Source organism: Microbacterium galbinum (genome assembly GCF_023101185.1).
Lineage (GTDB): Bacteria > Actinomycetota > Actinomycetes > Actinomycetales > Microbacteriaceae > Microbacterium > Microbacterium galbinum.
In genome coordinates, this window is the sequence record NZ_CP078077.1 from 504044 (window position 1) to 617241 (window position 113198).

The following is a 113198-nucleotide window of genomic DNA, read 5'->3' on the forward strand; positions in this document are numbered from 1 at the left end:
GCACCCTCCAGCTGCTGTACATCCAGGCCCTGCTCGCCGGGCACCACCCGCTCAGCGATGCCGACCGCACGCTGATGACCACGGCTCTCAGCGACCTCGTCTCGCTCTCGGCCGGTCTCGAAGAGGACGCGTTCCCCTTCGAGGGCACCGCCGACGGGCCCGCCCGCTGATTCCCGCACCGAGGAGATGTCCATGACCCGTCCGAAGAAGCGCTTCTCGCAACTCATCGAAGAGATCGACCGCACGCCCTGGGGCCCCGCCGAGCAGACTCTCGTGGCCGAGGCGGTCGCCCTCGCGCAGGAGATCGGCGACGAGCAGCTCGAGTACCAGGCGCGCATGCGGCAGACCGCGTCGGCGAACATGAACGGCGCGACCGACGTCATGCTCAACTCCTTCGCCTGGTGCCTCGCCCGCCACGACGCCGACCCCGGCCGGTTCCCCGCCGACCTCGAGTACGGCGGGGCCGACCTGATGTGGCAGTTCAAGTGGATGGCGTCGTCGTTGCGCTCCTCCCCCGCGTTCTCGCAGGAGCAGATCGCCGCGGTGCTCGACGACATGGAGACCCACTACCGCGCGGCCGACCTCGGACTCAGCGGCGTGCTCACCGCCCGTTTCGAAGACGCGTGGGACGCGGGACGCATCGACGATGCCGAGGCGCTGCGCGTGCAGCTCGAGGCGACCCCGCGCGATGACCACAGCCACTGCGACGCCTGCGGGCGCAGCCAGTTCGCCGGGTTCTTCGCCGAGACGGATCGGGATGCCGACGCCATCCGCCTCGTCGAAGAGATGATCGAGGGCGGTTTCTCGTGCGGCGAGGAACCCGAGCACGCCCTCTCGCGCGTGCTGGTGCCGTACCTGCGCAACGGGCGGGGCGAAGAGGCCAAGACCGCGCACCTGCGCAGCTACCGGCTCGCGAAGGACAACCCCGACAACCTCCGCATCGTCGCGAACAACATCGTCTTCACCGCGATCACCGGCAACGAGGCGCGCGCACTGTCGCTCGTCGAACGGCACATCGGCTGGCTCGCGCACGACGGACTCAACGTCGACGCGCACTTCGCCGCCCTCGCCGCGTTCGCCGTCGCGCTCGACCGTGTCGCCGCGACCGGCCACGGCGAGACCCCGGTGCGGGGAGCGGATGCCGCGGCCCTCGTGCCGTTCTTCGGACCGCACGACGGTCCCTGGAGCGCCGCCGACCTCGCCGCAGCCGCCTGGGCGACGGCCGAGCGCCTCGGTGCGGAGTTCGACCGCCGCGACGGTACCGACGGTCACGCCCGCGCACTCGAGCGGATGCGCGCGCTCGGAACCGAGAGCTACGACGTGCCGATCCGCTCGGATGCCTTCGTCGCACAGCCCGCCACCGTCGATCCGACGGACGCCGAAGGCTGGTACGAGCGCGCGATGCAGCTCGCCCAGTACGGCGACGAGCAGGGCACCCTCGCCGCGCTCCCGCACGCCCTCGAGGTCGCCGACCCCGAGAAGCGCGCGCAGCTGCTGTCGATGCGCCTCGGCATCCTCGTCGCGCTCGATCGCGCCGAGGATGCGTGGCCGGTGCTTCCCGAGCGCATCGCCGCGCTGCGCGCGGCGGGAAAGGCCGAGCAGGCCGATCTCGAGGAGCGCCTCGGGCTCGCGACCTTCGGCCTCGCCACCCCCGAGGATGCCGCTGCCCTCGACCGCGAGCTCGCCGACGCCGCGGCTCTGCCGGCGTGGTCGCGGGGAGATCTCGCCCTGAGCCGGGCATCGCTGCACCTGCGCGGCGACGACGCCGACGCCGCGCTGAACCTCGCCGAGCAGGCGGCGCGTGCATTCGCAGAGGCCGAGGACGCCCGCCTGTCGAACACGACGACGCTCGTCGCGATCTCGGCGTTGCTGCACAAGGGCGACACCGAAGCGGCATCCGCGCTGCTCGACCGGCTGATCGCGCAGGACGACCTCAGCACGGGCCACCGGGCGCACGCGCTCGAGACGCGGGCCCGCATCCGCGGCGGCAGCGGCGACTTCGCCGAGGGCGCTGCCGATGCCGACGAGGTCTGCCGCCTGATCGCGGGCTTCGGGGCCACCCGTGCACTCGGCTCGGCGCACCTGCTCGCGGGCGCGCTGTGGGAGGACGCCGGCGAGCCCGAGAAGGCCGTCGCGCGGTTCCGGGTGCTCGCGCGCATCGCCGCACAGGAAGGGGCGGATGCCACGGGCGCCGACTTCCGTCTCGCGCGTGCAATGCTCGCGGCGGGCGATGCGGAGGAGGCCGCCGAGCTGTTCGGTACCGTGCTCGAGCGCGAGGAGAAGGCCGAGGTCGAACCCGCCTCGCGCGCCGCCACGGCGATGCTGCTCGCCCGCTCGCTCGCCACGGCGGGCGAGTTCGGTCAGGCGGTCGGCGCGTACGGCTACGCCGCCGACCTGTTCGGCCAGGGCGAGGAGTACGCGGATCAGGCCAGCGCCATGAGCGAGCAGGCCAAGATCCTCGCCCGCTTCGACGAGAACGACGATGCGCTCGCGCTGCTCGAATCGGCCGCCGACATCGTGCGTCGCGCACCCGACGCCGTGGGCGTCATGGCCGATGTGCTGCACAACCTCGGTCAGGCCTACGGCGGGCGCGGCGACGAGCGGGCGTTCGCGCTCTTCGACGAGGTCGCAGCCCTCGCGACCGAGCACGAGGCCGACTGGCTGCGCGCCGATGTCACGGACTCCCGCGGGCGCGCGCTCGCCCAGCTCGGACGGATCGACGAGTCCGTCGCCGCCGCACTCACCGCCGCCGACGCCTTCGCGACCATCGGAGACATCGGCTCCGCCGGGGGCTCAGAGCTGTTCGCGGCCCGCGTGCTCGTCTCGAACGAGCGCGGTTCCGATGCGGTGGCCGTGTACCGCAGTGCGATCGAGCACGGGGCGGAGTTCCCGCAGCTGCGCCAGGTCGCGGCCCTCGAACTCGGCGACGTGCTCGAGGGGCTCGGCCGTCACGGCGAGGCCGCCGAGGTGCGGGCACTCGTCGAGAGCTGAGTCTCTCGCGGCGGGCCCTTCGACAGGCTCAGGGACCCAGATTCCTGGATCCCTGAGCGAGCGGAGGGTCAGAGGAACTGGCGCCAGTTCGCGCGTGCCAGGTCGAGGAGTTCGTCGCCGCGTCCCGACATGACGGTGCGGATGGCGTAGAGCGCGAAGCCCTTGACCTGCGCCGCCTCGATCGCCGGGGGCATCGACAGCTCCTGGCGCTCGGTGACGACGTCGAGCAGCGCGGGGCCATCGTGCGCGAGGACCTCGCGGACGGCATCCGGCAGGTCCTCGCTGTTCTCGACCCGACGGGCGAAGATGCCCATCGCCTCGGCGATCGCCGCGAAACTCGGGTTCGTCAGGTCGGTGCCGTAGGTGACGAAGCCCGCCGCCTTCATCTCGAGCTCGACGAAGTTGAGCGAGGAGTTGTTCACGACGATCGTCTTCACCGGCAGGTGGTTCTGGGTGAGGGTGATCAGCTCGCCGAGCATCATCGCGAGTCCGCCGTCGCCCGCGAGCGCGACGACCTGCCGGTCGGGGTGCGCGACCTGCGCCCCGATACCGTGCAGCAGCGCGTTCGCCATCGACCCGTGCGTGAACGAGCCGATCAGACGGCGCTGCTCGGTCATGTGCAGGTAGCGGGCCGCCCAGACGGTGGGAGACCCGACATCGGCGGTGAAGATCGCGTCGTCTGCGGCGTGGTCGTTCAGCAGCTTCGCGAGGTACTGCGGATGGATCGGACGCCCCGGCTTCGTCGGCACCGCGAGGTCGTCGAGCTTCGCACGGGTCTTGCGGTAGTGCGCGAGGGCGTCGTAGAGGTGGCCGCGGTCGTCCTTGTGGGCGATGCGCGGGAGAAGGGCTTCGGCCGTCGCACGTACGTCGCCGACGAGGCCCAGATCGAGCGGATGCCGCTTGCCGAGCTGCGAGCCGCGGATGTCGACCTGGATCGTCTTCGCCTTCTCGGGGTAGAACTGCTCGTAGGGGAAGTCACTGCCGAGCACCAGGAGCGCGTCGGCGGACTCCATCGCGCGATAGCCCGAGGCGAATCCGAGCAGCCCCGTCATACCCACGTCGAACGGGTTGTCGTACTCGATGAACTCCTTGCCGCGGAGCGCGTGGACGATGGGTGCGCCGAGAGCGTCCGCGAGGGCGATGACCTCGTCGTGCGCTCCCTCGACGCCGGCGCCCGCGAGGATCGTGACCTTCTTCGCGGCGTTGAGCAGGGTCGCCGCCTTCTCGAGCTCGGGGCCGCTGGGCACGACGACCGGGCGGGTGCGCTCGATCACGACGCTGCGGTCGTCGGCGATCTCGGAGAGTGCGACGTCGCCCGGGATCACCAGCACGGCGACGCCGCGCTTCTCGATCGCCGCGCGCATCGCGATCTCCATCAGCCGCGGCATCTGCTTGGTGTCGGCGACGTACTCGACGTACACGCTGCACTCGCGGAACAGCTCCTGCGGGTGCGTCTCCTGGAAGTAGCCCGTGCCGATCTCGTTCGTCGGGATGTGCGCGGCGATGGCGAGCACCGGAACGCGCGAGCGATTGGCGTCGTACAGACCGTTGATCAGGTGGAGGTTTCCCGGCCCGCAGGAGCCCGCGACGACCGCGAGGTCGCCCGTGGTGGCGGCATCCGCAGCGGCGGCGAAGGCGGCAGCCTCCTCGTGGCGCACGTGGACCCAGCGGATCGTGCCGTCTTTTCGGAGGGCGTCGGTGAAACCGTTGAGCGAATCGCCCGGCAGTCCGTAGACCCGGTCGATCCCGTTGGCGTGCAGAGTCTTGACGATGTTCTCAGCGACATTGGCCATGCTTCGACCCTACGCCCGCCCCGACCCGCGCGGTCTGATCGGGTGTCGAGTGCCGGCTCGGCATCCGTCGGGTCCTTCGTCTCGTCGCTACGCTCCTCGCTCAGGAACCGGAGCGTGTTCCGGTCCCTGAGCGGGGGCAGCGAGACGAAGGGCGGTCAGCCGATGCGGATGAGCTTCTTGTTGACGAACTCGTCGGCGGCGAGGTGTCCGAGCTCGCGCGAGGTGCCGCTGCGCTTCACGCCGCCGAAGGGCAGCTCGGGGCTGTCGGCGAGCACGAGGTTGACGTACACCATGCCGGCCTCGATCCTGTCGGCCACGCGCTCGGCCTGTGCGGCATCGGTCGTGAAGACGTACGAGCCGAGACCGAAGGTCGTGTCGTTCGCGAGATCGACGGCGGCATCCTCATCGGCGACGCGATACACGACGGCCGCGGGCCCGAAGAGCTCCTCGCGGTAGACGTTCATCGCGGGCGTGACATCGGCGAGCACGGTGGGGGCGAAGAAGGCGCCCTCGCGGGTGCCGCCCGTGAGCAGCGTCGCGCCCTGCTCGACGGCCTGATCGATCTGCTTCTGCAGGTTCTCGGCCGCCGTCTCGGACGACACCGGACCGAGGACCGTGTCGTCGAGCGTCGGGTCGGATGCCTCGACCGCCGCCATCGCCGCCGTGAACTTCTCGACGAAGGCGTCGTAGAGGTCGTCGACGACGATGAAGCGCTTGGCGCCGTTGCAGGCCTGGCCGTTGTTGTCGAGACGCGCGTCGACACCGGCCTGCACGGTGGCGTCGAGGTCGTCCGTCGACAGCACGATGAACGGGTCGGACCCGCCGAGCTCGAGAGCCACCTTCTTGAGGTTGCGTCCGGCGATCTCGGCGACTGCGGCACCGGCGCGCTCCGATCCCGTGAGCGAGACGCCCTGCACGCGCCAGTCGGCGATCATCGTCGCGATCTGCTCGTTCGTGGCGAGCACGTTCTGGTACGCGCCCTTCGGGAATCCGGCGTCGTGGTAGATCGCCTCGATCGCGGTCGACGACTCCGGGCATTGCGGCGCGGGCTTGAGCAGGATCGTGTTTCCCACGATCAGGTTCGGCGCCGCGAAACGCACGATCTGGTACGCCGGGAAGTTCCACGGCATGATGCCGACGAGCGGTCCGAGCGACGAGCGACGGATGATCGCCGAGCCGTCGCCGAGGATTGCGATCGGCTGGTCGGCCATGATCGACTCCGCCTGATCGGCGTAGTACTCCGCGATGTCGGCGGCGAAGTCGACCTCGCCCAGAGCGGCCTCGCGGGGCTTGCCCATCTCGCGCACGAAGATGTCGGCCAGCTCTTCGCGGCGCTCGCGGTGCAGCTCGGCCGCACGGCGCAGGAGCGCGGCGCGCTCGGCGACGGTCGAGGTGCGCGACCACTCGCGGTGCGCCTCGTCGGCGGCGACCAGTGCCTGTTCGATCTGCGCGTCCGTGAAGGTGTCGAAGGACGCCAGCGTCTCTCCGGTGGCGGGGTTGATGACGGCGTAGTCGGTCATGGCGTGTCCTCTCGTGGTGGCGTGGGACCCTTCGACGGGCTCAGGGACCCACGCCGGTGTCTGGGTCAGGAGACCGGGATGAGCGTGTACTTGGTGGACAGGTATTCGTGGATGCCCTCGAATCCGCCCTCGCGGCCGACACCCGACTGCTTGACGCCGCCGAACGGTGCCGCGGCGTTCGAGACGACGCCCACGTTGAGACCCATCATGCCGGTCTCGAGGCCGTCGATCATCCGCTGCCCGCGCTGCAGGTTCTCGGTGAACACGTACGAGACGAGCCCGTACTCGGTGTCGTTGGCGAGACGCACGGCCTCCTCCTCGGTGGAGAAGGTCGAGATCGCGAGCACCGGTCCGAAGATCTCCTCGCGCAGGATCGCACTGCCGGGGACGACGTCGGTGAGGACGGTCGGCTCGTAGTACGTGCCGACGCCGTCGAGGGCCTTGCCTCCGGCGAGCAGCTTGGCGCCGCGCTCGACGGCGTCGCCGACGAGCTCGGAGGCCTTCGCGACCGCGCCCTCGTCGATGAGCGGGCCGATCGCCACGCCCTCCTCCGTGCCGCGGCCGACCTTCATCGCATTGACGCGCTCGGTCACCTTGCGGGCGAACTCGTCGGCGACGTCCTCGTGCACGATGAAGCGGTTCGCGGCCGTGCAGGCCTGGCCGATGTTGCGGAACTTCGCCAGCAGCGCGCCCTCCACGGCCTTGTCGAGGTCGGCGTCATCGAACACGACGAACGGGGCGTTGCCGCCGAGTTCCATCGACACGCGCAGCACACCCTCGGCGGCCTGGGCGATGAGCTTGCGACCCACCTCGGTCGAGCCCGTGAACGACAGCTTGCGCAGCCGGGGGTCGGCGATGATCGGCGCCGAGAGGGCGCTCGACTTCGAGGTCTGCACGACGTTGACGACGCCCTTCGGGAGCCCCGCCTCTTCGAGCAGCTTGGTGAAGAAGATGGTCGTCAGCGGCGTGAGTGCCGGGGGCTTGATCACGACGGTGCAGCCCGCGGCGAGCGCCGGGGCGATCTTGCGCGTCGCCATCGCGAACGGGAAGTTCCACGGCGTCACGAAGAACGACGGTCCCACGGGGCGCTGCGAGACCACCATGTGCCCGGTGCCCTCGGGGTTGATGCCGTAGCGGCCGCTGATGCGCACGGCCTCCTCGCTGAACCAGCGCAGGAACTCGCCGCCGTAGACGACCTCTCCGCGTGCCTCGGCGAGCGGCTTGCCCATCTCGAGCGTCATGAGCAGCGCGAGGTCCTCCTTGTGCTGCTGCACGAGGTCGAACGCACGGCGCAGGATCTCACTGCGCACGCGCGGCGCGGTCGCCGCCCACGACTCCTGCGCGGCGACGGCCGCGTCGAGGGCGCGGATGCCGTCGTCCGGCGTCGCGTCGGCGATCGTGCGGATCACGGCCCCGGTGGAGGGATCGGTGACGTCGAAGGTGCCGCCGGCGGAGGCATCCGTCCATTCGCCACCGATGAAGAGGCCGGTGGGAATGCTGTCGAGGAGGGCCTGCTCGGCCGGTGCGATCTGCGTGGTCATGGTTCTCTTTCTCTGAGGAGGCGAGGGGGTCAGCGGCGGCGGAGGCTCGGCGGGGCGTCGATGCCGAGGGTCTGCCCCCGGAAGAACGCGGGGCGCTTGACGGCGTTCCAGATCATCACCGCGATGCCGACGACGATGATGATCATGCCGAGGATGAACACGATCCCGACGCCGCCGACCTGGGCACCGGAGCCGTAGGCCGGGTCCATGGAGTCGATCAGCGTCGTGACGAACAGCACGGCGAGGATCGCCCCGCCGACGAGCGGGAACAGGAACGTGAAGAACACGTTGCGCACCGAGTCGAACCACTGCTTGCGGAAGTACCAGACGCAGGCGAACGCGGTGATGCCGTAGTAGAAGCAGATCATCATGCCGAGCGTGAGGATGGTGTCCCACAGCGTGTTCTCGCTGACGACGCGCATGACCGCGTAGAACGCGGAGGCCACGATCGCCGACACGATGGTGGCGTACCCGGGGGTGAAGAAGCGGGGGCTGACCTTCGCGAACGACTTGGGCAGGGCGCCGTAGTGGCCCATCGCGAGCAGCGTGCGGGCGGGGCCGACGAACGTCGACTGCAGCGACGACGCCGAGCTCGTGAGAACGGCGAGCGAGACCAGGAACGCGAGCGGTCCGAGGATCGGCCCGGAGAGGTGGAAGAACACGTTCTCCTGGATCTCCTCGTTGCCGAGCCCGAGTTCGCCCGTTCCGACGCCCGCGAACATGATCATGGCGACCGCGAGCAGCAGGTACAGCGTCACGATCGTGACGACGGTGACGGTGGCCGCGCGACCCGGGGTCTTCTCGGGGTCCTTGGTCTCTTCGTTCATCGTGAGGGTGACATCCCACCCCCAGAAGATGAAGATCGAGAGCGAGAGCCCGGCGGCGACCGCGCTGAACGACGAGATCGCGAACGGGTTGAACCAGTTCAGGTCGAACGGCTGGTAGTCGAAGCCGTTGCCGCTGACCGCCTGCACGATCGCCGCACCGGCGAAGAAGACCAGCACGAGCAGCTGGAAGCCCACGAGCCAGTACTGCAGCTTCTGCGTGGTCTGCATGTCGCGGTACGACACGAGGGTCGCGCCGAGCATGAAGAGCAGACAGACGCCGATGTTGATCCAGGTGACGCTCGCGAGGTCGGCGATGGCCGGGTTGTTCGTGATCTGGGAGATCAACAGGAAGAGGAAGTCGACCGCGATGCCGGCGAGGTTGGAGAGGACGAGGATCGTCGCGACGACGAGACCCCATCCCGCCATCCACCCGATCCACGGCCCGAACGCGCGAGTGGCCCAGGTGAACGACGTGCCCGAGTCGGGCATCCGGTTGTTGAGCTCGCGGTAGCCGAAGGCCACGAGGAGCATCGGGATGAAGCCGACGAGGATGATCGCGGGGATCTGCGCACCGACGGTGGATGCCGTGGGGCCGACCGCGGCGGTGAACGTGTACGCCGGGGCGATGCACGAGATGCCGATGACGACGGCTCCGATGAGCCCGATGGTGCCGGCGCTCAGGCCCTTGCTCGACAGGCCGGTGGTGACTGCTTCGGGCTCCGTCGCCCGATTCGTGCTGCTCATCAGCGGTCTCCTGCTTCCCCGCGCGTGCGCGGGACGACGATCATGGGAACGGGCAGCTCGTGCAGCATCTTCGCCGCCGTGCTGCCCAGGAACAGGCGTCGCGGCTGTGCGAGCCTGCTGGAGCCGACGAGAACGACCTCGCCGGGGAGCCAGGAGAGATTCGAGACGGCGTCCTCGACGCTGTCTCCGGGGGCCTCTTCCACCACGGCACCGAGGGTGTCGGGAAGACGGTCCTTCGCCCGGGCCAGCACCTCGTGGGCGTGCTCCTCGCCGACGACGCGGATCGCGCCGGTGTCGAGTCCCGGGGGAACGTCGAAGGGTACGAGCGAGACGAGTCGCAGGTCGACGCCTCCGTCGGCCGCGAGCGCCGCGGCCTCGTCGAGCAGTACCTCGGCGCCCGGTCGGGTTCCGACGGCGGCCGTGACGCGCGGCACGACGTGGTCGTCCTGCGTCGCCGTGCCCGCGGGTGCCAGCGCGACCGGGATGGTCGAGGAGTGCAGCAGCTCCGAGGCGACCGAGCCGAGGCGGTGCCGGCCAAAGAGGCTGCCGGCGGCCGCGCCCACGACGATCAGGCGGGCATCGAACTCCTCGCCGGCGGCGATGAGGCCCTCGGCGAACGATTCGGCGATCCGCACGTGACCGCGGCTGTGCACCTCGTGCGGAAGGCGCAGGATCGCGTCCTCCAGCCACCGCTTCGCCTGGGCGCGGATGTGGTCCTCATAGGCCCGCTCGGGCGGGACGACCGGGCTGCGCGTCCCCTCGGCGGGGAGCACGATCACCAGGTGGAGCGTCGCATCGAGGCTGCGCGCGAGACGCGCGCCCAGGGCCGCGGCATCCGCCCCGGCATCCGTCGCCGTGTACCCGACGACGATCGCGGAGGTCATGCGCCGCTCGCTGCCGTGCCGGCACGACCCGCGTCGATGATGTTCTCGGCGGCGAGGTGGCCCATGCGGATCGCGCCGTCGACGTGCTGGTACCCCGCGCCGGCCATGTCGCTGCAGGCGAAGTGGATCGGGCCGACCGCGGCGCGCAGGTCGGCGCCGTAGCGGTGCAGACCACCCATGTCGAAGCTCGCGGCGTAGGCGCCGCGCGTCCACTCCTCGGTGCCCCAGTCGCTCTCGTAGTAGACGACGGGGTTCTTGGCCTCGGGGCCGTAGTAGTGCGAGAGCGACTCGAGGATGCGCTCCTTGCGCTCCTCGGCCGACAGCTCGAACAGGTCGTCGGCGTTCTGGTCGGAGACGAAGCCGACGAGGGTGCCGCGCTCGTCGCCGTGGTTGGTGTTGTCGTAGGCCTCGTGCGACAGCTCGTACGGGCTGAACGCGGTACCGCTGAGCCCCTGCTCGCGCCAGAACGGCCGGTCGTAGACGGCGTGCACCTTGATGACGAAGCCCATCGACAGGTGCTGGTGCAGCTGGTGCTGACGGCGCGGAAGCGGCGGCACGAACGAGATGCGGCTGTAGAGCACGGGCGCGTGCGCGAGGATCGCGAAACGCGCGCGGACGGTGAGGTCGTCGGTCGTGGCGGTCACCCCGGTCGCGCCCCATTCGAGCGAACGCACGGGCTGGTTCAGCAGGACGTCGTCGCCGAGCCGCTCGGCGAGCAGGATCGGCACCCGCTGCAGACCGCCCACGACGCGCTTGTCGAGGATGAAGTCGGCGTCGACGAGGTGGGAGTAGGAACCCGCGGATGCCGCCATCAGCAGAGACTGCAGCAGCGAGAACGCGTGGGTGGGCTTGGTGAGCATCGCGGAGCCGGTGGCGAAGGCCAGGTTGCGCACGGCCTCGTCGTCGTCGGTCTGCTGGCGGAGCCACGCATCCCAGGTGACGGCGTCCCACTCGGCGGCCTTCGGGTGCGCCCAGGGACGGTCGGGGTCGATCTCGGCGACCATCGCATCGAGGCGCTCGGTGATCTCGGCGATCGCCTTCTCGGTGGCGGCGGAGACGGGGAACATCTCGCCCGTGAAGCGCGAGGTCTTGCCATCGGGGCCCACGTAGACGCTGTCGCCCTCGCGGTAGCGGCTGTAGGTCTCGAGGCCGAGCTCATCGATCGTGTCGATGAGAGCCTGCTGGTCGGGTGAGACCCACTGGCCGCCGATCTCGAGCATGGCACCGTCGATGACATCGGTCCACAGACGCCCGCCGACGCGGTCGCGCGCCTCGAGGACGGCGACCGACAGTCCCGCCTTGCGCAGGTCGTTCGCCGCCGTGAGGCCGGCGGCGCCGGCGCCGATGATGAGGACGTCTCGCGTGATCTCAGCCATTGCAACTCCTTCGTCGGATGAAACTGTCGGGTGAATCTGTCGGGGTGGATCTGTGGTGAAGAGTGCCGGCCGCGACCCCCAATCCCCCGATCAGGGTCGCGGCCGGACGTTTTCCGGGTGGCGCGAGCGCGCCCGTCGGCTACGCCGCGGCGAGCGCCGCCGCCACGATGTCGAGGCCCTCGTTCAGCAGCTCGTCGCCGATCGAGAGCGGCGGGAGGAAGCGGATGACGTTGCCGTAGGTGCCGCACGTGAGCACGATCACGCCCTGAGCGATGGCGGCCTTCGCGACCGCGGCCGTGAGCGCGGCATCCGGCGCCTTCGTCTCGGGGTCGACGAACTCGGCGGCGATCATCGCGCCGTGTCCGCGCACGTCGCCGATGCGGGCGTCGCTCTTCTGGATGTCGAGCAGACGCGCGGTGAGGATCTCGCCGATCTCGCGTGCGCGCTCGATCACTCCGTCGTTCTCGAACACGTCGATCGAGGCGAGGGCCGCGGCGCAGGCGATCGGGTTGCCGCCGTAGGTGCCGCCGAGTCCACCGGCGTGCGAGGCGTCCATGATCTCGGCGCGGCCGGTGACGGCGGCGAGCGGCAGACCACCGGCGATGCCCTTGGCGGTCGTGATCAGGTCGGGCTCGATGCCGAAGATCTCGCTCGCGAACATGTGCCCCGTGCGGGCGAAACCGGTCTGCACCTCGTCGGCGATGAAGACGACGCCGTTCGCACGGCACCACTCGGCGATCGCGGGGAGGAAGCCCTCGGCGGGCACGATGAAACCGCCCTCGCCCTGGATGGGCTCGATGATGACGGCGGCGAGGTTGTCGGCGCCGATCTGCTTCTCGAGCTGCAGGATGACGCGGGCTGCGGCCTCCCCACCCTCGAGACCGTCGCGGAACGGGTACGACATCGGTGCCCGGTAGACCTCGGGCGCGAACGGGCCGAAACCGCTCTTGTAGGGCATCGACTTGGCGGTGAGCGCCATCGTGAGGTTGGTGCGGCCGTGGTAGCCGTGGTCGAAGGCGACGACGGCCTGACGACCCGTGTGCTTGCGGGCGATCTTGATCGCGTTCTCGACCGCCTCGGCTCCCGAGTTGAACAGGGCGCTCTTCTTGACGAAGTCGCCGGGCGTGATGCGGTTGAGCGCCTCGGCGACGCCGACGTACGACTCGTAGGGCGAGATCATGAAGCAGGTGTGCGTGAACTGCGCGGCCTGCGCGGCGACGGCGGCGGCGACCTTCGGGTGCGCGTTGCCGACCGAGGTCACGGCGATGCCGGAGCCGAGGTCGATGAGCGAGTTGCCGTCGGCGTCGACGACCACGCCGCCACCCGCGGCGACCGCCGCAACGGGAACCGTGTGACCGACACCCGCGGCCACGGCATCCGCCTTGCGGGCCAGCAGCTCGGCCGAGCGCGGGCCGGGCAGGTCGGTGACCAGGCGACGCTCCTGGGGGAGCTCGGGTCCTCCGAGAGGGACGACGGGGGATGCGGTGTCGAGGAGTGCCATGTCGCGAGCGTACGACCGGGCACCGACATCGCGCATTCGCCCGACTGTACAATCGAGGACGAGACTTCGCCGAGACGTACAAGAGAGGCGGCGCATGGCCGATCAGCCCACTCTGCAGGCCCTCCTCCGGCGCCGCGATCTCGACCTCCGTCTGGTGTCGCAACCGGCCGCACTCCCGGTCGGCGCCCTCGAGAGGCCGTTGCGCTGGGTGCACAGTTCGGACCTCGCCGACCCCACCCCGTTCCTCTCCGACGACCTCGCCCTCCTCACCACCGGCACGCAGTTCGACGCGGCATCCGAAAGAGACTCGGCATCCGACATCGGCGCGTACGTCGCCCGACTCGCCGACCGCGGCGTACTCGGACTCGGGTTCGGCACGGAGGTGCACCGCTCCGGCATCCCCGAGGCCCTGGTCGACGCCTGCGCCCTGCACGGCATCCCGCTCTTCGAAGTGCCCTATCGCACCCCCTTCATCGCCATCGCCCGCGCCCACTCCGAAGCCATCGCCGCGCAGGCCTACGCTCGACGCTCCTGGGCGCTCGACGCACAGCGTGGGCTCGCACTGGCCGCCCTCCGCCCCCGAGGACTCGATGCGATCATCACCGAGCTCAGCCGTCGGCTCGGCGTGTGGGCCGGGATGTTCGACGCCGCGGGCGCCCTGCTGCACTCCCCCGCGCGCGATGCGGTCGACCGCGAGCTGCTCGACGCCCTGGGCGAGCGCGTCGCCGAGGTGCTCGCCCGCGGGCTCGAGGCCGGGCATTCGCTCACGCTCGACGGGCGCACCTTCCTCCTCTCGACCGTCGGCCGTGGGGGGCACCTGCGCGGAGTGATCGCCCTCGAGATCGACGCGCTCGACGCCGAGGCCCGTGCCGTCGTCACCTCGGTGATCGCGATGTCGGGGCTGGCCCTCGAGCAGAGCGAGCAGCAGGCGCGCAGCCGGCGACGCCTGCACTCCCAGCTGCTGCGCTCTCTGCTCACCGACGATCCGTCGATCGCGCGGCGCGTGCTCGGGGCGCTTCCCATCGCACCGATCGTCGTCGCCGTCTCCGGCGATGCCCCGGCCACCGCCCTCGTGGACTGGTGGGAGCGTCAGCGCACCGAGCACGGCGTGGCGTCGTTCCTGGCCGAGTCGGACGACGGAGTGACGATGTGCGTCGCGGCCGACGACGACGCGCTCCTCGACGAGCTGGCGGCGCGTTTCGGCATCCGCATCGGCGTCTCCGAACCCGACTCCTACGCCGCGTTCTCCCGCTCGCACGCCCAGGCCCTCACCGCTCTGCGCCAGCGGAGCACGCCGGGCGCCGCCCGATTCGCGGACGCCGTCGGCTCGAGCATCCTGTCGGCGCTGGCCACCGACGAGGCGCGCCTGGTCGCCGAGTCGCGCCTCGCACCGCTGCGCGCCCACGACACCGGCACCGGGTCGGGGCTGGAGCAGTCGCTGCGGGTGTGGCTCGAGAACGACGCACGCGCCGAACAGGCCGCGACCGCCCTGGGGGTGCACCGCCACACCCTCCGCTCGCGCATCGCCCAGGCGGGCACGCTGCTCGACATCGACCTGTCGTCGTTCCCGGCGCGCGCCGAGCTGTGGGCCCTGCTGGAGACGGCGCGCGACTGAGGCGCGGAGAGCACGTTCCCGTCGCAGCGAACGCGGGTCGACCCGCGAACGCGCTACGCGGACGGCACCGTCCGGAGCGGCCAGGCGGGCCACCAGCCGTCGTCGAGATCGCGCAGCACCGCGGCTTTCTGCTCGCGCACCTCTTCGGGCAGTTCCGGAGCCGCCCCCGAGCTGCTCGATCGCCCCTCTCCGCCGAGGGAGACCAGCTGCGTGAGCTGCCAGGCGCGGCGTCCGACGGGGAACCGCTCGCGGAGTCCGCCCGCAGCGATCGCAAGAAGCGTCCTCTCGAGCTCATCCGCCGCGGATTCGGCGGTCTCGTCGCACGCATCGCACGTGCAGGAGGGGATGATCGCCCGGAAGAGCGCACCGGCCTCCACCTGGACGCCCGGCCCGCTCGCCGTGAGCGTGATCGGAGCACCCGTGGGCGGTTCCAGCACGATGCGGCGGGCGCCCTCGGGCCCTCCCTCCTCGCGAACCTCGGTCTCGTACCCGCTGCGGAGGTGGTCGACGAGGGCATCGACGACGAGGCGAAGCGGTTCGAAGCGCTCCGGATGCGACTCCCGCGAGTACGCGTCCTCGGGCGGAGCGCCGCCCGCCCACCGGCTCCCGTACCGGATGATGCGCCCTTCGTCGTCGGCGTACTCGCGCGTCGGAAGAGTCGGACGACGGTACTCGACCGGCGGGACGACCAGCGCCGGCTCCGGCACGTCGCGGGTGAGGGCCTGCATCTCCTGGTCGTCGAGATCGTCCTGCTCCCAGGAGGCGAGCATCTCCCGGAAGTCGTCGAGCCGCTCGGGGTGCGTGAGGATCCCCTGCAGGAGACCCGCCACCGGGATCGAGCGCGTGTTCGTGCCGACCTCGAGGTCGGGCGTCGCACGCCACGTGGCAGCGGGATGCAGGACGGCGATCGCGTTGCCGAGGAAGCGCGCCGCGGACTCCGCCAGGGCGGCCGAATCCGCGATGATCGGATGCTCGGCGATGAACCTCCACAGCGCCGGGAAGTCCTCCGCCAGCTCCGTCGGAACGGCTCCTTCGCGTTCGACGAGGTCTGCGAAGGATTCGAAGCCCTCGACGAACCGCACCGGCCCCGGAGCGGCGGTCAGCGGACCGAAGCTCAGGGTGGCGGAGGCGGCCCCCGGCGGCGCGCCGACGGGCCCGGGAAAGATGTCGCTGGTCATCGTGTCGCTCCTCTCCTCACCCCCGGCGTCGTCATCGCGCCGAGTCCGATGAGCCTAACGAGCACCCTCACTCCGGCGCGTGCGCCTCGAGGAATTCGTACACGTCGGTCGTGTCGACGCCCGGGAACGATCCGGTCGGAAGCGTCGCGAGCAGCGTGCGCGGGGTCTTCACGTTCGGCCAGGAGTTGTCGCGCCAGCGCTCCTCGAGGTCGGCCGGGGCTCGGCGGCAGCACACCTCGACCGAATGCTTCGAGACTCCGCGGTGGGGAGTGTCGCGTCCGACGAACCACTTGGTGTCGTCGAAGCGCACCCCCACGCTCACCGAGTGCAGCCCCTCGCTCGACGCCTCGACCCTGGCCGTGCACCAGTAGGTGCCGTTGCCGGTGTCGGTGTACTGGTAATAGGGATTGAAGCGGTCGTCCTCGTCGAACACCACCCGGCTGGTCCACCTGCGGCAGCACATCTGGCCCTCGATCGCACCGAGACGGTCGGCGGGGAAGTTCACGTCGTCGTTCTCGTACGCCTTCGTGATCGTGCCCGACTCGTGCACCTTGAGGAAGTGCACGGGGATGCCGAGGTGCCGCGTCGCGAGATTCGTGAAGCGGTGCGCGGCCGTCTCGTACGAGACGGAGTAGGTGTCGCGCAGATCTTCGATCGAGATCGCCCGTCGCGCCTTCGCGTCGCGGAGCGCAGGGACGACGTGCGCCTCGGGGATCAGCAGCGCACCGGTGAGGTAGTTGGTCTCGACCCGCTGGCGCAGGAACTCGGCGTAGCTGCGCGGCTCGGAGTGCCCGAGGATGCGGCTCGACAGCGCCTGCAGCACCGCGGTGCGGGCGTCGCCCTTGGCCGGCACGCTGCTCGACAGGTACAGGCGCCCGTGCGCGAGATCGGCGACGCTGCGGGTGGTCTGCGGCAGATCAGGCGCGTAATGCAGGGTGAAGCCGAGATAGGCGGCGATCTCGGATGCCGTGCGCTGAGTGAGAGGGCCGCCCGGGTGGCCGACCGCGTCGAGGATCTCGGCGGCCTTCTGCTCGAGGTCGGCGAAGTGGTTGTCCTGACGGCGCATGAGGTGACGCAGCTCGACGTTCGCCCGCCGGGCCTCTTCCGGCGTCGCCGCCCGCTCGTCGCGGAGTCGGTCGATCTCGCCGTGCAGCGCGAGCACGGCGGTGAGCGCCTCGGTCGGCATCGACTTCGCGATACGGAAGGGCTCGATGCCGAGCGCCTGGAACGTCTGCCCCTTCATCGCGCGTTCGAGCGCGATCTCGATCGCACTGCGCTCGTCGAGCGGCTCGCCCTCGAGCAGAGCGTCGAGCGTCACCCCGAGGGCGCGCGCGATCGCCTGGAGCTGCGACAGCTTCGCCTCGCGCTTGCCCGTCTCGATCATCGACAGCTGACTCGGCGCACGATCCACCGCGGAGGCGAGGTCGTCGAGGGTCATCCCCCGCGCGGTGCGCAGACGGCGGATACGCCGTCCGATCGTGAGGGCGTCGGTCTCTTCTGCGGTTCCCGCCGGGGTCCCTGAGCCTGTCGAAGGGTCCATGACGGCGATTCTGTCACAGAAACAGAATTTCGACCGATCTTCACAGGGAAACCCTTCATCGAAGCATCCGTTCTTCACCCACAGTGGATCACACGCCACCCGGCACCGCCGCCGGATCGACCGAAGGAGACACCATGACGACGCACGCACCCCGCCCCGCAGGTCTGCGAGCCGGCGACCAGGTCCAGACCGCCGCCGAGCTCCAGGAGATCTGGGACACCGATCCCCGCTGGGACGGCGTCGAGCGCACCTACACCGCCGCCGACGTCATCCGCATCCGAGGGTCCATCCGCGAGGAGTCGACGCTCGCCCACCGCGGCGCCGAGAACCTCTGGAACCTGCTCCACACCGAGGACTACATCCGCGCACTCGGGGCCTACACCGGCGGCCAGGCCGTGCAGCAGGTGCGCGCCGGGCTCAAGGCGATCTACCTCTCGGGCTGGCAGGTCGCCGCCGACGGCAACCTCGCGGGCCAGACCTACCCCGACCAGTCGCTGTACCCGGCGAACTCGGTGCCGGCCGTCGTGCGCCGCATCAACAACGCGCTGCTGCGTCAGGACCAGCTCGAGCACGCCGAGGCCGCGGCGGGCGAAGGAGAGATCACGCAGGACTGGCTCGCCCCGATCGTCGCCGACGCCGAGGCCGGATTCGGCGGACCGCTCAACGCCTACGAACTCGCTCAGTCGCTGATCCAGGCCGGCGCCGCCGCGATCCACTGGGAGGACCAGCTCGCCAGCGAGAAGAAGTGCGGCCACCTCGGCGGCAAGGTGCTCGTGCCCACCCAGCAGCACATCCGCACGCTGAACGCGGCACGGCTCGCGGCCGACGTCGCGGGCGTCCCGACCGTCATCATCGCCCGGACGGATGCCCTCGCCGCCGACCTGCTCACCAGCGACGTCGACGAGCGCGACCAGGCGTTCACCACCGGCGAGCGCACGCCCGAGGGCTTCTACCGCGTGACGCCGGGCATCGACGCGGTCATCAGCCGCGGCCTGGCCTTCGCCCCCTACGCCGACCTGCTCTGGGTCGAGACGGGCGAGCCCGACATCGAGCTGGCGCGCGCCTTCGCCGCGGCGGTCCACGCCGAGTTCCCGGGCAAGCTGCTCGCCTACAACTGCTCACCCAGCTTCAACTGGAAGCGCCACCTGTCGGATGCCGAGATCGCGACGTTCCAGCAGGAGCTGGCCGACCTCGGCTACAAGTTCCAGTTCATCACGCTGGCCGGCTTCCACGCCCTGAACTACTCCATGTTCGACCTCGCCCGCGGCTACGCCGATCGCGCCATGAGCGCGTACGTCGAGCTGCAGGAGGCCGAGTTCGCCGCCGAGGCCGACGGCTACACCGCCACCAAGCACCAGCGCGAGGCGGGCACCGGCTACTTCGACGTGATCTCCACGGCGCTCAACCCCGACAGCGCCACTCTCGCCCTCGCCGGCTCCACCGAGACCGCGCAGTTCCACTGACCCTCCCTCTTCACCGGGTTGCTGAGCCTGTCGAAGCACCCCCACGAGACAAGGACCCATCATGACCATCACACCCCCCACCCCGACCCTGCAGGGTCCGGCGATCGAGATCACCGGTACGCTGCACGACCGCTACGACGAGATCCTCACGCCCGCGGCGATCGCGTTCCTCACCGAACTGCACCACCGGTTCGCATCGCGTCGCCACGACCGGCTGGCCGACCGCATGCGCCGCCGCTTCGAGATCGGCAACGGGCACGACCCGCACTTCCGGGCCGACACGGCGCACATCCGCGACGACGCCTCGTGGCGCGTCGCCGGTGCCGGACCCGGCCTCGAGGACCGTCGCGTCGAGATCACCGGACCGACCGATCCGAAGATGACGATCAACGCCCTCAACTCGGGCGCGCGGGTCTGGCTCGCCGACCAGGAGGATGCCACGAGCCCCACCTGGAAGAACGTCGTCGAGGGCCAGCTGTCGCTTCGCGATGCGATCCGCGGCGAGCTGTCGTTCACGTCCCCCGAGGGCAAGGAGTACCGCGTCACCGCCGAGCGCACGCCGACCATCGTGATGCGTCCGCGCGGCTGGCACCTGCCCGAGAAGCACATCGCCTTCATCGACCGCGCGGGGCGCCGCACCGCGGCATCCGGATCGCTGGTCGACTTCGGCCTCTACTTCCTGCACAACGCGCAGGCGCTGATCGAGGCGGGGCGCGGCCCGTACTTCTACATCGCGAAGCTCGAGTCGAGCGACGAGGCGAAGCTGTGGGACGACGTGTTCTCGTTCAGCGAGGAGTACATCGGTCTCCCCCACGGCACGATCCGCGCCACGGTGCTGATCGAGACCCTGCCGGCGGCGTTCGAGATGGACGAGATCCTCTACGAGCTGCGCGACCACTGCGCGGGCCTCAACGCCGGACGCTGGGACTACATCTTCTCGATCATCAAGAACTACCGGGGTCGCGGCGCCCGCTTCGTGCTGCCCGACCGCAGCGAGGTCACGATGACGGTGCCGTTCATGCGGGCGTACACCGAGCTGCTCGTGCAGACGTGCCACAAGCGCGGAGCATTCGCGATCGGCGGCATGAGCGCCTCGATCCCCAACCGCCGCGACCCCGAGGCCACGGCGCGCGCGATCGAGAAGGTCGCGGCCGACAAGAAGCGCGAGGCCGGCGACGGCTTCGACGGCACCTGGGTGGCGCACCCGGATCTCATCCCGACCGCGCAGGCCGAGTTCGACGCGGTGCTCGGCGACCGGCCCAACCAGGTCGACCGGCAGCGCGACGACGTGCATGTGCAGGCATCCGATCTGATCGACCTGCACATCGGCCGACCGATCACGTCGAAGGGCGTGCGCGACAACGTGTCGGTCGCGATCCGCTACCTCGAGGCCTGGCTGCGGGGACTGGGCGCGGTGGCGATCGACAACCTCATGGAGGATGCCGCGACCGCCGAGATCAGCCGCTCGCAGGTGTGGCAGTGGATCCACCAGGACCGCACCACGGAGGACGGCACGGCGATCACCGCCGAGTACGTCGAGGAGCTCATCTCCGCCGTGCTCCGCGAGGCGACCCGCAGTGCCGACGACCGGTTCGACGACGCCGCGGAGATCTTCCGCGAGGTCGCGCTGCGCGAGGAGTTCCCCACCTTCCTGACGCTGGGCGCCTACGCCCGGTACCTCGACTGACGTCCTGACCGTGAGGAAGAGCGGATGCCGCGGCTGAACCGGCCGCGGCATCCGCTCTCGGGCGTAGCCTGAAGACATGACCGAGTTCTGGGGCGACATCGCGAGCGAGTTCCTGCACCTGTACCCGAACGGCGGGCGCCTGCTCGCGGTGGCGGGGGCGGATGCCGAGCGCTCGCGCCGCGCGGCCGATGATCTCGCCGCGGCGCTGACCGCGGCGGGACAGCGCGTCGAGCGGGCGCACTCCCCTGCCGGCGACGAGGAGGCGCTGCGCACCGAGGTGATCGCGCCGTTCCGCACCGACCGCAGCGACCGCGTGCTCGTCGTCTCGGGCCCGGCCTCGCTCGTGAGCGCGAGCGCCCGCGGCCTCTGGAACTTCATGATCTGGCAGCTCGCGGGCGACGAACAGCCGCACACCGCGGCATCCGTCATCGTCGACGTCACCGACCCGGATGCCCCGACCCGCCGCTTCGCGGACTACTGCGCCCTGCCCAGCGCCTTCGGCGCCTGACGCGAAAGCTCGCGCCGCGGATCAGGTGAACGACGCGGCGACCGAGTTGCGGTGGTAGTCGAACACGATGCTCGTGCGCGTCGAGGCGACGCTGCTCTGGGCCGAGAGGTGCTCCAGCACGAACTCGCGCATCTCCGAGGAGTCCGCCACCGCGATGTGCAGCAGGAAGTCGTCGTCACCGCCCAGGAAGAACACCTGGATCACCTGCGGCAGCGCGCGCACCCGGTCGGCGAACTCGACGATGCTCTCGCGGCGGGCGCTCGGGCGCAGGCTCACGCCGATGATGGCCTGGAGGCCGGCGCCCAGCATCCGCTCGTCCACGCTCGCGTGGAACCCCGTGATCACGCCGCGCTCGATCAGCGAGCGCAACCGCGCGTGCGCCGTCGACGGGGCGACGCCGAGCGTGCCGGCGAGCTCGGCGTTGGTCATGCGGCCGTCCTCCGCGAGCAGCGCGACGATGCGCTGGTCGACCGGATCGAGCGCGGGAGCCCGAAGAGTGTTCGGTCGATCCGGGGTCGTAGAGGTCTCCATGCGAATCATTATTCAGGATTCGGACGATTCGCGAATGATCTTCGTGGAATCTGTTGTCCTGCCGATGTTTCTGCGATCCTGTTCTGCAACAACCGCCCCTGAGCTGTGGAGTATCGATGAAGATCGGCGTGCCGACCGAGGTCAAGAACAACGAGAACCGCGTCGCGCTCACCCCCGCGGGCGCGGACCGTCTCGTCCACGAGGGACACCGCGTGCTCGTGCAGTCCGGCGCCGGACTCGGGTCGCGCATCGATGACGACGCCTACCGCGCCGTCGGCGCCGAGATCGTCGACACCGCCGCCGAGGCCTGGGGCGAGGCCGACCTTCTCCTCAAGGTCAAGGAGCCGATCGCGCAGGAGTACGGCTTCCTGCGCCCCGACCTCACCCTCTTCACGTACCTGCACCTCGCAGCCGACCGCCCGTTGACCGAGGCGCTCGTCGCCGCCGGCACCACCGCCGTCGCCTACGAGACCGTGCAGCTGCCCGACCGCAGCCTGCCGCTGCTGGTGCCGATGAGTGAGATCGCCGGCCGCCTGTCGGTGACGATGGGCTCGTACTCCCTGCTGCGCTCGAACGGTGGCCGCGGACTTCTGCTCGGCGGCATCGCGGGCACCCCGCGCGCCAAGACGGTCGTGATCGGCGGCGGCGTCGCGGGCGAGCACGCCGCAGCGAACGCCCTGGGCCTGGGCTCGCAGGTCACGGTCTTCGACATCTCGCTGCCGCGCCTGCGCGACCTCGAGCACCGCTACGGCGGCGCGCTCCAGACCCGCGCGTCGAGCCGCTACGACATCGCCGAGGAGCTCGCGACCGCCGACCTCGTGATCGGTTCGGTGCTCATCCCGGGCGCGGCCGCTCCCAAGCTCGTGACCGACGACATGGTGGCCGGTATGAAAGCCGGTTCGGTGCTCGTCGACATCGCGATCGACCAGGGCGGATGCTTCGAGGGTTCGCGACCCACGACCCACGACGACCCCACCTTCGCGGTGCACGACTCGATCTACTACTGCGTCGCCAACATGCCCGGCGCCGTTCCCGAGACCGCGACCCGCGCGCTCACGAACGCGACCCTCCCCTACGTCTCGGCGATCGCCGGGAAGGGCTGGGCGCAGGCATCCGCGGACGATGCGTCGCTCGCGAAGGGCCTGAACGTGCAGGGCGGGCGCATCGCCCTCGACGCGGTCGCCCGCGCGCACGGCCTCTGAGCCTCCTCCACTCTCGTGAGGGGTCACGACACGCCCTCCGCGCACGCCTCGACGGGGCGTGTTGCGACCTCTCGCCGGGTTCCCCCGTGGCAAGAACGCACGATCTTGCTCGCGTCGCGGCCCGCACAACGCCCGCGCCCCCGAGTACGCTCGTAATCGTGACCGAACGCGCTCCTCTCTCCCGCAAACTGTCCGCGATCGCCGAGTCCGCGACCCTCAAGGTCGACGCGAAGGCCAAGGCGCTGAAGGCGGAGGGCAAGCCCGTCATCTCGTATGCCGCCGGCGAGCCCGACTTCGCGACGCCGCAGTTCATCGTGGATGCCGCGGCCGAGGCCCTGGCCGACCCCGCGAGCTACCGCTACACGCCCGCCGCCGGCCTCCCGGCGCTGCGCGAGGCGATCGCCGCGAAGACGCTGCGCGACTCGGGTCTCGAGGTCTCGCCGAGCCAGGTGCTCGTGACCAACGGCGGCAAGCAGTCGGTCTACCAGGCGTTTCAGACCGTGGTGAACCCCGGCGACGAGGTGCTGCTGCCGGCGCCGTACTGGACCACGTACCCCGAGGCGATCCGTCTCGCCGACGGCACGCCCGTCGAGGTGTTCGCGGGTGCCGACCAGGACTACAAGGTCACGGTCGCGCAGCTCGAGGCCGCCCGCACCCCGCGCACGACCGCGCTCGTCTTCGTGTCGCCGTCGAACCCCACCGGGTCGGTGTACACCGCCGAGGAGACGAAGGCGATCGGCGAGTGGGCCCTCGAGCACGGCATCTGGGTGATCAGCGACGAGATCTACCAGAACCTCACGTACGAGGGAACCGCGGCGGTCTCGATCGTCGAGGCGGTCCCCGAGGTCGCCGGCCAGACGATCCTCGTCAACGGCGTCGCGAAGACCTACGCCATGACGGGCTGGCGCGTGGGCTGGATGGTCGGCCCGGCCGACGCGATCAAGATCGCCGGCAACCTGCAGTCGCACCTGACGAGCAACGTCAACAACGTCGCCCAGAAGGCCGCGATCGCCGCACTCAACGGACCGCAGACCGAGGCCGGGCAGATGCGCGAAGCCTTCGACCGCCGTCGCCGGCTCATCGTCTCGGAGCTCTCGAAGATCAACGGCGTCGTCGTGCCGAACCCCCTCGGCGCCTTCTACGTGTACCCCGATGTGCAGGGGCTCCTCGGCCGCACCTGGGGCGGCGTCACGCCGACCACGTCACTCGAGCTCGCCGACCTCATCCTCGAGCAGGCCGAGGTCGCGGTCGTCCCGGGCGAGGCCTTCGGCCCGAGCGGCTACCTGCGCCTGTCGTACGCGCTCGGCGACGACGCGCTGCTCGAAGGCATTCAGCGCCTGCAGCGCCTGTTCGCCTCCTGAGGCATCCGGGTGTCACCCGGAGGAGCCTCACTCCTCCGGGTGGTACCCGATCAACCAGCGGATGCCGTAGCGATCCACGAGCGACCCGTCGACGTCGCCCCACGGGCGGGTGGTCAAGGGCGAGATGACCCGACCTTCTGCGGCGAGCGCGTCGAACCAGCGCGTGAGGGTGTCGGCATCCGCCGTTCCCAGCAGCGAGAAGAACATCCCGCCCATCTGCACCGCGTCGTCGTCGGCCCCGGCATCCGCCCCGGCGAGCTCGACGACCCCGCGCAGCATGCCGTGCCCGATCGCATCGGCGGGACCGTCGTGGCGACCGAGCTCGGCGTAGTCGAAGAGCTGCAGCTCGCCACCGAAGATGCCCTGGTAGTGAGCGAAGGCCTCCGCGGCGTTGCCGGGGAAGAGGAGGTAGGGGATGAGTCCGCTCATCCCGCGAGTGTACTGCGGTAGCGTCGCGGCTTGCCCTCGCCGAGGTCGATCACCCGCGCCACGGCGGTGACCTCGACCCGCACCGCCAGCAGCGCGACGAGCGCCGCCTCGATCGCCGCGGCGTCTCCCCCGGCGATCGTCGCGTGCACGACCCCGTCGTCGCCCTGCACGACCGACCACCCCTCGGCGCCGTGCGCCTGCAGGTGCTGGGTGAGGTCGACGCTGGCGACGAGCGACCCGTCGCCCGCGCGGAAGCGGGTGTTCTCCCGCCCCTCGAGGTCGGCGATCCCCACCGCGCCGTCGACCGACCGCACGAGCCGCCCGTAGTCGCCGGTGCGGTAGCGCACCAGGGGCAGCAGCGGGTTCTCCCCCGCGGTCACCGTGATCTCGCCGACCTCTCCGTCGGGCACCGCGACGTCGCGGCGAGGATCGAGCGCCTCGACGAGGACCCGACGATCGAGCACCCGGAACGGGCCGTCGTCGGCGCGCGCGGCGATCGGCCGGGTCTCGTGCAGCCCGTAGACGTCGATCACGGGGCGCCCGAACGCGTGCTCGAGCCGCGCGCGCAGCGGGGCCGAGAGCGCCATCGCCCCCGAGAAGATCACCGAGGGATGCAGCACCCCGTCGAGCCCCGCATCGACGAGCTCGGCGAGGCTGGTCGGGTGCCCGCTGAGGATCTGCGGGTCGGCGTCGGCGAGGAACCGTCGTCGGGCGGCGGCATCCGGCCACGCCGACACGTGCAGGTTGAGGCGGGCCATCGCGCGGTGCGCGAAGCTGCTGATCACCGAGACGTAGGTGAACGCCTGGCGTTGGAAGACGAGGTTCGCGAGCGCCATCCGCTCACCGTCATCGCTGACGGTCGCGCCCTGCTGCGCGGCCAGCGCGCGCAGCAGGTGGAACCCGCGTGCGACCTCCTCGACGTCGTCAGGGATCAGCAGGGCGGCACCGGTCGACCCCGAGCTCGTACCGTGCAGCATCCGTCCGAGGTCGGCATCGAGCGGCACGTGCGCACCGAGGTCGGCGACGAGGTCGCTGCGACGGGTGGTCGGGTAGTCGGCGAGCGCGGCATCCGCGGGCATCGCCCGATGCCGCAGCGTGCGGCGAACCGCGGCCAGATGATCGGCGAGCCATCCATCCGTCGGGAGCGGATGCCGTACCCGCTCGACCTGCGCGGCGCTCAGCCGGTCACCCGTCGCGTGCGTCCACTGCGGGGCGTCGGGATGCCGTCGCCACCGGGTGAGGCGGGCGGCCCCCGCATCGTCGAGGGTCGGCCAGCGCTCGGCATCCGTGAGCACCGCTGCCGCCCCGGGTGCGTACTCGGCGAGTGCGAGCGGATCGATGGCGTCGGGGTCGTCGGAAACGCCGACCCCCTCGGCGTCACTCACTCGAGTACCGGGCCGCCGCCTCCTTGCGACGCGCCTCCTGCAGCTTGCGGGCGATCTCGGCGCGATGCCGGTGCCCCTCGTAGGCGTCCGCGAGCGCCTTGTCACGGGCGAGGGAGTCGACCGCGGCGAGCAGAGACGAGGCGGTCTGCGCGTCTTCGCCCTCCGGCAGGTATCCGCGCCACAGCAGGAACGTTCGCGCCGCCTCGATGCGCCGCTCGTCGTCGGAGATCCAGCTCAGCGGGTCGGACACGGGGGCGAGCCGCAGTGCGAGCGCATCGACCGCGAGGGTAGCAGCGCCCCCTCCCACCGGGGAGGAGAACGGGGCGACGAGCTCCTCACTCGCGACGATCCAGAGCGCGATCGCCGCTCCCCGGCGCACGCGCTCATCGCCGGCGAAGCGCACGCAGGCCGGCGCCATCCCGAGCACGTCACCCGCGAGCGCGCGCACGGAGACGCGGTCGTCGAGGAACATCTGCGGCACCGCCGAGAGCCGGGCGGCGATCGCGTCGAGTGCGGGGCCCGGGCGGGCGCGCGTCCACGCCTCCTGCTCCCCGCCGGACCGCTCGCTCCAGGCCGCGAGCAGCTCTTCCGTCGACGCCTGCTCGTTCTCCGCCCGCTCCGTCTCAGCCATGCAGTCGCTCCGCGAGGGCGGCGCAGGCCGCGGGGGCATCGTCCATGCTCGACAGGTACACCACGTCGTACCCGTCGCGCCGGGCGAGGTCGGAGACGCGGTGGAGTCGGTCCATGAGCACGAGCGTACCCGTGGTGAGCTTCTCCCTCACCGCCCGGGCGACGCCCGCGAAGGGCTCGTTCCCGACGCCGAACATCGACACGAGCCCGTCGTCGGAGAGCACCACGACATGACGCTGCACCTCCTCGGTCGCCCGCGGGAGAGCCGCGTAGCGGGAGTCGTAGAGATCCAGCGGGAACGAAGTGCCGCCGCCGAAGAACACGCAGAGGGCGCCGACGATCTCGGCGGGGTCGCGGCTGGCGCGTTCCATGCCCGCGACCTGCCCGGCGGCGGAGAAACTGGTCACGCGCACGCGCCCGCCGCCGCGGAGCACCGACAGGGCGAGGATCGTGCCGGCCAGCACGGCCGGAGACCCGGCGCGGGGGTTGCGCATCGACCCGGACGAGTCGATGTAGAGGTCGATCTCGATGCTCGTCTCGCGCACGACCGGGTCGTCGTCCAGTTCCGAGCGGCGCCGCGTGGTCACCCCGGGGATGACCCGACCGCCGCGCAGGGTGGCAGCCCAGTCGATGTCGCCGATCGCGTCTCCGGTCTCCCACAGTTCGAGCGGCCCGGGGAGCCCTCCGGCGGGCTGCGCCGGCGCGCGCCGCGTGTAAGGGCGCACCCAACTCGCCGCCTCGGTGCGGTACCAGGCCGCGAGCACCTCGGCCTGATCCAGGTCGGAGTAGAGCCCCAGCGTGCGGGCGACGTCGAGGCGCTGTCCGGGCTGCGACGACGCGTCGTCGTCAGGCTCCACCGCCTCCACCGCCTCCGCCGCCCCCGGATGCGCCGGGAGGTCGCCGCGCAGACGCTGATCCGCGAGGATGCGGCCGAGTTCCTCGGCGCTCGGCCCCTTCTCGTCGGCCGCGCAGCCGACCCCGCCGACGGTGGGCACCTCGCGCGCGGCATCCTGCCGTTCGGCGATGTAGGGCGCCGCGATCACCCCGAACCGCACCGCACCCGACACCGGGTCGGCGCCGAACGTGCGCACCGCATCGGCGACCAGCGCGGCATCAACGACGGGATTCGTCGTTCGCGCGCCGGCGAGCTCGGCGGCGATGCGCGCGCTCTCGGCCTTGCGCTCGCGCAGGATGCGCTCCTTCTCGCGGTGCCTCTCGGCGATCGTGTCGAGCGGCGGCAACTGTTCGTGCGCGACGGCGGGCGGCGGGGCGGGCGGGGCGTCGACCGCGCAGAGGGTGCCGGCCGGCAGCCGCCACAGGATCTCGTAGGCGCGGCAGTACACCCACCACAGTCGATCGGCGCTGCCCGCGGGTGCGGGGTACAGCACACGACCGAGACGGATGATCCCCGGCTCGCCCGCGGCATCCGCCTCGGCCCGCTGCAACTGCGCGACCCGGGTGTTGACGAGCAGATCGTTCCAGAGGTTGGCGAGCAGGCCGATATCGGATGGCGCGGGTGCGCGCGTCGAGACCGCGGCGAGCGCGCGTGCCATCTGATGCCGCACCTTCAGCCCGTCGATCCGGGTGCTCGGGGCGAGCACGTGGTGTCCGACCTCGTGCGCCAGCATGCTCCAGAGCTCGTCGGCAAGGCCGCGGCCGGCGAGGTAGTCGGGGTCGATCGAGACGGACGGCGGGAAGGTGAACCAGGCGGGCGCCCCGGCTTTCGCGTGCGCACCGGGCAGCACGATCGGGTCGTTCAGTCGTACACCCCACAGCGCGAGCGCGCGCTCCCAGGCCGCGCGCACGGTCTCGTCGACCGCTGCGCGGGGAACCTTTCCCGTCCTCACGCGGCGTCTCGCACGTGCACCCAGGCGAGGTGGGTGTCGGGCCCGATGACGACGCTCACGCCGTCGTCTGCGGGTGCGGAGGCCGCGGGGTCGGAGGCCGCAGCTTCGGGCTCGACGGATGCCGTGAGCCGGGCGCCCCACACGTCGGCGTCGAGACGCCACCACTCCCCCGCGACGAGGATCGCGAACGCTCCGGCATCCGCGAGGCGCACGACCCGGTCCGGCGGACGGATCCACGCGCCGCCGACGCCGCGGAACCCTCCGGTAGCGAGCACGTAACCGCGCTCGTCCGCACGCCCGGGCCACCAGAACCGGTCGGTGCGCTGCCGACGCAGGAACGCTTCGAGCAGGTCGATGCCGATCCCGAGGGTCGCGGCGGCCGCCCGCCGCTCGTCCGCCGGCTCGATGCGTTCGAGCCGGGTCAGGGCGTCGTCGCGCAGAGCCAGGGCGCCGGACCGCCACGCCGCGATCGCGACGAGGTCGAGGGCGCGCTCGCGATCGGCCGCCGCATCCGCATCCTCCGCGAGTCCCGCCGCGAGCGCTCGGACGAACAGCCCCACCTCGCCGTGCGCGCGGCGCACGCCCTCGATCGCGGCGGCGATGTCGAGTCCCCCGGCCGTCAGGTCGGGCGGCGAGGCGGGCGGGAAGGAGTCCCGCGCATTCGCGAGCTGCAGCGGGCGGCGGATCACCCGCGGGTCTCCTGCCAGCGGGCGAACGCGGTGTAGCGCTGGTGCAGGTACTTGAGCGCGATCACGTCGTCGAAGTCGCGGCCGTAGAGCTTGCCGACGCCGGCGATGCGGCGCAGCTGCGCCTCGATCGCGGTGATCCGGCGCGAGACGTCGAGAGCCGACACACCGTCGAGTCCTCGGTCGAGTTCGCCAAGGAGGGCGGTCACCGGGTCGTCGGCATCGCGGCCGAGCATGTCGTACTGGCGGCACGACTGCACGAACAGGTCGTTCAGCCAGCTCACGGTGTCGGTGGCGAGTTCGCGCTCGGCACCCACGTCGAAGCGCGGGTGGGTGTCGTTGGGCAGCAGTTTTCCCCGCAGCACGAAGGGCAGGATCGCGGCGATGTCGGCGAGCTCGACGGCATCCGCTCCTCGGAACCAGGCCATCGCCTTCGCGTACAGGATGAGGGTCTGCAGCGCGCGCACCGAGAGGCCGTTGCGCGTCTGGGCGCCGAGGTCGACCTCGAGATCGGCGCCGCTGTTCGCCTCGATGACCTCGCCGACGCTGCCGCCCGCGGTCGTCACGACGTCTTTCGTGCGGTACTCGAAACGGCGTCCGCCGTGCTGCACGAACTCGAAGTGGCTGAGGAAGAACCGCAGGCGGTGGCGCACGCCGTCGGGGATCGGCACGGCGCGGATCAGGGCGCGCATCCGCTCCTGTTCGGCCGCATCGAAGCGCAGTTCCGCCGGCACGTGCTCCTCGGGCTTCTCCCCCGCCTCGACCCGCGTGATGAGCTCGTCGAGGAAGCGGCTGTTGAAGCCGGCGGCCTGCACCGTGACGTCCATGCGATCGCGGAGCGCCTGGATCACCGGGAACGTGCCGCCGCCGGCATCGTCGTTCGCGGTGAAGAACCAGCTCTCGACGCCGCCGTGCGGTGCGGTGCGTCGCATCTGGTCGTGGCTCTCGACGTACCCCTCGGCGACCATCGTCAGCAGCGCCGACTGCGTCTTGGTGGGGATGCGGTTGTACTCGTCGATGATCTTCACCGGGAGGCCGAGCCAGTCGCGCCACGCGATGCGGATGTCGCTGAGCTTCTCGGCCTCGACGAGGTCGCGCGGCAGCGGGATGCCCACGAGGTCGCTCACCGTGAGCTGCGGCTGCCCCTGCTGCACGGCCCGCCGCACCTCGTCTGCCCCGGTGCCGGCGAGCACGCCCATGAGCACGGCGACCGTCGTCTTGCCGCGCCCCGGCCCGCCGATCAGGAGGCACTTTCCGCCGACCGCGAACGTGAGCAGTGGCAGCAGCACGTTCGACGAGAAGGATGCCTGAGTGGGCAACGAGACCTTGGCATCGGCGTCGCCGAGCGCGATCGAGAGCGGGTCGCCGTGCGAGAACTCGATGTCGTAGTACGGGGAGATGACGGCCCGGTTGACCATCCAGTAGTACGCCTGGCGCAGCTTCTCGTCGAGAGGCACCGCGGTCGCCGCCGCTGCCGGGCGGAAGAGCTCCTCGGCGGTCATCTGCCCGACGCCGTGATCGGCTCCCGGGTTGGTGGGCGATGCGGACACGCGGCTCCAGCGATCGGACATGCGATCATCCTACGGGCGGCGGCTCAGGGCCTCCCGTCGCCCTCTCCGGTCCGACCGTCCGCACCGTGCGCGTCCGCGCGGTTCGTTTCCGACTTGTGCGCAGCCGCGCTGTGCGCAGCCGCGCGCTGCAGGGCGCGCTGCTCGTCCATCGGGCGCGCCTCGAGCGGGATCGCGAAGCTCAGGTGCGCGGCCAGCAGCGGTTCGAGAGCGGATGCCGCGGCCTGCACGCGCGCCGGCACGTCGCCGCGCACCTCGAGCCAGGGCACCGGCTGCGCGGCGAGGACATCGCGGAAGCGCTGCTGCATGTCGTGGCGGATGTGCTCGCCGTCGCGCATGCCGTCCTGTTCGAACGGGATCTCGTCGCCCGTGAGCACGTAGAGGAGGGGGCGGTGGCCGTCGGCGGCGCGGTGCAGGCGCTCGGCGACCGTGCCGACGTAGCGCTCGTGCCAGAGCGCGGTCGCGAGCACATCGGTGTCGCACACCAGCACCGGCCGCGGCACACGGCGCAGCGCCCGCTCCTCGAGGGCGATCTGCCGGTCGACGATGAGGTCGAACTCGTCGCTGCGCCAGGGTGCCTCGAGTCCGCCCTCGCGCACCTCGGAGTGCTCCCGCCCGTACTCGGGCACCCACAGCGTGCCGAGGTGCGCGGCCAGCGCCTCGGCGAGCGTCGTCGACCCGGTCGACTCGGCGCCGAGAACGACGACCCGGGGAGTGAGCGACGCCCGCACGGCCGGCGCGAGTTCGTGCCAGAGCGCCGCGGGGTCGGCGCGGATCGCCGTGCCCGACACCGGGTTGATCCGTCGGCCCTCGTCGATGCGCACCCAGTGCGTACCGAGGCGCTGCGCGAGTTCTCCGCCGTACGCGTCGCACGAGTAGACGGTGTCGACGGGTCCGTCGAGCAGCGACTCGATCACGGCGAGGTGCTCGCGCCACGCGGCATCCGATCCGAAGTCCACCGGGGCGTCGTCCATCGCCGCCACGACCCGAGCGCCGGGGTGCGATTCACGGATCCAGTCGGCGCGCGTCTCGAGCGGGATCGATTCGACGGATGCTCCGAGCACCTGCACGGTGACGCGATCGCTGCGCCGTTCGGCCTCGCGGATGAGGTGCGAATGCCCGCTGTGGAACGGATAGAACTTGCCGATCACGAGCCCGTGACCCTCACGGCGCGGTGCGGCGGCCGTCACGCGGGCGCCTCGACGCGTTCGCGCTCCCGCTCGTCGGCCGCCACTCGGCGCCACGAGGTGAAGCCGAACACGCACAGGCCGATGAAGAGCAGGTACAGCGCGGCGATGACCCACAGCCCGGTGACGATCGAGATGCCGATGATCACGACGTCGACGCCGATCCAGACGAACCAGTTCTGGATCCACTTGCGGTTGAGCATGTACTGCGCGACGAGGCTCGCCGAGGTGGTGAGCGCATCCGCGACCGCCACCTCCGAATCGGTGAACGACGTGAGCACCCACACCAGCACAGCAGCACCGGCGATCCCCGCGAGCACCAGCCACGGCACCGCCCGGCGCGGAGTGCTCGCGATGTAGGTGCGACTCTGTTCCTCACCCCGCGTCCACCGCCACCAGCCGTGCACGCCCATCACGAGGTAGACCGCCTGCAGGCCGGCGGCGGCGTAGACACCCGCGCCGAGGAAGACGACGAAGAGCACGACGTTGTTGGCGATGCCGATCGGATACGTCCACACGTTGCGGAGCCCCGCCAGGAGCACGCAGACCGCGCCGGTCACGAAACCGAGCACCTGCTGCCACTCGGCGATCAGCCAGTCGAGCACGACGGGCCTAGAGCTCGACGCCGACGAGAACCGGCTCGGGCTGCAGCACGAGACCGAACTCGCTGTGCACCCGGCTCTGGATGAAGCGCGCGAGCTCGGCGACCTCCGCGGCGGTCGCGCCGCCCCGGTTCGTGAGGGCGAGCGCGTGCTTGGTCGACACCGAGGCGCGCGAACGCGGCAGCTTGAACCCCTTGCGGATGCCGGCCTGCTCGATGAGCCACGCGGCGCTCACCTTGACGTCAGCCGCTTCACGCGCCGGTGCCGGGATCAGACCTCCGTAGGACGCGAGCGGGATGACGGTGACGGTGTCGAGGTCGGGTGAGACCGGCCAGCGCGGACACTCCGGCGGGAGGGCGCGGGCGACGGTCTCGGTGACGATCGCGTTCTGGAAGAACGATCCGACGCCGTGCGTGTCGGGATCGACCTGATCCCACAGCATCCCCTTCGAGGCGCGCGTGGCGAGGATGCGCTCGCGCACCCACGACAGCGGCACGGGGGCGTCGTCGCCGAGGGTCAGCGCCCGGCGCAGCTGCTCACCGCGCACGATGCGCTCCCGTGCGACCAGCAGATCGACCGTGATCGACAGGATCACGGCCCGCCGCTCGGGCTCGCTGCCGTAGTGGTGCTTGAGCACCGAGGTGCGGAACCCGAGGCCCAGCTCAGAGGCGGGGACCGTCGAGATCTCGCCGGTCGCCGCGTCGATCAGCTCGACCTCGACCAGGGTCTCCTGGATCTCCTGCCCGTACGCCCCGATGTTCTGCACGGGAGCGGCCCCGACGGTGCCGGGGATGCCGCTCATCGCCTCAAGCCCGGCGTAGCCGTGTTCGACCGCGTACGCGACGAGTTCGTCCCACCCGTGTCCCGCCTGGGCGCGCAGCCGGATACGGCCCTCGTGAGGCGAGGGCAGCTCGTCGATGCCGCGGGTGAGCACCCGGATGACGGTGCCCTCGAACTGCTCGTCGCCGACGAAGAGGTTCGACCCTCCGCCGAGCACGAACCACTCGTCGCCGCGCGACCATGTCTCGCGGAGCGCGCTGACGAGCCCCTCGGCGGTCGTGGCGTCGAGCATGCGCTCGGGCGCACCGCCCGTGGCGATGGTGGTGAGCGCGGAAAGCGGGATCGGCGTGATCTCGTGCACCTCGGCGTCGCCCATCAGACCGCGATGCGCAGCTGCGCCTTGACGAGCACGGTGGCCTCGCCGAAGGTGACCTTGAGGTCGACGCGCGCGGACGCCTCATCGACGGCGCCGATCGTGGCCAGCACGTTCACGTCGGCACCGTGCTCAGGGTCGACGACGACGGGCTTGGTGAAGCGCACCCCGTAGTCGAGGATGCGGGTCTGCGGGTCGAGGGCCGCGACGACCACCGACGAGGCGATCCCCATCGTGAGCATGCCGTGCGCGAGCACGCCGGGCAGCCCGACGGAGGCGGCGACGTCGTCGCGGTAGTGGATGGGGTTGAAGTCGCCGGAGGCCCCGGCGTAACGGACGAGCGACTCGCGCGTCAGGTGCACGGTGCGCTCGGCGATCACGTCTCCGATCGAGTACGCCATCACTCCCCCTCTCCGACCAGCAGCACGCTGGTCGCGGTCACGACATGGGCACCTGCGGCATCCGTGATCTCGGCCTCGCTCGTGATGAGCGCGTTGCCGGCCATCATGCGGATGCCGGTGACCCGCAGTTGCGCGCTGAGCTCGTCACCCGCGACGATCGGCCGCGTGTACGCGAAGCGCTGCTCGGCGTGGATGGTGCGCGCCAGCACGATGCCCGAGTCCTCGGCGCCCAGGAGCTGCTGGAGCGTGAGGTCCTGGATGACCATCGGGAACGTCGGGGGCGCGACCACGTCCGCGAAGCCGGCCGCGCGGGCCGCCTCGACGTCGGTGTGCTGCGGAGCATCGGCGAAGACGGCGCGGGCGAACTCGCGCACCTTCTCACGACCGACGAGGTACGGGGGCGTCGGCGGGAACTCCCGGCCGACCAGTTCTGGGTTCACTGGCACCCCTCGATCCTATCGAGGGTCGCCGACAGCCGCCCCGCCCGCCGGTGCGGTCAGTCCTTCTTCTTGCGGCCCCGGATCGCCTTGAGCGCCATCTGCACCGCGATCACGACGAGATATGCCGCGAAGAGGATGTTGCCCGTGCCGGGATCGATCAGCGTCGCGAGCCAGGCGCCGAGCGCGGTCGTGGTGCAGGCGGCGACGCCGATGAGCGCGGCGGCGAGCAGATCGACGTTGCGGTTGCGGAGATTGCCGAACGTGCCGGAGACCGCGGTGGGGATCATCATGAGGAGCGACGTGCCCTTGGCGACCAGGTCGCTCGTGCCGAAGGCGAGCATGAGCACCGGAACGACGATCACACCCCCGCCCACGCCGATGAGGCCCGCGAGCACACCGGTGCCCACGCCGACGACGACGAGCGCGATGCCCGAGATCCAGGTGAGATCGAAGGGCGCATCCCGCGAGGGGATCACGAGGAAGAGGCTCACGATCACGACGAGGAGGAAACCCACGAAGCCCCAGCGCAGGGCGGTCTGCGAGATGCGCGGCAGCAGGCGGGTGCCGATCTGGGCGCCGACGACGGCGCCCGCGGCGAGGATCAGGGCGGGGACCCATGCGACGGACCCCGAGGCGGCGTACGAGATCACACCGACGGCCGCGGTGGGGACGATCGCGGCGAGCGAGGTACCGGCCGCGAGGCGCTGATCGAAGTGCAGGAACAGCACCAGCAGCGGGACGATCACCGTGCCGCCGCCGACCCCGAAGAGTCCGGAGAGGAGGCCGGCGAGCAGGCCGATCCCGATGAACGTCGTATAGGCCCGCGGTCCGCGGAACGGTCTCGTGGCCGCGTCGTTCACGTCTCTCCTTCTCACGCGGCCCTGGACGTGGCCGCACCGTCCGCCAGCCTACTCCCGCGCGGGGCGTGCGCCGGACTCGAGGCTCTGCGTCAGGTGCGCGACCTGCGCGCGCAGCTCGCGCAGTTCGGCGAGCACCGCCGCCTCGCCGTGACCGCCGACGGTCACCTCGTGGACGGGGGCCTCGCCGTTGCGGACGCGGTCCTCGTCGAGGCCCTGCATCGCGTCGACGATCACCGCGATGAACAGGTTGAGGACCGTGAGCGCGCTGATCAGCACGAAGGGCACGAAGAACGCCGGCGCCCAGGGGATCTCGGCGCTCACCGTCCGCGCGATCGCGCTCCAGGAGTCGAGCGTCATGATCTGGAAGAGCGAGAAGAGCGACGCCCCCATGTCACCGAAGTACTCGGGGAAGCGCGCCCCGAAGAGCATCGTCGACATCACCGCACCGACGTAGAACACGATCACCAGCAGCGCCGCGATGGAGACGATGCCGGGCACCGCACGCACGAGCGCGTCGACGACACGACGCAGCGAAGGGATCACCGAGATCAGACGCAGCACCCGCAGCACCCGCAGCGCCCGCAGCACCGCGAAGCCGTCGGCGCCCGGGATCAGGGCCACGCCGATCACCAGGAAGTCGAACACGTTCCACGCGTTGCGGAAGAACCCCAGGCGTTCGGCGTACAGCTTGAGCGCGATCTCGATCAGGAAGATGCCGAGACAGATCTGGTCGAGCACGTGCAGCAGCCCGCCGAACGACTCCGTCACCGCCGGGGAGGTCTCCAGCCCGAGGATCACGGCGTTGACGAGGATGACGACGATGATGAAGGTCTGCACCGGCGACGAGAGCACGAAGCGTCCCGCCGCCGCTCGCGAGTGCCAGGCGTCCGTTCGCATGACGGAATCCTTTCATGCCGTCCGCCGTACACGCGAAGAAGCCCGCCACCTCAGAGGTGACGGGCTTCTCTCGAGTCGAGTGATTACTCGGACTTCTCCTCGGCGGCAGGCGCCTCGGTGGTGTCTTCGGCGGCGGGAGCCTCCTCGGCGGGAGCCTCCTCGACGACCTCGGCGGTCTCCTCGGCGGGAGCCTCCTCGGCCGGCTTCTCCGCCTGGGGGGCGGCAGCGGCCTTCTTGGTCGACTTCGCCTTCGGCGTGACGGGCTCGAGGACGAGCTCGATCACGGCCATGGGAGCGTTGTCGCCCTTGCGGTTGCCGACCTTGGTGATGCGCGTGTAGCCACCCTCGCGGTCAGCGACCAGCGGAGCGATCTCGGTGAAGAGCGTGTGCACGACTTCCTTGTCACCGATGACCGAGAGCACGCGACGGCGTGCGTGCAGGTCTCCGCGCTTGGCGAAGGTGATGAGACGCTCGGCGAGCGGACGCAGGCGCTTGGCCTTCGTCTCGGTCGTCTTGATCGACTTGTGGGTGTACAGCGCAGCGGCGAGGTTGGCAAGCAGCAGGCGCTCGTGGGCGGGGCCGCCTCCGAGGCGGGGACCCTTAGTGGGCTTGGGCATAATCGTCTAACTCCTGGTCAGAAAGGTCGGGTATCAGAAGGACTCGTCTTCGCTGCCGCCGTAGAAGTGGGCGCCGTCGAAACCGGGCACCGAATCCTTGAGCGACAGACCGAGCGAGATGAGCTTGTCGCGCACCTCGTCGACCGACTTCTGGCCGAAATTGCGGATGTTCATGAGCTGCGTCTCCGACAGGGCGACGAGCTCGGAAACGGTGTTGATGCCCTCACGCTTCAGGCAGTTGTACGAGCGGACCGACAGGTCGAGGTCCTCGATCGGCATCGACAGCTCGCTGGAGTTCACAGCCTCCACCGGCGCCGGGCCGATCTCGATGCCCTCGGCCTCGACGTTCAGCTCGCGAGCGAGACCGAACAGCTCGGTGAGCGTCTTGGCAGCCGAAGCGACGGCGTCGCGGGGGCTGATCGAGTTCTTCGTCTCGACGTCCAGGACGAGCTTGTCGAAGTCGGTGCGCTCCCCGGCACGGGTCGCGTCGACGCGGTAGCTCACCTTGAGGACCGGCGAGTAGATCGAGTCGATCGGGATCTGACCGGCCTCGGCGTACTCGTTGCGGTTCTGCGTCGCCGAGACGTAGCCACGGCCACGCTCGATCGTGAGCTCGAGCTCGAACTTCGCGGTGTCGTTGAGCGTCGCGATGACGAGCTCGGGGTTGTGCACCTCGACACCGGCCGGAGCCGAGATGTCAGCGGCGGTCACTTCGCCCGCACCGGTCTTGCGCAGGTACGCGGTGATGGGCTCGTCGCGCTCCGAGGAGACGACCAGCTGCTTGATGTTGAGGATGATCTCGGTGACATCCTCCTTCACACCGGGGATCGTGCTGAACTCGTGCAGCACGCCGTCGAGACGGACGCTGGTGACAGCGGCACCGGGGATCGACGACAGCAGGCTGCGACGCAGCGCGTTGCCGATCGTGTATCCGAAGCCGGGCTCCAGAGGCTCGATGATGAACCGGCTCCGGTTCTCGACGATCTTTTCCTCGGTGAGTGTGGGACGCTGTGCAATGAGCACTCTGTGTTCCTTTCGATCACATGACCGCTATATGACATGTGGTGGGTGAGGTCTTGAGTTGTGGAAGTCGATGCCCGCGAACGGGCGGGCGAGCCGCTCGGCCCCGACCGCTCAGAGAACGGGACGGGGCGAGCGGCTCGCGAGCCGGATCAGACGCGGCGACGCTTCGGCGGGCGGCATCCGTTGTGCGCCTGCGGGGTGACGTCCTGGATCGAGCCCACCTCGAGGCCGGCGGCCTGGAGCGAGCGGATCGCGGTCTCGCGGCCGGAGCCCGGACCCTTCACGAGGACGTCGACCTTCTTGACGCCGTGCTCGGCGGCCTGGCGGGCAGCCGACTCGGCTGCCATGCCGGCGGCGTACGGGGTCGACTTGCGCGAGCCCTTGAAGCCCACGCCACCCGACGATGCCCACGCGATGACGGCGCCGGACGGGTCGGTGATCGAGACGATCGTGTTGTTGAACGTCGACTTGATGTGGGCCTGGCCCAGCGCGATGTTCTTCTTTTCCTTGCGGCGCGGCTTGCGCGCGGCGGCCTTGGGTGCAGCCATGAAAGTGTTCTCCTAGTCCCTGGGGCCGCGCTTAGCGGGCCTTCTTCTTGCCGGCGACGGTGCGCTTCGGGCCCTTGCGGGTACGGGCGTTGGTCTTGGTGCGCTGACCGCGGACCGGGAGACCACGACGGTGGCGGATGCCCTCGTAGGAGCCGATCTCGACCTTGCGGCGGATGTCTGCGGCGACCTCACGGCGGAGGTCACCCTCCACCTTGTAGTTGCCTTCGATGTGGTCGCGGAGGGCGATCAGCTGGTCGTCGCTGAGGTCCTTCACGCGGATGCTCTCATCGATGTCGGTCGCCTTGAGGATCTCGACCGAGCGGGTACGGCCGACGCCGTAGATGTAGGTAAGGGCGATCACCACGCGCTTGTCGCGCGGGATGTCAACGCCGGCAAGACGTGCCATGCGGTTCTCCTGGGTGTTGTGGAGGTGTGGAACAGGATCGGTGCCCGGGCCTCCGCCCCGAGGTGTCCCCCACTCTCGTGGGATCTGATCCTGCCGTTCGTGTATTCAGTTGTGTGTCAGATCAGAAGAGTGATCAGCCCTGGCGCTGCTTGTGGCGCGGGTTGCTCTTGCAGATCACCATGACGCGGCCGTGGCGGCGGATCACCTTGCAGTGATCGCAGATGGGCTTGACGCTGGGGTTGACCTTCATGATGTTTCCTGTTCGCTGTCTTCGTACCGCCCCGCTGCGGGGCAGGCCGTTACTTCTCGACCGATCAGCGGTAGCGGTAGACGATACGGCCGCGGGTGAGGTCGTAGGGGCTGAGCTCCACGACCACGCGGTCCTCGGGGATGATACGGATGTAGTTCTGCCGCATCTTGCCGGAGATCGTTGCCAGGACCTTGTGTCCGTTGCTGAGCTCAACGCGGAACATCGCGTTGGGAAGAGCCTCGGAGATCACGCCCTCGATCTCGATGACACCGTCTTTCTTAGCCATAGCCTCGCTGACGCTTCTGCAGACCGGTCGATCTGCGGTGGGTGATTGGTTTGTTGGTGCTGCGCCGACGGACACGCCGAATCAGTGCGCAAGGCACCAAAGATCTATGTTAGACGACGTCGGGGCATCCGGCAACCTGAGCCGGAAGCATCCGCGCGTCGCCCGCCGTGCTCGCGATGAGGGCGGCCCCGCGACGGGACCGCCCTCGTCGTGATGCGGATCCGCTCAGGGCAGGATCTGCGCGAAGCGCGACTGGATGTCGGCGTTCTCGATGCGCTCACCGTTGATCTCGACGGTGGGCGTGCCCTGGATCTCGTGCTGGTTCGTCTGGTCGCGAACGAAGTTCATGTAGGTGCCGTCCGCGATGCAGTCGGCTGCCGCACCCGCCCCGACCTGCTCGGCGTAGGACGCGAGCTCTTCGTCGGTGTAGCCGGCGGTGTTCTCCTGCGGCTGGTTGGCGAACATGAAGTTGAAGAAGTCGAGGAACGAGTCCGGCGCGTTCTCGGCGACGCAGTACGCGGCGCCCGCGGCACGGGTCGAGTACTTCGTGTTCTGCGAGTACCGGTCGAGGATCGAGATCGGGTGGATGTTCAGCGTGATGTCATCGCTCGCGGCGGCGGACTGGAGCTGTGCCCCGTACGCGTCTTCGAAGTCGCCGCAGATGGGGCACATGAAGTCGACGAAGACGTCGACCTCGTCATCGCCGCCACCGAAGCTGATCGCGCCGGTCTCCTGGTTGACGTTGCCACCCTCGGGGGCGACGCCGGGGGCCGTGGCCTGGTTGTTCAGGAACACCACGAGCCCGCCGAGGACGACCAGCACGACGACGACTGCTGCGGACACCCCGATCGCGAACCAGTTGGTGTTGCTCTTCGCCGCTGCCATTGTCTTCCGTTTCTCTCGGTCTCGCCGCAGTTATTGCGGACGCAAGTACCCTGTGATCTTCCTGCATCAGCCTATGGGGTTCGTGTGAGGCGAACCTTGCCTGCAGTTCACGCTTGCGTAACGGATGCCGGGGGCAGCCGATGAGACGCGAGTCGGGAGCGTCAGGCGACGGGAACCGGCGTCACGCCGAAGGGCGCGAGGCCCGCCGCGCCGCCGTCGGGGGCGGTGAGCACCCAGAGCCCGTTCTCGTGCACGGCGACGCTGTGCTCCCAGTGCGAGCCGTCCGAGCCGTCGACGGTCGAGACGGTCCAGTCGTCGTCCTCGATGAACGTCTCCTCGCCGCCCGCGGTCACCATCGGCTCGATCGCGAGCACGAGGCCCGGCTTCACCTCGGCTCCGGGGTCGGGCGTGCGGTAGTTGAAGACGCTCGGCGCCTCGTGCATCTTGCGGCCGATGCCATGGCCGACGTACTCGCGCAGGATGCCGTAGGTCTCCCCCGACACGGCGGAGGGGCCCTGGGCCTCGATGTACCCCTGGATCGCGGCGCCCAGGTCACCGAGATGCGAGGCGGTCGCCATCGCGGCGATGCCGGCCCACATGGACCCTTCCGTCACGCGCGAGAGCTCCTCGCGATTCGCGACGACGTCCGGTCGCGTCTCGTCGGGCACGACGACGGTGATCGCACTGTCGCCGTTCCACCCCTGGTACTGCGCACCGCAGTCGACCGAGACGATGTCGCCGGGCTGCAGCACCAGATCGCCGGGGATGCCGTGCACGACCTGCTCGTTGACCGAGACGCAGATCGTGTGGTGGTAACCGCGCACGAGCTGGAAGTTCGATTCCGCGCCGCGAGCGAGGATCACGCGATTCGCCTCGGCGTCGAGCTCGAGCGTCGTCACCCCGGGGCGGATCAGCGGACGGACGGCGTCGAGCGCCGCCGCCGTGATCAGCCCGGGCTCGACCATCGATCGGAGCTGGGCCGGGGTCTTGTAGATCGACCGGCGGAACATCTCGGGGCCGCTCAGACGGCGACGCGCAGACCGCGTGCGTCGAGCGCGGCGACGATGCGCTCCGTGATCTCGTCGAGCGAGCCGACGCCGTCGATTCGGTCGACGATGCCCTTCTCGCTGTAGACGTCGATGATCGGAGCGGTCTCTCGCTCGTAGATGTCGAGCCGGTGGGCGATCGCGTCTTCGGTGTCGTCGGAGCGCCCCTGCTCGATCGCACGGAGGCTCAGACGCGAGATGCTCTCGTCGCGCGGCACGTCGAGGAGGATCACGGCGTCGAGCGACTCGCCACGTCCCGCGAGGAACTCCTCGAGGTGGCCGACCTGAGCCGTGTTGCGCGGATACCCGTCGAGGAGGAAGCCGTTCGCGGCGTCGTCCTGCGCCAGACGATCGCGCACGATCTCGCCCGTCAGCTCGTCGGGGACCAGGTCGCCGCGGTCGAGGATCGCGGTCACCTTCTGTCCGAGCTCCGTGCCGCCCTTGATGTTGGCGCGGAAGATGTCGCCCGTCGAGACAACGGGGATGCCGAAGGTCTCGGCGATGCGCACGCCCTGCGTGCCCTTGCCGGAGCCCTGCGGGCCGACGATCAGGAGACGTGCGGATGCCGTCATCGGAGGAGCCCTTCGTAGTGACGCTGCTGCAGCTGGGCGTCGATCTGCTTGACCGTCTCGAGACCCACACCGACGATGATGAGGATCGACGCGCCACCGAACGGGAAGTTCTGGTTGGCGCCGACCGTCGCCAGGGCGATCAGCGGGATGAGGGCGATCAGACCCAGGTAGATCGAGCCCGGCAGCGTGATGCGCGTCAGGACGTAATCGAGGTACTCGGCGGTCGGACGACCCGCGCGGATGCCGGGGATGAAACCGCCGTACTTCTTCATGTTGTCAGCGACCTCGACCGGGTTGAACGTGATCGCGACGTAGAAGTAGGTGAAGCCGATGATGAGCAGGAAGTACGCCGCCATGTAGATCGGGTGGTTGCCCGTGGTGAAGTACGTGCTGATCCAGGTGACCCACGCGGCGGGCGTCGAGCCGTCCTGCGGGGTGTTGAACTGCGCGATGAGCGCGGGGATGTACAGCAGCGACGAGGCGAAGATGACCGGGATCACACCGGCCATGTTGACCTTGATCGGGATGTAGGTGTTGGTGCCGCCGTAGGTACGGCGTCCGACCATCCGCTTGGCGTACTGCACCGGGATGCGCCGCTGCGACTGCTCGACGAACACGACGAGACCCATGACGATGATTCCGACGAGCAGCACGAGCAGGAAGACCTCGAAGCCCTTCGTCTGCCAGATGAGGCTCATCGCACCGGGGAAGGTCGCGGCGATCGAGGTGAAGATGAGGAGCGACATGCCGTTGCCGACGCCGCGCTCGGTGACGAGCTCGGCGAACCACATGATGAGGCCGGTGCCGGCGGTCATCGCCATGATGATGAGCAGCTGTGCCCACCAGACGTCGTTCGTGAGCAGGTTCTGGCAGGCCGCGAGATCGGTCGTGCCGAACAGCTGGCCGCTGCGCGCGACGGTGACGAGAGTCGTCGACTGCAGCAGCGCGAGGGCGATGGTGAGGTAACGCGTGTACTGGGTGAGGCGGGCCTGGCCGGCCTGGCCTTCCTTGTGCAGCGCCTCGAAGTGCGGGATGACCACGCGCAGGAGCTGCGTGATGATCGTCGCGGTGATGTAGGGCATGACACCCAGCGCGAAGATCGACAGCTGCAGGAGTGCGCCACCCGAGAAGAGGTTGACCAGACCGAGGAGACCCTCGGTCCCGTTGTTGGCCGCGAGGCACTCCTCGACGTTCGGGAAGTTCACGAACGGAGCGGGAACGTTGGAGCCGAGTCGGTAGATGGCGATGATGGCCAGGGTGAAACCGATCTTCCGACGCAGGTCGGGAGTGCGGAAGATCCGCGCGATGGCGCTAAACAAGAACGTGCCTCCTGAAAGGGGTTGCCGCGACCGATGGGCGGCTGAAAGACCAGAGTAACCTAAACGCGGTACTCGGCATCCATGTGCACAGAAGGGGCCGGAGAATCTCCGACCCCTTCCCTGCTGTGGTTACTTGACGGAACCGCCCGCAGCCACGATCTTCTGCTCGGCAGAACCCGAGACCTTGTCGACCGCGACGGTGAGCTTCACGGCGATGTCGCCGTTGCCCAGAACCTTGACCTTCTCGTTCTTCCGAACCGCACCCTTGGCGACCAGGTCGCTGATGGTGACGTCTCCACCCTGGGGGTAGAGCTCCGCGAGCTTCTCCAGGTTCACGACCTGGTACTCGACGCGGAACGGGTTCTTGAACCCGCGCAGCTTCGGGGTGCGCATGTGCAGCGGCATCTGCCCACCCTCGAAACCGACGCGAACGGTGTTGCGCGCCTTGGTGCCCTTGGTTCCACGACCGGCGGTCTTACCCTTCGAGCCCTCACCACGGCCGACGCGAGTCTTGGCGGTGTTGGATCCGGGGACGGGACGCAGGTGGTGCACCTTCAGCACGCCGGGACGCGATGCCGGAGCATCCGCCTTCGGCGCAGCCTTCTTGGCAGCCGGCTTCTTGGCAGGAGCCTCAGCCTTGGCGTCGGCCGCAGCGGTCTTGGCCGGAGCCTTCTTCGCGGCGGGCTTCTTCTCGGCGGCGGCCTTGGGGGCTGCAGCCTTCTTCGTGGCCTTCTCGGCCTCGACGGCCTCGTTCTTCTCAGCCATTAGTCGATCTCCTCAACCTTGACGAGGTGTGCGACGGTCTTGACGTAACCGCGCGTCTGCGCGTCGTCGGGGCGGACGGTGGTGTCACCGATCCGCTTGAGACCGAGGCTGCGCAGCGTGTCGCGCTGGTTCTGCTTCTCGCTCACCTTGGACTTGATCTGCGTGACCTTGAGCCGGGCGGCCATCAGGCACCTACCTTCTGTGCGGCGATGGCCTCGGCCTCGGCGCGGACAAGACGCGCCGGTGCCACCTGGTCGAACTCGAGGCCACGACGCGCGGCGACCGCACGGGGCTCCTCGAGCTGCTTCAGGGCGGCGACGGTCGCGTGCACGATGTTGATCGTGTTCGACGAACCGAGCGACTTCGACAGGACGTCGTGGATGCCGGCGCACTCGAGCACGGCGCGGACGGGACCACCGGCGATAACTCCGGTACCGGCGGCAGCCGGACGCAGCAGCACGACACCGGCCGCAGCCTCACCCTGCACGGGGTGCGGGATGGTGCTGCCGACGCGCGGAACGCGGAAGAAGTTGCGCTTGGCCTCTTCGACACCCTTCGAGATCGCCAGAGGGACCTCACGGGCCTTGCCGTAGCCGACGCCCACCAGACCGTTGCCGTCACCGACGACCACGAGAGCGGTGAAGCTGAAGCGACGACCACCCTTCACGACCTTCGAGACACGGTTGATGGTGACGACGCGCTCCAGGAACTGGTTGTCACCACGGTCGCGCGAGTTGCGGTCGCGGCCACCCTGGTTGCGGTCACCGCGGCCACCGCGACGACCGTCGCGCTGGTCGCGAGTCGGCTCTGCCTGCGTGGTGCCGGCGGCCGTCTCGGAAGTGGCAGCAGCCGCTTCGGTCACTTCGTTCTCCTTGTTGTCACTCACAGTGCCAGACCCCCTTCGCGGGCGCCATCGGCGATGGCGGCGACACGACCGGCGTAGCGGTTACCGCCACGGTCGAACACTGCCTCGGAAACGCCGGCGGCCTTCGCGCGCTCGGCGACGAGCTCGCCGACCTTGCGGGCCTTGGCGGTCTTGTCACCCTCGAAGCCGCGCAGGTCGGTCTCGAGCGTCGATGCCGACGCGACGGTGTGACCCTTGCTGTCGTCGACCAGCTGGACGAAGACGTGGCGGGCCGAACGGTTGACGACGAGGCGCGGACGCACCTCGGTGCCGACGACCTTCTTGCGAAGGCGGGCGTGACGACGCGCGCGGGCGTCGGACTTTGACTTGAGAGCCATGGTTACTTACCACTCTTTCCGGCCTTGCGACGCACGTTCTCGCCGGCGTAGCGGACGCCCTTGCCCTTGTAGGGCTCCGGCTTACGGATCTTGCGGATGTTGGCAGCTGCCTCGCCGACAGCCTGCTTGTCGATACCGCTGACGGTGAGCTTGTTCGTGCCCTCGACCGTGAGCGTGATCCCCGCCGGCGGGTCGATCAGGACCGGGTGCGAGAAGCCGAGGGCGAACTCGACCGAGCCGCCCTTCTGCTGGACGCGGTAACCGGTGCCGACGACCTCGAGACCCTTGGTGTAGCCCTGGGTCACGCCGATGATGTTGTTGTTGATGAGCGTGCGGGTCAGGCCGTGAAGCGACCGCGACTCGCGCTCGTCGTCGGGACGGGTGACCAGAACCTGGTTCTCCTCGACCGCGACCTCGATGGGGCTGGCCACCGTGAGGGTGAGTTCACCCTTGGGGCCCTTCACCGCGACCTCGCGGCCGGTGACCGAAACGGTCACGCCCGCGGGAACGTCGATGGGAAGTCGTCCAATACGCGACATTTCGAATTACCACACGTAGGCGAGAACTTCTCCGCCCACGCCCTTCTGCTCTGCCTGACGGTCGGTGAGGAGACCGGAGGAGGTGGACAGGATGGCCACGCCGAGGCCGCCGAGGACGCGCGGGAGCTCGGTGGACTTCGCGTAGACGCGGAGGCCGGGCTTCGATACGCGCTTGATGCCGGCGATCGACCGCTCGCGGTTCGGGCCGTACTTCAGCGTCAGCGTGAGGTTCTGACCCACGCGGGCGTCCGAGGTCTCCCATCCGGAGATGTAACCCTCCTGCTGGAGGATCTCGGCGATGTGCGTCTTGAGCTTGCTCGACGGCAGGGTCACGGAATCGTGGTGCGCCGAGTTCGCGTTACGCAGACGGGTCAGCAGATCTGCGACCGGGTCTGTCATTGTCATTGTTGTTTTCCTTTGTTCATGAGGTTCCGGCTGCCGTTACACGACAGACGGCCTGCGATGACACGCAATCTTCAATTGTACGCACACATCGACGGGCTCAGTGACACATGACCACTGAGCCCGTCGAGGGTGTTACGCCTGTGCGTCTTCCGAGCGGAACGGGAAGCCGAGGTGGCGGAGCAGTGCCCGGCCCTCGTCATCCGTCTTCGCGGTGGTGACGACGGTGATGTCGAAACCGCGAACCCGGTCGATCTTGTCCTGATCGATCTCGTGGAACACGCTCTGCTCCTGGAGACCGAAGGTGTAGTTGCCGTTGCCGTCGAACTGCTTGGCCGAGAGACCGCGGAAGTCGCGGATACGGGGCAGTGCGAGCGAGACGAGGCGGTCCACGAATTCCCACGCGCGGTCACCGCGGAGGGTGACGTGCGCGCCGATGGCCTGGCCCTCGCGCAGCTTGAACTGCGCGATGGACTTGCGGGCCTTCGTGACGATCGGCTTCTGGCCGGTGATCTTGGTGAGATCGTCGACCGCGCCGTCGATCACCTTGCTGTCGCGAGCTGCCTCGCCGACACCGGTGTTCACGACGACCTTGACCAGTCCGGGGATCTGCATGACGTTGGCGTAGCCGAACTCGTCCTGCAGAGCCTTCTTGATCTCGGCGTTGTACTTCGCCTTCAGGCGGGGCTGGATCTTGCCAGCCACCGCGGCGTCGGTGGTTGCCATCAGAGGTCCTTACCTGACTTCTTCGCGAACCGCACGCGGACGGTGCGCTTCACGCCGTCCTTCGTCTGCTCCTCGACCCGGTGGCCGACCTTGGTCGGCTTCTTGGTCGAAGGGTCGACGAGTGCGACGTTCGAGATGTGGATGGGAGCCTCGACGGTCTCGAGGCCACCGGTCTTGGTGCCACGCTGCGTCTGGCCGACGCGGGTGTGCTTGGTGACGTAGTTCACGCCCTCGACGATGATGCGGTTGCGCTCGGCAAGGATCTCGAGGACCTTGCCCTGCTTGCCGCGGTCTCCGCCGCGCTCGGGCTTGGCGCCCGTGATGACCTGAACGAGGTCACCCTTCTTGATCTTCGCCATGACTTAGATAACCTCCGGCGCCAGCGAGACGATCTTCATGAACTTCTTGTCACGAAGCTCACGGCCGACCGGTCCGAAGATACGGGTGCCGCGGGGCTCCCCGTCGTTCTTCAGGATGACGGCGGCGTTCTCGTCGAACTTGATGTACGAGCCGTCGGGACGGCGCGTGGACTTGACGGTGCGGACGATGACCGCCTTGACGACGTCGCCCTTCTTGACGTTGCCGCCCGGGATCGCGTCCTTAACCGTCGCGACGATGGTGTCGCCCACGCCGGCGTAGCGGCGCTTCGAGCCACCGAGCACGCGAATCGTGAGCAGCTCCTTGGCGCCGGTGTTGTCGGCGACCTTGAGGCGGGACTCCTGCTGAATCACTTGGCCTTCTCCAGAATCTCCACCAGACGCCAGCGCTTCGTGGCGCTGAGCGGGCGGGTCTCGTTGATCAGGACCAGGTCGCCGATGCCGGCGGTGTTCGCCTCATCGTGCGCCTTGACCTTCGAGGTGCGGCGGATGACCTTGCCGTAAAGCGGGTGCTTCACGCGGTCCTCGACCTCGACCACGATGGTCTTGTCCATCTTGTCGCTGACGACGTAGCCACGACGCGACTTGCGGTACCCACGGGCATCCGCATCGCGCACATCGTGAGCAGCGTGCTCAGCCTCGACGGCGGCTTCCTTCTTGGTGGCCATCACTCAGCCTCTTCCTTCACGGCGTCGTCGGCGGCATCCGCCTTCTTCGCCTTCGACTTGGACGCCTTCTTGGCCGGAGCCTCGACCGGAGCGGGCGTCGCACGGATGCCCAGCTCGCGCTCGCGGATCACGGTGTAGAGGCGCGCGATGTCGCGCTTGACGGCGCGGATGCGGCCGTGGCTCTCCAGCTGGCCGGTGGCCGACTGGAAACGGAGGTTGAACAGCTCCTCCTTGGCCTTGCGCAGCTCCTCAACGAGGCGCTGGTCTTCGAACGTGTCGAGCTCTGCCGGAGCGAGCTCCTTGGTGCCGATCGCCATTACGCGTCGCCCTCCTCGCGCTTGATGATGCGTGCCTTCAGCGGCAGCTTGTGAATGGCTCGCGTGAGTGCCTCACGGGCGAGCTGCTCGTCGACACCGGCGACCTCGAAGAGGACGCGACCCGGCTTGACGTTGGCGACCCACCACTCGGGGGAACCCTTACCGGAACCCATGCGGGTCTCGGCAGGCTTCTTCGTGAGCGGACGGTCGGGGTAGATGTTGATCCACACCTTTCCACCACGCTTGATGTGACGGGTCATCGCGATACGAGCGGACTCGATCTGACGGTTCGTCACGTAAGCGGGCGTCAGGGCCTGGATGCCGAAGTCACCGAAGGAGACCTTCGTGCCACCGGTGGCCTGACCCGAGCGACCCGGGTGGTGCTGCTTGCGGAACTTGACCTTACGGGGAATAAGCATCAGGCAGACGCTCCTTCTGCAACAGGTGCCTCGTTGCGCGGGGCACGGCGGCGGTCGCCACCACGGTCGTCACGACGAGCCTTGGGTGCGTTGGCCTGCTCGCGAGCGAGCTCCTTCGCGGTCAGGTCGCCCTTGTAGATCCAGACCTTGACGCCGATGCGGCCGAAGGTGGTCTTGGCCTCGTAGAAGCCGTAGTCGATGTTCGCACGGAGCGTGTGCAGCGGCACACGACCCTCGCGGTAGAACTCCGACCGGCTCATCTCCGCGCCGCCGAGGCGGCCGGAGACCTGGATGCGGATGCCCTTGGCACCGGCACGCTGGGCGCCCTGCAGGCCCTTGCGCATCGCGCGGCGGAAGGCCACACGTGCGGAGAGCTGCTCGGCGATTCCCTGTGCGACCAGCTGAGCGTCGGCCTCGGGGTTCTTGACCTCGAGGATGTTCAGCTGGATCTGCTTGCCGCTGAGCTTCTCGAGGTCGCCGCGGATGCGCTCGGCCTCGGCGCCACGACGACCGATCACGATGCCCGGACGGGCGGTGTGGATGTCGACGCGGACGCGGTCACGGGTGCGCTCGATCTCGATGTTCGAGACACCGGCGCGGTCGAGCTGCGTCTTCAGCAGGTTGCGGATCTTGATGTCCTCGGCGACGTAGTCGGCGTAACGCTGACCCGGCTTCGTCGAGTCCGAGAACCAGCGCGACACGTGGTCCGTGGTGATGCCGAGACGGAAGCCGTACGGGTTTACCTTCTGTCCCATTACTTGCTCGCCTTCTTGTTGCTGTCACCGGCAGCGGGCGCAGCCGCCTCCGGCGTCGAGAGCACGACCGTGATGTGGCTCGTGCGCTTCTTGATCTGGAAAGCGCGACCCTGTGCACGGGGCTGGAAACGCTTGAGCGTCGTGCCCTCGTCGACGTACGCGTTGGCCACGTACAGGTCCTGCTCGTCGAGGTACTCGCCGTCGCGATCCGCCTTCACCTGTGCGTTGGCCATGGCCGACGCGACAAGCTTGTAGATCGGCTCACTGGCGCTCTGCTGTGCGAACTTGAGGATCGCGAGAGCTTCCTGGGCCTGCTTGCCCTTGATGAGCGCGACGACACGACGAGCCTTCTGCGGGGTCACGCGGATGTGCTTCACGCGTGCGATCGATTCGACCATTAGCGGCGCCGCCCCTTCTTGTCGTCCTTCTCGTGGCCGCGGAAGGTGCGGGTGGGCGCGAACTCGCCCAGCTTGTGACCGACCATGGTCTCGGAGACGAACACAGGGATGTGCTTGCGTCCGTCGTGGACCGCGATCGTGTGACCCAGCATGGCCGGGATGATCATGGACCGGCGGGACCAGGTCTTGATGACGTTCTTGGTGCCGGCTTCGTTCTGCACGACCACCTTGCGAAGCAGGTGCTCGTCGACGAAGGGGCCCTTCTTAAGACTGCGAGGCATCTTCTCTTACTCCTACTTGCGCTTCTTGCCGGCGTTACGACGACGCACGATGTACTTGTCGCTTTCCTTGTTGGCGTGACGGGTGCGACCCTCAGCCTGACCCCACGGGGAGACCGGGTGACGACCACCGGAGGTCTTACCCTCACCACCACCGTGCGGGTGGTCGACCGGGTTCATGGCGACACCACGCACGGTCGGGCGAACGCCCTTCCAGCGCATACGGCCGGCCTTACCCCAGTTGATGTTCGACTGCTCGGCGTTGCCGACCTCGCCGATGGTCGCGCGGCAGCGCGCATCGACGTTGCGGATCTCGCCCGAGGGCAGACGCAGCTGGGCGTAGGGGCCGTCCTTGGCGACGAGACGGACGGATGCTCCGGCCGAACGCGCCATCTTCGCGCCGCCGCCGGGGCGGAGCTCGATCGCGTGGATGACGGTACCCGTCGGGATGTTCTTCAGCGGGAGGTTGTTTCCCGGCTTGATGTCGGCACCCGCGCCGGACTCGATGATGTCGCCCTGCTTCAGCTTCGCCGGAGCGAGGATGTAGCGCTTCTCACCGTCGAAGTAGTGCAGCAGCGCGATGCGAGCCGTGCGGTTGGGGTCGTACTCGATGTGAGCGACCTTGGCGTTCACGCCGTCCTTGTCATTGCGACGGAAGTCGATGACGCGATACTGGCGCTTGTGGCCACCACCGATGTGACGGGTCGTGATGCGCCCCTGGTTGTTACGACCACCGGTCTTCGAGAGCGGGCGCAGCAGCGACTTCTCCGGCGTCGATCGGGTGATCTCGGCGAAGTCAGCCACCGACGAGCCGCGACGGCCCGGGGTCGTGGGCTTGTACTTGCGAATTGCCATGATTGTCCTTATCCCCCGGATCAGCCGATTGCCGTGAAGATGTCGATGGTGCCCGACTTCAGGGTCACGATGGCGCGCTTGGTGTCCTTGCGCTTGCCGGTGCCGAAGCGGGTGCGACGGGCCTTGCCGACGCGGTTGAGCGTGTTGACGGACGCGACCTTGACGCCGAAGATCTTCTCGATGGCGAGCTTGATCTCGGTCTTCGAAGCACGCGGGTCGACGAGGAAGGTGTACTTGCCCTCATCGATCAGGCCGTAGCTCTTCTCGGACACGACCGGCTTCAGGATGACGTCGCGCGGGTCCTTGTTCAGGGCCGTCTGGAGAACAGATGCCTGCTCGCTCATGCGGAGACCTCCTGGTTGGCGCCGGACTTGGAGGCGATGAAGCCTTCGAGCGCGGCCTGGGTGAAGACGATGTCGTCGGAGACGAGCACGTCGTAGGCGTTGAGCTGGTCGAACGACAGCAGGTGCACGTGACCGAGGTTGCGCAGGCTCTTGAGCGCGAGCTCGTCGCCGCGCTCGATGACGACCAGCACGTTCTTGGACGTGGCGACCTGGCCGAGGAAACCCGCGGCTGCCTTGGTCGAGGGCGAACCCTCGGTGCCGAAGCTGTCGATCGCGTGCAGGCGGTCACCGCGGAAGCGGTCGCTGAGCGCACCCAGGAGGGCGGCGGCGATCATCTTCTTGGGCGTGCGCTGCGAGTAGTCGCGCGGCTTGGGGCCGTGCACGATGCCACCACCGGTCATGTGCGGCGCGCGGATGGAACCCTGACGGGCGTTACCCGTACCCTTCTGCTTGAAGGGCTTGCGGCCGGCACCGGAGACCTCACCGCGACGCTTGGTCGAGTGGGTTCCCTGGCGAGCCGCCGCGAGCTGCGCGACGACGACCTGGTGGATCAGCGGAATGTTCGTCTTGACGTCGAACAGCGCGGCGGGAAGCTCGATCGAGCCTGCCTTCTTGCCGTCTGCCTTGAGGACGTCGAGCGCGAGAGTCGAGTCAGCCATGATCAGGCACCCTTCACTGCGTTGCGGACGTAGACGATGCGGCCACGAGCACCGGGGACGGCGCCCTTGACGAGCATCAGACCCTTCTCGATGTCGATGGCGTGCACCGTGAGGTTGAGGACGGTCACGCGCTCGCCACCCATACGGCCGGCCATGCGCATGCCCTTGAAGACGCGGCTCGGGGTCGACGATGCGCCGATGGAGCCGGGCTTGCGGTGGTTGCGGTGCGAACCGTGCGATGCCGAGACGCCCTTGAAGTTGTGACGCTTCATGACACCGGCGAAGCCCTTGCCCTTGCTCGTGCCGACGACGTCGACGAGCTGGCCGGCCTCGAACGTGCCGTCGACCGTGAGCTCCTGACCGAGTGAGTAGTCAGCAGCATCCGCGGTGCGGATCTCGGTGACGTGGCGGCGCGGCGTGACGCCGGCGGCCTCGAAGTGAGCCGTGAGGGGCTTGTTCACCTTGCGGGGGTCGATCTGGCCGTACGCGATCTGCACGGCGTTGTAGCCGTCCTTCTCGGGGGTACGAACCTGGGTGACCACGTTCGGTGCGAGCTCGATGACGGTGACGGGGACGAGCTTGCCGCTCTCGTTCCACACCTGGGTCATGCCGAGCTTCGTGCCGAGCATGCCCTTGGAAATCTTTGCGTTGATGTCAGCCATGTCGAACCTCAGAGCTTGATCTCGATGTTGACATCGGCCGGGAGGTCGAGACGCATCAGCGAGTCGACGGCCTTGGGCGTCGGGTCGACGATGTCGATCAGACGCTTGTGGGTGCGCATCTCGAAGTGCTCGCGGCTGTCCTTGTACTTGTGGGGCGACCGGATGACGCACACGACGTTCTTCTCGGTCGGAAGCGGCACGGGGCCGACGACGGTCGCGCCCGCACGGGTCACGGTGTCGACGATCTTGCGTGCCGACGAGTCGATGACCTCGTGGTCATACGACTTCAGGCGAATGCGGATTTTCTGTCCCGCCATTGTCTGCTCACTCTCTTTAAGCGTCTTACCGGCCTGAACCCGGTGGCTCAGGGGCATTGGACGCACGTCGGCGCTGTTCACGCCTCGGCACTCGAACGACTCCGGGGAGTCGTTCTGCGCACCACTGTTCTGCTGTCATCCCGACCTCCGCCGCGCACGGCGAAGTCCTCGAAAGGAAGGTGTCGGGGTTGTGTGTTCTGCTACCCGCGGCCTAGAACCCTGCGCCTCTCAGAGGAGACACCGTCTATGCACTGCCCTGGCAGTGATTCGGCGCACGCTGAGCGCACCGAAATGTCGAACCTGTTTATTCTGCCACGGGGTATTTCACTTGCGCAAACCCGGGCGTGTCGCGCCGCCGTCGAAGCCTCAGCCGCGAGGTGAGAACGGGGCGAGGCATCCCCATGCCTCGCCCCGTTCGGGGAGGGCGTTCAGTGCGAGGGGGCACACCGAACGCGAGGAATCCGGCGTGAAGGGACGCCGAGATCCTCGATCGAGGGCACGGCGATGACGCCGCCGTGCAGGCGGGGTGACGAAGGCGCGCAGCGAGTGCGCACGTCGCAAGATGATCCCCAAGATCGCATTCCCCAGTTGAACGCGGACGAGCCGCGTGCTTCAGGAGTCCGGACCCCTCCGGGCTCCCCGACCGCCCTATCCCCAGTGCGGTCGGCTCCAGTCTACGCATCCGCGGGTCCTCGCGCGAGCATCCGCCGGAATATCGCAGCGCACGACAGAGGGCGGCGACCTCCTCCCGGAGATCACCGCCCTCGCAGCGATCGACTACTGGTTGCCGACCTGCTTGTCGGCCGCGTCGCGGATCTCGTCGATCTTCTCGGACGCACCCGGAGCGATCTTCTTGGCGAAGTCGGCGACGCCGTCGAGGACCTTGTCGCTGATGTCCTCGGCCTGTTCGCTCTTCACGGCCTCGGCGATCCTGTCCTTGTTCTGCTCGACGAAGTCCTTGCCCTTGTTGACGGCGTCCTCGATACCCATGTGCGTCCCCTACTGGTCATGTGCTCCGGATCGGTTCCGGGCACCCTCATTCTGCATGGACGGACGCGCCGGCGGAAGAGCGTCGACGCGCGGCGACGAACAGTCCTCCCGACACCATCATCAGCAGGGCGACCGCGAGCAGACCCCAGGCCATCTCGGCACCGGTCGTGGCGAGCGGATCCGCCGCGGCGACATCGACCGTCGCCTCGTCGGTCAGCACGGCGTCCTCGGTCTGCTCGCTGGGCGAGGTGACCGTGACGACGTTGCTGACCGACGGGTACGCGGCTTCGCCGACGTTCACGCGCAGCGCGAGGGTGATCTCCTCGTCGACCGCGAGGCCGTCCTCGAGCGTCCAGGTCACGACCTGGCCGTCGACCTGCACTCCCTCATCGGGAGATCCGGCGAAAGAGAGCCCGGCGGGCAGCACGTCCGTCACGGTGATCGGCCCCGGGTCGGCGGTGGGACCGTCGTTGCGCACGACGATCTCGTACGACCCGGCCTTGCCGACCTGGAACTCGCCGACCGCGGTCTTGCTCACTACCAGCGCGGCCATCGGCGGCACCGTGACGACGTCCGACGCACGGTTGTCGTCGGGGGTGCGGTCGGGGTGCTCCTCCGTGATCTCGGCGGCGGAGACATCCGCCACGTTCACGACCTCGGAGTAGGCCGCGACGAGCACACGGGTGCTCACACCCAGGACGGATGCCGTCTCGCCCGGCGCGAGGGGCAGCGCGTAGCGCGCGACCACACGGGTCCCGGCCGTCGCGTCCTCCGCATCGACCGGTTCGACGCTCTCGATCGACCAGTCGGTGCCGACCTCGTCGCCTGCGACCGTCGTGACCTCGAGCCCGGCGGGCACGACGTCGGTCACGACGACATCCGTCGCCTCGGACGGACCGGCGTTGCGGACCTCGAGAGCGAACGCGAGCTCGTCGCCGATGCGCACGGCGGCTGCGTCGTGGGTCTTCGTGATCGAGAGATCCACCTCGCGAGCGATCGTGAGATCGGCCGAGTCACCGTCGTTCTCGGGGTTCGAGTCCGGGGTGCCCGACGACACGGATGCCGTGTTGGTGAGCACCGTGCCGTGCGCGACCGACGGGTCGACGGCGGCCTCGAACTCGATCGAGGGCGCAGCGGCGCCGTTCACGAGGCCCGCGTCCGCCGGCAGCATCGTGAAGGTCACGGTCTGCGGATCGGCGTCGTCGGCCTGCGCGGACCATGCCTCGACGGCGTCACCGGTCAGACCGGTGAAACGGATGCCGGAGGGCAGCGCGTCCGTGACCGTGATCGGCCCGACCGCATCGCTCGGTCCGGCGTTCTCGACCTCGATCCGGTAGCGCACGCTCTCCCCCGCGACCGCGGAGGCGATCTCGGCACCCTCGGCGTCGACCGCCGTCTTGACGAGGCCGAGGTCGGCATCCGTGGTGACGTCGATCGCGGCATCGTCGCTGTCGGAGTGCGGCGAGGTGCTGCGGCTGTCGGTCCACGACAGGTTCGCCGTGTTCGTCAGCTCGGTGCCGGTGGGCACGTTCGACTCGATGAGGGCGACGACCGTGATCGTGCTCTCCCCCAGCGGGTGCCCGCGACGGATGCAGCTCTGCGCGTCCTCGTCGCACGTCCAGCCCTCGCCCGCGATCGAGACGGGGGCGAGGCCGGCCGGCAGCACGTCGGTGAGGAAGGCGTCCGCGACGGACGGCCCCTCGTTGTCGACCGTGATGGCGTACTCGACCTCGGTGCCGGCGATCCACGGACCGTCGGCGACGTCCTTCTGCACCGTCATCTCGGCGAGGGTGACGATGTCGATCTCGGCCTCGCCGTGGTTGTTCGCGGGGTCGAAGTCGTCGGGCCCCGTCACGTCGGCCTCGTTCACCAGGGTCTGCGGGCGAACGTCTGCGGCCACGTCGGCGGTGACGACGATCTCGATGGTCGATCCGACCTCGAGGGTCTGCTCCTCGGTCAGCACCGTCCACGAGATCGCGCGGCCGTTCTCCGACACCGTGGGGGTGGCGGCTGCTGCCTCCACTCCTGCGATCGAGATGGTCGACGAGCTGTACGTGAGACCTGCCGGGAGCTGATCGCTGATCGTGATCGGCGCACTCGAGAAGCTCGGCCCCTCGTTCGTCACCGTCAGCAGGAATCGCGTCTGCGTGCCCGCGGTCACCTCCGGGGTCTCCCCCTCGGCGACGGCGACGCCCTCGACATCCATCGCCTGCTTGAGGATCGCGAGATCCGCGACGCGGTCGGAGTCCGTCGTGTCGCCGTCGCGCGGCTCGTTGGTGGCGTTGGTCGCCGATGCGGTCGCCCAGTTCTCGACAACCGAACCGGGCGCGAGCGCGGCGTCGACGTCGTAGGTCACGACGAACGCGCGGGTGTTGTCCCCCGCGGCCGCCGGCACGGTGCCGTCGACGGTGAACGTGTCGTGGGTGTCGGGGCCCGCGACGCGGGTCCAGGTGCCCGTCACGTCCTCGACGGATGCGAAGGCGAGCATGCTCGGCACCTCGTCCTCGACGCTGACGTCGCGGGCATCCGCCGGTCCGTTGTTCGTCACGACGACGCGGTAGCTCACCGTCTCACCGGCGACCACGACGGGCAGCGGCCCGCCGAACTGCGCGGCGTCCTTCCAGACTCCCTGGTCGTTCACGACGCGCGTCTTGGTGATGGCGAGGGTCGTCGCATCCCCCGGGGAGACGGTGACATCGTCGGAGTTGTTGGTGGTGGTCGGATCGGTGGTCGCCCCCGGGGTGACGGTCGCCGCGTTGACGATGTCGCCGTCGTCGGGCGTCCACGATGCGAGCACGGTACCGGTCAGCGAGAGATCCTGCGCGGGACCGACCGCGAGCTGGGTGCCCGTGAACGTCCAGGTGATCGTGTCACCGGCGGTGGCGGGCCAGCCGTCGGATGCCGAGGCGGTCCACGCCGTCAGCCCCGCCGACGGGTCGGCCACGCCGGTGATCCCCTCCGGGATCGTGTCGGTCACGGTGATCTTGTCGTCCGCCGTCGACGCCGACACCGAGGGGCCGTTGTTGCGCACCGCGATGCTCCACGTGATCGAGCGTCCGGCGGTCACCTCGGCGGTGTTCACCGTCTTCTCGATCGCGAGATCGGCAGCGCTCGAGATGGGCTTCGTGGCCGTGGCCGCGTTGTCCTTCGCGATGTCGGCCGGCAGCTCGTACGTGCGGCCGGTGACGCTCGCGGTGTTCTCGGCGGTCCCGGTGGCCGGGGCCTGGATCGTGACGTTCGCGACCAGGACGATCCGGTCGGAACCGTCGGCCTTCAGGGCCGTGCCGGTCGTACCGACGACGAACGGGTCGGCTGCCGTGCCCGCACCCGAGAGCGAGAGCGCGGTGCCCGTGGTGTCGGCGGCGCCGCTGTAGTACCGCGCGGTGAAGGAACCGGTGGTCACGCCGTCGGGGAGGACGGCCTCATCGGTCACGCGGAACGGACCGTTCGCGGCATCCGGTCCCTGGTTGGTGACTGTGATGCGCCACTGCGGCTGCGTGTACCCGCCGCGCACCGTGTCGCCGGCCGTCCAGGCGCCCTGAGCGTCGCCGCCGATCGCCTGCTTGACGATCTTCAGGTCGGCGCGGGCGATCTGAGCGTTCGCCTGCGCGTTCGTGTCGACGTACAGGCCGTTCGCATTACGGGTGACGCCCGTCCGATCGGTGGCGGAACCCGTGAGGGTGTTCGTGTGGTTGGTCGCGAGGCCCGCTCCCGCCGTGGTCACGGCATCCGCGAGTGGCTTCGAGGAGAAGGTCACGACGACCGTGCGCTGCGCATCGGTCGCCCCGCCTGCGGTTCCCGGAAGGAACGCTGCTCCCGTCTCCGACCCCAGCACCCAGGTGAGCACCTGGCGACCGTTCGCGGTCGTGATCGTGGGCGCGTCGAGGGTGATCGCCGCCTGGCCGGCCACCGAGATGCGCGGCGCCACCGAGTCGTCGAAGCGCCAGTCCGTCGGAAGGGTGTCGGTGAGGGTGACGGTCTGGGCGGAACCCGCACCGACGTTGCGGGCCTGGAGGGTCCAGGAGAACGCCTCGCCGATGAAGGCCTGGGCACCCGGCGTGGTGACGCTCTTCTGCAGCTGGATGCTCGGGAAGAGCGGGGTGATCGCCGCGCTGCTCGTCGTGTTGGTGGTGGGGATGGCGGCCCCGCCCGGGCGGGTCGAGCCCGGACGGTAGACCCAGCCATCGGACGACGCCGACGAATACTGCGTGACGCGAACCGTGTTGTTGAGGGCGATCGCACGCAGCGACTCCGCGGAGATGAAGCTGCCCTCGTAGACGAGGTCGCGCACGTTGGCACCGCTCGCGTTCGAGAGCGGACCGGCGAGGGTCCAGGTGATCACGCCGCCGCGGCCGTCGCGGATGGCGTCCTCATCGGAGAACACGGCCTCGTCGAACACGCTCTGCTTCGTGTCGATGCGCACTCCCGCGTCGACCGTGTCGGTGACGACGATCCCGTGAGCAGGCGCCGTGCCCGCACCGGTGGCGTTCGTCACGCGCACGCGATAGGTGAAGGATTCGTCGGGGTTCCCCGTCTTGCTCGCCGCATAGGTCGAATCCGCGGCGCCCGTCGTCTTGACGGCCTTCGCGATCGTGACGCTGGGGTGGAGCAGGGTCACGGTGGCGGTCGAGGTCGGCGTCTTGCGGTCGCCCGGTGCGGTGGATCCGTTGACCGAGCTCCAGGCGAAAGTGCCCGTGTTGCTCGGCGCCGCGGCCGTCACGGCGTTCGTGATACGCGCCTCGAACGTGACGGTGATCGTGCGGTTCGCCGACCACGCGAGGATGTCGTCGGGACCGACGCTCCAGGTGAGCGTCCGCCCGTTCAGCGACGGGGCGCCGATCACGGGCGTGTTGGGAGCGCCCGCCCAGTTCGCCGTCTCGGTGTGCGTGCCGCCCGAGAGGTACTCGACTCCGACCGGCAGGGTGTCGGACAGCACGACGTCGTAGAAGTTCGTGCTGGCCGGCAGCGTGGTGGTCAGGGTGTAGGTGACGACGTCGCCGACCGGTGCGGAGCCCGGCTCGACGGTCTTGAGGATGGATGCTTCGGGCATGCGCACCGTCGCGGAGCTGATCGCCGCGACCGTGCCGCGACGGTCCGACGTGTCGGTGTCATCGCCCACCGCGAGCGGGAGCGTGTATCCCTTGAGCTCGGCACGGTTGGTGAACGTCGACCCGCCGCCGGCCTGGGTCTCGACCGTTCCGGTGTAGGTGAGCGTGGGCGCACCGGTCGGGCCGGTTCCGTTGATCACCGGGATGATCCACTCGATGAGCGTTCCCGGACCGGTGCCCGGCTGGATCACGTTGCCCGTACCGATCGCGCAGTCACCGATGATGCGCGGATCACCGGACGTGGCGGAGAGATTGCTCGGCGTGATCTCGGTCGGCACGCAGTCGAGCACGACGGCGTCGTAGAACGAGACGCGGTTCGCGCCGTTCTCCGCACGCAGCGTGTAGGTCACCGTGCCGTCGGCGGCGACCGTCGCGGACGATGCCGTCTTCGTGAGCCGCGGGGCGGGCTCGATGAACTGCACCTGGGCGTTCGCGGTGCGGGTGAGGCGCGCGTTCGTGTTCGTGCTGTTCGGGTCGCCGAAAGTCAGTGTGGCCGTGTTCGTCAGCTGCGTGCCGTTGGCGATCTGCGGCTGGCTTGCGTTGGCCGTGTTGGCATCGCGGTCCTTCACCCACACCGAGATCTGCACGCGGAACGTCTGGGCTTCGTCCGTGCCGTTCGTGTACGTGCTCGGGAAGGTGAGCACGCCGCGCGCGGCGCCCGAGGTCTCGGCGGTCCGGAAGCCGTCGGCCTCGTCGGCCGTCTCGATCTCTTCTCCCGTCGGACCGAAGAACTTCGCACTCCCCGCCACGTACTGGTACGTGACCGTCGCGCCACCGGTGCTGAGCGCGCCGTTGTCGGAGAGCACGGCATTGCGGATGGAGGTGCGGGCCGGGATGGTCATCGAGTACTCGAAGGTCGCGTACTCCCCCTGCACGATCTGCGACGCGGAGTTGCGCGCCGAGGTGCCGAGATCCGTCTGACCGAACGGCGTCCCGGTCGTCGGGCCGACCTCGGTCGACAGGAGCTTCTTGGCGACGGTCACGTCGGGCAGGTGCACCTCGGCGGTGCCGACCGTGTCGACATCGGATGCCGCGACCTCACCGGCCTGCGGGGTGCGGTTCGTGAGCTGCTGGCCACCGGCATCCGCCTGCGGCACGACGGTCGTCGTCTTCGTCGCGGAGTTCTCGATGCCGTAGCTGACGATGCCGGCCGTGTTCACGTAGCTCTGCGTGAGCTGTGCGGCGGCGCCGCCGTTCGTCGCGCCGGCGGGAACCGTGAGGGTGTAGCCGAGCGAGAGGCCGCGGACGACCTCGGGCGCGGCGTTCTCACCCGTCGTCGCGGGGGTGCTGCCGGGAACCGAGGCGCCGACCGTCCAAACGATCACCGAGCGCCCGCTGTACGCAGGCGTCAGAGTGATCCCGTTCGGCAGCTCTCCGTCGTCGTAGGCGACCGCGGTGACGTCATCCGCCGTCGTGTACGGCGACGCGGGTGCGGTCGCACCGCCGTCGTAGGTCGCGGCGGTGAAATCGGCGACGTCCGCCTTCTTCACCCCTGCCGGGAGAACGTCCCACACGACGTAGTCGGTGGTCGAGTTCTGGGGGGAGGTGACGTCGATCCGGTACTCGACCTTGTCGTTCTGCACGACCTGGTTCGTCTCGGTGCGCGCGCCGAAGGTCGTACCGTTCGGGGTCGCGGTGCCGTTGACCGCGGCGATGCCCTTGGTGAGCGTCGAACCCCAGTCGAGGTCGATGCCCGCGTCGTCGCGGCGGAAGGAGATCTCGCCGTTGACGTTCACCTGCTGGTACTTCGCCTGATTCTTCGGGCTGTCGACCTCTTCGCGGGACGCGGACTGCGCCTGCACCTCACCGCGGATGTAGACGGTCACCGTGCTGCCTGCGGGCATGAAGCGGTGGTCGCTGCCCCCGCGGTTGCGCGAGCCGAACTCCCAGGTGAGCGACGACTCGGTCGTCACCGGGTTCGGGATGAAATCGGCCGGGAATCCGGAGGAGCCGTAGGCGACCGGGGTCGTCGTCGATGCGCCCGCCGGGAAGCCCGTGTACGCGTAGCGGACCTCCTGCAGTGCGACGCCCTCGGGGAGGTAGTCGACGAGCTCGGCGTTACGGATGTCGATCCCCTTCGCGAACGGGATCTCGATGCGGTACCAGACCGAGTCGCCGGGCGAGAACGGCTGGAGGGCATCCTTCACCCAGGCCTCGGGGTCGGTGGTGAGCTCGCTGCCGCGCTCGAGAACCGTCTTCGTGAGTCCGGTGAAGCCCGAGGTGATGATCGCGGCGGAGTCGTCCGAGACGAGGCGGGCACCGCCGACGCGCGCGCTCAGCGCCGGGTCGTTCGCGATCGCCGCGATCGGGTCGGTCTGCGCCGTGACGGTGACCCGGTTGACGAAGCTGTCGCCCGAGCTCGTGCCGCCGCTGGTGCCGCTGTAGTTGGGGCGCTGCATGACCGAGTAGCGGCCGGTCATCGTCTCGCCCGCGACGAGGTCGTCGGCGGAGAAGACGACGGTGAACGTGCCGTCGGTGCGGTCGTAGTCGATCGAGACGACCGTCAGATCGTCGGAGAGCACGGCGCCGCTCGCGGCGGTCGGGTAGTTGCACGCCTCGCCGGGGACCTCGGAGTTCCAGCGCTCGGACGTGACCGTCGCGCCGTCGATCAGGAGGGTCGCGGCCGCCTCCCCCGCAGGGAGCGCGGGGCAGAGACCGTTCGGGATGACGTCGGTGAGGATGATGTCGCTCGCATCGACGTACTCGCTGACGTCGACCTGCATGGAGTAGACCGCCACCGATCCCGTCGAGAACAGTCCGCTCGAGTCGACGCTCTTGAGCACGCGCACGTCGACCGCCTCGATGATCTCGTCATCGTCGTCGGAGCTGGCGCGCAGCGACTCGTCGCCGCCGAAGACCGGCCCCTGGTAGGTGCCGACGACCGACGCGACGTTGCGGAGTGTCTGCGCGGTGGCCGGCGCATCCGTGGCACCGTGGCGGGTGGAGGCGCCGGTGTTGTTGTCGAGGTTCGCCGCCTGTGCGCCGCTCTCGGCAGACGGGGCCGTGCCCGCCGCCCACTGCGCGTTGGCGAACAGCGGGACGACAGCGCGGTACTGGAGGGTACGGGTCTCGTCGGCCGCGAGGTCGCCGAGCAGCCACGTGACCTTGGTGTAGACGCCGGCGCCGGAGAGTCCGAGAGCCAGCGCCTGGGCCTCGGTGAGCGACACCGTCTCGACGGTCTCACCGTCGATCGCGCCACCGGCGAGACGAGGCGCGGTCGGGTACTCGGCACCCGGTGCCGAGTTGTCGACGGTGGTGCCGTCACCCAGGTATTCGATTCCGGCCGGGAGGTAATCGGTCACGGTCGCGCCGAGGGTCGCCTCGCGCCTCGTGTTCTGCACGGTCACGGTGTAGACGGTGGGCTCGCCGTGCGCGCCGCGCAGACGCTCGTCCTCCGCGCTGGGCTCGGATTTGGTGACGCGGAGCGCCTTGACCGGCACGTCGTCATCGGCGAAGCCCGTACCCGACGTGTGGTCGGCCGTGCGGGAGACGCTGGTCGAGCCATCGAAGGTGGGCAGACGCGCGGGGTCGTCGCTGGTGAACGCTCGGATCGAGAAGTCGATGCGGCTGCCGACCGGGTAGGCGTCGGATGCCGGGGCGATCGTGATCGTGGAGGGAACGGTCGCACCCTGCGGAAGGTCGTTGACGTTCGACCAGACCCAGACCTGCTGACCGGCGGGGACCGCGCACAACTGCGGCTGAGCGGAGCCCGTGGGGGCGGCCACGAGGCCGAGGTCGGTGCAACTCGGGAGATCGGTGGTGGCCGTGCGCGTGCGGTTGGGCAGCACCTGACCCTCGGTGAAGATCGTCGGGGCACCGAACTCGCCGCCCGAGACGAACGAGACGGATGCCGGGACCATCGCCATGAGGCTGAGGTTGAACTGGCGTCCGCCCGAGGTGTTCGAGACGGCGACGTCGAAGCCGACGTTCTCCTCGGCGAGGACGAAGTCCTTTCCGGCGCCCGAGGGATCCACGCTCTCGACCGAGACGCTGGGCGTCCAACTGTTGGCCGATGCCATCTGAGCCGAAATACCGGCGACGAACGCCCCGGCGATCACGGAGACGATGGCGGTGATCGCCGTCAGCTTCCGGGCGTGCTGCTGCTTCTGCGAACGCGCGTTCGAACGCATGGTGATACTCCCCTTTATCCCGCGCGCCACTCCCCGGCGCGCAGGCTCTCCCCGATACAGGCAGGCGCACGCAGATCAGCGGCTCAGGGAAGCTTCGGGTTTCCCTGGCCGCTGCAGCGCCGGTTCGACCTAGGGCTCGAACACATGCCTGCTTTGCCATGCTTTCGCATAGCGGTATTCACCATATCCAACACTTCGTGTTTTATTCAACTGGATAGGGGAACGAGTTTGGGATACCGGATTCTCGGGTGTCCGGGCAACACAAAAGGGGCCGGACCCGAAGGTCCGACCCCCTGTGCAGGAAGCAGATGCTTACTTGATGATCTTCGTGACCGTACCAGCGCCGACGGTACGTCCACCCTCACGGATGGCGAAGCCGAGGCCCTCTTCCATGGCGATCGGCTGGATCAGCTCGACCGTCACGTCGGTGGTGTCGCCGGGCATGACCATCTCGGTGCCCTCGGGCAGCGTGATGACGCCGGTGACGTCGGTGGTGCGGAAGTAGAACTGCGGGCGGTAGTTCGTGTAGAACGGGTTGTGACGGCCACCCTCGTCCTTCGACAGGATGTACGCGGTGCCCGCGAAGTCGGTGTGCGGCGTGACCGAACCCGGCTTCACGATGACCTGGCCGCGCTCGACGTCCTCACGCTTCGTACCACGGAGCAGGAGACCGCAGTTCTCGCCGGCCCATGCCTCGTCGAGCTGCTTGTGGAACATCTCGATACCCGTGACCGTGGTCTTGACGGTCGGACGCAGTCCGACGATCTCGACCTCGGAGTTGATGGCCAGGGTGCCACGCTCGGCGCGACCCGTGACGACGGTTCCACGACCGGTGATCGTGAAGACGTCCTCGACGGGCATCAGGAACGGCTTGTCCTTGTCGCGCACCGGGTCGGGCACGTTCTCGTCGACGGCCTCCATGAGGTCGAGGATCGACTGGACCCACTTCTCGTCGCCCTCGAGGGCCTTGAGAGCGGAGACGCGGACGACAGGAGCGTCCTCGGCGAAGCCCTGCGAGGCGAGCAGCTCGGAGACCTCGAGCTCGACGAGCTCCAGGATCTCCTCGTCGTCGACCATGTCGGACTTGTTCAGCGCGACGAGCAGGTACGGAACGCCGACCTGCTTGGCGAGCAGAACGTGCTCACGCGTCTGAGCCATCGGGCCGTCGGTGGCGGCGACCACGAGGATCGCGCCGTCCATCTGAGCCGCACCGGTGATCATGTTCTTGACGTAGTCGGCGTGGCCGGGGGCGTCAACGTGCGCGTAGTGGCGCTTCGGGGTCTCGTACTCGATGTGCGAGATGTTGATGGTGATACCACGCTGGCGCTCTTCCGGCGCCGAGTCGATGGAAGCGAAGTCGCGCTGCACGTTGGTGTCAGACGGGAACTTGTCAGCAAGCACCTTCGAGATCGCTGCGGAGAGCGTGGTCTTGCCGTGGTCAACGTGACCGATGGTTCCGATGTTGACGTGCGGCTTGGTCCGCTCGAACTTGGCCTTAGCCACTGGGTCCTCCTCAGGACGTCGTGTAGAGGGTGCCGGGCACTGGATTGCGACCGGTTCTCTACGGGTGTGAATCTCAGTTTAGTAGAGAGGGAATGTGAAGTTGTAGGGGACCTGGGAGCCGGGCCGGAACCCGGCTCCCAGAAGTTGTTACTCGCCCGCGGTCTTCTGGACGATCTCGTCGGCCACGTTGCGGGGAACCTCAGCGTAGCTGTGGAACTCCATCGAGTAGACCGCGCGACCCGAGGTCTTCGAGCGCAGGTCGCCGATGTAACCGAACATCTCGGACAGCGGCACCTGGGCACGGACGACCTTGACGCCGGCGGCGTCCTCCATCGACTGGATCTGGCCACGACGCGAGTTCAGGTCACCGATGACATCGCCCATGTACTCCTCGGGAGTACGGACCTCGACGGCCATCAGCGGCTCGAGGAGAGCCGGGCTGGCGCGGCGAGCCGCTTCCTTGAAGCCCATGGAGCCGGCGATCTTGAACGCCATCTCCGAGGAGTCGACGTCGTGCGCGGCACCGTCGACGATGGTCGCCTTGACGCCGACCATCGGGTAGCCCGCGAGGACTCCGACGTTCATGGCGTCCTGGAAACCGGCGTCGATCGAGCCAATGTACTCGCGCGGGATGCGTCCACCGGTGACGGCGTTGACGAACTCGTAGGTGTTCTCGGAGTCCAGGTCCATCGGCTCGATGGTGAACTGGATCTTCGCGAACTGACCCGAACCACCGGTCTGCTTCTTGTGCGTGTAGTCGTGCTTCTCGACGGCCTTGCGGATCGTCTCGCGGTACGCGACCTGGGGCTTTCCGACGTTGGCCTCGACGTTGAACTCGCGCTTCATGCGATCGACGAGGATGTCGAGGTGCAGCTCGCCCATTCCCTTGATGGTCGTCTGACCGGTCTCGGGGTTGAGCTCGGTGCGGAAGGTCGGGTCCTCTTCAGCGAGCTTCTGGATGGCGACACCCAGCTTCTCCTGGTCGGCCTTGGTCTTCGGCTCGATGGCGACCTCGATCACGGGCTCCGGGAACGTCATCGACTCGAGGACGACCGGGGAGGCCGGGTCGGTCAGGGTGTCACCGGTGGTGGTGTCCTTCAGACCGATGACGGCGTAGATGTTGCCCGCGGTGACCGAGGGGACCGGGATCTCCTTGTTGGCGTGCATCTGGAAGATCTTTCCGATGCGCTCCTTCTTGCCCTTGGTCGAGTTGATGACCGCGGAGCCCGACTCGAGCGAACCCGAGTAGACGCGCACGTAGGTCAGACGACCGAAGAACGGGTGCACCGCGACCTTGAACGCCAGCGCGGCGAACGGGTCGTTGGCGTCGGGGTGACGCTCGATGATCTTCTCGGGGTCCTTGGGGTCGTGCGCCTCGATCGAGCCCACGTCGAGCGGGTTCGGGAGGAAGTCGACGACCGCGTCCAGCATCGGCTGCACGCCGCGGTTCTTGAACGCCGAGCCGCAGAGCACCGGGTAGATCTCCGAGGCGACCGTCATCTTGCGGATGGCGCCCTTGATCTCGGCGACCGTGAGCTCCTCACCACCGAAGAACTTCTCGAGGAGTGCGTCGTCGCTCTCGGCGACGGTCTCGAGCAGCTGCTGGCGGTAGGAGTCGGCCTTCTCCTTGAGGTCGGCCGGGATCTCCTGGATCTCGTAGGAGGCGCCCATGGTCACATCACCCTTGGCGTCACCCGCCCACACCAGTGCGCGCATCTCGATGAGGTCGACGACACCGATGAAGTCGCTCTCCGCGCCGATGGGCAGCTGGATGACCAGCGGCTTGGCGCCGAGGCGGTTGATGATCGTGTCGACCGTGAAGTAGAAGTCGGCGCCGAGCTTGTCCATCTTGTTGACGAAGCAGATGCGCGGGACGTTGTACTTGTCGGCCTGACGCCACACGGTCTCGGACTGGGGCTCGACGCCCTCCTTGCCGTCGAAGACGGCGACGGCACCGTCGAGGACGCGGAGCGAGCGCTCCACCTCGACCGTGAAGTCCACGTGACCGGGGGTGTCGATGATGTTGATCTGGTTCTTGTTCCAGTAGCAGGTCACGGCGGCAGACGTGATCGTGATGCCGCGCTCCTTCTCCTGTTCCATCCAGTCGGTGGTCGAAGCACCGTCGTGGGTCTCGCCCAGCTTGTGGTTGACACCCGTGTAGAACAGGATGCGCTCAGTCGTGGTGGTCTTGCCAGCATCGATGTGCGCCATGATGCCGATGTTGCGGACCTTGCTCAGGTCGGTGAGCACGTCTTGTGCCACGGGAGTGTCCTTATCTTTTCTGGCAGTCGTACTGCGAAGAGGGGGTGCCCGCCCCCGACGGATGGCCGGGGGCGGGCGGAGCTGTTTACCAGCGGTAGTGAGCGAACGCGCGGTTCGACTCGGCCATCTTGTGGGTGTCTTCGCGGCGCTTGACCGCGGCACCCAGGCCGTTCGAGGCGTCGAGGATCTCGTTCTGGAGACGCTCGGTCATCGTCTTCTCACGACGACCCTTGGCGTAGCTGACGAGCCAGCGCAGCGCGAGGGTGTTCGCGCGGTGCGGCTTGACCTCGACCGGCACCTGGTAGGTCGAGCCACCGACGCGGCGGCTGCGGACCTCGAGGGTGGGGCGGACGTTGTCGAGCGCCTTCTTGAGCGTGGCGACGGCATCCTGACCGTTCTTCGCCTCGACGCCGCGGAGGGCGCCGTAGACGATCGACTCGGCCAGCGACTTCTTGCCGTCGACGAGGATCTTGTTCACCAGCGAGGTGACGATCGGAGCGCCGTAGACCGGGTCGTTGACGACGGGGCGCTTGGGGGCGGGACCCTTACGAGGCATCTAACTCAACCCTTCTTCGCGCCGTAGCGGGAACGAGCCTGCTTACGGTTCTTGACGGCCTGGGTGTCCAGGGCGCCACGGACGATCTTGTAACGCACACCGGGGAGGTCCTTGACACGACCGCCACGGACGAGCACCAGCGAGTGCTCCTGGAGGTTGTGGCCCTCACCGGGGATGTACGCGGTGACCTCGGTGCCGTTGCGGAGCTTCACACGGGCGACCTTGCGCATCGCCGAGTTCGGCTTCTTCGGGGTGGTGGTGTAGACGCGGGTGCAGACCCCGGCCTGCTGCGGGTTCGACTTGAGCGCCGGCGCCTTGGTCTTGGTGACCTTGGGCGAGCGACCCTTGCGAACCAACTGCTGAATGGTTGGCACGTTCTCTCCTCATAATGCTGCACGGTGACAGCGTGATGGGTTTCACATCATGACCCACCGGCACGTCCGAACGGACGCGCTTTTGGTGTGGTGGGTATGCCGTGGGGGCGGACCGACCATGGGGCCGGCGCCCAGCGCGCACGTCGAGACGTGCACACACCTGACCAAGTGTAATGGCGCGTAACCTGCCGGTCAAATGACCGCGGGCTCCCCGCGCGGATGCCGTCGCTAGCTCGGGTCGGCGTCGAAGGGCGAGTCGAGCGACTGGGTCAGCTCGGCGAGGAGCGCCTCGATCTGCGGCTCGATGTGCTGCGCGATGGCGGCCTGGATCGGCAGACGGTGCCGCAGCAGCAGACCGCAGATCTCACGGCCGACCATGTTGGCGTACTCATCGGCCAGACCGACCTCCTGGCGCAGCGCCACCTTCGCCTCCTCTGTCAACGGCGGCAGGGGTGGCAGTGTCTCGGCCGCGTCGTCGGCGAGGCCGGCGATCGTGAAGAGGAACGGCGCGCCCGGAACCGGGTCGGGATCGAGCGGCAACCCGTCGAACTCGGGGTCGAGGTCTTCGGCCGGGCGGTAGCTGCGCGCGCGGTTGCGGGCGGCCTGCTGATCGAGTTCGCGCTGCAGCATCGGCAGGTTGCGGGCGGTGTAGTCGGCGACCGCGTGATCGACGATCGTCTTCAACCGCGTCGAGAGCCCGTGCTGCACGCCGTGCGGCACGTTGGCTCCGATCCCCGCGGCGGAGAGCAGAGGGGAGCCGAGGCACCGGCGGCACGGCGCGATCCGACCGCGATGGGTCGCCGGCTCCCAGCGCGGCACCCAGCGCAACCAGGCCTCGACGGCCTGGTCGACCTGCGTCTCCAACGAGCGCTCCACCCCACCAGGGTACGCGCGAGCGGGCGCTCCGCGGCGACACGCCGGGAGAGCGGCGCGTCACCACCGCTCATCACTCCGCGTCTTCGTCGCGTTCCCAGGGCCAGCGCGGATGCCGTGCGCGGGTGCGCCGCAGGGCGATCCCGGCCCAGGCGCCGATCGCGGCGGCCAGGAGCAGCACGGCACTCGCTCCCCCGCGCACCAGGTCGCCGGCGACCGCCGTCGCGAGCAGCGCGCTCCCGGCGACGCTCGCCACGGCGATCCAGACCGCGGCCAGATGCACGAGCGCCGTCGCCACCGCGATCACGAGCGCCGAGAAGAACGACGGCCCGGGGCGACGGACGACCGACCAGAGCAGGACGGCGAAGGCGAGCACGGCCGCGGCCATGCCGCCGATGCCCGGCCACTGCCCCAGCCCCGGCGTCGCGATGATGACGCTGTCGGTGAGCACGCTCACAGCACCGAGCCCGAAGATCGCCAGCGCGAAGAAGCCGATGGTGGCGAAGACCACCGCCAGGACAGGCGAAACCCCCGCGGACTCGGGTCCACGGGGGTTCGGCATCGGCGTGTGCGTCATTACCTCGACAGCGTCGGGCCGGCCTCGAGGGTGCGCTCGTACTCGCGCTGCGCCTCGAGGTTCAGCTCGGTCTTGCGGGCACCGCTGCGGGCGACCCACGCGCCGAACCAGATGGTGAGTTCGCGGGCGAACACGAACGCGACGATCGCGAGCGGGGCGAGGAGCTGGCCGCCGATGAGGTCGGCGCCCTCGGAAGCGGTGAGCGTCCAGAACTGCGCCTGGAAGAGCTGTCCGAGAAGGTGACCGCCGTACGCAATCGCGCCGACGATGATGCCGAAGACGACCCAGAGGCCCCAGCGACCGCGGTTGATGATCGCGCCGAGCAGCCAGAAACCGAGGAAGAAGACGGCGACCGGCACCCAGTATCCCGCGGTCTGCAGCGGTGCGAGAGCGGCCTGCCCGATGTTGCTGCCGTCGACGTCGCCCGCGAGCGCGCCCAGCCCGAGCGTGGCGCCCAGGTAGAGCACGGCGAAGGCGAGGGTGGCGAGGAGCCCGATCGCGCCGGCCGTTCCACGGTTGCCGCGGTCGCGCGGCGGCTCGGGAGCCTGGACGAAGATCGGCTGCGGCTGCGAGGGAGCGGCTGCGGCGAACGCCGGCTCTGAGGGGACGATGGTGGTCTCGGCGTCGGCACGCGAGGAGTAAGCGGTGTCGGCGACCGTCGGCGTCTCGTCGACGTACGCGGTGGGCGCGGCGATCACCTCGGTGGCCTCGGCGCCGTAGAGGGGCTCGCGGCGCTCGACCGGAGCCGAGAACGTGCCCGGGTGATCGCGCTCCGCGGCCTCGAAGGCCGCGAGATCGGGGTCGACGGCCGGAGCGGCGGTCGCGGCATCCGTCGTGGCGGGCTCGGACACGGCGGCACCGGAAGCGGCGTCGCTGTGGATGGCGGCGTCACCGTGGGCGGCGTCGTCACGGATCGCGGCGTTGTCGCCGGCGGGCACGTCGGCACCGGCCGCGGCGGCGGCGTCGAGACCCTCGTTCGCGCTGTCGAGGACGTCGTTGACGTCCTTCGGCCGCTCGGGCTGGGGAACCTCGGGGTCACTCATGGGGTGCGCCTCTCATCGGAAGTGTGCAGTGCGAGGGTACCGCCGCCCGCGGACGCGCTCCGGGAGGCGTGCCGACGTGTCGGCATTCACCCTCCGGGGCGTTCGGGAAGCGACGGTCCCGCTCAGGGGAAAATCGATCGCAACGTGTCGCCGGCGAATGCGGCGAGCACGGGCATCATCGGCAGGGAGAGCCAGATCAACCCGGCGACGACACCGGCGCAGACCACTCCCGCGAACCAGCTCATCGCCAGGTTGCGTCCACCGACTCGTGCCATGCCTTCACGCTAGGACCGAAGTATCGGTTGCGAGCGGAGCAACGCCGAGACGCCCGCGTGTCGCCGGGCCACGGGCGCGAGGGGCGCGGGTTGCGCACTCTCGGTACACTCCCTGTATGGCTGACAGTTCCTTTGACATCGTCTCGAAAGTGGATCACCAGGAGGCCGAGAACGCCCTGAACCAGGCCCGCAAGGAGATCGAGCAGCGCTACGACTTCAAGGGCACGGGCGCGTCGATCGCCTGGAGCGGCGAGCAGATCCTCATCATCGCCGGCACCGAGGAGCGCGCGAAGGCCGTGCTCGACGTGTTCCAGTCCAAGCTCATCAAGCGCGGCATCTCGCTGAAGAGCCTCGACTCCGGCGACCCGTTCGCCAGCGGCAAGGAGTTCCGCATCGTCTCGACGCTCAAGGACGGCATCTCCTCGGAGAACGCGAAGAAGATCAACAAGATCATCCGCGACGAGGGCCCCAAGGGCGTCAAGAGCCAGATCCAGGGCGACGAGCTGCGCGTGCAGTCGAAGAGTCGCGACGACCTCCAGTCGGTGATCGCCCTCCTCAAGGGCTCCGACCTCGACGTCGACCTGCAGTTCATCAACTACCGCTGACCGCGTCGTCACCCGTTCGTGAAGCCCCGCCTCGGCGGGGCTTCACGCGTTTTCGGAGGCCGCTTCACCAAGGTCGTACACCCACTCGTTGATCTCGAGCGACGCTCCGCGGAACTCCTCGACGAGCGATCCGACCTGGGCGAATCCCGCGCGACGGCACACGGCGTTCGATGCGGCGTTGTCGACGCCGGGGAAGGCCGTGAGCATCCGTCGCTCCCCCGCCTCGGCCCGCGCCTGCGCCACGACCAGCGCGACCGCGCGTGCGGCGATCCCGCGCCCCTGCGCCTCGGGCAGCACGAACCACCCCGTCTCCCACGCGTCGGTGTCGCGCCAGCGAACCGGCCAGAAGCCGATCGACCCGACCGGCACCCCACCCTCGAGGATCACCGACATGTGCGCCTCGCCCGAAGCGTTCAGGCGCAGGTAGCGCGCGTGGCGCTCCTCGACCTGGGCATCGGTCTCGGAGCCGTTCAGGTGCGACGTCATCGCGGGCGCGTTGGCCCGGTGCAGGAGCGGCAGGTCGCCGGAACCCCAGGGGCGCAGAGTGAGCTCGTCCATCCCCGGAGCTTTCCACGGACCACGGACACGCACCAGAGCGACGCATCACCGCGGCATCCGCACAGGCCAGCCGCAAGAACTCCGCAAGAACGATAGGCACGGCGGCCCCACAGGTGCATGATGTAGTTTCCTGCGGGAGCGTATGGGGCGCTCCCGCAGCACAGCAGAACCGAAGACAGCAGGAAGCACGACAGCAGGCGCACCGCGCGACCGGGAGGCGCGACGCCGGCGGTGGTGAACCGACGAACTTACTGGGGGTAAGTCGATGAGCAGCATCGAAACCACACACATCGGCGAAGGAAAACAGCTCCTCGCAGACGAGGTGTTCCACCACATCGGCCAGCAGATCATCGACGGGGTGATGGAGCCGGGCCACCGCATCCGCGACGTCACCGTCGCCGACGAGCTCCACGTCTCGCGCACGCCCGTGCGCGAGGCCCTGCAGCGCCTCGAGCGTCTGGGACTGGTCACGATGTATCCGAGCCGCTACACCGAGGTCACCCTCGTCACGCCCGAGATCGTGCTCGGCACGCTCGAGTTCGCCGGCTACCAGGCGGGCGTCTCCGCGCGCATGGGCGTGCCCAAACTGACCGAGGTCGAGCGCGCCTACCTGGCGGGACTCGTCGAGCGACTGCACACCACGCTCGACGATGCCGCGAAGACGTCCGAGAGCCGGTGGGCGGTCTTCTCGTATCTCACGCACCGCGCGGGCAACCCCCAGCACAGCGCCCTCGTCAACGACTCGAGCATCGCGCTGTTCCGCAACCTCCGCAACTGGGTGGTGCCCGTCGAGGACCGCGCTCACATGACGCAGGTCTACGCCGACTTCCGCGATGCGGTGGAACGGGGAGACGGCGACGACGCCGAGCGTCTCGCCCGCGCCATGTACTACGTCTGACGTCAGCGGGGCGGAGCGCCGCCCGCGTCACCCGGCGGATCGCCACCCTCTCACCCAGCGGTCGAGCCGCCGATATGCGTCCTCGCGCGCGTCGTGCGCCGAGAGGAACACGTCGTGCAGCGCACCGTCGATCCGCTCGACGGTGACCGACGGCCCGAGGCGCAGCGCGGCGCGGGCGATGTCCTCGACGACGAGCACGGTATCCGCCCGCGTGAGCTCGTCGGACCACCGCGTCGGCGACGCGAACCGCGCCGACAGCAGCACGCACACCGGTGCCGTGATCGACAACCCCGCCGCGACCGTGCGGTGCCCGCTGAGGATCGCGTGCAACCAGCCGGCGTGCACCGCCATGGTCTGCTGCGGGCGCCAGCGGAGGTCGACCTCCATCGGGTCGTCGGGATCGGCCACCGCCTCCTGCGCCCGACTGTAGAAGCCGAGATCGATCTGCGGTGCGGCATCGAGCGGGCGCAGCCGCGCCTGCAGCTCGACCATCGGCGCGATCGCCGCTCGCGCCGCCGCGAACTGGAACTCCAACCACGGACTGTTGAGGATCACGGCATCCGCCATCCCCGGATGCCGTGACGCCCAGAGGCTCAGCGTCAGCCCGCCCGTCGAGTGTCCGAGCAGCACGAGGCGACGAGGCGACGCCGCGGCATCCGCTCCCCGACCCATCGCGTCGAGCGCCGCGGCGATGTCCTCGTCGTAGGTCGCGAGGTCGGTCACGTACCCGGGCGTCTGCCCGTCGCGCAGGCTGCGCCCGTACTTGCGCAGATCCAGCGCGAAGAACCGCGCGCCGCGCGAGGTCCAGAACCGTGCGAGGCGCTTCTGGAAGAAGTAGTCCGACCAGCCGTGCACGTAGAGCACGTCGACATCGTGCAGGAGCGGCATCCGTCCCCGCACGCGCTCCCACCACCCGACGGATGCCGGCAGCGCGCGCACCAGGGTCGCGACGACCGGGCCCTGGTCGTCGTCGGCGAGCGGCAGCGTCAGCTGCTCGAACTCGTCGCCGAGGACGTCGGGGATCCAGTGCGCGGAGCCGGTGTCAGCCATGCGGCCAGGCTATCCGAGGGCGACTCACTCCCCGCGGGAGACGCGCACCATCTCGTCACGCGGCACGACCTTGACGCGCGCCCGCTCGTGCGGAGCACCCAGGGCGATCTCGTGCTCGTCGAGACGGTGCCAGCCGTCGAGATCGGTCCACTTCACGTCGCGCTCCTCGAGCAGCGCCGGGATGGCCTCCTCCGAGGGGTCCTCCGGGTGCCACCACGAGCCCTGGTCGTTGATGATGTGACGCACGGTCTCCATCGCGTCGGACTTGGTGTGGCCGATGAGCCCGACCGGTCCGCGCTTGATCCAGCCGGTCGCGTAGATGCCGGGAACCTTCTCGTTCGAGTCCTTCGCGAGCACCTGCCCCTCGCGGTTCGGGATCACGCCGTGCTTCTTGTCGAAGGGCACGCCGGGCAGCGGCGAGCCGAAGTAGCCGATCGCGCGGTACAGCGCCTGGATCGGCAGCTCGCGCATCTCGCCGGTGCCGATCGCGCCGCCCTGCCCGTCGGGCTGGGTGCGCTCGTAGACGAGCGCCGCGACGCGACCGCTGTCGTCGGTGCGCACCTCGACCGGGCGCGCCCAGAAGTGCAGGTGCAGGCGACGGGATGCCGTTCCGCCGGCGTTGTTGACCGAGTCGAGCTTGCGCCACGACTGCAGGATGCGGTCGATGACCATGACCTGCTTGTTGCTCGCGACGGCATCCTTGGCGGCATCGTCGTAGTCGAAGTCCTCGTCGTAGACGACCATGTCGACGTCGCGCAGCTCGCCGAGCTCGCGCAGCTCGAGCGGGGTGAACTTCACCTGCGCCGGGCCCCGGCGTCCGAAGACGTGCACGTCGGTGACCGCGCTGGACTTCATGCCCTCGTAGACGTTCTCGGGCACCTCGGTGACGAGCAGGTCCTCGGCGTGCTTGGCGAGCATGCGCGACACGTCGAGCGCGACGTTGCCGTTGCCGAGCACGGCGACGGACGCCGCGTCGAGCGGCCACTCGCGCGGCACGTCGGGGTGCCCGTCGAACCAGCTGACGTAGTCGGCCGCACCGTAGGAGGCGACCGCGTCGATGCCGGGGATGTCGAGAGAGGTGTCGCGGATCGCGCCGGTCGCGAAGATCACGGCGTTGTAGTGCTTCTTGAGGTCGTCGAGCGTGATGTCCTCGCCGAAGCGCACGTTGCCGAACAGGCGGATGTCCCCGCGGTCGAGCACATCGCGCAGCGCGTTGATGATGCCCTTGATGCGGGGATGATCGGGGGCGACGCCGTAGCGGACCAGACCATAGGGCGCCGGCAGCTGCTCGAACAGGTCGATCGAGACGTCGAACTTGCGCTCGGCCTTCAGCAGCAGGTCGGCCGCGTAGATCCCGGCGGGTCCTGCACCGACGATGGCCAGTCTGAGCTTGGTCATGGAGGTCCTTTCGTATGCCGTCGCGTGAGCCGCACAGCCGCGCCCGTCCGGACGCGGCGCCGGTCAGCTGGAGCGTTCGGCGAGGGTCTCGGCGAAGCGCGTCAGCGCCTCGCGCACGGTGCCCCGGGGCAGCGGTGCGAGCGCGGCGATCGCGTCGCGCGTCCACGTCAGGGCGAGATCGAGGGTCTTCTGCGTCGCCGCGTGGTCGCGCAGCTCGGCGAGCGGTCCGTCGAGGATCGCGGGGTCCTCGCCGTCGGCGATGCGCACGACTCCCGCGTCGATGCGGGCGGCGAGGTCGGCGGCATCCGCGTCGTCCTGCGCCTTCAGCAGCAGGTACGGCATGGTGGGCACGCCCGCGCGCAGGTCGGTGCCGGGGACCTTGCCGGTGTCCTCCGGCTTGGCCGACAGGTCGATGACGTCGTCGAGCAGCTGGAACGCCACGCCGATCTTCTCGCCGTAGACCCGCAGCGGCTCCTCGTACTCGCTCGGCGCGTTCGAGAAGATCACCCCGCCCTGCGTCGCGGCGGCGATCAGCGAGCCGGTCTTGTCGGCGAGCACCTGGATGTAGAAGTCGATGGGGTCGTCGTCGGGCTGCGCGCCGAGCGTCTCGTGCATCTGCCCCAGGACGAGGCGCTCGAACGTGTCGGCCTGCAGGCGGATCGCCCGCTCGCCGAGACGCGACATGAGCTGGCTGGCCCGCGAGAAGAGGATGTCACCGGTGAGGATGGCGATGTTGTTGCCCCACACGGCGTGCGCGGCGGGAACCCCGCGGCGGCGGTCGGCTCCGTCCATGACGTCGTCGTGGTAGAGCGAGCCGAGGTGCGTGATCTCGAGCGCCTTGGCGACGTCGATCACCTTCTCGGTGTTGCCGTCGCCGAGCTGGGCGGCGAGGAGCGTCAGCACCGGACGGATGCGCTTGCCCCCGGCCTCGTACAGGTACCGGCTCGCGGCGTCGGCGAGGGGATCGGCGACGCGCACGTCTTCGGCCAATCCGGTCTCGACGAGCTCGAGCCCGTCTTCGATCGCGCGCGCGACGCGCCGCGCAGCAGGACCGATGAAGACACGGTCGCTGAAACCCAGACGGCTCGCCAGTCGCGATCCCGGGGCTACGGGGCTCGAAGTCACGTTGTCAGCCTACCGTCGTCTCAGGCGGGCTTTCGCGCCCGGTGCAGGGCGACGATCCCGAAGGTGAGGTTGCGGTACGCGACGTCGATCCAGCCGGCCTCGCGGATCCACTCGGCCAGGCGCTTCTGGTCGGGCCAGGCCGCGATCGACTCGTTGAGGTAGTCGTAGGCTTCGCCGTTGGTGCCGGCGACGCGGGCGACGCGCGGCAGCACCTGCGCGTTGTAGAAGCGGTACGCGCCGCGGAAGAGCGGAGCGGGGGGCGTGGAGAACTCGTTGATCACGAGACGCCCGCCCGGCTTGGTGACACGGAACAGCTCGCGCAGCGCCTTCTTCGGGTCGTTGACGTTGCGCAGCGCGTACGACATGGTGACGGCGTCGAACTCGTCGTCGCCGAACGGCAGCGCGGTGGCATCGGCCTGCACGAAGGAGAGGTTGCGCATCGACCCGTGGCGGCGCTCGCCCTCGGCGAGCATGCCCGGCGAGAAGTCCGCGGCGACCACCCGGGCGCCGCTGCGGGCGAGGGATGCCGACGACGACGCCGTGCCCGCCCCCAGATCGAGAATGCGCTCCCCCGGCTTCGGCGCGACGGCGCGCGTCGTCGCCGCTCGCCACAGCACATCGTTGCCGAAGGTCATGGCGGTGTTCGTGCGGTCGTACCCGGCCGCCACCTGGTCGAACATGCCGCTGACGCGCGCGGGGTCCTTGCCGAGATCGGCGCGGTTGGGCTCGCTGCGGGGGTCGTTCGAGGTCACCGGATCAGTCTAGGCGTCGGGTCTGTGCGCATTCTGCGGGTTGACAGGTTCGAACCCGTGCAGGTCGAACGACTCGAGCAGGTCGAGCCATCGATCCGCCGTCGCATCGTCGAAGGGCGCGACCCGGGCACGCACCCGCTCCTCGAGGTCGAGCGCCAGCGCCTCCAGCCGCGCCATGATCTCGGGCGGATACCCGTAGCGCGCGCTGTGCTCCGCCCACTCGTCGCGGTCGTCGACCCAGGTGCCGCGCTCGCCCTCGACGCGCACGACGTCGAGATCCATGTCGATGCCGGTCGCGAGCAGCGGATCGTCGCTCCAGCGCACGTCCCAACCGAGATCGACGTAGATGCGCATGCCCTTCGAATGCCCCCGGTTCACCGTCAGGGCGAAGTCGCCCTGGTGCGGGATCAGGGTCACGTTCGGGCCGCCGGCGAGGTAGTCCCGCCCCGGACGACTGCTGCGCCATCCGGCGGGCTGCCCCACCCAGTCACCCCAGGCATCCGCCCCGAGGTACACGCTCTCGTGGCGCCAGTGCGGAGACCCGTCCCACTTTCGCCACTGCACGATCATCGGGGTTCCCACGGCGGGACGGGCATCGCTCATGCGCTCAGCCTAGAACGCAGAGATTAGGCTGGAGCCGTGAGCAGCGCGCTGGTCGTGGAGACCCGAGAGATCGATCCGATCGAAGACCTCCTGGCATCGGCCTCCCCCTCCCGCCCCCTCGCCTGGCTGCGCCGCGGAGACGGCATCGTGGCCGTCGGCGAGCCCCTGCGCGAGCTGCGTGCCTCGGCCGGAGCGAACGGCCTGCGCAGCGCCGCCCTCGCCACCGCCTGGCGCCGCCTCGCGTCCACCGCGCGCATCGACGACCCGGTCGGCCTGCCCGGCACCGGGCTCGTCGCCTTCGGCGCCCTCGCGTTCGACGAGCGCTCGTCGAGCGACAGCGTGCTGGTCATCCCCTCGCAGGTGATCGGACGCCACGGCGACCGGTTCTGGCGCACGACCATCGGATACGCCGACGACAACGCGGATGCCGTCGCCCCGAGCACCGTCGCGGATCACCCGTACGGACCGCACTGGGCCGGCACCGTCGGCCCCGGTGCGCAGACGCCCCAGGGCTACCAGGACTCGGTGCGCCAGGCGCTCGGCCGGATCGCCGCGGGTGAGCTGAGCAAGGTCGTGCTCGCGCGCGACCTCACCGGCAGCATCCCCGCAGGCTCCGACCTGCGCCGTCTCGTGCGCGCGCTGTCGACCGGATACCCCGACACCTGGGCGTTCGCGGTCGACGGATTGATCGGCGCGAGCCCCGAGACCCTCGTCACGGTGCACGAGCGCACGGTCACCGCGCGCGTGCTCGCGGGCACCGCGGGTCGCGGAGCGGATGCCGACGCCGACACCGCCGTCTCGGCCGCCCTCGCTTCGAGCACCAAGGACCTCGACGAACATCAGTACGCGGTGCAGAGCGTGCTCGCCTCGCTGCGCCCGCACACCCGGGCGCTGGCGGCGAGCGAGCAGCCGTTCCTGCTGAAGCTGCCGAACCTGTTCCACCTCGCGACCGACGTGGAGGGCGAGCTGGCGGAGGGCGAATCGGCGCTCGACCTGGTCGGGGCGCTGCATCCGACCGCGGCCGTGGCCGGCACCCCGACGACGATCGCCATCGGCGTGATCCGCGAGCTGGAGCCCTTCGACCGCGGGCGCTACGCGGGCCCGGTCGGATGGGTGGATGCCGCGGGCAACGGCGAGTGGGCGATCGCGCTGCGCTGCGCCCAGTTCACCGCGACCGACGACGACATCGCCGTGACCGCTTATGCGGGCGCGGGCATCGTCGCAGGCTCCGACCCCGAGTCGGAGCTGCTCGAGACCCGGGTGAAGTTCCGCCCGCTGGTCGACGCCCTGGCCTGAACGGGCCTCAGCGCCGCCCGCGGGGCTCAACTCGCGGCGAGCCGCTTCTTCTCGACCTCGACGTCGAAGTCGGCGACCGGCCACTGCGGGTCGATGTCCTCCAGCGCCGCGAGCAGCAGTTCCTGCACCGCGAGGCGCGCGTACCATTTGCGGTTCGCGGGTACGACGTGCCAGGGCGCGATCTCGGTCGAGGTGCGCTCGAACACCGTCTGATACGCCCGCATGTACTCGGGCCAGACGAGCCGCTCGTCGACGTCGCCGGGGTTGTACTTCCAGTGCTTGTCGGGGCGCTCGAGACGTTCCATGAGCCGCGACTTCTGCTCTTCGGGCGAGATGTGCAGCATGACCTTCACGATGCGGATGCCGGAGGCCGCGGCATCCGCCTCGAACGCGTTGATCGCGTCGTAGCGCCGCTCGATCTCCTCGGGCGGCGCGAGGGCACGCACGCGCCCGATCAGCACGTCCTCGTAGTGCGAGCGGTCGAAGACGCCGATGAACCCGGGCTCGGGCAGCCGCTTCTCGATGCGCCAGAGGAAGTCGTGCGCGCGCTCCTCGTCGGTCGGGGCCTTGAACGCCGCGAGCGAGACGCCCTGCGGGTCGACCCCGCCCACGACGTGCCGCACGATGCCGCCCTTGCCCGCCGAGTCCATGGCCTGCAGCACGAGCAGCACGGCATCCGTCGCGGTGCCGGTGCGACTCTCGGCGAACAGGCGCTCCTGCAGATCGTTGAGCGCGACCAGTCCCTCGGCGAGGTCGCGGGCGCCGTCGGCTTTGTGCCCGTGATAGCCGGGCGTGCTCTCGGCATCGACGTCGTCGAGACGGAAGCCGTCGCCGACGCGGAGGGTCTCGGTCCACTGGTGAGCGTTCATCTGCTCATGATGGCCGAGTCGCGGGCATCCGCGCACGTCTCGATCTGCACCGATCGGTGGGAAATGTCGGTCACCGGGCGGCAGAACCGACATTTCGCACCGGTCGGTGGCATGGGCAGCGAGCGGTGGGGCTCTGCGGGCGAGACACTCCGCGGCGAGACGCTCCGCGGACGAGACGCTCCGCGCGCGGCACCTCAGCGCGCGAGCGGAACCTCGATGAGCTGACGGCCGCCGACGGGACGGGTGAGCACCTGGTCGAGCGCGGTGCGGGTCGTCACGCGCTGGTACTCCCAGCCGTAGGCGAGGGCGAGGTGCTCGAGGCGCACCTGGTGCGGCGTGTAGAACGCGCGGTCGAGGTCGGCGGCCGGGGCGACCTGCGCCACCTCGAGTCCGTCGAAGATCGTGCCCCCGCCGTCGTTGCCGACGATGACCTGCAGACGCGGCTCGGTCTCGTCGGGCGGCAGCAACAGTGCTCCCACATCGTGCAACAGGGTGAGGTCGCCGAGCAGCACCCGGGTCACGCCCGGCGCTCCCCCCGCCTGGCTCGCGAGGGCGACGCCGGTCGCGGTCGCGATCGTGCCGTCGATGCCCGCGAGACCGCGGTTGGCGTGCACGGGGATCTTCTTGCCACCGAGCACCGCATCGGCCACGCGCACGAGACGCGACGACCCGAACACGAGCCGGTCGTGCGGCCACGTCGCCCGCCACACCGCATCGACGAGCAGCTCGCGATCGAGCGGTCGACGCACGGCTTCGAGCTCGGCCTGGACCGCGTCGCGTCGGGTCGCGGAGTCGGCGGACGCCAGGCCGTCATGATCCGGAGCCCGCTCGCTGAGGTCGACGGCCTGCGCGGCGGACGCCTCGAGCCAGGCTCCGAGCCAGGTCCGATCGGCGGCACGGTCGTCATCGTTCGATGGCGCGGCGACGACGACGGATGCCGCAGGCCGCGAGCGGTGGTTCAGGTCGAGCTCCTCGCCGCCGTGCCGCACCGCGATGACCTCGACCTCGGGTCGCGTGAGGAGCGCCGCGACCTCGCGGCTGAGGGTGGGATGCCCCAGCACGACCGCACGTTCGACGGCGCCGCCGAGCTCCGTGCGGCGCAGCAGCGCGCGATAACCGTGCACGAGGTGACGGCCGAACCGGGCACCCGACACGATCTCGGCGATCAGCGGCCACGACCCGGCGTGGGCGATCTCCTCGGCATCGGGCCCGGCATCCGCTCCCGCGATCACGACCGTGCGGGGTCCGCGCGCGAGCACGACGGCCTCGCCCCGTGCGGGCATCGGAGCTGCGCCGGGAGTGACGGGGGTGACGACCGGTTCGCCCGACAGCGGCTCGCGCGCGGGCAGGTTCAGATGCACGGGGCCCGCGACTCCGGGAAGGCCGTGCGGGGCGTCCGCGCCGAGCGCGATCGCGACCGCGCGGATGGCGAGGCCCGACCAGTCGTCCCCGGACCCCGACTCACCGGGAACGGGAGCGTCAATGCTCTCACGCGCCCAGGGTGCGAACATGCCGGGCTGGGTCGTCGCCTGGTTGGCGCCGATTCCGCGCAGCTCGGGCGGACGATCGGCGGTCAGCAGCAGCAGCGGGACTCCGGCGTGGAACGCCTCCATCGCGGCCGGCAGCAGGTTGGCGGCCGCCGTGCCCGAGGTGCACAGCACCGCCGCCGGTACGCCGGTCTCGCGGGCGAGCCCCAGGGCCGTGAAGCCGGCCACCCGCTCGTCGATCCGCACGTGCACGCGCAGGTCGCCGGTGTCGGCCAGACGCACCGCGGCGAGCGCGAGCGCCTGGGAGCGCGAACCGGGCGAGAGCACGAGATCGCGCACGCCGTGGGCGACCAGATCGGCGAGGAGGGATGCTGCGGCATCCGTCGCCGGCGACGCGGCCGGACGCGGAAGGGTCACGGGCGGGGCTCGGGCGTCGCCCCGGGAGTGGAGCCGCTGTCGTTGTCGCCGTCGATCTGCGCCTCGTTCGCGGCATCCGTCTCGGCATCGAGGCGTGCGAGTTCTTCTTCGAGACGAGCGATGCGGGCGTCCTGCTCGGTCTTGCTGATGCCGCGCAGGAACATCGGGTCGTCGTCGGGGGCGATCACGCGCGCGGGACCGGGGTCGTTCTTGCGGCGTCGGCCGATCACGAACCAGAGGACCCCGCCGATGACGGGGAGGAGCACGACGATCAGGATCCAGATGCCCTTGCGCACACCACGGTGCCGCGTCGCCGGCTGCACTGCGCAGTCGACGATGCTGAACACCCAGAACACGGCGGCCAGGAAGCCGCCGATGATCAGTAGTCTCGCCACCCCTCCAGTGTAAGCGGGTCGACGGACACGTGGCCCGGCGGGTGCAGAGGACCGCTTGTTAGACTTCGCGCACCATGACGTCGACCCGGTCGCTGACCACCCTCTTCACCGCGCTGGGCCTCGCCCTGCTGCTGGTCGTGGGCGCCTGGTCGACCTCGCACGGCGAGGCCGATGTGCACGCGTCGCTCTGCCTGGCGTCGGGGGCCTCCGCGTCGGATGCCGGAGCCGGAGCGTCGCACCACGAGGAGGTCGCACCGGTCGATGCCTCCTCCTCGCACACCGCGGTGGCGGGCTTCGTCGTGCTCTGGTTCCTCGCACTCCTCGTGCTGCTCGTACGGATGCTGCGGCGCGGTCCCGGCATCCGGCTCCCGCGCGCGACCCTCGCCGTCGCCGCGCCGCGCGCCGGTCCCCGCCCGTCGCGCACCGCCCTCACCCTCACCGAGCTCTCGATCTCCCGCACCTGAGCGACGACGCGTCGATCCGGCCGCTGCCCGCGGCATCCTCGTCCGTCGTTCCTCTTTCTCGTGTCTGGAGACACCCATGTTCGCCACACCCTCTCGCACCCCTCAGAAGACCCGCCTGACCACGCCCGTCAAGGCGACACTCATCGCTCTCGCCGTCGCCGTCGTGCTCGCGATCGCCGGCATCGTCTACGCCATCACCCAGCAGGCGCCCGCGCCCCACGTCGCCGAAGACGGCACCCTGCAGACCACCAGGGCAGACTCGCACGTGCTCGACGACGGCGGCACGGATGCCGTGACCGTCGTCGAGTTCCTCGACTTCGAGTGCGAGGCGTGCGGCGCCTTCTACCCGATCGTCGAAGACCTGCGTGCGCAGTACGACGGCGAGATCACCTACGTGGTGCGGTACTTCCCGCTGCCGGGTCACATCAACTCGACGCAGGCGGCTCTGGCGGCCGAGGCGGCGGCGCAGCAGGATCGCTTCGAGGACATGTACCACCGGCTGTTCGAGACCCAGCAGGAGTGGAGTCACGCGACGGGCGAGACGCCCGCGGTATTCCGCGCGATGGCCGAATCCCTCGGGCTCGACATGGCGGCCTACGACGCGGCGATCGCCGACCCCGCGACGCTCGCCCGGATCCAGGCCGACAAGACCGACGGCGAGTCGCTCGGCATCACCAGCACTCCGTCGTTCTTCGTCGACGGCACGTACGTGCAGCTGCAGGAATGGGACGACCTGGAGGATGCCGTCGCCCGGGCCGTCGAGGGCTGACGGTCGCGTCAGCCCTCTCCGAAGTCGACCCGGAGGATGCGGTCGTCGCCATCCCGAGGATCGCCGCGACCGTCGGTGTTGTTCGTGAGCACCCAGACCGATCCGTCGGGGGCGGCGACCGCATCGCGCAGGCGTCCGTACTCGCCGCGCTGCTCGCCGCCGTGCAGCTCGAACGCCGTTCCGGTGTCGGCGAGCGGAACGATCCGCAGACGTTCGCCCCGCAGGTTCGCGATCACGATCTCATCCGCCGCCACCGCGATACCGCTCGGACTCGCGGTCGACGGCGACCACTGCTGGACGGGGTCGACGAAGCCCTCGCGGTCGGCGATGCCCTCGACGGTCGGCCACCCGTAGTTCTCGCCCGCGACGATCACGTTGAGCTCGTCCCAGGTGTCCTGCCCGAACTCGCTCGCGTACATCGTGCCGTCCTCGGTCCAGGCGATGCCCTGCGGGTTCCGGTGGCCGAGCGTGTAGACCGCCGAGCCCGGAATCGGGTTGTCGTCGGGAACGGCGCCCTCGGGGGTGAGCCGGAGGATCTTGCCCGACAGCGCGTCGGGGTCCTGCGCGCTCTCGCGATCGCCGGCGTCGCCGGTCGTGGCGTACAGCATCCCGTCGGGGCCGAAGGCAATGCGGCCGCCGTTGTGGTTGCCGGCCGCCGGGATGCCGTCGACCACCGTCGCGGCATCTCCCAGCGAGAGCGCGCCCGGGTCTCCGAGGAGATCGCGGCGCTCGATGCGGTTCTCGGTCGCTCCGCCGTCGCCGGCGTCGGCCGTGAGGTACGTGTAGAGCTGATCCTCGTGCACGGCGATGCCGAGGAGCCCGCCCTCACCGCCCGCCCGCACTCCCTCGATGCGGCCCACCTCGCGCGCGCCGCCCGTCGCCGTGATCTCGACGATCCGCGCGCTGTCGCGCTCGCTCACGAGCGCCGTCTCGCCGTGGAAGGCGATGGACCAGGGGGCGTCGAGTCCCGAGGCGACGACGGACGTGAGGATCGCCGCGGCCTCGGACTCGGCCGACTCCGGTGTCGGGACCGGGGTCGGGGATGCGCATCCGGCCAGCGCGACGGCAGACACGACCAGGAGGGCGGTGGCGGTCCGGCGCGAGAGGAGCATGTCTCCCATCCAACCCTCTCGCGTCAGATGGAGGAAGACCCGGAGGGGCGCTGATCGCTACGCTGAGCGCATGCACGCAGAGCCGAACGCCTCGTCGACACCCGTGCGGTCCTCGGCGCTCTCCGTCGTGAGACGGATGCCGGCGACGCTGACGTTCATCGCGCTGATCCTCGTCGTCGGCGTGGTCTGGCAGGGACTCTGGACCCCCTTCGAGAAGTCCGCGCTGTTCGAGACCGTCGCCTACGGGCTCCCCAATCTCGCCGACGGCAAGTGGTGGACGCCGCTGACCGGCACGTTCTTCGTGAACGAACCGTGGGTGTACGTCTTCACGATCTCGGGCTTCTGGGGCATGGCGTACCTCGAGTACCGTCGCGGGTCTCGCGTCGCCCTCGCGTACTACGCGATCGGGCAGCTGTTCGCGATCTTCGCCACCGCCCTCCTGCTGCTCGTGCTCTCGCAGTTCCCGTGGGCGTGGGCGACGGCCCAGGCGCAGGCGCTCGACGTCGGGGCATCCGGCGGCACCATGGCGTGCATCGCGGCAGCCGTCGGCCTGTTCCGCCCGCCGTGGCGCGTGCGCGGCTGGTTGATCCTGCTCGGCTTCGTGTTCGTCGCCATGCTGTTCTGGGGCAAGGTCGCCGACCTCGAGCACCTGCTCGCCGTGCTGCTGATCCTGGTCGTCGACCGCTCGCTGCGCGTACGGCGCACGACGGTGCGCGAGCAGCGGCTCATCGCGGTGATGGCGATCCTCGTGCTCGGCGCAGTCGAGATCATCACGACCCTGGTGCCCACCGACGGACCGTTCGGCCCCACCGATCCGGCCTCGGGCGGTTTCATCGACCTGGCGATCGACCTGGTCGTGATCCTCGTGCTCGTGAACGGCTTGCGTCGCGGACGCCGCTGGTCGTGGGTGCTCGCCGTGCTCCTCGGCATCTTCAACGTGCTCATCGCCGCCCTCGTGCTGACGCTCATCATCCTCACGAGTCAGGCCGAGCTCGACATCCGCTGGGACGGCGAGACCGAGCTCGCGCTCGCCAACGGGTTCCTCTGGGTCGTCGTGCTCGTCTACCTCGTGTGGGTGCGGCGGGCGTTCCGCGCCAAACGGCGCTCGCCCCTCGGCATCCCGCCCACGCCGACCGTCGACGACGTCAAGGCCGATCTGCGCGCGCACGGCGGCGGCACGCTGTCGTGGATGACGACCTGGGAGGGCAACAGCTACGCCCGGGTGGCCGGCGGCGTGGTCGCGTACCAGCGCCGCAACGGAGTCGCCCTCGCGCTCGCCGACCCGATCGGCCCCGCGGATGCGCGGGCCGAAGCGGTCGGGGACTTCATCCGTACGGCCGAGCAGGCCGGCCTCGTTCCGTGCTTCTTCAGTGCGGATGCCGCGACCCTCGCCGCCGTGCCGTCGACGTGGCGCAGCATCGTCGTCGCCGACGACACGATCGTCGATCTTCCGGGGCTGGAGTTCACGGGCAAGCAGTGGGCATCGGTGCGCACCTCGCTGAACCGGGCGGGTCGCGAAGACATGACGTTCCGGATGACGCGGCTCGGCGACGAGTCGTGGGGCGTGAAGCAGCAGCTGCGCGCGATCTCGGAGGCGTGGGTCGGCGACAAGGATCTGCCCGAGATGCGCTTCACCCTCGGCACGCTCGAGGAGGCCGAGGACCCGGAGGTGCGGATCGCCCTGGCACTCGCGCCCAACGGCGACGTCGACGGCTTCCTGTCGTGGCTGCCGGTGTACGGCGCGGGCGGCCGGGTGCGCGGCTGGACCCTCGATCTGATGCGCCGACGCGAGGGCGGGTTCGCACCCGTGATGGAGTACCTGATCGGCGCCTCGGCGAAGCAGTTCTCCGAGGAGGGCGCCGAGATCATGTCGCTCTCGGGAGCGCCGCTCGCCCACGACTATCCGCCGGACGCCGGGATGATCGCCGCGTTGAGCGACCGCCTCGCCGAGGCCCTCGAACCGGTGTACGGCTTCGGTTCGCTGCACCGCTTCAAGCAGAAGTTCCACCCGCGCTACGAGACCATGTACCTGCTGTTCCGCGACGAGAGCGACCTCACCCGGATCGGTGGCGCGCTGACCCGGGCGTTCCTGCCCGATGCGACGCTGCGGCAGTTCGCCGGGGCGGGGCTGGAGCTCGTGCGGGGCGGCAAGGACTAACCCGGCGCCGGTCCGGCGCTCATCCGGAGCGCCCGATGTCGGCCCCGCGCGCGGCTAACGTCGGGCATCCGATTCGTCAACCCGGTCGACCTCTCCCCTCTCGTTTCCTAGCGTCGTGAAGACCGACGACCGATGAAGGAGAAGTCATGAGCGAACACACGCTGACCGAGATCCTGCAGGGTTCGGGGCCCTGGACCACCGCCTACGTCGACGGCACGGGCGAGCTGCCGCAGGTCGAGGAGGGAGCCCGCCACCAGGCCGTGCGCGATCAGCTGATCGACGAGGTCGGAGCACCGGAAGACGACGCCGCGGCCATCGAGACCGCCCTCGGCGAGCGCAACGGACTGCCGAGTCCGTCGGCCCGCGTCGTGATCGCCCGCGACGGAGAGACGGTGCTCGATCGCAGCTTCATCGGAGCGCGCCTCGGCCCGGAGCGCCTCGAGCACGGCGCCCTGCCGTCGATCCTCCCCCTCCTGCGCCACACGGCGTCGGAGACCCGCTACCTCGTCGTCGAGACGAGCCGCGACGGCGCCGACATCCGCCTCGAGACCTCGGGACGCGGCGGCAGCGAGCGCGAGACCGAGATCGAGGGCGACACCGACGAGATCTCGAAGGTGCGCACGGGCGGCCTGGGAGACGCGAAGTACCAGAACTACGTCGAGAACGTCTGGAAGCAGAACCAGAAGGATGTCGCGGCCGCACTGAGCGCACTCATCCGCGAGGAGCGGCCCGCGTTCGTCGCGGTGTCGGGCGATGTGCGCGCACGACAGCTGCTGGCCGAGGAGCTCACGGGCGACGAGCGCGCGCTGCTCGTCGACGTCGATGCGAACACCCGGGCCGACGGTGCCGATCGCACGGCGCTCGACGACACGATCGCCCGCGAGATCGACGAGCGTCGCCGTCGGGAGGTCGCCGACGTGCGCGACCGGGCAGCCGCCGACGACGGCTCGGGTGGTGCCGAAGGCTTCCCGGCGGTCATCGAGGCTCTGCAGCAGGCCCGCGTCGACACTCTCGTGCTCGACGGGCGCCTGCTCGACGACGAGCGCACGCTGATCGCTCTCGACGGCCCGCCGTGGGTGGTGACCGACGTGGCGCAGCGCCTGAACACGCAGGTGCTGGGAAGCATCCGCGCCGCCGAGGCGCTCGCGCGCGCCGCCCTGCTCACCGACGCCCGCGTGCTGATCGAGGACGACGAATACGAGGCCTCCGACGACCGCCGCGAGGAGCGCCCCGTGCGCGAGCCGATCGCATCGCTGCGGTGGGCGGATGCCGGAACGGATGCCGATCCGACCTGACGCGCACCGCACGCCGCATACGAAGAGAGGACGCGGACCCGATCGTGGGCCCGCGTCCTCTCTTCGCGTGCGGTGTGGCGTCGCTTCCGCGGATCAGGCGCGGAAGAACGGGATCGCCAGGGCCGGCCGGTGCACGACCCGCTCGGAGATCACCGTTCCGCGGATGAGGGTGACCAGGCAGTAGATCCCGATTCCGATGATGAGCAGCCCCGGGACGGCGATCCAGCCCGAGGGGTCGCCGCCGTCGCTGTAGCCGTACTCGTCGTAGGAGCGCGGCCGCGCCGTGCCGACACCGATCGTGATGAGGAGGACGAAGAGCGCGATGAGGTAGAGCACGTAGCTGAGCGCCCAGTTCGCCGCCCAGCGCGCGTTCTCACGCACGATCGGATGCGGCGAGCGCATCGCGGACGACCGCTGCACGATCCCGACGATCGCGGCGACGATCGCACCGACGTACGGGATGTACACGAGGAACAGCAGCGCCCAATAGCGACGACCGCTGATCGGCGGGTAACCGTAGGGGGCGTAGCCGGGGGCGGAATAGCCGGGAGCGGGGTAGCCGGTCGGAGCCTGGCCGTACGGCGGTTGAGCAGGCGCCTGGCCGTACGCGGGCTGCCCCGGGTACGGCGCCGGGGCCTGACCGTACGGCGGCTGCGCCGGAGCCTGACCGTAGGGCGGCTGAGCCGGGAGCGAGTATCCGGCGGGCGGCTGGTAGCCCGCCGGCGGCTGAGGCGCGGCGGGAGGTTCGGGCGGCTGGACGGCGTCGTTCTCTTCGGTCATCTGTCACTCCCAAGGTCGGAACCGCGCTCCCCCTGAGCGGGCCAGCGACCATCATCGCAGACAGCAAGCGGACCCGCGGACGGCTGCGGACGGATCAGACCCCGCGGGCTGACAAACTAGGCGCGCAAGAACGGGATCGCCAGAGCGGGGCGGTGAACGACCCGCTCCGAGACCACGGTGCCGCGGATGATCGTGACGAGGCAGTAGATCACCAGTGCGATGAACGAGCCGACCAGAATCAGCCACACACTGAAGTTGAGGGCCTCACCGCCTGGATAGTCCTCCTGGTAGCGCAGCGCGTTCAGCGGCGCGGCGACCGCGAGGAAGATCGCGATGAGAGCGATGAGGTAGAAGGCGTAACTGATGGCCCAGTTCGCCGCCCAGCGCGCATTCTCGCGCACGATCGGATGCTGCAAGTGCATCGCCGACAACCGCTGCACGATCGCGACGATGATGGCGACGATCACCCCGAAGTAAGGGATGTACATCAGGAACAGCAGCGCCCAGTAGCGGCGACCGCTGATCGACGTGTATTCGATGGGCGGTCGAGGCGGCAGGACGGCGTCGTTCTCGTCGGTCATGTCTCGCTCCCAAGGTCGGAACCGCTCCCCCTGAGCGGACCAGCGACCATCATCGCAGAGACCGCGCGCACCCGCCGACGGCTGTGGACGGCTGCGGACGGGTCAGACGTCGCGCGGCCGCTGACGCAACTGCTTCACGTCGGTGCGGCGCTGCTTGGCCTTCAATCGCCGTTCCTTCGATCCACGACTGGGCTTCGTCGGGCGCCGGGGCGGCGCAGGCGGGCGGATCGCCTCGGCGACGAGCGCGGCCAGCCGCTCCCGCGCCGCCTCACGATTGCGCAGCTGCGCCCGGTGTTCGGATGCCGCGATCGTGAGCACGCCGTTCACCAGCCGGCCGGCCAGCCTCTCGAGGATCCGCTCCCGCTGCACCGGGCAGAGCTGCGCGGAGTTCGCGGCATCCCACACCAACTCCACGCGGGAGTCCGCCGTGTTCACGCCCTGCCCGCCCGGACCCGAGGAGCGGGAGAACCGCCACGACAGCTCGGACTCGGGGATCGTGAGACCCGACGAGACCCGGAGGCCGGGGCGAGCAGAGGTGGACATGGCATCCATCATCCTCCGATCGGCGTCATCCCGCGATCGGCGCGGCGGCAGCGGCATCCTGCTCGTCGATCCGCTCGCCGAGCGCACCGCGCTCCTCCTTCTTCGCGGTGTTGACGATGTGCGCGCGGCCGACGACGATCGCGGCGACGACCATCAGGGCGACGCCCAGCCAGTAGGGCGCGGCGTGGCTGATGCCGGCGTAGAGCGCGGCGGCGATGAGCGGGGCGACCGTGCCCATCGCGGCGTTGAGCGACTGCGTCACACCGCCCAGCCAGCCCTGCTCGTCGTCGCCGACGGCGTTCGACATCGCGCCGTCCATCGCGGCGGTCGCGGCGCCCTGGCCTGCGGCGAGCATCAGCGCACCGACGATGAACACCCACGGCTGCGCGAGCACGGACGCGACGATCGCGAGACCTGTGAGACCGATCGCCTGGGCGACGATTCCGCTGACGATCACGCCGCGCTCGCCGATACGGGGCAGCAGAATGCCGAGCAGCACGCCCTGGATGAGGATGTCGATGATGCCGACGCCCGCGGTGAGCAGCCCGATCTGCGTGGGTCCCCACTGGATCGAGTCGAGGGCGAGCACGCTGAAGTTGTTGACGAAGAACCCGAACGGCAGGGCGAGCAGCGCGAAGCCGATGAGGAGTCCGCGCAGCTCGCGGCGGGCGAAGGCGTTGCGGAACACGGCGAACGGCTGCACGTCGCGGGCCGCGATGCGCGTGATGCGGTTCTCGGGCGCGAGGCTCTCGGGCAGCAGGAAGATGCTGAGGATCGCGATCGTGAGGCCGACGGCGGCGGTCACGAAGACGGGCAGCTGCAGGCTGATGGCGGCGAGGAGCCCGCCGACCGCGGGACCCACCATCATGCCGATGCCGGAGAGGGCACCGAGCAGACCGAAGCGCTGCGCGCGCTTCTCGGGCGGGGTGATGTCGGCGAGGTAGGCGAAGAGCGCGGGAAGATCGCCGGCGGTCAGCCCCTGGATGACGCGCGCGAGCACGAGCACCCACAGCGCGCCGCCGATCCCGAACAGCGCCATCGAGAGCGCGGCTCCGAAGGCGGCGGCGATGATGACGGGCCGCCGACCGAAGCGGTCGGAGAGGCGTCCGAGGAACGGGGCGACGAGGAAGGCGCACAGGCCGTTGATCGCCTCGAGCACCCCGACCCAGATGGCGAGGTCGCTCTCGTGCGACACGTACTGCAGCACGACGAAGGGGAGCACGGGAAGGACGACCGTCATGCCGATGACGGTGAGCATCGTCAGAACGATGAGCATGATCCAGGCGCGGTTCGTGGAGCGCGCGGAGAGGAGAGAAGGTGAAGTCATACCGAAAGTGTATCCATACCAGTTTTGGTGTCAAGCCAGTTTTGGATCGAGTTCGCGATAGGGTGGAGGCATGACCGGAACGAACCCCCTCGGCCGGCGGGAGCGCAAGAAGGCGGCGACCCGCAAGAACATCTCGGATGTCGCGACGATGATGTTCCTCGAACGCGGATTCGACGACGTCAGCATCCGCGAGATCGCCGACGCGGCCGATGTCTCGCCCACCACCGTCTTCGCGCACTTCCCGCAGAAGGAGGCGCTCGTCTTCGACGAGGACGACGAGCAGCGCGACCGCCTCGTGGGTGCCGTGCGCGACCGTGCGGACGACCGCACGATCAACCGCGCGATCCGCGACTTCTACGCCGCCGAGATCGGCGCGAACCTCGACGAGCACGGCGAGGACGTCGCGCGCATCTTCCTGCGATTCCTCAACGAGACCCCGGCCCTGCGCGACTACGCCGCCAAGATGTGGCTGCGCCACGAGGACGCGCTGGCGGATGCGATCGCCGACGAGCTCGGCCTCGACGCCCCGACGCCCGAGATCCGCGTCTACGCACGTTTCGTGCTGCAACTGCAGCTGCTCATCACCGACAGCGACGACCAGCTCGCCACCCTCGACGCCGGGTTCGTCGTGCTCGAGCACGGATGGGGCCGGGTCGAGCAGCGCCTTGTGGGCTCGGCGCACGACCCTCGATAGTGGAGACGGAAGGGAGTCCCGCATGACGCACCACGCCGCCCACATCCGCGCGTTCTCCGAGAGCGCCGACTTCGACTTCGAGATCCGCAGCGCCCTCGGCGCGAGCGTGGAGGGCGCTGCAGAACCGGGCGAGGTCCTCGCCGCCGTCGCCGGCATCCGCAACGGCGAGCACGAGGCCTGGTTCGACGCCTGGAAGGGTCTGGCCGACCGCACGGTCGCCACGGCATCCGCGAGCGCGGAGGCGGGGCACCCGGTGAGCGCGGCATCCGCCTATCTGCGCGCCTCGGCGTACTACGGGGTCGCGGTCAATGCGGCGAGCGCACTCGCCGACCCGGATGCGATGGCACCGACGTTCGCGAAGCAGGAGGCCGCCTGGCGCGGATTCGTGACGCACACCTCGACCGTGGTCGACGATGTCACGATCCCGTGCGGCGGCGGGACCCTGCCCGGATGGTTCTTCCGCCCCGCGCCGGCACCGGAGGGCCCGACGCCCCCGACACTGGTGGCCGTCAACGGCAGCGACGGCTCGCGCGCCTCCCTCTACGCGGCCGTCGTCGCGCCCGCTCTGCGCCGCGGATACAACGTGCTCGTCTTCGACGGTCCCGGCCAGCAGTCGGAGCTCTTCGAGAAGGACGTGCCGTTCCGCCCCGACTGGGAGCACGTGCTCACCCCGGTCTTCGACACGGTCGCCCGCCTCGACGGCGTGGATGCGATGCGCATCGCGGTCTACGGCATCAGCCAGGGCAGCTACTGGGTGGCGCGCGCCCTCGCCTTCGAGGACCGTTTCGCCGCTGCGATCACCGACCCCGGGCTCGTCGACGTCTCGACCTCGTGGACCGGGCACCTCCCGCACGGGCTGCTGAAGCTGCTCGACGAGGGGCAGGTCGAGAAGTTCGACCGCGAGATGGAGCTCGGCCTCAAGCTCTCCCCCGAGACCGCGCGCACCTGGCGCTTCCGCGCACGCCCCTACGGCACGCGAGGCTACGGTGAGACGATCCAGGCCGTGCGTCAGTACTCGGTCGCCGACATCGCCGCCGAGATCACGACCCCGCTGCTGATCCTCTCCCCCGAGAACGAGCAGTTCTGGCCCGGCCAGGCCGACCGGCTCGCCGCCTTGACACCCGGCGTCTCGACGGTCGTGCGCTTCACCGAGGCGGAGGGGGCCGACGGGCATTGCCAGCCTCTCGGCCGCACGATCACGGCGCAGCGGATGTTCGACTGGTTGGACGAGCGGCTCGGGTGACGCCCGGGTCCCGTCGGGCGAAGTGGACGCGACGGCGGGAGTCGAACCCGCAACGCCATCAGATATGAGCTGAGGCCCGGGACCGCCCGGATCGCCGCGATGGCACTGACGTTACCCGGCCGTGATCGTCAAAGCGAGGACATTCCTCGAAGTGACACTCGACTACTTCGTATGACGTCATCAAGGCACGACGTCAGCGCCGGATGGAGTCGCGCAACGGGCTCGGCTCGAGCGTGTAGTCGGTCGAGGCATCCGCCCAGGTGCGCCCGCCGCCCTGCGTGCGCCCCCGGCGCAGCGCCGCGATCAGGCGGGTCGCCGGCACACCGATCGCCAGTGCGACCGCCCCGCTGACCGACCGATCCTCGCGACCGAGCACGCTGGCCCGATGCCACGCCTCGTGCAGCCGACGCCCGCGAGGTGCGGGCACCCGCCGGGCCGGAAGACCGCCCGCCCGGCGCAGTGCGACGAGCTCCTCGACGCGCTCCCACCACGTCGACTCCTTCGAGGGGTGGAAGTAGTTGTCACGCAGCCAGTCGGGGTGCGGCTGACGGAACCGTCCGCCCACCACCTCGCGCCCGCCGCCGAGCAGACCGCTGCCCACGAACACCGTGTTGAGGAGCGGCTTGCTGACCCCGTAGGAGTCGAGCGCGATCACGGGCACGCCCTGTGCGACGGCTTCGATCGCGGCGGTGGAGCTCACGGTGACGAGACCCGCGGCCGTCGAGAGCGCCTCGGCCATGGACGCGTACGAGACGACGAGGTTCGACGGCATCCGGCCCGCGAGCAGCTCGGGGTACGAGTCGCGTTCGAGGTGCGTCTCGGCCTCGCCCGGCCGCGAGCGCAGCTTCACGACGATGCGCCGGGTGGGGTCGACCTCGGCGGCGCGGATGAGCATCTCGGCGATCTTCTCGCGCTCGGCGCGCTCCGCGGGAACCATCGCCTGAGCCGCGAACACGACGTCGGTCGCCGGTGGGCGGTGAGCGACGGCCTCGGCAGGCTGCGGGCGTTCGGCGACCGCGACGCCCGCCACTCCCGGCACCCCCGCCGCTCCGGCGGCGAGCACCCGCGCGCGATCGGCCGCCAGCATCCGCTCCCGTCCGCGCGCGAACGGCAGCGTCGCCAGGGCCATGGGGATCTGCACACCGATGCGACGACCGAGCTCGGCGAAGGCCCGCTGCTCGCGGTGCGAGTGCACGACCAGCAGGTCGGTGTGGCGCCGGTAGTCGAGGGCGCCGCGCTGCGCGGGGATCGCCATCCCCGGCAGGCCCGAGACGGTGACGGGACGCTGGGGCAGCGCGTCGATCACGCGCCCCATCAGGCGCACGAAAGGGCCGCGCCCGGCGAGCACGACCACGTCGGGCTCGTGCCGGGTGAGCCAGGCCTCGGCGTCGCGGAAGGCGATGCGCGCGACATCGGACTCACGGATGCCGGTGCCCGCGAGAGCCGTGCGCTGCTGGGCCGCGCTCGCGGTGAGCGGGGTGCGCACGAGCAGCAGCTGCGGACGGATGCCGGGCACCGCCGCGAGCAGCGAGGCCGACCACTTCACGAAGGAGTCGGCATCGGCGATCGCGACGACCTTCAGCCCTCCGCCCGCCCCGGGGCGCAGGTCGGTCATGCGGGAACGCGGCGCAGCTTCGCCATGGGGGCGAGCTCGCTGTCGAAGACGCGCTTGACGCCGTCGCCGAGGGCCTTCTCGATCACGCGGATGTCGCGGACGAGGTGCTCGAGGCCGGTCGGCTCCAGGGAGGCCGCGTGGTCGGAACCCCACATCGTGCGGTCGAGGGTGATGTGGCGCTCGACGGCGACGGCCCCGATCGCGACGGCGGCGAGCGAGATCTGCAGGCCGCGCTCGTGGCCGGAGTAGCCGACGGGGATCCCGGCGTAGCGGTCGCGGAGCGTGGCGATCGCCCGCAGGTTCGCCTCCTCGGGCTCGAGCGGGTACGTGGAGGTGGCGTGCATGAGCACGACGCGGTCGGTGCCGAGCGTGTCGAGCGCGCGATCGATCTGCTCGATCGTCGACATGCCGGTCGAGAGGATGACGGGCTTGCCGGTCTCGCGCAGGGCGAGGAGCAGCTCGGTGTCGGTCAGGCTCGCCGAGGCGACCTTGTGCGCGACCACGCCCAGGTCTTCGAGGAAGGCGACGCTCGGCACGTCCCACGGCGAGGCGAACCAGTCGAGGCCGAGCATCGTGGCGTGGTCGCCGATCGCGATGTACTCGTCGCGTCCGAACTCGACGCGGCGGCGGTAGTCGAGGTAGCTCATGGTGCCCCAGGGCGTCTCGCGCGGCACGTCGCGCATGTGCGCGGGGGTGGAGATCTCGGGGGTGCGCTTCTGGAACTTCACGGCGTCGGCACCGGCCCTGGCCGCGACGTCGATGAGACGCTTCGCGATGTCGACGTCGCCGTTGTGGTTCAGGCCGATCTCGGCGATGACGTAGGCGGGGCGACCGCCGCCGATCACGCGCGATCCGATGCTGACAGTCATGGTTCCTCCGGTGGTCGAGCGATGCGGAAAACCCCCGCCCCTCCTGGCTACGCCTCGGGGGTGAACACCCGACGACTCCCGGGTTACCGGCACCGGTCAGTCGGGCAACACCCGTTCGACGAGCTCGCGCACGGCGCCGTTCCCCCCGGTGCGGGTGAGCACGACGCGCGCTGCGGCGAGCACGCGCGGGTGCGCGTTCGCCACCGCGACCGGCCACCCGACGATGCGCATCGCGGGCAGGTCGTTGACGTCGTTGCCGAGGTAGGCGACGTCGTCGAGGCGGATGCCGGCGTCCGCGGCCCACGCGCGCAGCGCCTGCTCCTTGTCGTCGATGCCGTGCAGCACCGGCACCCGCAGCTTCTCGGCCCGGGCGCGGACGACGGGATTCTGCTCGGTCGAGAGGATCAGCATCGGGATGCCGGCGCGCCGGAGCAGTGCGACGCCCATGCCGTCCTCGCGGCTCACCCGCACGCGCTCCCCGCCGTCGGCGTCGATGATCGCGGTGTCGTCGGTGTGCACGCCGTCGAAGTCGGTGACCACGGCGCGCACGTCGATGCGCCCGGGGGCTTCGCCTGCCCGATCGTGCACCGCGGCGAGCGCGTCGGCGATGCGGAGCTGCTGCGCATCGTCGATCTCGATCGCCGTCCACTCCGGCACCTCGGCGATGCGGATCCGGCCGAAGAAACGGTGCCGGCTCGTGCGGAAAGCCTCCGCACGGAAGACGTAGAACGCGCCGGTCTCGAGGTAGTGCGGTTCGCGGTCCTGGCGGCGCGGGCGGTGCGCGGCCTCGTGGTTGATGGCCGTGGCCTGGCCTCCTGCGCCGTCATCGGAACCGTCACCGCCGCCCTCCGCTCCGCTGCCGCGACGCCAGAGGAAGCCGTAGGTCTCATGCGCCGAGAACACGCTGTCGGCACGATCTGCCCGCACCTCGGCGACGGCTCCGGCGAGCGCCGCGCTCGGGAGGAACGGCGAGGTGGCCTGCACGAACGCGATGATCCCGACCCGCTCCCCCGCGGCTTCGATCTCGTCGACCGCGTGCAGGATCGCGCTCTCCGACGACGCCGTGTCGCCGGATATCTCCGCGGGTCGACGGACCACCCGCGCGCCCGCCGCCGCACTCACGGCGGCGATCTCGTCGTCATCGGTCGAGACGACGACGAGGTCGATGCCCGCGGCGTCGCGCGCCGCCCGGATCGCCCGCACGACCAGCGGCACTCCCCCGACGGTGCGCAGGTTCTTGCGCGGCACGCCCTTCGACCCGCCGCGCGCGGGGATGATCGCGACGGTCAGCCCGTCGGTCGCATCGCTCGTGTCGTCGCTCATGCCCTCGCTCATGTCATCGTCCTCGAATCACTCGCCAGGCCCGGCCCGCACGCCGTCGCGCCCCGATCGCCGTCAACCGCAGCTCCTCCATACGCCCCGTGCCTCCGGCCGAGCGCAGCATCCGCCGCGCAGCACTCTCGGCCGGCGCCCCGGGCAGACGCAGGTCGCGCAGCCGCTCGGGGGCGAAGTACCGCTCGCGTTCCCCCGTCGTCAGATCGCGCAGCAGCAGTTCCGCGCGCTCGCGCAGGTGCCCGGCGATCTCGGGCTGCATGGCGTAGCCGACCGCATCGACGAGCAGCTGCAGACGCGCAGGATCGACGTACGGGGAATCCTCCCGGGTGAGCGCGTCGACGATCGCGAGCGGCACCCGGTTGCTGTTCTCGTACGGGCGCAGGCGGCGCAGCAGCATCGACGCCCCCGCCGAGGCGATCGTCGTGCCGCGCAGGGCCTGCACGGTGGGCAGCGCGGTCGAGAACGCCGCGACCACCGCGCGGGCATCGACGCGGCGCGCGAGCTGCTCGGCGGCGAGCGGACCCCGGTAGACGGCGAACTCCACGCCGTGCGAGAGGGCGCGTTCGCGCACGGCATCCGTCTGCAGCGGCGGCGCCGCCGGATGCGGTTTGAAGATGATGCGGGCGGGCCCGGCGACGGCCGCCCGGTCGATCAGCTCGCGCTGCAGTGCGATCTCCTCGCGCGGCGTCAGCAGTCCGAGCGCCGAGAGGTACTGCCCGAGCACGATCGCCGTGGGGGCGCCGTCGTCGAGCGGATGCCCCGCCGTGTCGAGGAGGGGCTCCCCGAGATCGGTCTCGTCGAGCACGCGTCCGAACGCGGCGACGGGCACGGGAACGGATGCCGCGACCGGGCCGCCGGCGAGAGGCGCGACCCCCGGCACGACGTCGGCGTGCAGCACCCGGATGATGCGGCTGCGCACGGCGTGGTCGAGGGGCACCCGCATCGGCGAGTACGTCATGAGGCCGTCGCCCACGATCGTGATCTTCGCGCGCGGGAACAGCGACATCAGCGTGCGCGCCGGCGCGACCTGCGGGCTCTGCACGAACAGCTCGAGATCATCGGCGTCGAGGTTCCACGCGCGGGTGAATAGGCGTTCGAGCAGGGGCAGGTCGCCAGCTTCCGGTTCCCATCCGCTCGGATGCAGCGGGCCGAGCAGCGCGTCGAGGTCCTCGATCCGGTCGAAGCGAGTGCGCAGCGCGGCGAGCGCCGGGTCAGCGGCGATCCCGGTCACGAGCTCGGGCACCCGCGCCGAGACGAACGGCACCAGCACCCGGTCGCCGCCCGCTCCACCGCGGCTCACTCTGCCGGGACGCGGCTCCAGCAGCCCCTCGTCGATCGCGGCGGCGACGGTCGCGAGCCCGTAGGCGCTGTGCAGCGCGAAGATCCGGGTCATGAGCCGTGCCCCGCCCGTCGCAGCACCCGCGCGAGCACTCGGCGCCGTGGTCCCGAGAGTCCGCGCACGGCGGCCCGCACCTCGGCGTGGGGCAGCGCCCGCAGCAGCTCGACGATCCCCGCACGCATCTCCCCGCGCAGTGCGCGCGGCATCCGCCGGGCTCGCACGAGGTGGTGCGAGCTGAGCGCCAGGGAGGAGAAGGTGATCTTCGGCAGGAATCGTGCGGCCTCGGCATCCGCCTCGACGATCGCGACGGCCTCGGCCATCGCGCGGGCGAAGTCGAGCTGCCGCCGATCGCGCACCTGCGTGAGCGAGGTCGACACCCCGCGGCGGTACAGGAGCGCGGGGGCGTCGACCACCGCGAACGAGGCGTCCGACAGATGCAGCCGCCAGATCCAGGGGCGGTCCTCGGCGGTGTGCAAGCCCTCGGGGAAGGCGGCGAGTCCCCGATCGATGATCCGGCGGTCGAAGATGCCCGCCCAGGCGAACGGGTAGTCGACCATCGTGGTCTCGGTCTGTGGCAGGATCGCGTCGCGGGCGGCGACGACGGTCTCCCGCCACGGATGCGGAGCGCGCACGAGTGCCCGATCGGCATCCGTCACCGTCACGTGATCGGTGCGCAGGAAGTCGGCATCCAGCTCCCGCAGCCGACGCGCGAGCACGGCGAGCCGCTGCGGCTGCATCCAGTCGTCACCGTCGAGGAAGCAGAAGGCGTCGCCCTCGACGTGCGCGAGTCCCTGGTTGCGCGCGCTCGCGAGCCCGCGGGCCGAGTCGTTGCGGATGACCTCGGCGCGCGGGAACCGATCGGCGTACCGGCGCATGAGGGCGCCGGTGTCGTCGCCGGATCCGTCGTCGATCGCCACGAGCTTCAGCGCCGCCGGGTCGTCGAACTGACGCGTCAGGGTCTCGAGCGTGGTCGCGATGTAGGCGCCGGCGTCCTTCGCGGGAAGGATGACGGTGACGAGCGGACTGCGCACGGGACTCCCGGTGATGGTCGGTCGGTCGGGAATCGTCTCAGGCGTTCCTTGCCGCCCGGCGACGCGCGGGTGAACGCGGGGTGTCCTGGTAGGCGGGGCCGCGCGCATCGGCGACGATGGAGCGATGCTCTTCTCACGCGGGTCGAACGGTCGACGGATGCTGCGACGACGCCGTGACACCCATGATCTGCGATGGCTCTCGGCGCGCGCCTGGACGACCCGCTGGTATCCGCAGGGGATCGACATCGGCGAACGCGGGGGGCGCCGCACGCTCGCCGTCAGCTGGTTCCGCCAGGATCGGACCGGCCATCATCTCGCCTCGCGCGTCGTGCTGATCGACACCGAGCGGGCCAGGCATATCGACATCGCGCTCGCGATCGAGGACGATGCGGGCGACCTCCAGCCCGCGCAGATCCACACGGGCGGGCTGGCCTGGTTCGGCGATCGGCTGTTCGCCGCGGCGACGGGACGGGGCATCTGGGAGTTCGACCTGTCCGACATCCGCCGCGTGCACGGCCCGGTCGCCCGGCGCGTGCGCGGGATCGCCGGCCGATGGTGGCCGCGCTCCGCGCTGGTCGCCGTGCGCACGCGCGTGCATCCGATCGATCTGCGCTGCTCGTTCCTCGGGCGCGAGTTCGACGCCGACGGCGCACCGCTGCGACGCGTGCTGATCGGCGAGTACCGCCGCGACGACGAGGGACGCATCGGCGATTTCACGATCCCCGAGGGCACCGATGACGGCTTCGTCGCTCACGAGCGGTTCGCGCCCGGCATCCCCCGCATGCAGGGTGCGGTGCGGTGGGGTGACCGGATCCTCGTGTCGCAGTCGGCACTGAAGACCCCCGGCAGGCTGTGGACCGGCACGCGCGATGCCCTGACCCGGCACTCCGTGTCCCTGCCCGCCGGGTGCGAGGACCTCGCGCTCGATCCGGACGAGCGGATGCTGTGGACGCTCGGCGAGCATCCCCGGCACCGGGTCGTGCGCGGCATCCCCTTCGCCCGTATCGGGCTGTGAGGGTCGGCCGAGAAGTCCGCCCCGAGAACGCTCGTAGACTTGTCGGGTGAAGCCTGCACCTTTCTTCGTCTACTCCGTGCTGCGGCTGCTGGCGTTCCTCGTCCCGCTCGCGATCCTCTGGTTCTTCTTCCCGATCTTCCGGGAGTTCTGGTGGCTCGCCGCGATCTTCGCCGCGCTGATCGGCACGAGCATCTCGATGCTGTTCCTGCGCCGCCCGCTCACCGAGGCGTCGGCGGCGATCGTCGAGCGCCGCGAGGCGCGCGCGTCGACCGGCCAGGAGGATGCCGACGCGGAGGATGCGGTGGTCGACGGCGAGAGCGAGACGCGCGCCGACGAAACCCGCGACGAGAAGTAACCGCGGGAGACGGCCGGCCCAGCCGACTCGTCCGGGCTCGGCCGGCTCAGCCGATGAACGCCCAGAACAGGGCACCGGCGTACAGCAGCGACGTGAGCGAGGTCAGCGCGAGAGCGATGACGAGTTCCTTGGGCTGGCGGTAGGTCCAGACGATCAGGATCGCCGGGAGCCCCGCGAGCAGGGCGAGCAGCGAGAGCCAGGCGATCGGGAAGAGCAACGCCAGCAGGATCGCGATCGCGAACGGCGCGAGCACGAACAACGTGAACAGCACCTGCGTCGCGCGGCGCCCGATGAGCACCGTGAGGGTGCGCTTGCCGACGACGCGATCCTGGTCGATGTCGCGCAGGTTGTTGGCGAGCAGCACCGCGCAGGCGAACAGTCCCGCGGCGATCGCCCCGAGCCACGCCTGCTGCGGCAGGTCGAAGATCTGCACCCAGGTCGTGCCGAGGGTCGCGACGAGGCCGAAGAAGACGAACACGAACACCTCGCCCAGACCGGCGTAGCCGTAGGGGCGCTTGCCGCCGGTGTAGAACCAGGCGGCGACGATGCATGCGGCGCCGACGGCCAGCATCCACCACTGCTCCGTGCGCACCACGATCGCGACGCCCACCGCGGCGGCGAGCGCGAAGAACACCAGCCCGATGATGAGCACGGTGCGCGGCTTCACCCGACCCGATGCGGTGAGACGGGTGGGGCCGACGCGCACGGCATCCGTCCCCCGCACGCCGTCGCTGTAGTCATTGGTGAAGTTGACGCCGATCTGCAGCAGCACCGCGACCGCGAGGCAGGCGAGGGCGATCACCCAGTGGAACTCGGGGCCCGTGCTGCGCGCGGCTCCCGTGCCGATGAGCACCGGCGCGATCGCGAGGGGCAGGGTGCGCAGTCGCGCGGCGCCGATCCAGTCGCCGAGCGTGACGGGCCCGGCCTCGATCACGGCCTGGCGGGCGGGGTCGCCGCTCGCCCGCTTCGCCGGGTTGCCGCTCACGCGGGCCGGGTTCGTCTTGCGGGTCGCGGAGGTCTTGCGCTTCGAGGATGCTGCCACGGAGGAATCCTACTGTGCGAGCCCATGACGCCCCGGGGGCGACGGCGGGTCGGGGATTCGGGCTCAGGGATTCGGGTTCGAGTCCTTGCCGTCGAGCCAGAGCTCGTCGCTCTTGTCGCCGTGTGCTCCGCCCTTGCCGACGTGCGTGGAGCTGATCTTCGGCCCCTTGAGGATCACGTGCACCATCGCCTGGGCGTGCCCGTGACCGAGACCGTAGGTCTCCTTGAGCCAGTTCAGCACGACGGTCGACTTCGTCGTCTCGTCGAAACCCTGCTCCTTCGCGAGCGCGATGAACTGCCGGGGCGTGAGACCCGTCTGGGTCTCGACCTTGTCGAGGTAGGCCTGGAACGACATCGGTGTCTCCTTCGGGGGTCAGTCGTGCGCGATCGGGATGATCGGTCGATGCTCATAGTAGGTCTGCAGCACCACGGTCGTGCGGGTGTTCACGGATGCCGCGAGCCGGATGTCGCGCACGAGCTCCTCGAGCGCCCGGGGCGAGGCCACGCGCACGAACAGCATGTAGCTCGCGTCGCCGGCGATCGAGTGGCACGCTTCGATCGCATCCAGGTGCTCGAGCTGCTCGGGGGCGATGTCGGGCTGTGCGGGGTCGAGCGGGGTGATCTCGATGAACGCCGAGAGCGGGGTACCCACCTTCTCCGGGTCGAGCAGCGCCCGGTAGCCGGTGATCACGCCCCGCGTCTCGAGGCGGCGCAGACGCGACTGCACGGCCGAGACCGACAGCCCCACGGCATCCGACAGTTGCGAGAGCGTGGCACGCCCGTCGCGGGAGATCTCGGCAAGGATCGCGCGGTCGACAGAGTCATCCATGCGTGTAAGAATATCGTTAGCTTTCCGTTTGCGCAGGAAAGTTTCCGTCTATTTCTCCGATCGGAGGTCCCGATGTCCATCATTTCCGCCAACAGTTCCGCTGTTCAGGCCATCGTCGGCGAACCCGAGGTCGTCGAGGACACTTCGACAGGCTCAGTGCAGGCGCATTCCGTGGAATCCAGCGCCGCCTGGGCACAGCTCAAGGATGCCGCGATCGCGATCCGCGAGCTGCAGATCAAGGACGGATCCATCCCCGACGCCGCGCACCACGCGACGGCCCGCGAGCTCGTCGCCGCGATCACCGCCGGCATCCGCGCCCTCGCGCCCGCCTTCCCCCACGACGCCGCCTACCTCGCGGCCTCCGTGGCCGACTTCGACCGCTGGGCCGCGGAGGACTTCGGCGTTCCGGACTTCCTCGACTCGCTCGTGGCGTTCCAGCCGCAGGAGCACCGCGTCGACGGCATCCGCCACCTGGTCGTCTTCCCGATGTACACGCAGAACGGTTCGAGCGACCGCCTCGTCGAGGCCCTGATCGTCGAGACGATCTGGCCGGAGTTCATCGGCGCCCTCGAGGCCGGCGACTACGGCAACAAGCTGTTCGTCTCGCTGCGTCTGATCGACTTCACGCCCGGGTACGACACGAACTCGGCCGTGCTGTTCCCCGAGACCGTCGCGATGCGCGAGATCCCCTCGTTCACGTGGGGCGCGATCTTCCAGGACCGCGAGGCCGCCCGCTACCGCCGCGTCACGCGCGCGGCATCGGAGATCACCAAGCTGGACCTGCCGGAACGCGCCGCCGACATGCTCGACGACCAGGCGCTCACCGAGCGGGTGTTCGTGATGTGGGACATCATCCACGACCGCACCCACATGCGCGGCGACCTGCCGTTCGATCCGTTCATGATCAAGCAGCGGATGCCGTTCTTCCTCTACTCGCTCGAAGAGATGCGCTGCGACCTGACCGCGTTCCGCGAGTCGGTCAAGATCGAGCGCACGCTCACCGCGCGCAGCGAGGCCGGCGAGGATCTCACCGACTCCGAGCGCGAGATGCTCGAGCATGCACCTCTGGTGCAGTACGCGGTGATCTTCGACCGCATCTTCCGCTTCGCGATCACGGGTTCGCGCGTGCGCAACTACGACGGCCTCGGCGGACAGCTGCTGTTCGCGTGGCTGCACCAGCGCGGCGTGCTGCACTGGACCGACACGGCGCTCGCGTTCGACTGGGAGGGCGTGCCCGACGCGGTCGTCTCGCTCGGCGACGCGATCGACGACCTGTACTGGCGTTCGATCGACCGTCCCAAGACGGCGCACTGGCTGGCCGCCTACGACCTCGTCCGCTCGGTGCTGACGCCGCACCCGGCGTCCGCCTGGGCGCGCGGACTGTCGGACGAGATCCTCGCGGGGGCCCCCAAGGGCTACACCGACGCGGTGCTCGACGACGAGTTCCCGCTGTCGATGTTCTTCGAGGCGCTCGACAAGAAGATGAAGGCCGTGATCGAGTCGACCGTGGGAATCCGCGGCACCGACGACTGATCGCATCCACGGCCGGGCCGGAGTCTCTCACATGAAGACCATCGTTCTCGCCGGGGCCACGAGCGCCTCCGGCCTCGCCGTGACCCGCGCGCTGATCACGGCGGGAATGCGCGTCGTCGCGACCGGACGCTCCGCCGACCGTCTGCAGCCGCTGGCCGATGCCGGAGCACGGACCGACGTCGCCGATGCGACCTCGCTCGATGACATGATCGCACTGGCGGAGCGACTCGCGTCCGACGGACTCACGGTCGACGCCGTCGTGCCCCTCGTGGGCGGGTGGCGCGGGGGCGGCGGCCTCGCCGGTCAGAGCGACGAGGACTTCGCGGCGCTGCTGCCCGCGCTCGACGCCGTGCGTGCGACGAGCCGCGCGTTCGACGGGGCGCTGCGGGCATCGGATGCCGGACGCTTCGCGATCGTGTCGTCGACGGCCGTCGCGCGACCGCTCGCCGGCGGGGCGAACTACGCCGCGGTCAAGGCCGCGAGCGAGGCGTGGACGCGCGCCGTCGCACAGGGGTTCGCCAAGACGGCTCGGGATGCGGGAGAGCCGCTGCGCGCCGCATCCGTCGTGTTCCGCGCGAAGGCGCTCGACGCCGAGTCGCTGGCACCGCGCATCGTCGGTCTCTGGGATGCGGATGCCGTCGAGTTGAACGACCGGGTCATCGACCTGGAATGAGCGGGGTTCGCGATCGGGAGCGTGGCGTCTAGAGCTGCGGTGCTCCCGGGACGACCGGCGGGGCATCGTCGACCGACGCGCTCTCGCCCGGAATGCTCTGCTCGGGCGCCTCGGCGTAGAGCACCGTGAGCTTGCGGTACGACTTCGTGAAGAATGCGAGCGTCGCCGCGACCACCATGATGAGCCCGGCGAACAGACAGATCAGGGCGATGCCTCGCGCCTCTCCTTCGCCGAGCAGCCAGCCCCACTGCTGCTGACCCTCGCGGCCGTCCATGTAGGGGATGATGAGGAACTCGGCGAGAGGCGCGATCAGGAACGCCGTGATGGGTGCGGCCGCCGCCTCCATCGCCGCCGCGACGCCGAAGACCCGGCCCTGGCGTTCGAACGGCACGACCTTCTGGATCACGGTCTGCTCGGCCGCCTCGACCGGCGGCACGAGCGCCATGTAGACCCACATGCCGAGCACGTACAGCCACCACCACTCGCGCAGCATGAACACCGCTCCGAGCAGCCCCATCGCGATCACGACGAGCAGCATGGTGCGCATCGGCTTCTTGCCCAGGCCGAACTTGGCCACCAGGCCGCCGCCGATGAGGAAGCCGGTCGACGCGAAGGCCAGGGCGAAGCCCCACGTCTGCGCGTCGAACAGCGTGAGCCCGTAGGGGTCCATGAGCGCCATGTAGACGCCGCCGATGAGGTTGTTGAAGGTCGAGAAGATGATGAGCGCGAACAGCCCGGGAGCCTGCCGGATCGCGCGCACGCTGCCGCGGAAGTCGACCGCGCTCTTGGCGTCGGGGTCGGCCTGCGGCTCGCTCTCGGGGATGCGGATGAAGAGCAGATGCGCGAAGGTGACCGCCATCGCGGCGATCGCGATCGCGAGGGTCCAGCCCATGCCGAGGAACCCGATCGAGAGCCCCGAGAAGACGCTCGTGACGAGGAAGGCGATGCCCTGCACCGTGCCGACGAGGCCGTTGGCGTTGGCCCGCTTCTCTTCGGGCACGAGCAGGGTGACGGTGGTCGAGAGCGCGATGTTGCGCAGCTGCTCGATGACCCCGCCGAACAGGATCACACCCGAGAACAGCCAGAACCACGGGCCGCCCAGGTCGAGCAGGGCCGCCTCGGGCTGCGACAGGTAGAGCACTCCGGCGACGAGGAAGGCCACGGCCGAGATCACGCTCGAGAGCACCATGACCGCGTGCTTGCGGTGCCGATCGACGATCGTTCCGAACATCATCGCGAAGAACGCGACGAACAGCATGTACGCGCCGCCGATGACGCCGGTCGCGAGCACCGACTGCGTCTCGATGTAGACCCAGAAAGTGAGCGCGAACCAGAGGAAGCTGGTCGTCACGTTGGCGATCAGCGTATTGACGAGGACGTTGAGGAACGCCCGGTTCGCTGCGGTCCGCTGCATGGGTTCGAGGGTACTCAGGACCACCGACATCCGATACGGGTTCGGGCGAATAGGCTGGGTCGGTGACCATTCAGCACGACCCCGCGATCCGGGGCTTCGCCAGTGACAACTACTCCGGCATCCACCCCGAGGTGCTCGCCGCGATCGCGACCGCCAACGACGGCCACCAGGGCGCCTACGGCAGCGACGCGTACACCGCGCGCCTGCAGGAGGTCGTTCGTTCCCACTTCGGCGAGCGCGCCGAGGCCTTCCCCGTCTTCAACGGCACGGGCGCGAACGTCACCGGCCTCCAGTCGATGCTTCCCCGCTGGGGTGCGGTGATCGCGGCCACGACCGCGCACATCAACGTCGACGAGGGCGGTGCTCCCGAGAAGATCGGCGGGTTCAAGCTGCTCACGGTGCCCACCGACGACGGCAAGCTCACCCCCGAGCTCATCGACCGCGAAGCCTGGGGCTGGGGCGACGAGCACCGCGCGCAGCCGCTGGTGGTCTCGATCACCCAGTCGACCGAGCTCGGCACCCTCTACACCGCCGACGAGATCCGTACGATCGCCGATCACGCGCACGAGCGCGGCATGAAGCTGCACCTCGACGGCGCTCGCCTCTCGAACGCCGCCGCCGCCCTCGATCTGCCGCTCGCGGCCTTCACCACGGATGCCGGCGTCGACGTGCTCAGCTTCGGCGGCACCAAGAACGGCGCCATGCTCGGCGAGGCCGTCGTGGTGCTGAACCCCGAGGCATCCGACGGGCTGATCTACTCGCGCAAGTTCAACATGCAGCTCTCGTCGAAGATGCGCTTCGTGTCGGCGCAGTTGATCGCTCTGCTCGAGGGCGACCTGTGGCTGCGCAACGCGCGTCACGCGAACGCCATGGCCGCCCGCCTCCGTGGCGAGATCGAGCAGGGCATCGCATCGGGTTCGATCACCGGCGTCGCCTTCACGCAGCCGACCCAGTCGAACGGCGTGTTCGCGACTCTGCCCGACGGCGTCGCCGACGCGCTGCGCGAATCGTTCCGCTTCTACGACTGGGATGCCGCGCGCAACGAGGTGCGCTGGATGTGCAGCTTCGACACCCACGAGGACGACGTCGACGCGTTCGTCACCGAGCTCGCGCGCCTCACGGCCTGAGGCCGCGCGGAGCCTCGGCCGGCGCGCTCATCGCTTCGACTTGCGATACCCGGCCTTCACTGCCGCAGCCTCGGTCCGGAAGCACTCCTCGGGCTTCGTCTTCGAGTAGTAGGCGCCGGATGGCACGTGATAGATGTGCGAGCTGGCGTTGCCCTTGATCGGCGCCCACGACGGGCAGTCCCACGACGAGACGGGTGTGGTCCGGTTCGGGTACGTCACCGCAGCGGATGCCGTGGACGTCCGCTGCGCCGTGACGTAGCCGCTCTTCGCTCCGGTCACCCGTACCGTGACGCGCTTGCCGACCATGCCCGCCGTCACGGAGAGCGTGGAGCCCGTCGCGTTCGCGATGGCCTTCCCGTCGAGGTACCACGCGTAGGCGATGCGGGTGCCGGCGGTCCAGGCACCGGCGGCGGCGGTGAGGCGGTTTCCCACGACGGCGGAGCCGCTCAGTGTCGGCGTCGGGGCCGCGAGAACCGCGAGCACGGCGGACGTCGGGACGGAACGCTTCGCCGCTGTAGCGAACCCGGCCTTCGTGCCGGTCACGACGACCGTGATGGTCTTGCCCGCTGCTGTCGCCGGAATCTTGAAGGCCGTCATCGTCGCCTTCGGCACCGCGACCCCACTGACGTACCACTGGTACGTCAGCTTCGCTCCCGCCGTCCAGGTGCCGGCCGCCGCGGTGAGCGTCTGCCCGACGATCGCCGAACCCGAGACCTTGGGCACGGGAGCCGTCATCGGCTGGACGACGGCGGATGTCGCCACCGATGTCCGCGTCGTCACGAGATACGTGGCCTTGCGTCCCACGACCTGCACCGAGATCTTCTTGCCGACCAGCGACGCGGGGACGACGAAGGTCGCCGCGGTGGCCTTCGAGATCGCGACTCCGTTCGCCAGCCACTGATACGTGAGCGCGGCCCCGGACGTCCACGACCCGGTCGATGCGCTGAGCTTCTGCCCGACCGTCGGGGATCCGGTGATCGTCGGCGTCGCAGCCTCCATCAGACGCAGACTCTCGAGCTTCGCAGTGATCCCCGTACGGACGGTCGCTGCTCCCAGAACGATGCGTTCCGCCTGGGCGAATCCCGGTGCGTCGTTCCACCATTCGGACGACGCCCCCGTCACCGCCGACACGAACGCGACACGGTAATCCCCCGCCGGCAGCCCGCCGACGGCGAACGTGCCGGTGTCGGAGACGTAGTCCGCCGAGGTCGCAACTGTGCCCGTCCCGGAACCGGGGTAGACGGCCACGGCGATGCGCCTCCCCCGCAGATCGACACCGGCGGGGACCGTCACCGATCCCGAGACGAGCGCCGACGCGGTGAGAGCCACGTCGTACGCCAGACCCGCCGAGTCCACGACGACGGTCGCAGCGCCGTCCGGAGTCGTCGAGTCGACACCCCAGCGGTCGAAAACCGCACGTCCCCGCGAGACGACGGCGAGCAGGACCTCGCCCACGGGCACCTGCAGGGAATAGCTCCCCGTGTCACCGACCGGGGCCGCCGCGAGCGGTGAGGCCACGTCGGATCCCGGCGAGTACGCGACGACGTACGTGCTCCCACTCGCCAGGGCGACGGCTGCGGGGAACGTCACCGTCCCGGCGACGACGCCCGTCTCGGGAACACCCTCGACGGGTTCCGTCGGCTGAGCCGCGCGCTCGGCCGCGGCGATGGCCGCCCGCGGGAGACGATCCGCGAAGGAGGCGAACGCCGGCTCGGTCGCGGCCACCGTCGCTCCTGCGATCTGGGCCGAAGCTGCGGGCGTTGCCACCGCGATCAGCATCGACGCCAGCATGACAGCGGCGACCGTGACAGCAACGGATCGACCGAAGCGCGGGCGCAGGGGGATCGCCATGGGCATCCTCTCGGAGGGACGGGACGCGATCGAGTATCACGCCGAACACGGCTCTCTCGGAGCAGATCGCCTATGACATAGATACACCGGCAGAGGCCTCGAAGGCCATATGCAGAATGCGATGTGCCGCCGGCGCGCTCAGCGCAGCAGGCCGAGGCTCGCGAGCGCCTGCCGGATGAGCGTGCCGCGGCCGCCCTCCATCTCCGACCAGACCGCGTCGGAACCCGCGGCCTCGGGCGAGAACCAGGTGACCTCGAGGGCATCCTGACGGGGCTCGCAGGTGCCGGTGACCGGCACCACGAAGGCGAGCGACACGGCGTGCTGCCGGTCGTCGTGGTAGGCGCTCACGCCGGGGATCGGGAAGTACTCGGCCACCGTGAACGGCAGGGGCTGGGGCGGGAGCAGCGGGAACGCCATCGGACCGAGGTCGTTCTCGACGTGGCGGAACAGCGCGTCGCGGATGGTCTCGCCGAAGCGCACGCGGCCCGAGACGATCGTGCGCGTCATCTCACCCAGGGGCGTCGAGCGGAGCAGGATGCCGATCTCGCTCACCTGGCCGGATCCGTCGGTACGCACCGGGATCGCCTCGACGTAGAGCATCGGCAGGTGCCGGCGCGCCTCCTCGAGCTCGACGTCGCTCAGCCACCCGGGGTTCGCGTCGGGCGCAGGGGGCTGGGGTGCACCGTCGCCGAAGCCGCCGAGGCCGTCGTCGTCGGGCTCGGGGTCGGGATCAGGTGTGCGCACCGCCATGTGTCCTTTCTACCAGCAGCATCCGACTTCCCCTATGGCCATGCCGTGCCGGGGCCGGGCCGGTGTCGGCGACCCCTGGCAGGATGGACGGCATGAGCGAGGAGCTGACGATCGACGACGCCGCGACCCGGTGGGTGCCGGGCGACCGCACGGGCAAGCCGCTGCTGGTGCTGCTGCACGGCTACGGCGCCGACGAGCACGACCTCATCGGCCTGGCCCCGTATCTGCCCGCGGACATCGCCGTGGCATCCGTCGCTGCCCCCCTCGCCCCTCCGTTCCCGATGCCGGGCCGGTCCTGGTACCCCATCGAGGGTCTGAACGGTCGTCGGCCCGAAGACGTCACGGTCGCCGCCCGCGCGTTCCTCCGCTGGCTCGACGTCGCCGCCGGCGACGCGTCGTCGGTGGCACTCCTCGGCTTCTCGCAGGGCGCGGCCGTCGCCCTCCAGACGCTGCGCCTCGCCCCTGAACGGCTCGGCGCGGTCGTCGCCCTGAGCGGCTACGCCACCCCGGGCGACCTGCCCGGCGACGAGGCCCTGCGCGAGCTGCGTCCGTCGGTGTTCTGGGGCCGCGGATCGGCCGACGACGTGATCCCCGAGGCGCTCATCACGCACACCTCGCTGTGGCTCCCCGACCACTCCACGCTCTCCGGCAGGGTCTACACCGGGCTCACGCACAGCATCTCCGAGGAGGAGCTCGGCGACGTGCACCAGTTCCTCGCGCTCTGGCTCGAGGGCATCGCCGGCGAGTGACCCGCGCGGCGCTCGGGCGCGGCGCTCCGGCGCGACGCTCCGGCGCGACACGCCCGGGTTGCACGACGGCATCCGCCGGGGGTATCGTCGTCACGTCCTGTCCGCCGTGTCTGGAAGTCCTTTGATCTGATCCGTCGCCTCCGCGCTCCTCTTTCCGCGCGCTGACCCGACGATCGCCGACTCCACCCGGCCGCTCTCCTCCCGCCTTCGACGGCGCCGCGCAGGAGACCCGCCGTGCAGGCCCGGTGTCAGTGCACCCTCGCACTCGACAGGAGACACACCGTGTCAACCCCCACCCTTCACGCATCGGTCACGCTCGACCGCCTCACCTTCGCCTGGCCCGACGGCTCCACCGCCCTCGATTCCGTGTCGGGCGCCTTCGGCGCGGGTCGCACCGGCCTCGTCGGCCGCAACGGCGCCGGAAAGTCCACCCTGCTCCGCCTCATCGCCGGCGAACTCGACCCGACGGCGGGCACGGTGACCACCACCGGTGACGTCGCGTACCTGCCGCAGCAGCTCACGCTCGACGTCGAACGACGCGTCGCCGACCTGCTCGGGGTCGCGGCGGCACTCGACGCCGTCCGCGCGATCTCGGCGGGCGACGTCGACCCCGCCCACTTCGACGCGGTCGGCGACGACTGGGACATCGAGGCGCGAGCCGCGGCATCCCTCGCCGAGGCCGGACTCTCGCCCGAGTTCCTCGACCGCCGCGTCGGGGAGCTCTCGGGCGGTGAGGCGGTGCTCGTGGCGATCGCCGGCATCCGTCTGCGGCGCGCCCCGATCACGCTGCTCGACGAACCCACCAACAACCTCGACCGCGACGCCCGTGCGAAGCTCGCCGCGATGGTGACGTCGTGGAAGGGCACGCTCATCGTCGTCAGTCATGACGTCTCGCTGCTCGACAGGATGGACGACACCGCCGAACTGTTCGGCCGCACCCTGAGCGTGTTCGGCGGACCGTACTCCGAATGGCGCGCGTGGCTGGACGCCGAGCAGGATGCCGCGCGACAGGCCGAGCGCGATGCCGCCCAGGTCGTGCGCAAGGAGAAGCGCCAGCGCATCGAGGCGGAGACCAAGCTCGCGCACCGTGCGCGCACGGCCCGCAAGGCCGAGATCGAGAAGCGCGTGCCGAAGATCATCGCGCACGGCCGGAAGATGGCCGCGGAGGTGTCGGCCGGCAAGCTGCGCACCGAGGTCGGGGCGAAGGAGGATGCCGCGCGCGCCGCCCTCGATGAGGCGGGGCGCCGCGTGCGCGCCGAGGCGTCGATGAAGATCGAGCTTCCCGACCCGCAGGTCTCGCGCAGCCGCCGCATCGCCACGATCGCCGATGCGGAGAGGTCGTGGGTCGTGCAGGGCCCCGAGCGGGTCGCGCTGATCGGGCGCAACGGTGCGGGCAAGACGACCCTGCTGGAGCGCCTGGTCGCCGGGGCCGCGCCGGAGGACGGACGGGCGGTCGCCGCCGCGCACGTCGATCACATCGGCTACCTGCCGCAACGGGTCGACGGCCTCGACGGGACGCTCACCGTGTTCGAGAACATCGCCGCGGCCGCCCCGCACGTGCCCGAGAAGGAGTTGCGCAATCGGCTCGCACGCTTCCTCATCCGCGGCGCGACGGCCGACCGGCCGGTGGGGGCCCTGTCGGGAGGCGAGCGCTTCCGCGTCGCGCTGGCGACGCTGCTGCTGGCGGATCCCGCGCCGCAGCTCGTGGTGCTCGACGAGCCGACGAACAACCTCGACCTCGACACGGTCGACCAGCTCGTCGACGCGCTGACGGCGTACCGCGGCGCCGTGCTGGTCGTGAGCCACGACGACGCCTTCCTTTCCCGTCTCGCTCTCGACCTCACTCTCGAGATCGACGGCGAGGGGATGCTGCAGGAGGTGTGAGCGGCCGGAGCGCGCTCACTCGAAGGTCACGACGAGCGCGCTCCCGCTGACCTCGACCGAGCCGCTCGTCGACAGCTCGCCCTCGAAGGTCACCGGCTCCGCGGCATCCGCGGGGGCGTAGACGGCCCGGACGGCTCCTCCCCGTGCGACGAACATCTCGCCGTCGAGCAGCAACTCGACGGTCGGGTACGTGTCGACGGTCCATTCGACCTCGACGGTGCGGGCGTCCAGCGGCGCGCTCAACGGGCATCCGTCGACCCGCCAGGTGGTCTGCGTGGCGCACTCGTCGAGATGCCCGTCGACTTGGCGCTGCACCTCCTCCGAGAAGTTCGCGTTCGGGACGACGGCGACCTTCCGCGCTCCGTCCGGTGCGCCGGTGATGACGAGTTCGTCGATATCCGTCTGGTAGAACGTGTCATCGATCGCCGCGACCGGGTACACCGCCGGGTGCAGCGCGAGCGGCAGGACCTCGCCCGAATCGACCGTCGGCGTCTCGACACCGCCGAGGAGGAACGCCGGGTCCCCCTCGGTGACGATGAAGCGGTCGGTCAGCGCAGTCCTGACCTGCCACTGCCCCGACTCCTCGTCGCGGGCGAGCGAGAGGGTCGTGTCGTGCCGCTCTCCCGCCAGGGCGAAGGACACGTCCACGCTCGTGA

General features: G+C 69.8%; 113 protein-coding genes and 1 tRNA gene (2 of these 114 running past the window's edge). 24 read left to right on the forward strand and 90 right to left on the reverse strand.

The window, feature by feature from the left end:
• Both KV396_RS02555 and KV396_RS02560 read left to right on the forward strand, forming a co-directional pair.
• Positions 1-170 carry the 3' portion of an HSP90 family protein gene (locus KV396_RS02555; protein WP_247956726.1) on the forward strand. 1663 nt of this gene lie to the left of the window's left edge, so the window shows 170 of its 1833 coding nt (coding positions 1664-1833); the start codon falls outside the window, past its left edge; its stop codon occupies positions 168-170.
• Between the two features lie 22 nt (positions 171-192).
• Positions 193-2991 (forward strand): hypothetical protein, encoded by a 2799-nt coding sequence (locus KV396_RS02560; protein ID WP_247956727.1) that lies wholly within the window; start codon positions 193-195, stop codon positions 2989-2991.
• Positions 2992-3059: 68 nt separating this feature from the next.
• Here KV396_RS02560 and poxB read toward each other — a convergent pair whose 3' ends face one another.
• The 7 genes from poxB to gabT form a co-directional block, all read right to left on the reverse strand.
• Complete coding sequence (gene poxB, locus KV396_RS02565) at positions 3060-4784, reverse strand: ubiquinone-dependent pyruvate dehydrogenase (protein ID WP_247956728.1); 1725 nt, start codon at positions 4782-4784, stop codon at positions 3060-3062.
• A gap of 155 nt (positions 4785-4939) precedes the next feature.
• Positions 4940-6304, reverse strand: coding sequence for an NAD-dependent succinate-semialdehyde dehydrogenase (locus KV396_RS02570; RefSeq protein ID WP_247956729.1), 1365 nt, complete (start codon positions 6302-6304; stop codon positions 4940-4942).
• A 65-nt stretch (positions 6305-6369) separates the two neighbouring features.
• A complete protein-coding gene (locus KV396_RS02575; RefSeq protein WP_247634123.1) occupies positions 6370-7845 on the reverse strand; it encodes an NAD-dependent succinate-semialdehyde dehydrogenase in 1476 nt (491 codons plus the stop codon).
• Positions 7846-7874: 29 nt separating this feature from the next.
• Entirely contained in the window at positions 7875-9416 is a 1542-nt protein-coding gene (locus KV396_RS02580) for an APC family permease (protein WP_247625135.1), read from the reverse strand.
• The gene (locus KV396_RS02585) at positions 9416-10300 is read right to left on the reverse strand and encodes a universal stress protein (protein WP_247625136.1); all 885 of its coding nucleotides are present in this window, start codon (positions 10298-10300) and stop codon (positions 9416-9418) included. Before KV396_RS02585 ends, KV396_RS02580 begins: the two co-directional genes overlap by 1 nt.
• Positions 10297-11676, reverse strand: a complete 1380-nt coding sequence (locus KV396_RS02590; RefSeq protein ID WP_247625137.1) for a flavin monoamine oxidase family protein — start codon at positions 11674-11676, stop codon at positions 10297-10299. The genes KV396_RS02585 and KV396_RS02590 overlap by 4 nt, the downstream gene beginning before the upstream one ends.
• Positions 11677-11815: 139 nt before the next feature.
• Entirely contained in the window at positions 11816-13177 is a 1362-nt protein-coding gene (gene gabT, locus KV396_RS02595) for a 4-aminobutyrate--2-oxoglutarate transaminase (protein WP_247956730.1), read from the reverse strand.
• Between the two features lie 94 nt (positions 13178-13271).
• On the opposite strand from gabT, the gene KV396_RS02600 reads away from it, so the two are divergent.
• Entirely contained in the window at positions 13272-14792 is a 1521-nt protein-coding gene (locus KV396_RS02600) for a PucR family transcriptional regulator (protein ID WP_247956731.1), read from the forward strand.
• 53 nt (positions 14793-14845) lie between these two features.
• On the opposite strand, the gene KV396_RS02605 is transcribed toward KV396_RS02600, so the two are convergent.
• Together KV396_RS02605 and KV396_RS02610 are read right to left on the reverse strand one after the other, a co-directional pair.
• Positions 14846-15970, reverse strand: coding sequence for a DUF6226 family protein (locus KV396_RS02605; protein ID WP_247956732.1), 1125 nt, complete (start codon positions 15968-15970; stop codon positions 14846-14848).
• Positions 15971-16037: 67 nt separating this feature from the next.
• Positions 16038-17510 (reverse strand): XRE family transcriptional regulator, encoded by a 1473-nt coding sequence (locus KV396_RS02610; RefSeq protein WP_247956733.1) that lies wholly within the window; start codon positions 17508-17510, stop codon positions 16038-16040.
• A gap of 134 nt (positions 17511-17644) precedes the next feature.
• On the opposite strand from KV396_RS02610, the gene aceA reads away from it, so the two are divergent.
• The 3 genes from aceA to KV396_RS02625 all read left to right on the forward strand — a co-directional run bounded on the left by aceA (position 17645) and on the right by KV396_RS02625 (position 21168).
• A complete protein-coding gene (gene aceA / locus KV396_RS02615; RefSeq protein WP_247625142.1) occupies positions 17645-18973 on the forward strand; it encodes an isocitrate lyase in 1329 nt (442 codons plus the stop codon).
• A 61-nt stretch (positions 18974-19034) separates the two neighbouring features.
• Positions 19035-20660, forward strand: coding sequence for a malate synthase A (gene aceB / locus KV396_RS02620; protein ID WP_247956734.1), 1626 nt, complete (start codon positions 19035-19037; stop codon positions 20658-20660).
• A 76-nt stretch (positions 20661-20736) separates the two neighbouring features.
• Positions 20737-21168 (forward strand): hypothetical protein, encoded by a 432-nt coding sequence (locus KV396_RS02625; RefSeq protein WP_247956735.1) that lies wholly within the window; start codon positions 20737-20739, stop codon positions 21166-21168.
• 21 nt (positions 21169-21189) lie between these two features.
• Here KV396_RS02625 and KV396_RS02630 read toward each other — a convergent pair whose 3' ends face one another.
• Positions 21190-21708, reverse strand: coding sequence for an Lrp/AsnC family transcriptional regulator (locus KV396_RS02630; RefSeq protein WP_247625146.1), 519 nt, complete (start codon positions 21706-21708; stop codon positions 21190-21192).
• Positions 21709-21815: 107 nt separating this feature from the next.
• Between KV396_RS02630 and ald the strand changes: the two genes are divergently transcribed.
• On the forward strand, positions 21816-22901 hold the full coding sequence (ald, locus tag KV396_RS02635) for an alanine dehydrogenase (RefSeq protein WP_247956736.1): 1086 nt from the start codon (positions 21816-21818) through the stop codon (positions 22899-22901).
• 158 nt (positions 22902-23059) lie between these two features.
• Positions 23060-24262, forward strand: coding sequence for a pyridoxal phosphate-dependent aminotransferase (locus tag KV396_RS02640; RefSeq protein ID WP_247956737.1), 1203 nt, complete (start codon positions 23060-23062; stop codon positions 24260-24262).
• 27 nt (positions 24263-24289) lie between these two features.
• Here the strand turns inward: KV396_RS02640 and KV396_RS02645 are convergent, their stop codons facing one another.
• The 53 genes from KV396_RS02645 to KV396_RS02905 form a co-directional block, all read right to left on the reverse strand.
• Positions 24290-24691 carry a VOC family protein gene (locus tag KV396_RS02645; RefSeq protein ID WP_247956738.1) on the reverse strand — a complete coding sequence of 134 codons (402 nt, stop codon included), beginning with the start codon at positions 24689-24691 and terminating at the stop codon, positions 24290-24292.
• Positions 24688-26076: a phenylacetate--CoA ligase family protein gene (locus KV396_RS02650; protein ID WP_247956739.1), complete on the reverse strand. Its 1389-nt coding sequence runs from the start codon at positions 26074-26076 to the stop codon at positions 24688-24690. Before KV396_RS02650 ends, KV396_RS02645 begins: the two co-directional genes overlap by 4 nt.
• Entirely contained in the window at positions 26069-26707 is a 639-nt protein-coding gene (locus KV396_RS02655; RefSeq protein WP_247634109.1) for a phosphohydrolase, read from the reverse strand. The genes KV396_RS02650 and KV396_RS02655 overlap by 8 nt, the downstream gene beginning before the upstream one ends.
• Positions 26700-28553: a VWA domain-containing protein gene (locus tag KV396_RS02660; RefSeq protein WP_247956740.1), complete on the reverse strand. Its 1854-nt coding sequence runs from the start codon at positions 28551-28553 to the stop codon at positions 26700-26702. The genes KV396_RS02655 and KV396_RS02660 overlap by 8 nt, the downstream gene beginning before the upstream one ends.
• Positions 28550-29242 (reverse strand): potassium transporter Kef, encoded by a 693-nt coding sequence (locus tag KV396_RS02665; RefSeq protein ID WP_247956741.1) that lies wholly within the window; start codon positions 29240-29242, stop codon positions 28550-28552. Before KV396_RS02665 ends, KV396_RS02660 begins: the two co-directional genes overlap by 4 nt.
• Positions 29239-30810: an AAA family ATPase gene (locus KV396_RS02670; RefSeq protein ID WP_247956742.1), complete on the reverse strand. Its 1572-nt coding sequence runs from the start codon at positions 30808-30810 to the stop codon at positions 29239-29241. Before KV396_RS02670 ends, KV396_RS02665 begins: the two co-directional genes overlap by 4 nt.
• A gap of 23 nt (positions 30811-30833) precedes the next feature.
• Entirely contained in the window at positions 30834-31997 is a 1164-nt protein-coding gene (locus KV396_RS02675; RefSeq protein WP_247956743.1) for an AAA family ATPase, read from the reverse strand.
• Positions 31994-32599: a nicotinamide riboside transporter PnuC gene (gene pnuC, locus KV396_RS02680; protein ID WP_247956744.1), complete on the reverse strand. Its 606-nt coding sequence runs from the start codon at positions 32597-32599 to the stop codon at positions 31994-31996. Before pnuC ends, KV396_RS02675 begins: the two co-directional genes overlap by 4 nt.
• 7 nt (positions 32600-32606) lie before the next feature.
• The gene (locus KV396_RS02685; protein ID WP_247634417.1) at positions 32607-33737 is read right to left on the reverse strand and encodes a UDP-N-acetylmuramate dehydrogenase; all 1131 of its coding nucleotides are present in this window, start codon (positions 33735-33737) and stop codon (positions 32607-32609) included.
• A gap of 14 nt (positions 33738-33751) precedes the next feature.
• Positions 33752-34150: a MaoC/PaaZ C-terminal domain-containing protein gene (locus KV396_RS02690; protein ID WP_247634103.1), complete on the reverse strand. Its 399-nt coding sequence runs from the start codon at positions 34148-34150 to the stop codon at positions 33752-33754.
• The gene (locus KV396_RS02695) at positions 34150-34596 is read right to left on the reverse strand and encodes an FAS1-like dehydratase domain-containing protein (RefSeq protein WP_247634102.1); all 447 of its coding nucleotides are present in this window, start codon (positions 34594-34596) and stop codon (positions 34150-34152) included. Before KV396_RS02695 ends, KV396_RS02690 begins: the two co-directional genes overlap by 1 nt.
• Positions 34597-34646: 50 nt before the next feature.
• Positions 34647-35450, reverse strand: a complete 804-nt coding sequence (locus KV396_RS02700; protein ID WP_247625161.1) for a sulfite exporter TauE/SafE family protein — start codon at positions 35448-35450, stop codon at positions 34647-34649.
• A gap of 48 nt (positions 35451-35498) precedes the next feature.
• The gene (locus tag KV396_RS02705; protein ID WP_247956745.1) at positions 35499-36347 is read right to left on the reverse strand and encodes an ion transporter; all 849 of its coding nucleotides are present in this window, start codon (positions 36345-36347) and stop codon (positions 35499-35501) included.
• Positions 36348-36430: 83 nt separating this feature from the next.
• Positions 36431-36964, reverse strand: coding sequence for a 50S ribosomal protein L17 (gene rplQ, locus KV396_RS02710; RefSeq protein ID WP_247634100.1), 534 nt, complete (start codon positions 36962-36964; stop codon positions 36431-36433).
• 33 nt (positions 36965-36997) lie between these two features.
• A complete protein-coding gene (locus KV396_RS02715) occupies positions 36998-37987 on the reverse strand; it encodes a DNA-directed RNA polymerase subunit alpha (protein ID WP_247625164.1) in 990 nt (329 codons plus the stop codon).
• 149 nt (positions 37988-38136) lie between these two features.
• Positions 38137-38535 (reverse strand): 30S ribosomal protein S11, encoded by a 399-nt coding sequence (gene rpsK / locus KV396_RS02720; protein WP_017829189.1) that lies wholly within the window; start codon positions 38533-38535, stop codon positions 38137-38139.
• A gap of 31 nt (positions 38536-38566) precedes the next feature.
• Positions 38567-38941 carry a 30S ribosomal protein S13 gene (gene rpsM, locus KV396_RS02725; protein WP_017201568.1) on the reverse strand — a complete coding sequence of 125 codons (375 nt, stop codon included), beginning with the start codon at positions 38939-38941 and terminating at the stop codon, positions 38567-38569.
• A 133-nt stretch (positions 38942-39074) separates the two neighbouring features.
• The gene (gene rpmJ / locus KV396_RS02730; protein ID WP_005050492.1) at positions 39075-39191 is read right to left on the reverse strand and encodes a 50S ribosomal protein L36; all 117 of its coding nucleotides are present in this window, start codon (positions 39189-39191) and stop codon (positions 39075-39077) included.
• 64 nt (positions 39192-39255) lie between these two features.
• Positions 39256-39477 carry a translation initiation factor IF-1 gene (gene infA, locus KV396_RS02735; RefSeq protein ID WP_017201569.1) on the reverse strand — a complete coding sequence of 74 codons (222 nt, stop codon included), beginning with the start codon at positions 39475-39477 and terminating at the stop codon, positions 39256-39258.
• 225 nt (positions 39478-39702) lie between these two features.
• Positions 39703-40362: a DsbA family protein gene (locus tag KV396_RS02740; protein WP_247956746.1), complete on the reverse strand. Its 660-nt coding sequence runs from the start codon at positions 40360-40362 to the stop codon at positions 39703-39705.
• Between the two features lie 161 nt (positions 40363-40523).
• Complete coding sequence (gene map, locus KV396_RS02745) at positions 40524-41372, reverse strand: type I methionyl aminopeptidase (protein WP_247625166.1); 849 nt, start codon at positions 41370-41372, stop codon at positions 40524-40526.
• 11 nt (positions 41373-41383) lie between these two features.
• Positions 41384-41980: an adenylate kinase gene (locus KV396_RS02750; RefSeq protein ID WP_247956747.1), complete on the reverse strand. Its 597-nt coding sequence runs from the start codon at positions 41978-41980 to the stop codon at positions 41384-41386.
• A complete protein-coding gene (secY, locus tag KV396_RS02755) occupies positions 41977-43299 on the reverse strand; it encodes a preprotein translocase subunit SecY (RefSeq protein WP_247625168.1) in 1323 nt (440 codons plus the stop codon). The genes KV396_RS02750 and secY overlap by 4 nt, the downstream gene beginning before the upstream one ends.
• 129 nt (positions 43300-43428) lie before the next feature.
• Entirely contained in the window at positions 43429-44064 is a 636-nt protein-coding gene (gene rplO, locus KV396_RS02760) for a 50S ribosomal protein L15 (protein WP_247634097.1), read from the reverse strand.
• Positions 44064-44249, reverse strand: a complete 186-nt coding sequence (gene rpmD, locus KV396_RS02765) for a 50S ribosomal protein L30 (RefSeq protein ID WP_017201575.1) — start codon at positions 44247-44249, stop codon at positions 44064-44066. Before rpmD ends, rplO begins: the two co-directional genes overlap by 1 nt.
• On the reverse strand, positions 44249-44926 hold the full coding sequence (gene rpsE / locus KV396_RS02770) for a 30S ribosomal protein S5 (protein ID WP_282185367.1): 678 nt from the start codon (positions 44924-44926) through the stop codon (positions 44249-44251). Before rpsE ends, rpmD begins: the two co-directional genes overlap by 1 nt.
• Before the next feature lie 20 nt (positions 44927-44946).
• A complete protein-coding gene (gene rplR, locus KV396_RS02775) occupies positions 44947-45306 on the reverse strand; it encodes a 50S ribosomal protein L18 (RefSeq protein WP_247625170.1) in 360 nt (119 codons plus the stop codon).
• Positions 45307-45308: 2 nt separating this feature from the next.
• Complete coding sequence (rplF, locus tag KV396_RS02780; protein ID WP_247634096.1) at positions 45309-45845, reverse strand: 50S ribosomal protein L6; 537 nt, start codon at positions 45843-45845, stop codon at positions 45309-45311.
• Positions 45846-45851: 6 nt separating this feature from the next.
• Positions 45852-46250 (reverse strand): 30S ribosomal protein S8, encoded by a 399-nt coding sequence (rpsH, locus tag KV396_RS02785; protein WP_247956748.1) that lies wholly within the window; start codon positions 46248-46250, stop codon positions 45852-45854.
• A gap of 132 nt (positions 46251-46382) precedes the next feature.
• Positions 46383-46973 carry a 50S ribosomal protein L5 gene (gene rplE, locus KV396_RS02790; RefSeq protein WP_247625173.1) on the reverse strand — a complete coding sequence of 197 codons (591 nt, stop codon included), beginning with the start codon at positions 46971-46973 and terminating at the stop codon, positions 46383-46385.
• Entirely contained in the window at positions 46973-47332 is a 360-nt protein-coding gene (gene rplX / locus KV396_RS02795; protein WP_247625174.1) for a 50S ribosomal protein L24, read from the reverse strand. The genes rplE and rplX overlap by 1 nt, the downstream gene beginning before the upstream one ends.
• A 3-nt stretch (positions 47333-47335) precedes the next feature.
• Positions 47336-47704, reverse strand: coding sequence for a 50S ribosomal protein L14 (gene rplN / locus KV396_RS02800; RefSeq protein ID WP_045253838.1), 369 nt, complete (start codon positions 47702-47704; stop codon positions 47336-47338).
• Positions 47701-48018 (reverse strand): 30S ribosomal protein S17, encoded by a 318-nt coding sequence (gene rpsQ / locus KV396_RS02805; RefSeq protein WP_247625175.1) that lies wholly within the window; start codon positions 48016-48018, stop codon positions 47701-47703. Before rpsQ ends, rplN begins: the two co-directional genes overlap by 4 nt.
• Positions 48018-48335, reverse strand: a complete 318-nt coding sequence (gene rpmC, locus KV396_RS16785) for a 50S ribosomal protein L29 (protein ID WP_050722500.1) — start codon at positions 48333-48335, stop codon at positions 48018-48020. Before rpmC ends, rpsQ begins: the two co-directional genes overlap by 1 nt.
• Entirely contained in the window at positions 48335-48754 is a 420-nt protein-coding gene (gene rplP / locus KV396_RS02815) for a 50S ribosomal protein L16 (protein WP_247625176.1), read from the reverse strand. Before rplP ends, rpmC begins: the two co-directional genes overlap by 1 nt.
• The gene (gene rpsC, locus KV396_RS02820) at positions 48754-49509 is read right to left on the reverse strand and encodes a 30S ribosomal protein S3 (RefSeq protein ID WP_017201587.1); all 756 of its coding nucleotides are present in this window, start codon (positions 49507-49509) and stop codon (positions 48754-48756) included. The genes rplP and rpsC overlap by 1 nt, the downstream gene beginning before the upstream one ends.
• On the reverse strand, positions 49509-49907 hold the full coding sequence (gene rplV / locus KV396_RS02825; protein ID WP_247625177.1) for a 50S ribosomal protein L22: 399 nt from the start codon (positions 49905-49907) through the stop codon (positions 49509-49511). The genes rpsC and rplV overlap by 1 nt, the downstream gene beginning before the upstream one ends.
• On the reverse strand, positions 49907-50188 hold the full coding sequence (gene rpsS, locus KV396_RS02830) for a 30S ribosomal protein S19 (RefSeq protein WP_017201589.1): 282 nt from the start codon (positions 50186-50188) through the stop codon (positions 49907-49909). The genes rplV and rpsS overlap by 1 nt, the downstream gene beginning before the upstream one ends.
• 12 nt (positions 50189-50200) lie before the next feature.
• Positions 50201-51040 carry a 50S ribosomal protein L2 gene (rplB, locus tag KV396_RS02835; RefSeq protein WP_247625178.1) on the reverse strand — a complete coding sequence of 280 codons (840 nt, stop codon included), beginning with the start codon at positions 51038-51040 and terminating at the stop codon, positions 50201-50203.
• A 20-nt stretch (positions 51041-51060) separates the two neighbouring features.
• Complete coding sequence (gene rplW, locus KV396_RS02840) at positions 51061-51384, reverse strand: 50S ribosomal protein L23 (protein ID WP_247625179.1); 324 nt, start codon at positions 51382-51384, stop codon at positions 51061-51063.
• A complete protein-coding gene (rplD, locus tag KV396_RS02845; protein WP_247956749.1) occupies positions 51381-52043 on the reverse strand; it encodes a 50S ribosomal protein L4 in 663 nt (220 codons plus the stop codon). The genes rplW and rplD overlap by 4 nt, the downstream gene beginning before the upstream one ends.
• A gap of 2 nt (positions 52044-52045) precedes the next feature.
• Positions 52046-52705, reverse strand: a complete 660-nt coding sequence (gene rplC / locus KV396_RS02850; RefSeq protein ID WP_247625181.1) for a 50S ribosomal protein L3 — start codon at positions 52703-52705, stop codon at positions 52046-52048.
• An 8-nt stretch (positions 52706-52713) separates the two neighbouring features.
• Complete coding sequence (rpsJ, locus tag KV396_RS02855) at positions 52714-53022, reverse strand: 30S ribosomal protein S10 (protein WP_030147986.1); 309 nt, start codon at positions 53020-53022, stop codon at positions 52714-52716.
• A 777-nt stretch (positions 53023-53799) separates the two neighbouring features.
• Positions 53800-54012 (reverse strand): hypothetical protein, encoded by a 213-nt coding sequence (locus KV396_RS02860; protein WP_247956750.1) that lies wholly within the window; start codon positions 54010-54012, stop codon positions 53800-53802.
• A 46-nt stretch (positions 54013-54058) separates the two neighbouring features.
• Complete coding sequence (locus tag KV396_RS02865) at positions 54059-63250, reverse strand: DUF11 domain-containing protein (protein ID WP_247956751.1); 9192 nt, start codon at positions 63248-63250, stop codon at positions 54059-54061.
• Between the two features lie 312 nt (positions 63251-63562).
• Positions 63563-64753, reverse strand: coding sequence for an elongation factor Tu (gene tuf / locus KV396_RS02870; RefSeq protein WP_042538710.1), 1191 nt, complete (start codon positions 64751-64753; stop codon positions 63563-63565).
• A 147-nt stretch (positions 64754-64900) separates the two neighbouring features.
• Entirely contained in the window at positions 64901-67015 is a 2115-nt protein-coding gene (fusA, locus tag KV396_RS02875; protein ID WP_282185368.1) for an elongation factor G, read from the reverse strand.
• 85 nt (positions 67016-67100) lie between these two features.
• Positions 67101-67571, reverse strand: a complete 471-nt coding sequence (rpsG, locus tag KV396_RS02880) for a 30S ribosomal protein S7 (RefSeq protein ID WP_017201608.1) — start codon at positions 67569-67571, stop codon at positions 67101-67103.
• A gap of 5 nt (positions 67572-67576) precedes the next feature.
• On the reverse strand, positions 67577-67945 hold the full coding sequence (rpsL, locus tag KV396_RS02885; RefSeq protein ID WP_017201609.1) for a 30S ribosomal protein S12: 369 nt from the start codon (positions 67943-67945) through the stop codon (positions 67577-67579).
• A 228-nt stretch (positions 67946-68173) separates the two neighbouring features.
• A complete protein-coding gene (locus tag KV396_RS02890; RefSeq protein ID WP_247634094.1) occupies positions 68174-68821 on the reverse strand; it encodes a spermidine/putrescine ABC transporter substrate-binding protein in 648 nt (215 codons plus the stop codon).
• 70 nt (positions 68822-68891) lie between these two features.
• On the reverse strand, positions 68892-69329 hold the full coding sequence (locus KV396_RS02895) for a hypothetical protein (RefSeq protein ID WP_247956752.1): 438 nt from the start codon (positions 69327-69329) through the stop codon (positions 68892-68894).
• 65 nt (positions 69330-69394) lie between these two features.
• Complete coding sequence (locus tag KV396_RS02900) at positions 69395-70438, reverse strand: ABC transporter (RefSeq protein ID WP_247956753.1); 1044 nt, start codon at positions 70436-70438, stop codon at positions 69395-69397.
• A 122-nt stretch (positions 70439-70560) separates the two neighbouring features.
• Positions 70561-70713, reverse strand: coding sequence for a hypothetical protein (locus KV396_RS02905; protein ID WP_247634091.1), 153 nt, complete (start codon positions 70711-70713; stop codon positions 70561-70563).
• A gap of 116 nt (positions 70714-70829) precedes the next feature.
• On the opposite strand from KV396_RS02905, the gene KV396_RS02910 reads away from it, so the two are divergent.
• A complete protein-coding gene (locus KV396_RS02910) occupies positions 70830-71318 on the forward strand; it encodes a YajQ family cyclic di-GMP-binding protein (protein ID WP_247625188.1) in 489 nt (162 codons plus the stop codon).
• A gap of 42 nt (positions 71319-71360) precedes the next feature.
• Here KV396_RS02910 and KV396_RS02915 read toward each other — a convergent pair whose 3' ends face one another.
• Positions 71361-71876, reverse strand: coding sequence for a GNAT family N-acetyltransferase (locus KV396_RS02915; protein WP_247956754.1), 516 nt, complete (start codon positions 71874-71876; stop codon positions 71361-71363).
• Between the two features lie 265 nt (positions 71877-72141).
• Between KV396_RS02915 and KV396_RS02920 the strand changes: the two genes are divergently transcribed.
• Complete coding sequence (locus KV396_RS02920; protein WP_247956755.1) at positions 72142-72774, forward strand: GntR family transcriptional regulator; 633 nt, start codon at positions 72142-72144, stop codon at positions 72772-72774.
• 27 nt (positions 72775-72801) lie between these two features.
• On the opposite strand, the gene KV396_RS02925 is transcribed toward KV396_RS02920, so the two are convergent.
• The 5 genes from KV396_RS02925 to KV396_RS02945 form a co-directional block, all read right to left on the reverse strand.
• Complete coding sequence (locus tag KV396_RS02925; RefSeq protein WP_247956756.1) at positions 72802-73824, reverse strand: alpha/beta hydrolase; 1023 nt, start codon at positions 73822-73824, stop codon at positions 72802-72804.
• A 24-nt stretch (positions 73825-73848) separates the two neighbouring features.
• The gene (locus tag KV396_RS02930) at positions 73849-75222 is read right to left on the reverse strand and encodes an FAD-dependent oxidoreductase (RefSeq protein WP_247634087.1); all 1374 of its coding nucleotides are present in this window, start codon (positions 75220-75222) and stop codon (positions 73849-73851) included.
• A 63-nt stretch (positions 75223-75285) separates the two neighbouring features.
• A complete protein-coding gene (locus tag KV396_RS02935; protein ID WP_247956757.1) occupies positions 75286-76347 on the reverse strand; it encodes a polyprenyl synthetase family protein in 1062 nt (353 codons plus the stop codon).
• 20 nt (positions 76348-76367) lie between these two features.
• A complete protein-coding gene (locus tag KV396_RS02940) occupies positions 76368-77027 on the reverse strand; it encodes a class I SAM-dependent methyltransferase (protein ID WP_247957554.1) in 660 nt (219 codons plus the stop codon).
• Between the two features lie 81 nt (positions 77028-77108).
• Complete coding sequence (locus KV396_RS02945; protein WP_247956758.1) at positions 77109-77702, reverse strand: DUF402 domain-containing protein; 594 nt, start codon at positions 77700-77702, stop codon at positions 77109-77111.
• A gap of 36 nt (positions 77703-77738) precedes the next feature.
• Here KV396_RS02945 and KV396_RS02950 point away from each other — a divergent pair, with 36 nt between their 5' ends.
• Complete coding sequence (locus KV396_RS02950) at positions 77739-78998, forward strand: isochorismate synthase (protein ID WP_247956759.1); 1260 nt, start codon at positions 77739-77741, stop codon at positions 78996-78998.
• Positions 78999-79024: 26 nt separating this feature from the next.
• Here the strand turns inward: KV396_RS02950 and KV396_RS02955 are convergent, their stop codons facing one another.
• The 3 genes from KV396_RS02955 to KV396_RS02965 form a co-directional block, all read right to left on the reverse strand.
• Positions 79025-79867: a PPK2 family polyphosphate kinase gene (locus tag KV396_RS02955; protein ID WP_247956760.1), complete on the reverse strand. Its 843-nt coding sequence runs from the start codon at positions 79865-79867 to the stop codon at positions 79025-79027.
• A 194-nt stretch (positions 79868-80061) separates the two neighbouring features.
• Positions 80062-81771: a 2-succinyl-5-enolpyruvyl-6-hydroxy-3-cyclohexene-1-carboxylic-acid synthase gene (menD, locus tag KV396_RS02960; protein ID WP_247956761.1), complete on the reverse strand. Its 1710-nt coding sequence runs from the start codon at positions 81769-81771 to the stop codon at positions 80062-80064.
• Positions 81768-82166, reverse strand: coding sequence for a PLD nuclease N-terminal domain-containing protein (locus KV396_RS02965; protein WP_247956762.1), 399 nt, complete (start codon positions 82164-82166; stop codon positions 81768-81770). Before KV396_RS02965 ends, menD begins: the two co-directional genes overlap by 4 nt.
• A gap of 74 nt (positions 82167-82240) precedes the next feature.
• Between KV396_RS02965 and KV396_RS02970 the strand changes: the two genes are divergently transcribed.
• Entirely contained in the window at positions 82241-82630 is a 390-nt protein-coding gene (locus KV396_RS02970; RefSeq protein WP_247956763.1) for a hypothetical protein, read from the forward strand.
• 76 nt (positions 82631-82706) lie between these two features.
• Positions 82707-83399, forward strand: coding sequence for a DsbA family protein (locus tag KV396_RS02975; RefSeq protein WP_407665565.1), 693 nt, complete (start codon positions 82707-82709; stop codon positions 83397-83399).
• An 8-nt stretch (positions 83400-83407) separates the two neighbouring features.
• On the opposite strand, the gene KV396_RS02980 is transcribed toward KV396_RS02975, so the two are convergent.
• A complete protein-coding gene (locus KV396_RS02980; RefSeq protein WP_247956764.1) occupies positions 83408-84520 on the reverse strand; it encodes a PQQ-dependent sugar dehydrogenase in 1113 nt (370 codons plus the stop codon).
• Positions 84521-84581: 61 nt separating this feature from the next.
• Between KV396_RS02980 and KV396_RS02985 the strand changes: the two genes are divergently transcribed.
• Both KV396_RS02985 and KV396_RS02990 read left to right on the forward strand, forming a co-directional pair.
• Positions 84582-86669 carry a bifunctional lysylphosphatidylglycerol flippase/synthetase MprF gene (locus KV396_RS02985; RefSeq protein ID WP_247956765.1) on the forward strand — a complete coding sequence of 696 codons (2088 nt, stop codon included), beginning with the start codon at positions 84582-84584 and terminating at the stop codon, positions 86667-86669.
• 146 nt (positions 86670-86815) lie between these two features.
• A complete protein-coding gene (locus tag KV396_RS02990; protein ID WP_247956766.1) occupies positions 86816-87964 on the forward strand; it encodes a baeRF2 domain-containing protein in 1149 nt (382 codons plus the stop codon).
• A 93-nt stretch (positions 87965-88057) separates the two neighbouring features.
• On the opposite strand, the gene KV396_RS02995 is transcribed toward KV396_RS02990, so the two are convergent.
• The 4 genes from KV396_RS02995 to KV396_RS03010 form a co-directional block, all read right to left on the reverse strand.
• Positions 88058-88744, reverse strand: a complete 687-nt coding sequence (locus KV396_RS02995; RefSeq protein WP_247956767.1) for a DUF4870 domain-containing protein — start codon at positions 88742-88744, stop codon at positions 88058-88060.
• 116 nt (positions 88745-88860) lie between these two features.
• A complete protein-coding gene (locus KV396_RS03000) occupies positions 88861-89325 on the reverse strand; it encodes a hypothetical protein (RefSeq protein WP_247634074.1) in 465 nt (154 codons plus the stop codon).
• A gap of 102 nt (positions 89326-89427) precedes the next feature.
• The gene (gene arfB, locus KV396_RS03005) at positions 89428-89868 is read right to left on the reverse strand and encodes an alternative ribosome rescue aminoacyl-tRNA hydrolase ArfB (RefSeq protein WP_247956768.1); all 441 of its coding nucleotides are present in this window, start codon (positions 89866-89868) and stop codon (positions 89428-89430) included.
• Positions 89869-89893: 25 nt separating this feature from the next.
• Positions 89894-91195 (reverse strand): MFS transporter, encoded by a 1302-nt coding sequence (locus KV396_RS03010; protein ID WP_247956769.1) that lies wholly within the window; start codon positions 91193-91195, stop codon positions 89894-89896.
• Positions 91196-91265: 70 nt separating this feature from the next.
• Here KV396_RS03010 and KV396_RS03015 point away from each other — a divergent pair, with 70 nt between their 5' ends.
• Together KV396_RS03015 and KV396_RS03020 are read left to right on the forward strand one after the other, a co-directional pair.
• The gene (locus KV396_RS03015; RefSeq protein ID WP_247956770.1) at positions 91266-91889 is read left to right on the forward strand and encodes a TetR/AcrR family transcriptional regulator; all 624 of its coding nucleotides are present in this window, start codon (positions 91266-91268) and stop codon (positions 91887-91889) included.
• 22 nt (positions 91890-91911) lie between these two features.
• Entirely contained in the window at positions 91912-93132 is a 1221-nt protein-coding gene (locus KV396_RS03020) for an alpha/beta hydrolase family protein (protein ID WP_247634071.1), read from the forward strand.
• A gap of 23 nt (positions 93133-93155) precedes the next feature.
• Here the strand turns inward: KV396_RS03020 and KV396_RS03025 are convergent.
• The 6 genes from KV396_RS03025 to KV396_RS03050 all read right to left on the reverse strand — a co-directional run bounded on the left by KV396_RS03025 (position 93156) and on the right by KV396_RS03050 (position 99321).
• Positions 93156-93231, reverse strand: a tRNA-Met gene (locus tag KV396_RS03025).
• 94 nt (positions 93232-93325) lie between these two features.
• A complete protein-coding gene (locus KV396_RS03030; RefSeq protein WP_247956771.1) occupies positions 93326-94747 on the reverse strand; it encodes a DUF6716 putative glycosyltransferase in 1422 nt (473 codons plus the stop codon).
• Positions 94744-95616: an N-acetylneuraminate synthase family protein gene (locus KV396_RS03035; protein WP_247625213.1), complete on the reverse strand. Its 873-nt coding sequence runs from the start codon at positions 95614-95616 to the stop codon at positions 94744-94746. The genes KV396_RS03030 and KV396_RS03035 overlap by 4 nt, the downstream gene beginning before the upstream one ends.
• Before the next feature lie 96 nt (positions 95617-95712).
• Entirely contained in the window at positions 95713-96951 is a 1239-nt protein-coding gene (locus KV396_RS03040; protein ID WP_247956772.1) for an acylneuraminate cytidylyltransferase, read from the reverse strand.
• 1 nt (position 96952) lies between these two features.
• Complete coding sequence (locus KV396_RS03045) at positions 96953-98344, reverse strand: alpha-2,8-polysialyltransferase family protein (RefSeq protein ID WP_247956773.1); 1392 nt, start codon at positions 98342-98344, stop codon at positions 96953-96955.
• Complete coding sequence (locus KV396_RS03050; RefSeq protein WP_247956774.1) at positions 98341-99321, reverse strand: glycosyltransferase family 2 protein; 981 nt, start codon at positions 99319-99321, stop codon at positions 98341-98343. The genes KV396_RS03045 and KV396_RS03050 overlap by 4 nt, the downstream gene beginning before the upstream one ends.
• A gap of 124 nt (positions 99322-99445) precedes the next feature.
• On the opposite strand from KV396_RS03050, the gene KV396_RS03055 reads away from it, so the two are divergent.
• A complete protein-coding gene (locus KV396_RS03055; protein ID WP_247956775.1) occupies positions 99446-100336 on the forward strand; it encodes a hypothetical protein in 891 nt (296 codons plus the stop codon).
• Between the two features lie 46 nt (positions 100337-100382).
• The gene (locus KV396_RS03060; protein ID WP_247625218.1) at positions 100383-100691 is read left to right on the forward strand and encodes a DUF4229 domain-containing protein; all 309 of its coding nucleotides are present in this window, start codon (positions 100383-100385) and stop codon (positions 100689-100691) included.
• A gap of 46 nt (positions 100692-100737) precedes the next feature.
• On the opposite strand, the gene KV396_RS03065 is transcribed toward KV396_RS03060, so the two are convergent.
• The 3 genes from KV396_RS03065 to KV396_RS03075 form a co-directional block, all read right to left on the reverse strand.
• Positions 100738-101733: a 1,4-dihydroxy-2-naphthoate polyprenyltransferase gene (locus KV396_RS03065; RefSeq protein WP_372491589.1), complete on the reverse strand. Its 996-nt coding sequence runs from the start codon at positions 101731-101733 to the stop codon at positions 100738-100740.
• A gap of 63 nt (positions 101734-101796) precedes the next feature.
• Positions 101797-102087 (reverse strand): DUF4287 domain-containing protein, encoded by a 291-nt coding sequence (locus KV396_RS03070; RefSeq protein WP_247634063.1) that lies wholly within the window; start codon positions 102085-102087, stop codon positions 101797-101799.
• An 18-nt stretch (positions 102088-102105) separates the two neighbouring features.
• Positions 102106-102561, reverse strand: coding sequence for an Lrp/AsnC family transcriptional regulator (locus tag KV396_RS03075; protein WP_247634062.1), 456 nt, complete (start codon positions 102559-102561; stop codon positions 102106-102108).
• 72 nt (positions 102562-102633) lie between these two features.
• On the opposite strand from KV396_RS03075, the gene KV396_RS03080 reads away from it, so the two are divergent.
• Both KV396_RS03080 and KV396_RS03085 read left to right on the forward strand, forming a co-directional pair.
• Positions 102634-104094, forward strand: a complete 1461-nt coding sequence (locus tag KV396_RS03080; RefSeq protein WP_247956776.1) for a DUF6421 family protein — start codon at positions 102634-102636, stop codon at positions 104092-104094.
• Positions 104095-104125: 31 nt separating this feature from the next.
• Complete coding sequence (locus tag KV396_RS03085; protein WP_247956777.1) at positions 104126-104767, forward strand: SDR family NAD(P)-dependent oxidoreductase; 642 nt, start codon at positions 104126-104128, stop codon at positions 104765-104767.
• Positions 104768-104795: 28 nt separating this feature from the next.
• Here the strand turns inward: KV396_RS03085 and KV396_RS03090 are convergent, their stop codons facing one another.
• Entirely contained in the window at positions 104796-106181 is a 1386-nt protein-coding gene (locus tag KV396_RS03090; protein ID WP_247956778.1) for an MFS transporter, read from the reverse strand.
• 62 nt (positions 106182-106243) lie between these two features.
• Between KV396_RS03090 and KV396_RS03095 the strand changes: the two genes are divergently transcribed.
• Entirely contained in the window at positions 106244-107308 is a 1065-nt protein-coding gene (locus KV396_RS03095; RefSeq protein ID WP_247956779.1) for a threonine aldolase family protein, read from the forward strand.
• A 27-nt stretch (positions 107309-107335) separates the two neighbouring features.
• Here the strand turns inward: KV396_RS03095 and KV396_RS03100 are convergent, their stop codons facing one another.
• Both KV396_RS03100 and KV396_RS03105 read right to left on the reverse strand, forming a co-directional pair.
• A complete protein-coding gene (locus KV396_RS03100) occupies positions 107336-109159 on the reverse strand; it encodes a sunset domain-containing protein (protein WP_247956780.1) in 1824 nt (607 codons plus the stop codon).
• Positions 109160-109297: 138 nt separating this feature from the next.
• Positions 109298-109909, reverse strand: a complete 612-nt coding sequence (locus KV396_RS03105; RefSeq protein WP_247625226.1) for a DUF4916 domain-containing protein — start codon at positions 109907-109909, stop codon at positions 109298-109300.
• A 92-nt stretch (positions 109910-110001) separates the two neighbouring features.
• On the opposite strand from KV396_RS03105, the gene KV396_RS03110 reads away from it, so the two are divergent.
• Together KV396_RS03110 and KV396_RS03115 are read left to right on the forward strand one after the other, a co-directional pair.
• Positions 110002-110658 carry an alpha/beta hydrolase gene (locus KV396_RS03110; protein WP_247956781.1) on the forward strand — a complete coding sequence of 219 codons (657 nt, stop codon included), beginning with the start codon at positions 110002-110004 and terminating at the stop codon, positions 110656-110658.
• A 282-nt stretch (positions 110659-110940) separates the two neighbouring features.
• Positions 110941-112542: an ABC-F family ATP-binding cassette domain-containing protein gene (locus tag KV396_RS03115; RefSeq protein ID WP_247634056.1), complete on the forward strand. Its 1602-nt coding sequence runs from the start codon at positions 110941-110943 to the stop codon at positions 112540-112542.
• Positions 112543-112557: 15 nt separating this feature from the next.
• Here KV396_RS03115 and KV396_RS03120 read toward each other — a convergent pair whose 3' ends face one another.
• Positions 112558-113198 carry the 3' portion of a hypothetical protein gene (locus KV396_RS03120; RefSeq protein ID WP_247956782.1) on the reverse strand. Its footprint extends 439 nt past the window's final position, so only the last 641 of its 1080 coding nucleotides appear in the window; its start codon lies beyond the right edge, outside the window; it ends in the stop codon at positions 112558-112560.

Coding starts and splice junctions, on each gene's coding strand:
- rplE (WP_247625173.1), bottom strand. CDS start 46,973: ATGGCAACCACCGACGCCGCGGTGGCTGGCAAGATCCAGCCCCGCCTG.
- KV396_RS02930 (WP_247634087.1), bottom strand. CDS start 75,222: ATGACCAAGCTCAGACTGGCCATCGTCGGTGCAGGACCCGCCGGGATC.
- KV396_RS03000 (WP_247634074.1), bottom strand. CDS start 89,325: ATGACCGACGAGAACGACGCCGTCCTGCCGCCTCGACCGCCCATCGAA.
- rpsK (WP_017829189.1), bottom strand. CDS start 38,535: ATGGCTGCACCCAAGGCCGCCGCGCGCAAGCCGCGCCGCAAGGAAAAG.
- KV396_RS02995 (WP_247956767.1), bottom strand. CDS start 88,744: ATGACCGAAGAGAACGACGCCGTCCAGCCGCCCGAACCTCCCGCCGCG.
- KV396_RS02905 (WP_247634091.1), bottom strand. CDS start 70,713: ATGGCACGAGTCGGTGGACGCAACCTGGCGATGAGCTGGTTCGCGGGA.
- KV396_RS02865 (WP_247956751.1), bottom strand. CDS start 63,250: ATGCGTTCGAACGCGCGTTCGCAGAAGCAGCAGCACGCCCGGAAGCTG.
- KV396_RS02610 (WP_247956733.1), bottom strand. CDS start 17,510: ATGGACCCTTCGACAGGCTCAGGGACCCCGGCGGGAACCGCAGAAGAG.
- KV396_RS02630 (WP_247625146.1), bottom strand. CDS start 21,708: ATGATTCGCATGGAGACCTCTACGACCCCGGATCGACCGAACACTCTT.
- rplP (WP_247625176.1), bottom strand. CDS start 48,754: ATGCTTATTCCCCGTAAGGTCAAGTTCCGCAAGCAGCACCACCCGGGT.
- poxB (WP_247956728.1), bottom strand. CDS start 4,784: ATGGCCAATGTCGCTGAGAACATCGTCAAGACTCTGCACGCCAACGGG.
- KV396_RS03040 (WP_247956772.1), bottom strand. CDS start 96,951: ATGAGCGAGGGCATGAGCGACGACACGAGCGATGCGACCGACGGGCTG.
- KV396_RS02970 (WP_247956763.1), top strand. CDS start 82,241: ATGACGTCGACCCGGTCGCTGACCACCCTCTTCACCGCGCTGGGCCTC.
- rplO (WP_247634097.1), bottom strand. CDS start 44,064: ATGGCTGAGAAGAACGAGGCCGTCGAGGCCGAGAAGGCCACGAAGAAG.
- rpmD (WP_017201575.1), bottom strand. CDS start 44,249: ATGGCCGCCCGGCTCAAGGTCACGCAGATCAAGTCCAAGGTGAGCGAG.
- KV396_RS03020 (WP_247634071.1), top strand. CDS start 91,912: ATGACGCACCACGCCGCCCACATCCGCGCGTTCTCCGAGAGCGCCGAC.
- KV396_RS02670 (WP_247956742.1), bottom strand. CDS start 30,810: ATGTCCGATCGCTGGAGCCGCGTGTCCGCATCGCCCACCAACCCGGGA.
- rpsM (WP_017201568.1), bottom strand. CDS start 38,941: ATGGCACGTCTTGCCGGCGTTGACATCCCGCGCGACAAGCGCGTGGTG.
- KV396_RS02600 (WP_247956731.1), top strand. CDS start 13,272: ATGGCCGATCAGCCCACTCTGCAGGCCCTCCTCCGGCGCCGCGATCTC.
- KV396_RS02570 (WP_247956729.1), bottom strand. CDS start 6,304: ATGACCGACTACGCCGTCATCAACCCCGCCACCGGAGAGACGCTGGCG.
- KV396_RS02925 (WP_247956756.1), bottom strand. CDS start 73,824: ATGGCTGACACCGGCTCCGCGCACTGGATCCCCGACGTCCTCGGCGAC.
- rplR (WP_247625170.1), bottom strand. CDS start 45,306: ATGGCTCTCAAGTCAAAGTCCGACGCCCGCGCGCGTCGTCACGCCCGC.
- rplD (WP_247956749.1), bottom strand. CDS start 52,043: ATGGCTGACTCGACTCTCGCGCTCGACGTCCTCAAGGCAGACGGCAAG.
- rpmJ (WP_005050492.1), bottom strand. CDS start 39,191: ATGAAGGTCAACCCCAGCGTCAAGCCCATCTGCGATCACTGCAAGGTG.
- rplQ (WP_247634100.1), bottom strand. CDS start 36,964: ATGCCCAAGCCCACTAAGGGTCCCCGCCTCGGAGGCGGCCCCGCCCAC.
- KV396_RS02910 (WP_247625188.1), top strand. CDS start 70,830: ATGGCTGACAGTTCCTTTGACATCGTCTCGAAAGTGGATCACCAGGAG.
- KV396_RS03030 (WP_247956771.1), bottom strand. CDS start 94,747: ATGACCGACCTGCGCCCCGGGGCGGGCGGAGGGCTGAAGGTCGTCGCG.
- KV396_RS02990 (WP_247956766.1), top strand. CDS start 86,816: ATGAGCGAACACACGCTGACCGAGATCCTGCAGGGTTCGGGGCCCTGG.
- KV396_RS03075 (WP_247634062.1), bottom strand. CDS start 102,561: ATGGATGACTCTGTCGACCGCGCGATCCTTGCCGAGATCTCCCGCGAC.
- KV396_RS02655 (WP_247634109.1), bottom strand. CDS start 26,707: ATGGCTGAGACGGAGCGGGCGGAGAACGAGCAGGCGTCGACGGAAGAG.
- KV396_RS03015 (WP_247956770.1), top strand. CDS start 91,266: ATGACCGGAACGAACCCCCTCGGCCGGCGGGAGCGCAAGAAGGCGGCG.
- KV396_RS02945 (WP_247956758.1), bottom strand. CDS start 77,702: ATGAGCGATGCCCGTCCCGCCGTGGGAACCCCGATGATCGTGCAGTGG.
- rpsG (WP_017201608.1), bottom strand. CDS start 67,571: ATGCCTCGTAAGGGTCCCGCCCCCAAGCGCCCCGTCGTCAACGACCCG.
- rpsC (WP_017201587.1), bottom strand. CDS start 49,509: ATGGGACAGAAGGTAAACCCGTACGGCTTCCGTCTCGGCATCACCACG.
- aceA (WP_247625142.1), top strand. CDS start 17,645: ATGACGACGCACGCACCCCGCCCCGCAGGTCTGCGAGCCGGCGACCAG.
- KV396_RS02585 (WP_247625136.1), bottom strand. CDS start 10,300: ATGACCTCCGCGATCGTCGTCGGGTACACGGCGACGGATGCCGGGGCG.
- rpmC (WP_050722500.1), bottom strand. CDS start 48,335: ATGGCGATCGGCACCAAGGAGCTCGCTCCGGCAGAGCTCGACACGTTC.
- rpsQ (WP_247625175.1), bottom strand. CDS start 48,018: ATGGCCACCAAGAAGGAAGCCGCCGTCGAGGCTGAGCACGCTGCTCAC.
- rplB (WP_247625178.1), bottom strand. CDS start 51,040: ATGGCAATTCGCAAGTACAAGCCCACGACCCCGGGCCGTCGCGGCTCG.
- KV396_RS03055 (WP_247956775.1), top strand. CDS start 99,446: ATGCTCTTCTCACGCGGGTCGAACGGTCGACGGATGCTGCGACGACGC.
- gabT (WP_247956730.1), bottom strand. CDS start 13,177: ATGGCACTCCTCGACACCGCATCCCCCGTCGTCCCTCTCGGAGGACCC.
- KV396_RS02560 (WP_247956727.1), top strand. CDS start 193: ATGACCCGTCCGAAGAAGCGCTTCTCGCAACTCATCGAAGAGATCGAC.
- arfB (WP_247956768.1), bottom strand. CDS start 89,868: ATGTCCACCTCTGCTCGCCCCGGCCTCCGGGTCTCGTCGGGTCTCACG.
- KV396_RS02955 (WP_247956760.1), bottom strand. CDS start 79,867: ATGAACGCTCACCAGTGGACCGAGACCCTCCGCGTCGGCGACGGCTTC.
- ald (WP_247956736.1), top strand. CDS start 21,816: ATGAAGATCGGCGTGCCGACCGAGGTCAAGAACAACGAGAACCGCGTC.
- KV396_RS02580 (WP_247625135.1), bottom strand. CDS start 9,416: ATGAGCAGCACGAATCGGGCGACGGAGCCCGAAGCAGTCACCACCGGC.
- rplC (WP_247625181.1), bottom strand. CDS start 52,705: ATGGCTGACATCAACGCAAAGATTTCCAAGGGCATGCTCGGCACGAAG.
- KV396_RS02605 (WP_247956732.1), bottom strand. CDS start 15,970: ATGACCAGCGACATCTTTCCCGGGCCCGTCGGCGCGCCGCCGGGGGCC.
- KV396_RS03010 (WP_247956769.1), bottom strand. CDS start 91,195: ATGACTTCACCTTCTCTCCTCTCCGCGCGCTCCACGAACCGCGCCTGG.
- rplX (WP_247625174.1), bottom strand. CDS start 47,332: ATGGCGAAGATCAAGAAGGGTGACCTCGTTCAGGTCATCACGGGCGCC.
- rplF (WP_247634096.1), bottom strand. CDS start 45,845: ATGTCGCGTATTGGACGACTTCCCATCGACGTTCCCGCGGGCGTGACC.
- rpsJ (WP_030147986.1), bottom strand. CDS start 53,022: ATGGCGGGACAGAAAATCCGCATTCGCCTGAAGTCGTATGACCACGAG.
- KV396_RS03105 (WP_247625226.1), bottom strand. CDS start 109,909: ATGGCGGTGCGCACACCTGATCCCGACCCCGAGCCCGACGACGACGGC.
- infA (WP_017201569.1), bottom strand. CDS start 39,477: ATGGCTAAGAAAGACGGTGTCATCGAGATCGAGGGCGTGATCTCCGAG.
- KV396_RS02750 (WP_247956747.1), bottom strand. CDS start 41,980: ATGACGGCATCCGCACGTCTCCTGATCGTCGGCCCGCAGGGCTCCGGC.
- KV396_RS02985 (WP_247956765.1), top strand. CDS start 84,582: ATGCACGCAGAGCCGAACGCCTCGTCGACACCCGTGCGGTCCTCGGCG.
- KV396_RS02940 (WP_247957554.1), bottom strand. CDS start 77,027: ATGTTCGACCAGGTGGCGGCCGGGTACGACCGCACGAACACCGCCATG.
- KV396_RS03085 (WP_247956777.1), top strand. CDS start 104,126: ATGAAGACCATCGTTCTCGCCGGGGCCACGAGCGCCTCCGGCCTCGCC.
- KV396_RS02740 (WP_247956746.1), bottom strand. CDS start 40,362: ATGGCAGCGGCGAAGAGCAACACCAACTGGTTCGCGATCGGGGTGTCC.
- rpsS (WP_017201589.1), bottom strand. CDS start 50,188: ATGCCTCGCAGTCTTAAGAAGGGCCCCTTCGTCGACGAGCACCTGCTT.
- KV396_RS03070 (WP_247634063.1), bottom strand. CDS start 102,087: ATGTCGTTCCAGGCCTACCTCGACAAGGTCGAGACCCAGACGGGTCTC.
- KV396_RS02920 (WP_247956755.1), top strand. CDS start 72,142: ATGAGCAGCATCGAAACCACACACATCGGCGAAGGAAAACAGCTCCTC.
- map (WP_247625166.1), bottom strand. CDS start 41,372: ATGTTCCGCCGGTCGATCTACAAGACCCCGGCCCAGCTCCGATCGATG.
- KV396_RS02860 (WP_247956750.1), bottom strand. CDS start 54,012: ATGGGTATCGAGGACGCCGTCAACAAGGGCAAGGACTTCGTCGAGCAG.
- KV396_RS02645 (WP_247956738.1), bottom strand. CDS start 24,691: ATGAGCGGACTCATCCCCTACCTCCTCTTCCCCGGCAACGCCGCGGAG.
- KV396_RS02980 (WP_247956764.1), bottom strand. CDS start 84,520: ATGGGAGACATGCTCCTCTCGCGCCGGACCGCCACCGCCCTCCTGGTC.
- KV396_RS03090 (WP_247956778.1), bottom strand. CDS start 106,181: ATGCAGCGGACCGCAGCGAACCGGGCGTTCCTCAACGTCCTCGTCAAT.
- KV396_RS02590 (WP_247625137.1), bottom strand. CDS start 11,676: ATGGCTGAGATCACGCGAGACGTCCTCATCATCGGCGCCGGCGCCGCC.
- rplV (WP_247625177.1), bottom strand. CDS start 49,907: ATGGTCGAATCGATCGCACGCGTGAAGCACATCCGCGTGACCCCGCAG.
- KV396_RS02575 (WP_247634123.1), bottom strand. CDS start 7,845: ATGACCACGCAGATCGCACCGGCCGAGCAGGCCCTCCTCGACAGCATT.
- KV396_RS03045 (WP_247956773.1), bottom strand. CDS start 98,344: ATGACCCGGATCTTCGCGCTGCACAGCGCCTACGGGCTCGCGACCGTC.
- KV396_RS03035 (WP_247625213.1), bottom strand. CDS start 95,616: ATGACTGTCAGCATCGGATCGCGCGTGATCGGCGGCGGTCGCCCCGCC.
- KV396_RS03100 (WP_247956780.1), bottom strand. CDS start 109,159: ATGGCGATCCCCCTGCGCCCGCGCTTCGGTCGATCCGTTGCTGTCACG.
- KV396_RS02705 (WP_247956745.1), bottom strand. CDS start 36,347: ATGCGAACGGACGCCTGGCACTCGCGAGCGGCGGCGGGACGCTTCGTG.
- rpsH (WP_247956748.1), bottom strand. CDS start 46,250: ATGACAATGACAGACCCGGTCGCAGATCTGCTGACCCGTCTGCGTAAC.
- KV396_RS02625 (WP_247956735.1), top strand. CDS start 20,737: ATGACCGAGTTCTGGGGCGACATCGCGAGCGAGTTCCTGCACCTGTAC.
- KV396_RS02690 (WP_247634103.1), bottom strand. CDS start 34,150: ATGGCGTACTCGATCGGAGACGTGATCGCCGAGCGCACCGTGCACCTG.
- KV396_RS02975 (WP_407665565.1), top strand. CDS start 82,707: ATGTTCGCCACACCCTCTCGCACCCCTCAGAAGACCCGCCTGACCACG.
- aceB (WP_247956734.1), top strand. CDS start 19,035: ATGACCATCACACCCCCCACCCCGACCCTGCAGGGTCCGGCGATCGAG.
- KV396_RS03080 (WP_247956776.1), top strand. CDS start 102,634: ATGTCCATCATTTCCGCCAACAGTTCCGCTGTTCAGGCCATCGTCGGC.
- KV396_RS02900 (WP_247956753.1), bottom strand. CDS start 70,438: ATGAGTGACCCCGAGGTTCCCCAGCCCGAGCGGCCGAAGGACGTCAAC.
- KV396_RS02915 (WP_247956754.1), bottom strand. CDS start 71,876: ATGGACGAGCTCACTCTGCGCCCCTGGGGTTCCGGCGACCTGCCGCTC.
- KV396_RS03110 (WP_247956781.1), top strand. CDS start 110,002: ATGAGCGAGGAGCTGACGATCGACGACGCCGCGACCCGGTGGGTGCCG.
- rplW (WP_247625179.1), bottom strand. CDS start 51,384: ATGAGCGAGCAGGCATCTGTTCTCCAGACGGCCCTGAACAAGGACCCG.